At 39.7% G+C, this 115,343-nt stretch carries 119 protein-coding genes, 1 tRNA gene and 1 pseudogene (1 of these 121 running past the window's edge); 83 read left to right on the top strand and 38 right to left on the bottom strand.

Going from position 1 to position 115,343, the window contains the following annotated elements:
- From hemE to ACQKMH_RS14130, 3 genes are all read left to right on the top strand, one after another.
- On the top strand, nt 1-193 hold the 3' portion of the coding sequence (gene hemE / locus ACQKMH_RS14140) for a uroporphyrinogen decarboxylase (protein ID WP_427588143.1). The gene continues 851 nt to the left of window position 1, outside the view; 193 of the gene's 1,044 nt are visible here — the last part of the coding sequence; its start codon lies off the left edge, out of view; it ends in the stop codon at nt 191-193.
- 78 nt (nt 194-271) lie between these two features.
- Nucleotides 272-1,207 carry a ferrochelatase gene (gene hemH / locus ACQKMH_RS14135; protein WP_427588142.1) on the top strand — a complete coding sequence of 312 codons (936 nt, stop codon included), beginning with the start codon at nt 272-274 and terminating at the stop codon, nt 1,205-1,207.
- A gap of 288 nt (nt 1,208-1,495) precedes the next feature.
- Nucleotides 1,496-2,071 carry a TetR/AcrR family transcriptional regulator gene (locus tag ACQKMH_RS14130; RefSeq protein WP_427588513.1) on the top strand — a complete coding sequence of 192 codons (576 nt, stop codon included), beginning with the start codon at nt 1,496-1,498 and terminating at the stop codon, nt 2,069-2,071.
- A gap of 157 nt (nt 2,072-2,228) precedes the next feature.
- On the opposite strand, the gene yhfH is transcribed toward ACQKMH_RS14130, so the two are convergent.
- Nucleotides 2,229-2,357 (bottom strand): protein YhfH, encoded by a 129-nt coding sequence (yhfH, locus tag ACQKMH_RS14125; RefSeq protein WP_230158609.1) that lies wholly within the window; start codon nt 2,355-2,357, stop codon nt 2,229-2,231.
- 172 nt (nt 2,358-2,529) lie between these two features.
- Here yhfH and ACQKMH_RS14120 point away from each other — a divergent pair, with 172 nt between their 5' ends.
- The 7 genes from ACQKMH_RS14120 to ACQKMH_RS14090 all read left to right on the top strand — a co-directional run bounded on the left by ACQKMH_RS14120 (nt 2,530) and on the right by ACQKMH_RS14090 (nt 10,118).
- Nucleotides 2,530-3,264 (top strand): MBL fold metallo-hydrolase, encoded by a 735-nt coding sequence (locus tag ACQKMH_RS14120; protein WP_427588141.1) that lies wholly within the window; start codon nt 2,530-2,532, stop codon nt 3,262-3,264.
- Between the two features lie 35 nt (nt 3,265-3,299).
- On the top strand, nt 3,300-4,289 hold the full coding sequence (locus ACQKMH_RS14115; RefSeq protein ID WP_427588140.1) for a lipoate--protein ligase: 990 nt from the start codon (nt 3,300-3,302) through the stop codon (nt 4,287-4,289).
- A gap of 181 nt (nt 4,290-4,470) precedes the next feature.
- Nucleotides 4,471-6,015 carry a fatty acid--CoA ligase family protein gene (locus ACQKMH_RS14110; RefSeq protein WP_427588139.1) on the top strand — a complete coding sequence of 515 codons (1,545 nt, stop codon included), beginning with the start codon at nt 4,471-4,473 and terminating at the stop codon, nt 6,013-6,015.
- A gap of 176 nt (nt 6,016-6,191) precedes the next feature.
- Nucleotides 6,192-6,719, top strand: coding sequence for an HD domain-containing protein (locus ACQKMH_RS14105; RefSeq protein WP_427588138.1), 528 nt, complete (start codon nt 6,192-6,194; stop codon nt 6,717-6,719).
- Nucleotides 6,720-6,910: 191 nt separating this feature from the next.
- Nucleotides 6,911-7,567, top strand: a complete 657-nt coding sequence (locus ACQKMH_RS14100; RefSeq protein WP_427588137.1) for a LuxR C-terminal-related transcriptional regulator — start codon at nt 6,911-6,913, stop codon at nt 7,565-7,567.
- 323 nt (nt 7,568-7,890) lie between these two features.
- The gene (locus ACQKMH_RS14095; RefSeq protein WP_427588136.1) at nt 7,891-9,156 is read left to right on the top strand and encodes a M48 family metallopeptidase; all 1,266 of its coding nucleotides are present in this window, start codon (nt 7,891-7,893) and stop codon (nt 9,154-9,156) included.
- A 152-nt stretch (nt 9,157-9,308) separates the two neighbouring features.
- A complete protein-coding gene (locus ACQKMH_RS14090) occupies nt 9,309-10,118 on the top strand; it encodes a YitT family protein (protein ID WP_427588135.1) in 810 nt (269 codons plus the stop codon).
- A 74-nt stretch (nt 10,119-10,192) separates the two neighbouring features.
- Here the strand turns inward: ACQKMH_RS14090 and ACQKMH_RS14085 are convergent, their stop codons facing one another.
- Entirely contained in the window at nt 10,193-10,429 is a 237-nt protein-coding gene (locus ACQKMH_RS14085; protein WP_427588134.1) for an IDEAL domain-containing protein, read from the bottom strand.
- A 303-nt stretch (nt 10,430-10,732) separates the two neighbouring features.
- Here ACQKMH_RS14085 and ACQKMH_RS14080 point away from each other — a divergent pair, with 303 nt between their 5' ends.
- Complete coding sequence (locus tag ACQKMH_RS14080; RefSeq protein WP_427588133.1) at nt 10,733-11,296, top strand: competence protein ComK; 564 nt, start codon at nt 10,733-10,735, stop codon at nt 11,294-11,296.
- Between the two features lie 78 nt (nt 11,297-11,374).
- On the opposite strand, the gene ACQKMH_RS14075 is transcribed toward ACQKMH_RS14080, so the two are convergent.
- Nucleotides 11,375-11,593 carry a DUF3006 domain-containing protein gene (locus ACQKMH_RS14075; protein WP_427588132.1) on the bottom strand — a complete coding sequence of 73 codons (219 nt, stop codon included), beginning with the start codon at nt 11,591-11,593 and terminating at the stop codon, nt 11,375-11,377.
- On the bottom strand, nt 11,594-12,433 hold the full coding sequence (locus tag ACQKMH_RS14070; RefSeq protein WP_427588131.1) for a ComEC/Rec2 family competence protein: 840 nt from the start codon (nt 12,431-12,433) through the stop codon (nt 11,594-11,596). It abuts the gene before it with no gap.
- Between the two features lie 885 nt (nt 12,434-13,318).
- Here ACQKMH_RS14070 and ACQKMH_RS14065 point away from each other — a divergent pair.
- Nucleotides 13,319-14,173 carry an STAS domain-containing protein gene (locus ACQKMH_RS14065; protein ID WP_427588130.1) on the top strand — a complete coding sequence of 285 codons (855 nt, stop codon included), beginning with the start codon at nt 13,319-13,321 and terminating at the stop codon, nt 14,171-14,173.
- A gap of 257 nt (nt 14,174-14,430) precedes the next feature.
- Here ACQKMH_RS14065 and ACQKMH_RS14060 read toward each other — a convergent pair whose 3' ends face one another.
- Nucleotides 14,431-14,814 carry a hypothetical protein gene (locus tag ACQKMH_RS14060; RefSeq protein WP_427588129.1) on the bottom strand — a complete coding sequence of 128 codons (384 nt, stop codon included), beginning with the start codon at nt 14,812-14,814 and terminating at the stop codon, nt 14,431-14,433.
- A 289-nt stretch (nt 14,815-15,103) separates the two neighbouring features.
- Between ACQKMH_RS14060 and ACQKMH_RS14055 the strand changes: the two genes are divergently transcribed.
- The 4 genes from ACQKMH_RS14055 to addA all read left to right on the top strand — a co-directional run bounded on the left by ACQKMH_RS14055 (nt 15,104) and on the right by addA (nt 23,731).
- Nucleotides 15,104-15,718, top strand: a complete 615-nt coding sequence (locus ACQKMH_RS14055) for a TVP38/TMEM64 family protein (protein ID WP_427588128.1) — start codon at nt 15,104-15,106, stop codon at nt 15,716-15,718.
- A gap of 33 nt (nt 15,719-15,751) precedes the next feature.
- Complete coding sequence (gene lepB, locus ACQKMH_RS14050; protein ID WP_427588127.1) at nt 15,752-16,315, top strand: signal peptidase I; 564 nt, start codon at nt 15,752-15,754, stop codon at nt 16,313-16,315.
- Nucleotides 16,316-16,506: 191 nt separating this feature from the next.
- Nucleotides 16,507-20,004 carry a helicase-exonuclease AddAB subunit AddB gene (addB, locus tag ACQKMH_RS14045; RefSeq protein ID WP_427588126.1) on the top strand — a complete coding sequence of 1,166 codons (3,498 nt, stop codon included), beginning with the start codon at nt 16,507-16,509 and terminating at the stop codon, nt 20,002-20,004.
- A complete protein-coding gene (gene addA, locus ACQKMH_RS14040) occupies nt 19,997-23,731 on the top strand; it encodes a helicase-exonuclease AddAB subunit AddA (RefSeq protein ID WP_427588125.1) in 3,735 nt (1,244 codons plus the stop codon). The genes addB and addA overlap by 8 nt, the downstream gene beginning before the upstream one ends.
- A 91-nt stretch (nt 23,732-23,822) precedes the next feature.
- Here addA and ACQKMH_RS14035 read toward each other — a convergent pair whose 3' ends face one another.
- The 6 genes from ACQKMH_RS14035 to ACQKMH_RS14010 form a co-directional block, all read right to left on the bottom strand.
- Nucleotides 23,823-24,041 carry a spore germination protein gene (locus ACQKMH_RS14035; RefSeq protein WP_427588124.1) on the bottom strand — a complete coding sequence of 73 codons (219 nt, stop codon included), beginning with the start codon at nt 24,039-24,041 and terminating at the stop codon, nt 23,823-23,825.
- A 20-nt stretch (nt 24,042-24,061) separates the two neighbouring features.
- A complete protein-coding gene (locus ACQKMH_RS14030) occupies nt 24,062-24,469 on the bottom strand; it encodes a spore germination protein GerPE (protein WP_427588123.1) in 408 nt (135 codons plus the stop codon).
- Nucleotides 24,470-24,474: 5 nt separating this feature from the next.
- The gene (locus ACQKMH_RS14025; RefSeq protein WP_427588122.1) at nt 24,475-24,654 is read right to left on the bottom strand and encodes a spore gernimation protein GerPD; all 180 of its coding nucleotides are present in this window, start codon (nt 24,652-24,654) and stop codon (nt 24,475-24,477) included.
- A complete protein-coding gene (gene gerPC, locus ACQKMH_RS14020; protein ID WP_427588121.1) occupies nt 24,644-25,255 on the bottom strand; it encodes a spore germination protein GerPC in 612 nt (203 codons plus the stop codon). The genes ACQKMH_RS14025 and gerPC overlap by 11 nt, the downstream gene beginning before the upstream one ends.
- A 79-nt stretch (nt 25,256-25,334) precedes the next feature.
- Nucleotides 25,335-25,541 (bottom strand): spore germination protein GerPB, encoded by a 207-nt coding sequence (locus ACQKMH_RS14015; protein WP_427588120.1) that lies wholly within the window; start codon nt 25,539-25,541, stop codon nt 25,335-25,337.
- A 22-nt stretch (nt 25,542-25,563) separates the two neighbouring features.
- A complete protein-coding gene (locus ACQKMH_RS14010; protein ID WP_427588119.1) occupies nt 25,564-25,785 on the bottom strand; it encodes a spore germination protein in 222 nt (73 codons plus the stop codon).
- A gap of 311 nt (nt 25,786-26,096) precedes the next feature.
- Here ACQKMH_RS14010 and ACQKMH_RS14005 point away from each other — a divergent pair, with 311 nt between their 5' ends.
- The 3 genes from ACQKMH_RS14005 (at nt 26,097) to ACQKMH_RS13995 (ending at nt 29,066) form a co-directional block, all read left to right on the top strand.
- On the top strand, nt 26,097-27,371 hold the full coding sequence (locus ACQKMH_RS14005) for an MFS transporter (RefSeq protein WP_427588118.1): 1,275 nt from the start codon (nt 26,097-26,099) through the stop codon (nt 27,369-27,371).
- A 17-nt stretch (nt 27,372-27,388) separates the two neighbouring features.
- A complete protein-coding gene (locus tag ACQKMH_RS14000; RefSeq protein WP_427588117.1) occupies nt 27,389-28,588 on the top strand; it encodes a DUF418 domain-containing protein in 1,200 nt (399 codons plus the stop codon).
- Nucleotides 28,589-28,721: 133 nt separating this feature from the next.
- Nucleotides 28,722-29,066: a YisL family protein gene (locus ACQKMH_RS13995; protein WP_427588116.1), complete on the top strand. Its 345-nt coding sequence runs from the start codon at nt 28,722-28,724 to the stop codon at nt 29,064-29,066.
- Between the two features lie 57 nt (nt 29,067-29,123).
- Here ACQKMH_RS13995 and ACQKMH_RS13990 read toward each other — a convergent pair whose 3' ends face one another.
- Nucleotides 29,124-29,690 carry a DUF2777 domain-containing protein gene (locus ACQKMH_RS13990; RefSeq protein ID WP_427588115.1) on the bottom strand — a complete coding sequence of 189 codons (567 nt, stop codon included), beginning with the start codon at nt 29,688-29,690 and terminating at the stop codon, nt 29,124-29,126.
- 318 nt (nt 29,691-30,008) lie between these two features.
- On the opposite strand from ACQKMH_RS13990, the gene asnB reads away from it, so the two are divergent.
- On the top strand, nt 30,009-31,856 hold the full coding sequence (asnB, locus tag ACQKMH_RS13985) for an asparagine synthase (glutamine-hydrolyzing) (RefSeq protein ID WP_427588114.1): 1,848 nt from the start codon (nt 30,009-30,011) through the stop codon (nt 31,854-31,856).
- 45 nt (nt 31,857-31,901) lie between these two features.
- On the opposite strand, the gene ACQKMH_RS13980 is transcribed toward asnB, so the two are convergent.
- Nucleotides 31,902-33,653 (bottom strand): glycoside hydrolase family 13 protein, encoded by a 1,752-nt coding sequence (locus ACQKMH_RS13980; RefSeq protein WP_427588113.1) that lies wholly within the window; start codon nt 33,651-33,653, stop codon nt 31,902-31,904.
- A gap of 379 nt (nt 33,654-34,032) precedes the next feature.
- On the opposite strand from ACQKMH_RS13980, the gene ACQKMH_RS13975 reads away from it, so the two are divergent.
- The 4 genes from ACQKMH_RS13975 to ACQKMH_RS13960 all read left to right on the top strand — a co-directional run bounded on the left by ACQKMH_RS13975 (nt 34,033) and on the right by ACQKMH_RS13960 (nt 40,084).
- Entirely contained in the window at nt 34,033-35,289 is a 1,257-nt protein-coding gene (locus ACQKMH_RS13975) for an extracellular solute-binding protein (RefSeq protein WP_427588112.1), read from the top strand.
- 149 nt (nt 35,290-35,438) lie between these two features.
- Nucleotides 35,439-36,974, top strand: coding sequence for an alpha-amylase family glycosyl hydrolase (locus ACQKMH_RS13970; RefSeq protein ID WP_427588111.1), 1,536 nt, complete (start codon nt 35,439-35,441; stop codon nt 36,972-36,974).
- Between the two features lie 79 nt (nt 36,975-37,053).
- On the top strand, nt 37,054-38,703 hold the full coding sequence (locus tag ACQKMH_RS13965) for a glycoside hydrolase family 13 protein (protein ID WP_427588110.1): 1,650 nt from the start codon (nt 37,054-37,056) through the stop codon (nt 38,701-38,703).
- Nucleotides 38,704-39,040: 337 nt separating this feature from the next.
- The gene (locus ACQKMH_RS13960) at nt 39,041-40,084 is read left to right on the top strand and encodes a LacI family DNA-binding transcriptional regulator (protein ID WP_427588109.1); all 1,044 of its coding nucleotides are present in this window, start codon (nt 39,041-39,043) and stop codon (nt 40,082-40,084) included.
- Nucleotides 40,085-40,416: 332 nt separating this feature from the next.
- Here ACQKMH_RS13960 and ACQKMH_RS13955 read toward each other — a convergent pair whose 3' ends face one another.
- The 4 genes from ACQKMH_RS13955 to ACQKMH_RS13940 all read right to left on the bottom strand — a co-directional run bounded on the left by ACQKMH_RS13955 (nt 40,417) and on the right by ACQKMH_RS13940 (nt 43,214).
- Complete coding sequence (locus ACQKMH_RS13955) at nt 40,417-41,292, bottom strand: SDR family oxidoreductase (RefSeq protein WP_427588108.1); 876 nt, start codon at nt 41,290-41,292, stop codon at nt 40,417-40,419.
- Between the two features lie 238 nt (nt 41,293-41,530).
- A complete protein-coding gene (locus tag ACQKMH_RS13950; protein ID WP_427588106.1) occupies nt 41,531-42,022 on the bottom strand; it encodes a YajQ family cyclic di-GMP-binding protein in 492 nt (163 codons plus the stop codon).
- 124 nt (nt 42,023-42,146) lie between these two features.
- A complete protein-coding gene (locus ACQKMH_RS13945; RefSeq protein ID WP_427588104.1) occupies nt 42,147-42,278 on the bottom strand; it encodes a DUF3941 domain-containing protein in 132 nt (43 codons plus the stop codon).
- 69 nt (nt 42,279-42,347) lie between these two features.
- Nucleotides 42,348-43,214, bottom strand: coding sequence for a DegV family protein (locus ACQKMH_RS13940; RefSeq protein WP_427588102.1), 867 nt, complete (start codon nt 43,212-43,214; stop codon nt 42,348-42,350).
- A 157-nt stretch (nt 43,215-43,371) separates the two neighbouring features.
- Here ACQKMH_RS13940 and ACQKMH_RS13935 point away from each other — a divergent pair, with 157 nt between their 5' ends.
- Nucleotides 43,372-44,214, top strand: coding sequence for a YitT family protein (locus ACQKMH_RS13935; RefSeq protein WP_230158702.1), 843 nt, complete (start codon nt 43,372-43,374; stop codon nt 44,212-44,214).
- A gap of 136 nt (nt 44,215-44,350) precedes the next feature.
- Nucleotides 44,351-44,587: pseudogene (locus ACQKMH_RS13930) on the top strand (KGG domain-containing protein); the annotation flags it as partial.
- 55 nt (nt 44,588-44,642) lie between these two features.
- Here ACQKMH_RS13930 and ACQKMH_RS13925 read toward each other — a convergent pair.
- From ACQKMH_RS13925 to ACQKMH_RS13915, 3 genes are all read right to left on the bottom strand, one after another.
- Nucleotides 44,643-44,891 carry a DUF3813 domain-containing protein gene (locus tag ACQKMH_RS13925; RefSeq protein WP_063232208.1) on the bottom strand — a complete coding sequence of 83 codons (249 nt, stop codon included), beginning with the start codon at nt 44,889-44,891 and terminating at the stop codon, nt 44,643-44,645.
- The gene (locus ACQKMH_RS13920; protein ID WP_427588100.1) at nt 44,891-45,043 is read right to left on the bottom strand and encodes a hypothetical protein; all 153 of its coding nucleotides are present in this window, start codon (nt 45,041-45,043) and stop codon (nt 44,891-44,893) included. The genes ACQKMH_RS13925 and ACQKMH_RS13920 overlap by 1 nt, the downstream gene beginning before the upstream one ends.
- Before the next feature lie 104 nt (nt 45,044-45,147).
- A complete protein-coding gene (locus ACQKMH_RS13915) occupies nt 45,148-45,963 on the bottom strand; it encodes a Cof-type HAD-IIB family hydrolase (RefSeq protein ID WP_427588098.1) in 816 nt (271 codons plus the stop codon).
- 249 nt (nt 45,964-46,212) lie between these two features.
- Between ACQKMH_RS13915 and ACQKMH_RS13910 the strand changes: the two genes are divergently transcribed.
- The 3 genes from ACQKMH_RS13910 to moaA all read left to right on the top strand — a co-directional run bounded on the left by ACQKMH_RS13910 (nt 46,213) and on the right by moaA (nt 48,554).
- Entirely contained in the window at nt 46,213-47,001 is a 789-nt protein-coding gene (locus ACQKMH_RS13910) for a prolyl oligopeptidase family serine peptidase (RefSeq protein WP_427588097.1), read from the top strand.
- 122 nt (nt 47,002-47,123) lie between these two features.
- Nucleotides 47,124-47,432, top strand: a complete 309-nt coding sequence (locus ACQKMH_RS13905) for a metal-sulfur cluster assembly factor (protein ID WP_230158706.1) — start codon at nt 47,124-47,126, stop codon at nt 47,430-47,432.
- Nucleotides 47,433-47,540: 108 nt separating this feature from the next.
- A complete protein-coding gene (gene moaA, locus ACQKMH_RS13900) occupies nt 47,541-48,554 on the top strand; it encodes a GTP 3',8-cyclase MoaA (RefSeq protein WP_427588095.1) in 1,014 nt (337 codons plus the stop codon).
- A gap of 254 nt (nt 48,555-48,808) precedes the next feature.
- Here moaA and ACQKMH_RS13895 read toward each other — a convergent pair whose 3' ends face one another.
- Complete coding sequence (locus tag ACQKMH_RS13895; protein ID WP_427588093.1) at nt 48,809-49,498, bottom strand: Crp/Fnr family transcriptional regulator; 690 nt, start codon at nt 49,496-49,498, stop codon at nt 48,809-48,811.
- 231 nt (nt 49,499-49,729) lie between these two features.
- Here ACQKMH_RS13895 and argC point away from each other — a divergent pair, with 231 nt between their 5' ends.
- From argC to ACQKMH_RS13855, 8 genes are all read left to right on the top strand, one after another.
- Nucleotides 49,730-50,773, top strand: coding sequence for an N-acetyl-gamma-glutamyl-phosphate reductase (gene argC / locus ACQKMH_RS13890; protein WP_427588091.1), 1,044 nt, complete (start codon nt 49,730-49,732; stop codon nt 50,771-50,773).
- Nucleotides 50,774-50,790: 17 nt separating this feature from the next.
- On the top strand, nt 50,791-52,023 hold the full coding sequence (gene argJ / locus ACQKMH_RS13885; RefSeq protein ID WP_427588089.1) for a bifunctional ornithine acetyltransferase/N-acetylglutamate synthase: 1,233 nt from the start codon (nt 50,791-50,793) through the stop codon (nt 52,021-52,023).
- 13 nt (nt 52,024-52,036) lie between these two features.
- Nucleotides 52,037-52,810 carry an acetylglutamate kinase gene (gene argB / locus ACQKMH_RS13880; protein WP_427588087.1) on the top strand — a complete coding sequence of 258 codons (774 nt, stop codon included), beginning with the start codon at nt 52,037-52,039 and terminating at the stop codon, nt 52,808-52,810.
- Nucleotides 52,807-53,958 carry an acetylornithine transaminase gene (locus tag ACQKMH_RS13875; RefSeq protein WP_427588086.1) on the top strand — a complete coding sequence of 384 codons (1,152 nt, stop codon included), beginning with the start codon at nt 52,807-52,809 and terminating at the stop codon, nt 53,956-53,958. Before argB ends, ACQKMH_RS13875 begins: the two co-directional genes overlap by 4 nt.
- A gap of 80 nt (nt 53,959-54,038) precedes the next feature.
- Nucleotides 54,039-55,121 (top strand): carbamoyl phosphate synthase small subunit, encoded by a 1,083-nt coding sequence (locus ACQKMH_RS13870; protein ID WP_427588084.1) that lies wholly within the window; start codon nt 54,039-54,041, stop codon nt 55,119-55,121.
- On the top strand, nt 55,114-58,233 hold the full coding sequence (locus ACQKMH_RS13865; protein WP_427588082.1) for a carbamoyl phosphate synthase large subunit: 3,120 nt from the start codon (nt 55,114-55,116) through the stop codon (nt 58,231-58,233). The genes ACQKMH_RS13870 and ACQKMH_RS13865 overlap by 8 nt, the downstream gene beginning before the upstream one ends.
- On the top strand, nt 58,230-59,189 hold the full coding sequence (gene argF / locus ACQKMH_RS13860) for an ornithine carbamoyltransferase (RefSeq protein ID WP_427588081.1): 960 nt from the start codon (nt 58,230-58,232) through the stop codon (nt 59,187-59,189). The genes ACQKMH_RS13865 and argF overlap by 4 nt, the downstream gene beginning before the upstream one ends.
- Nucleotides 59,190-59,320: 131 nt before the next feature.
- Nucleotides 59,321-59,500 carry a YjzC family protein gene (locus ACQKMH_RS13855; protein WP_427588079.1) on the top strand — a complete coding sequence of 60 codons (180 nt, stop codon included), beginning with the start codon at nt 59,321-59,323 and terminating at the stop codon, nt 59,498-59,500.
- Nucleotides 59,501-59,550: 50 nt separating this feature from the next.
- On the opposite strand, the gene ACQKMH_RS13850 is transcribed toward ACQKMH_RS13855, so the two are convergent.
- Nucleotides 59,551-60,309 (bottom strand): IclR family transcriptional regulator, encoded by a 759-nt coding sequence (locus ACQKMH_RS13850; RefSeq protein WP_427588078.1) that lies wholly within the window; start codon nt 60,307-60,309, stop codon nt 59,551-59,553.
- A 376-nt stretch (nt 60,310-60,685) separates the two neighbouring features.
- On the opposite strand from ACQKMH_RS13850, the gene ACQKMH_RS13845 reads away from it, so the two are divergent.
- From ACQKMH_RS13845 to clpB, 5 genes are all read left to right on the top strand, one after another.
- The gene (locus tag ACQKMH_RS13845) at nt 60,686-61,633 is read left to right on the top strand and encodes a fumarylacetoacetate hydrolase family protein (RefSeq protein ID WP_427588076.1); all 948 of its coding nucleotides are present in this window, start codon (nt 60,686-60,688) and stop codon (nt 61,631-61,633) included.
- Between the two features lie 2 nt (nt 61,634-61,635).
- The gene (locus ACQKMH_RS13840) at nt 61,636-62,127 is read left to right on the top strand and encodes a DinB family protein (RefSeq protein WP_427588074.1); all 492 of its coding nucleotides are present in this window, start codon (nt 61,636-61,638) and stop codon (nt 62,125-62,127) included.
- Nucleotides 62,128-62,157: 30 nt separating this feature from the next.
- Entirely contained in the window at nt 62,158-63,270 is a 1,113-nt protein-coding gene (locus ACQKMH_RS13835) for a cupin domain-containing protein (protein ID WP_427588072.1), read from the top strand.
- A 125-nt stretch (nt 63,271-63,395) separates the two neighbouring features.
- Nucleotides 63,396-64,598, top strand: coding sequence for an FAD-dependent monooxygenase (locus ACQKMH_RS13830; protein ID WP_427588070.1), 1,203 nt, complete (start codon nt 63,396-63,398; stop codon nt 64,596-64,598).
- Between the two features lie 233 nt (nt 64,599-64,831).
- The gene (clpB, locus tag ACQKMH_RS13825; protein WP_427588068.1) at nt 64,832-67,420 is read left to right on the top strand and encodes an ATP-dependent chaperone ClpB; all 2,589 of its coding nucleotides are present in this window, start codon (nt 64,832-64,834) and stop codon (nt 67,418-67,420) included.
- An 84-nt stretch (nt 67,421-67,504) separates the two neighbouring features.
- Here the strand turns inward: clpB and ACQKMH_RS13820 are convergent, their stop codons facing one another.
- Nucleotides 67,505-67,696, bottom strand: a complete 192-nt coding sequence (locus ACQKMH_RS13820; RefSeq protein ID WP_230158724.1) for a YjzD family protein — start codon at nt 67,694-67,696, stop codon at nt 67,505-67,507.
- Between the two features lie 293 nt (nt 67,697-67,989).
- Here ACQKMH_RS13820 and ACQKMH_RS13815 point away from each other — a divergent pair, with 293 nt between their 5' ends.
- From ACQKMH_RS13815 to ACQKMH_RS13805, 3 genes are all read left to right on the top strand, one after another.
- On the top strand, nt 67,990-68,712 hold the full coding sequence (locus ACQKMH_RS13815; RefSeq protein WP_427588066.1) for a hydrolase: 723 nt from the start codon (nt 67,990-67,992) through the stop codon (nt 68,710-68,712).
- 102 nt (nt 68,713-68,814) lie between these two features.
- On the top strand, nt 68,815-69,648 hold the full coding sequence (locus ACQKMH_RS13810; protein ID WP_427588065.1) for a hypothetical protein: 834 nt from the start codon (nt 68,815-68,817) through the stop codon (nt 69,646-69,648).
- Between the two features lie 320 nt (nt 69,649-69,968).
- Nucleotides 69,969-70,151 carry a ComZ family protein gene (locus ACQKMH_RS13805; RefSeq protein WP_034314525.1) on the top strand — a complete coding sequence of 61 codons (183 nt, stop codon included), beginning with the start codon at nt 69,969-69,971 and terminating at the stop codon, nt 70,149-70,151.
- 40 nt (nt 70,152-70,191) lie between these two features.
- Here the strand turns inward: ACQKMH_RS13805 and ACQKMH_RS13800 are convergent, their stop codons facing one another.
- Nucleotides 70,192-70,440, bottom strand: a complete 249-nt coding sequence (locus ACQKMH_RS13800; RefSeq protein WP_427588063.1) for a hypothetical protein — start codon at nt 70,438-70,440, stop codon at nt 70,192-70,194.
- Between the two features lie 202 nt (nt 70,441-70,642).
- Here ACQKMH_RS13800 and ACQKMH_RS13795 point away from each other — a divergent pair, with 202 nt between their 5' ends.
- The 4 genes from ACQKMH_RS13795 to ACQKMH_RS13780 all read left to right on the top strand — a co-directional run bounded on the left by ACQKMH_RS13795 (nt 70,643) and on the right by ACQKMH_RS13780 (nt 74,846).
- Nucleotides 70,643-71,578, top strand: a complete 936-nt coding sequence (locus ACQKMH_RS13795; RefSeq protein ID WP_427588061.1) for a beta-ketoacyl-ACP synthase III — start codon at nt 70,643-70,645, stop codon at nt 71,576-71,578.
- 49 nt (nt 71,579-71,627) lie between these two features.
- Entirely contained in the window at nt 71,628-72,866 is a 1,239-nt protein-coding gene (gene fabF / locus ACQKMH_RS13790) for a beta-ketoacyl-ACP synthase II (RefSeq protein WP_427588060.1), read from the top strand.
- 345 nt (nt 72,867-73,211) lie between these two features.
- Nucleotides 73,212-73,982, top strand: a complete 771-nt coding sequence (locus ACQKMH_RS13785) for a DUF2268 domain-containing protein (RefSeq protein WP_427588058.1) — start codon at nt 73,212-73,214, stop codon at nt 73,980-73,982.
- A 108-nt stretch (nt 73,983-74,090) separates the two neighbouring features.
- Nucleotides 74,091-74,846: a YjbA family protein gene (locus ACQKMH_RS13780; RefSeq protein ID WP_427588512.1), complete on the top strand. Its 756-nt coding sequence runs from the start codon at nt 74,091-74,093 to the stop codon at nt 74,844-74,846.
- Between the two features lie 61 nt (nt 74,847-74,907).
- On the opposite strand, the gene trpS is transcribed toward ACQKMH_RS13780, so the two are convergent.
- Complete coding sequence (trpS, locus tag ACQKMH_RS13775) at nt 74,908-75,894, bottom strand: tryptophan--tRNA ligase (protein ID WP_427588057.1); 987 nt, start codon at nt 75,892-75,894, stop codon at nt 74,908-74,910.
- 489 nt (nt 75,895-76,383) lie between these two features.
- Between trpS and ACQKMH_RS13770 the strand changes: the two genes are divergently transcribed.
- From ACQKMH_RS13770 to ACQKMH_RS13760, 3 genes are all read left to right on the top strand, one after another.
- Nucleotides 76,384-77,196 (top strand): TrmB family transcriptional regulator, encoded by an 813-nt coding sequence (locus ACQKMH_RS13770; RefSeq protein ID WP_427588055.1) that lies wholly within the window; start codon nt 76,384-76,386, stop codon nt 77,194-77,196.
- Between the two features lie 62 nt (nt 77,197-77,258).
- Nucleotides 77,259-78,137: a DMT family transporter gene (locus ACQKMH_RS13765; RefSeq protein WP_427588054.1), complete on the top strand. Its 879-nt coding sequence runs from the start codon at nt 77,259-77,261 to the stop codon at nt 78,135-78,137.
- A gap of 470 nt (nt 78,138-78,607) precedes the next feature.
- Entirely contained in the window at nt 78,608-79,753 is a 1,146-nt protein-coding gene (locus tag ACQKMH_RS13760; RefSeq protein ID WP_427588511.1) for a putative glycoside hydrolase, read from the top strand.
- A 53-nt stretch (nt 79,754-79,806) separates the two neighbouring features.
- On the opposite strand, the gene ACQKMH_RS13755 is transcribed toward ACQKMH_RS13760, so the two are convergent.
- On the bottom strand, nt 79,807-79,995 hold the full coding sequence (locus ACQKMH_RS13755) for a hypothetical protein (RefSeq protein ID WP_427588053.1): 189 nt from the start codon (nt 79,993-79,995) through the stop codon (nt 79,807-79,809).
- A 99-nt stretch (nt 79,996-80,094) separates the two neighbouring features.
- Between ACQKMH_RS13755 and ACQKMH_RS13750 the strand changes: the two genes are divergently transcribed.
- The 6 genes from ACQKMH_RS13750 (at nt 80,095) to pepF (ending at nt 87,732) form a co-directional block, all read left to right on the top strand.
- A complete protein-coding gene (locus ACQKMH_RS13750; RefSeq protein WP_427588051.1) occupies nt 80,095-80,676 on the top strand; it encodes a GNAT family N-acetyltransferase in 582 nt (193 codons plus the stop codon).
- 559 nt (nt 80,677-81,235) lie between these two features.
- A complete protein-coding gene (gene spxA / locus ACQKMH_RS13745) occupies nt 81,236-81,631 on the top strand; it encodes a transcriptional regulator SpxA (RefSeq protein WP_034314502.1) in 396 nt (131 codons plus the stop codon).
- Nucleotides 81,632-82,123: 492 nt separating this feature from the next.
- A complete protein-coding gene (mecA, locus tag ACQKMH_RS13740; RefSeq protein WP_427588050.1) occupies nt 82,124-82,792 on the top strand; it encodes an adaptor protein MecA in 669 nt (222 codons plus the stop codon).
- Nucleotides 82,793-82,907: 115 nt separating this feature from the next.
- Entirely contained in the window at nt 82,908-84,416 is a 1,509-nt protein-coding gene (gene cls, locus ACQKMH_RS13735; protein WP_427588048.1) for a cardiolipin synthase, read from the top strand.
- Nucleotides 84,417-84,516: 100 nt separating this feature from the next.
- A complete protein-coding gene (locus ACQKMH_RS13730; protein ID WP_427588046.1) occupies nt 84,517-85,746 on the top strand; it encodes a competence protein CoiA in 1,230 nt (409 codons plus the stop codon).
- A 168-nt stretch (nt 85,747-85,914) separates the two neighbouring features.
- A complete protein-coding gene (pepF, locus tag ACQKMH_RS13725) occupies nt 85,915-87,732 on the top strand; it encodes an oligoendopeptidase F (RefSeq protein ID WP_427588045.1) in 1,818 nt (605 codons plus the stop codon).
- A gap of 1,074 nt (nt 87,733-88,806) precedes the next feature.
- Here pepF and ACQKMH_RS13720 read toward each other — a convergent pair.
- The 4 genes from ACQKMH_RS13720 to ACQKMH_RS13705 all read right to left on the bottom strand — a co-directional run bounded on the left by ACQKMH_RS13720 (nt 88,807) and on the right by ACQKMH_RS13705 (nt 91,590).
- Complete coding sequence (locus tag ACQKMH_RS13720) at nt 88,807-89,700, bottom strand: ClpXP adapter SpxH family protein (protein WP_427588043.1); 894 nt, start codon at nt 89,698-89,700, stop codon at nt 88,807-88,809.
- The gene (locus ACQKMH_RS13715) at nt 89,697-90,101 is read right to left on the bottom strand and encodes a globin (RefSeq protein ID WP_427588041.1); all 405 of its coding nucleotides are present in this window, start codon (nt 90,099-90,101) and stop codon (nt 89,697-89,699) included. Before ACQKMH_RS13715 ends, ACQKMH_RS13720 begins: the two co-directional genes overlap by 4 nt.
- Nucleotides 90,102-90,327: 226 nt before the next feature.
- Nucleotides 90,328-90,987, bottom strand: coding sequence for a lytic transglycosylase domain-containing protein (locus ACQKMH_RS13710; RefSeq protein WP_427588510.1), 660 nt, complete (start codon nt 90,985-90,987; stop codon nt 90,328-90,330).
- Between the two features lie 24 nt (nt 90,988-91,011).
- Nucleotides 91,012-91,590 carry a CYTH domain-containing protein gene (locus tag ACQKMH_RS13705; RefSeq protein WP_427588040.1) on the bottom strand — a complete coding sequence of 193 codons (579 nt, stop codon included), beginning with the start codon at nt 91,588-91,590 and terminating at the stop codon, nt 91,012-91,014.
- A gap of 315 nt (nt 91,591-91,905) precedes the next feature.
- On the opposite strand from ACQKMH_RS13705, the gene ACQKMH_RS13700 reads away from it, so the two are divergent.
- From ACQKMH_RS13700 to ACQKMH_RS13690, 3 genes are read left to right on the top strand one after another with little or no spacing between them, the layout of a single operon-like run.
- A complete protein-coding gene (locus ACQKMH_RS13700; protein WP_427588039.1) occupies nt 91,906-92,526 on the top strand; it encodes a GTP pyrophosphokinase in 621 nt (206 codons plus the stop codon).
- 51 nt (nt 92,527-92,577) lie between these two features.
- Nucleotides 92,578-93,372, top strand: coding sequence for an NAD kinase (locus ACQKMH_RS13695; RefSeq protein ID WP_230157844.1), 795 nt, complete (start codon nt 92,578-92,580; stop codon nt 93,370-93,372).
- Nucleotides 93,373-93,389: 17 nt separating this feature from the next.
- On the top strand, nt 93,390-94,304 hold the full coding sequence (locus ACQKMH_RS13690; RefSeq protein ID WP_427588037.1) for an RluA family pseudouridine synthase: 915 nt from the start codon (nt 93,390-93,392) through the stop codon (nt 94,302-94,304).
- Nucleotides 94,305-94,392: 88 nt separating this feature from the next.
- On the opposite strand, the gene prpE is transcribed toward ACQKMH_RS13690, so the two are convergent.
- Nucleotides 94,393-95,136: a bis(5'-nucleosyl)-tetraphosphatase PrpE gene (prpE, locus tag ACQKMH_RS13685; RefSeq protein WP_427588036.1), complete on the bottom strand. Its 744-nt coding sequence runs from the start codon at nt 95,134-95,136 to the stop codon at nt 94,393-94,395.
- A gap of 114 nt (nt 95,137-95,250) precedes the next feature.
- On the opposite strand from prpE, the gene mgtE reads away from it, so the two are divergent.
- From mgtE to ACQKMH_RS13625, 12 genes are all read left to right on the top strand, one after another.
- On the top strand, nt 95,251-96,624 hold the full coding sequence (gene mgtE / locus ACQKMH_RS13680; protein WP_230157834.1) for a magnesium transporter: 1,374 nt from the start codon (nt 95,251-95,253) through the stop codon (nt 96,622-96,624).
- Between the two features lie 131 nt (nt 96,625-96,755).
- Entirely contained in the window at nt 96,756-97,529 is a 774-nt protein-coding gene (gene fabI, locus ACQKMH_RS13675; protein ID WP_427588035.1) for an enoyl-ACP reductase FabI, read from the top strand.
- A 422-nt stretch (nt 97,530-97,951) separates the two neighbouring features.
- On the top strand, nt 97,952-98,266 hold the full coding sequence (locus tag ACQKMH_RS13670; RefSeq protein WP_427588033.1) for a hypothetical protein: 315 nt from the start codon (nt 97,952-97,954) through the stop codon (nt 98,264-98,266).
- Nucleotides 98,267-98,277: 11 nt separating this feature from the next.
- Nucleotides 98,278-98,862 (top strand): hypothetical protein, encoded by a 585-nt coding sequence (locus ACQKMH_RS13665; protein ID WP_427588031.1) that lies wholly within the window; start codon nt 98,278-98,280, stop codon nt 98,860-98,862.
- Nucleotides 98,863-98,876: 14 nt separating this feature from the next.
- Nucleotides 98,877-99,242 (top strand): DUF1360 domain-containing protein, encoded by a 366-nt coding sequence (locus ACQKMH_RS13660; protein WP_427588030.1) that lies wholly within the window; start codon nt 98,877-98,879, stop codon nt 99,240-99,242.
- Between the two features lie 63 nt (nt 99,243-99,305).
- Nucleotides 99,306-99,470: a hypothetical protein gene (locus ACQKMH_RS13655; RefSeq protein ID WP_427588029.1), complete on the top strand. Its 165-nt coding sequence runs from the start codon at nt 99,306-99,308 to the stop codon at nt 99,468-99,470.
- Nucleotides 99,471-99,586: 116 nt separating this feature from the next.
- A complete protein-coding gene (locus ACQKMH_RS13650; protein WP_427588027.1) occupies nt 99,587-100,084 on the top strand; it encodes a sporulation protein in 498 nt (165 codons plus the stop codon).
- Nucleotides 100,085-100,102: 18 nt separating this feature from the next.
- Nucleotides 100,103-100,573, top strand: a complete 471-nt coding sequence (gene spoVAC / locus ACQKMH_RS13645) for a stage V sporulation protein AC (protein ID WP_230157825.1) — start codon at nt 100,103-100,105, stop codon at nt 100,571-100,573.
- Between the two features lie 3 nt (nt 100,574-100,576).
- Nucleotides 100,577-101,602 (top strand): stage V sporulation protein AD, encoded by a 1,026-nt coding sequence (gene spoVAD, locus ACQKMH_RS13640; protein WP_427588025.1) that lies wholly within the window; start codon nt 100,577-100,579, stop codon nt 101,600-101,602.
- A gap of 16 nt (nt 101,603-101,618) precedes the next feature.
- On the top strand, nt 101,619-101,975 hold the full coding sequence (gene spoVAE / locus ACQKMH_RS13635; RefSeq protein WP_057278904.1) for a stage V sporulation protein AE: 357 nt from the start codon (nt 101,619-101,621) through the stop codon (nt 101,973-101,975).
- Between the two features lie 101 nt (nt 101,976-102,076).
- Nucleotides 102,077-102,214: a YjcZ family sporulation protein gene (locus ACQKMH_RS13630; RefSeq protein ID WP_427588023.1), complete on the top strand. Its 138-nt coding sequence runs from the start codon at nt 102,077-102,079 to the stop codon at nt 102,212-102,214.
- Nucleotides 102,215-102,327: 113 nt separating this feature from the next.
- The gene (locus ACQKMH_RS13625) at nt 102,328-102,582 is read left to right on the top strand and encodes a stage VI sporulation protein F (RefSeq protein ID WP_034314458.1); all 255 of its coding nucleotides are present in this window, start codon (nt 102,328-102,330) and stop codon (nt 102,580-102,582) included.
- A gap of 65 nt (nt 102,583-102,647) precedes the next feature.
- Here ACQKMH_RS13625 and ACQKMH_RS13620 read toward each other — a convergent pair whose 3' ends face one another.
- A complete protein-coding gene (locus ACQKMH_RS13620; protein WP_427588021.1) occupies nt 102,648-104,921 on the bottom strand; it encodes an ATP-dependent helicase in 2,274 nt (757 codons plus the stop codon).
- A 151-nt stretch (nt 104,922-105,072) separates the two neighbouring features.
- Between ACQKMH_RS13620 and ACQKMH_RS13615 the strand changes: the two genes are divergently transcribed.
- Nucleotides 105,073-105,369 (top strand): hypothetical protein, encoded by a 297-nt coding sequence (locus ACQKMH_RS13615; RefSeq protein ID WP_427588020.1) that lies wholly within the window; start codon nt 105,073-105,075, stop codon nt 105,367-105,369.
- A gap of 55 nt (nt 105,370-105,424) precedes the next feature.
- On the opposite strand, the gene ACQKMH_RS13610 is transcribed toward ACQKMH_RS13615, so the two are convergent.
- The 5 genes from ACQKMH_RS13610 to ACQKMH_RS13590 all read right to left on the bottom strand — a co-directional run bounded on the left by ACQKMH_RS13610 (nt 105,425) and on the right by ACQKMH_RS13590 (nt 108,332).
- Nucleotides 105,425-105,913 carry a spore coat protein gene (locus tag ACQKMH_RS13610; protein WP_427588019.1) on the bottom strand — a complete coding sequence of 163 codons (489 nt, stop codon included), beginning with the start codon at nt 105,911-105,913 and terminating at the stop codon, nt 105,425-105,427.
- A 237-nt stretch (nt 105,914-106,150) separates the two neighbouring features.
- Nucleotides 106,151-106,414 (bottom strand): hypothetical protein, encoded by a 264-nt coding sequence (locus ACQKMH_RS13605; protein WP_427588017.1) that lies wholly within the window; start codon nt 106,412-106,414, stop codon nt 106,151-106,153.
- A 159-nt stretch (nt 106,415-106,573) separates the two neighbouring features.
- Complete coding sequence (locus tag ACQKMH_RS13600) at nt 106,574-107,002, bottom strand: GNAT family N-acetyltransferase (protein WP_427588016.1); 429 nt, start codon at nt 107,000-107,002, stop codon at nt 106,574-106,576.
- 4 nt (nt 107,003-107,006) lie between these two features.
- The gene (locus ACQKMH_RS13595) at nt 107,007-107,522 is read right to left on the bottom strand and encodes a YjcG family protein (protein WP_427588014.1); all 516 of its coding nucleotides are present in this window, start codon (nt 107,520-107,522) and stop codon (nt 107,007-107,009) included.
- Nucleotides 107,523-107,609: 87 nt separating this feature from the next.
- The gene (locus tag ACQKMH_RS13590) at nt 107,610-108,332 is read right to left on the bottom strand and encodes an alpha/beta hydrolase (protein ID WP_427588013.1); all 723 of its coding nucleotides are present in this window, start codon (nt 108,330-108,332) and stop codon (nt 107,610-107,612) included.
- Nucleotides 108,333-108,524: 192 nt separating this feature from the next.
- On the opposite strand from ACQKMH_RS13590, the gene ACQKMH_RS13585 reads away from it, so the two are divergent.
- Complete coding sequence (locus tag ACQKMH_RS13585) at nt 108,525-109,082, top strand: phosphatidylglycerophosphatase A family protein (RefSeq protein WP_427588012.1); 558 nt, start codon at nt 108,525-108,527, stop codon at nt 109,080-109,082.
- A gap of 25 nt (nt 109,083-109,107) precedes the next feature.
- Here ACQKMH_RS13585 and ACQKMH_RS13580 read toward each other — a convergent pair whose 3' ends face one another.
- A complete protein-coding gene (locus tag ACQKMH_RS13580) occupies nt 109,108-109,329 on the bottom strand; it encodes a hypothetical protein (RefSeq protein ID WP_427588010.1) in 222 nt (73 codons plus the stop codon).
- 216 nt (nt 109,330-109,545) lie between these two features.
- On the opposite strand from ACQKMH_RS13580, the gene ACQKMH_RS13575 reads away from it, so the two are divergent.
- The 8 genes from ACQKMH_RS13575 to ACQKMH_RS13540 all read left to right on the top strand — a co-directional run bounded on the left by ACQKMH_RS13575 (nt 109,546) and on the right by ACQKMH_RS13540 (nt 115,052).
- Nucleotides 109,546-109,617, top strand: a tRNA-Val gene (locus ACQKMH_RS13575).
- Nucleotides 109,618-109,778: 161 nt separating this feature from the next.
- Nucleotides 109,779-110,690, top strand: coding sequence for a tyrosine-type recombinase/integrase (locus ACQKMH_RS13570; RefSeq protein ID WP_427588008.1), 912 nt, complete (start codon nt 109,779-109,781; stop codon nt 110,688-110,690).
- Nucleotides 110,691-110,702: 12 nt separating this feature from the next.
- Complete coding sequence (locus ACQKMH_RS13565; protein ID WP_427588006.1) at nt 110,703-110,846, top strand: hypothetical protein; 144 nt, start codon at nt 110,703-110,705, stop codon at nt 110,844-110,846.
- Nucleotides 110,847-110,988: 142 nt separating this feature from the next.
- Complete coding sequence (locus ACQKMH_RS13560) at nt 110,989-111,759, top strand: helix-turn-helix domain-containing protein (RefSeq protein ID WP_427588005.1); 771 nt, start codon at nt 110,989-110,991, stop codon at nt 111,757-111,759.
- Between the two features lie 63 nt (nt 111,760-111,822).
- Nucleotides 111,823-112,527: a hypothetical protein gene (locus ACQKMH_RS13555; RefSeq protein ID WP_427588004.1), complete on the top strand. Its 705-nt coding sequence runs from the start codon at nt 111,823-111,825 to the stop codon at nt 112,525-112,527.
- A 180-nt stretch (nt 112,528-112,707) separates the two neighbouring features.
- Nucleotides 112,708-113,388, top strand: a complete 681-nt coding sequence (locus ACQKMH_RS13550) for a hypothetical protein (RefSeq protein ID WP_427588002.1) — start codon at nt 112,708-112,710, stop codon at nt 113,386-113,388.
- Nucleotides 113,389-113,662: 274 nt separating this feature from the next.
- A complete protein-coding gene (locus ACQKMH_RS13545) occupies nt 113,663-114,484 on the top strand; it encodes a hypothetical protein (RefSeq protein ID WP_427588001.1) in 822 nt (273 codons plus the stop codon).
- Nucleotides 114,485-114,524: 40 nt separating this feature from the next.
- Nucleotides 114,525-115,052 carry a hypothetical protein gene (locus tag ACQKMH_RS13540; RefSeq protein ID WP_427588000.1) on the top strand — a complete coding sequence of 176 codons (528 nt, stop codon included), beginning with the start codon at nt 114,525-114,527 and terminating at the stop codon, nt 115,050-115,052.
- Nucleotides 115,053-115,343 lie beyond the last annotated feature (291 nt).

Genomic DNA, 115,343 nt, shown 5'->3' with positions numbered 1-115,343 from the left:
AAACCTTGATCCGGCCCTGCTATTATCATCATGGGATGTTATAGAAGAGCGGACGAAACAGATCCTTGATCAGGGCATGCAACAGGATGGCTACATCTTTAATCTTGGACATGGGGTTTTCCCTTCCGTAAATCCGGAAACACTGAAGAGATTGACCACTTTCATCCATGAATATTCAGCAAAAAGGAATTAGCATGAGCGAACTGTTTGCTAAAAGACCTTAAATGGATGCACAATAAAAGAACGAAATTTTTAAAAGAGGTGTAGTTTCATGTCAAGAAAAAGAATGGGCCTTCTGGTCATGGCTTATGGTACCCCATACACAGAAGAGGATATTGAAAGATATTATACACATATTCGCCATGGAAGAAGACCTAGTGACGAATTGATTGCCGATCTAAAAGGCAGATATGAAGCGATCGGTGGATTGTCCCCGCTCGCGAAAATAACAGCAGGACAAGCTGAGGCCCTTGAAAAGCAATTGAATTCCATTCAGGAAGATATCGAATTCAAGGCATATTTAGGACTGAAACATATTGAACCTTTTGTTGAAGACGCCGTGAAACAAATGCATGATGACGGTATCAAAGAAGCGGTCAGTATTGTATTGGCGCCGCATTTCTCAACATTCAGTGTGAAGTCATATAATGGACGTGCTCAGGATGAAGCGGCTAAATTGGGTGACCTTACCATCACTTCTGTTGAGAGCTGGTATGACGAGCCGAAATTCATTCAATATTGGGTGAACCAAGTAAAAGAAGTAATAGGAAAAATGACTTCGGATGAGCGTGATAATTATGCTTTGATTGTGTCTGCACATAGTCTCCCTGAAAAGATATTACAATTAGGGGATCCATATCCAAATCAACTGCAAGAAACTGCGGACATGATTGCAAAAGGAGCAGGGGTCGTCAACTATGCAGTAGGCTGGCAAAGCGCTGGACAGACACCTGAACCATGGCTAGGACCAGATGTGCAGGATTTAACCAGAGATCTTCATCAAGCAAAAGGTTATAAAGCATTCATTTACATTCCTGTAGGATTTGTTGCCGAGCATCTTGAAGTTCTTTACGATAACGATTATGAATGTAAGGTTGTGACGGAAGATATTGGTGCAGGTTACTACCGACCGGATATGCCCAATGTTAAACCGGCATTCATCGATGCATTGGCCACAATCATCTTAAACAGATTACAGGAAAAATGATTAGTTAATAGGGGATATTCCCATTATCCATGATTGCGATTGGCTCTACATATTAAAATGAAGTTGAACCATGCTCTAGATCTGGACTAAACCTTTGGTATGGATGGGATGCAAGCTTGGAAACGATGCGTAAATTAAATAATCTAATCTTCAGTGGCTGTCCGGAAATGAGGATGGCCATTGTTTCACTAGGAGATAAATATTTGATTGAAAAGACTGAATATTTTTGGTAAGATATTATTGAACTTATTGACTGTTTTGTCCGTCTGGTCAGAATCGAGGTGGGAAATGTCTGTTGATCGTAAAAAATTAATTTTAGAAGCCGCGACTAAGTCGTTTTCACTTTTTGGATACAAAGCAACGACGATGGATCAAGTCGCTAAAATTGCCAATGTTGGAAAAGGGACCATTTATACCTTTTATAAAAATAAAGAAGAGCTGTTTAAAGAGATCGTTCAGCGGTTGATAGAGGAAATGAAATATGAGGCTGAACAATCTTTGGATAATCAACTCCACTTTTTTGAAAATCTACATCGAGCTGTGTATCGAATTCTGGAGTTTAGGCAGGAGCATCAATTATCTTTAAAACTTCTTCAGGAAGAGCGGGAAATTGGTACCCCGGCCGTTCAGGACATGGTTAATGAAATGGAAGAAGCCATCGTATCTTACATTAAGGAAAAACTTAAAATAGCGATTGATAAGGGCTATATACAGCCTTGTGATCCAGAGATAACTGCTTTCCTGATGCTAAAGATGTACCTTGCCCTTATTTATGATTGGGAGAGGAATCATGCCCCATTAGAGAAAGAGGAAATTGCCGAACTATTCAAAATATATTTATTCAAAGGATTATCCGCTCCGTGATAATTCTATTTTTTTTGCCAAAAAACGAAAAATAGAAAGAAGAGATACCGAACATTGGTATCTCTTCTTTCTATTTGGGGATAGTTTTCAGCTGCGAGACTGAACTTTATATGGGATCATCCACTAATTGGGAAGCGGATGGTGAAACACATAATTATTACTCTCCAGAAAGGCAATGATCACAGTGGTTTCCATAACATTCGTGCTGTTCTTCAATCTTTTTTCCGCAATCCGTGCATTGTTTAGGAGGCAGGTTTTTAAAGAACTCAACGCTACTTTGAATCATGAACATCATCTCCTGAATTTTATTGTTATTCTCTTTACTATGGTTTTATTGTATTATAACAGATTATCCATGTCAATCAATGTTTTATAACATAAGTAAAAAAGGTGAAATAAGGGCAAGAATAGTTTATATTAATGGGGAAGTCATTGAGAGAAAAAAGGAGTGCCTAAGCATGAAAATCACCGTAATTGGCTGCTGGGGCGGATATCCAGCTAAAAATGAGGCGAGCTCTGGTTATTTGCTTGAATATGAAGATTTTCGCATTCTGCTTGATTGTGGCAGCGGTGTTCTATCACAGTTGCAAAATCATATGAAGCCGGAGGATCTTGGTGCTGTTGTATTATCCCACTATCATCCGGATCATGTCGCGGATGTCGGTGTCCTGCAACACGCTGCGCTCATACAGCAGATATTGGGCAGTGACAAAAGGACCATTCCTATTTATGGACATGATTTAGATGAAGCTGAATTTAGGAAGTTAACTTATAAAGATGTGACTAAGGGGATAGCCTACTCTGTTGATGAACCCTTAACAATTGGACCGTGCAAATTTACGTTCATGAAAACAAAACATCCTGTCCCTTGTTATGCAATGAGGATAGAGGCAGAAAATCATTCAATTGTATACACAGGTGACAGCTCCTATATGGATGAGCTTGCGGATTTCGCTAAAGATGCCAATGTTTTATTATGTGAAAGTAATTTTTACAGTGATATGGATGGTTCAAAGGCGGGGCATATGACGGCTAGAGAAGCGGGCATGCTAGCCGAAAAAGCAGACGTCCAGCTTTTGCTGTTAACTCATCTCCCGCATTTTGGAGATCATAATCAACTGAAAAAAGAAGCATCCGAGGTATTCAAAAGGGAGATAGCTATAGCGAAAACCAATCTCGAATTCCAATTATAAATGAAGTATGAATGAAATCAGAAGGAGGAACAACTGTGCTTTTTATTGATAATAAGGGAATAACGGATCCAAGAATAAATCTGGCCATAGAAGAATATGCGCTTAAACATTTAAATATAGACGAAACCTATCTTCTTTTTTATATTAATCGCCCTTCAATCATCATAGGAAGGAATCAAAATACTATTGAAGAAATCAATGCCGATTATGTAGAGGGAAATGGCATTACTGTTGTTCGCCGTCTTTCAGGGGGCGGAGCGGTTTATCATGACTTGGGAAATCTCAATTTTAGTTTCATTACGAAAGATGACGGGGATAGCTTCCATAATTTTAAGAAGTTCACCCAGCCAGTCGTGGAGACTCTCGAGAAACTAGGAATACATGCTGAATTAAGCGGACGGAATGATATCCTTGCTGAAGGAAAGAAAATCTCTGGCAACGCGATGTTTTCAACGAAGGGCAGGATGTTCAGTCATGGTACTTTGTTGTTTCAATCAGAAATGGAGCATATTGTATCCGCTTTAAAAGTGAAAAAAGATAAAATCGAGTCCAAAGGGATTAAATCGATAAGGAGCCGCGTCGGAAATATAGCCGATTTTTTAAAAGAACCAATGTCCGTTGAAGAATTTCGTTCATTCCTTCTGCAAAATATTTTCCAAGATAGCGGTGAGGTTACAGAGTATGTTTTAACCGAGGCAGATTGGGAGAAGATACACAAAATCTCGGAAGAAAGATATCAAAACTGGGAGTGGAACTATGGAAAATCACCTAAATTCAACATGCAAAATTCTCATAGGTTCCCGGTAGGGTCTGTTGATATCCGTCTTGAAGTGAGTAGGGGTGTCATTGAAAACTGTAAAATCTACGGTGATTTCTTTGGGGTTGGAGAAGTAGCGGATATAGAACAAAAGCTTACTGGAACACGCTATGAAAAGGTTGCTATCAGCAGAGTATTAGATGAGATAGATGTTCGACATTATTTTGGCAATGTAACGAAAGAAGAAATATTGACTTTAATCTATTAAGCCTGAAAAGCCGTCCTGACTTACTAGGGCGCTTTTTTTGTGTCTAATAATGACAGTTATTGCTTGAATATGGATAAAATTGTTGCTGTAATCATTTTCTTTTAATATAATAAATATGTATTTAGTTTACTCTAAAAATGAATGGTGATTCATTCATGCTATTTGCAGGGGAGGGAGAACGATGAATTTATCCGAACAGCTTCATCAAACGGCTTTAGGAAAGGTCGATAAGCCAGCTTATTATTTTATGGATCAATCCACCTCATATGGGGAATTGGATCAAGCCGTTTCTAAGTTTGCAGACGAACTACATAAGCTTGGTGTTTCAAAAGGTGATAATGTTGCGCTGGTTTTAGGCAATTCTCCACACTTCATCATTTCATTGTATGGGGCTTTACGAGCAGGTGCTACCGTCATTCCCGTAAATCCGATTTACACACCTGATGAGATTGGATACATCCTGAATAACGGCGATGTAAAGGTCGTTGTGGCATTAGATAAGCTCTTACCCTTATTAGAAAAAATGAACCCGATCCTCTCAAGTGTAGATTCATATGTAATTTGTGAAACGCAGCCGGATAATGGTGATAGTAGCAAATTGAGCATCTACCCAAAAATGAAATCGTTTACAAAGATGGTTGAAAAGGGAGATGTCGGCTTCAAAGGCCCAGATCTGGACCCTGAAGATACGGCAATCATCCTCTATACTTCCGGGACAACAGGAAAACCAAAGGGGGCCATGCTCACACATACGAATATATTCTCCAATGCACATGATGTTGGTGAATATTTAAAAATCACGGAAAGTGACCGTGTCATAACGACATTGCCAATGTTCCATGTTTTCAGTTTAACAGTAGTAGTGAATGCCCCGTTGTTGAGCGGAGGTACGCTTTTAATTGTCCCGCAATTCAGTCCAAAAGAAATATTCAGGCAAATCAAAAAATATGAGGCAACCGTTTTTGCTGGAGTGCCAACGATGTATAATTTTCTTTACCAATATCCAGATGCGAAAGAAGACGATTTGAAGTCATTGCGTATATGCATTTCAGGTGGATCCGCCTTGCCAGTATCACTGCTTGAATCATTCGAGCGGAAATTTAAAGTAAGGGTGTCGGAAGGGTACGGATTATCCGAAGCATCCCCTGTTACCTGCTTCAATCCTTTGGACCGTCCAAGGAAGGCGGGATCCATCGGAACATCCATCCTTAGGGTGGAAAACAAAGTCGTCAACGAGCTTGGTGAAGAAGTGCCAATCAGTGGGGTAGGAGAATTGATTGTCAGAGGACCGAATGTAATGAAGGGGTATTATAAAATGCCTGAAGAAACGGCTGCTGTCTTGAAAGATGGCTGGTTATATACCGGCGACTTAGCCCGGATGGATGATGAAGGGTATTTTTTCATTGTAGACCGTAAGAAGGAGCTAATCATTGTCGGTGGCTATAATGTCTATCCACGTGAAGTGGAGGAAATTCTGTATGCCCACCCTGAAGTAGTTGAGGCAGCAGCTATAGGTGTGCCGGATCCAAATCAGGGAGAAGTGGTTCATTGCTTCGTGGTTAAGAAAAACAATGAATTGACCGAGGAAGAATTATTTGCCTATTGCTTGGAGCACTTGGCTAAATATAAGGTACCGGCAAAAATCGAGTTTTTGGATGAACTTCCAAAAAACACAACGGGTAAGATTTTACGGCGTTCTTTAAAAAAACATGTAATACAAAACTAAATAGTTTTAATCAATAGGGGACAATTGCCATTAATGAGCATTGGTCCCCTTTTTGTACAACCAAAGTGTATCGCGCTGCATAAAATATTTCAGGGAAGCTTAAAGCCTTGATTCTTGTTTCGAAAAGAGTTATGATTGTCATTAAAAATTTCCACATAATTGTAAGGAGGGGTTAGATGAGAGATGTAAAGCTTTTAGATATTTTTACACATCCCATTGCTCAAAAATACTTGAACCGTTCAGGTATGGCACACGCGATTGCGGTAGCATACCATTCGTTTCACCTAGCAAACGAATATAAAATAGATCCAGATATTGCAGCCAAAGCTGGACTATTGCATGATATGGGTCATTTTACCTGGTATCGCAATGGAAAGTGGGATTATGATCTATACAAACAAAATGATATCCATCCTATAAAAGGTGCAGAAAGAGCACATAAACTGTTAATCCGATTAGGAGAAAATCCGATAAAGGCAAAGACTATTTCCCTCGCCATTTTATTTCACACCGATTCGTTTTTACCTTCAAATGATATTATTCGTACACCTCTTCAGCAGGTCGTCAAATGGGCGGACGAAAAAGATGAAGAAGAGGGTGGAAAACACCATTACCGCAAAATTGATATTCACCGGGCAAAGGAAAGCATCATGAATCTGGATAAACTCATTGATGAGGAACAAAGAAAAAGGCTATCATCCTGAATGCAAACAGGCTGATAGCTTTTTTATTGTCAGGAAATCTGCTTTTTTCAAAATATTATTACAGTTTAAATTTTGATTTTACATGTATTTCACTTATATTGTTATCAAGAGAACTAATGATGTAAAATATAGACCAATAGAACTATTTCATGATACCTAATTAACAAATAATGAAAAGAACAGGAGAAGTTATGAAGTCAATTAAGCTAATGATATATGGTGGTCAAGGGAGGCTTAAGGGAATCATCGAAAAAGAAGAAGACATTGTGGTCATCGGAACCACTGAAAATGAAATGGAATTACTTAACCTTGTTAATACCGCATCAGCCATGGCTGATGTCATTCTTCTTGATGCCCAATCATCAGGGAAGTATGGACAAGAAGTAATGACGATTCTAAAGGAAACACATCCCTCCATCCCCGTCGTCATTTTTACCGCCTGTCCAGAAAATCACTACCTTATTGAAGCGATGTGTCATGGTGCGGCAGGTTATGTGCTACAGAGCAGTGGAATGAAACAATTGGTGATGGCAATCCGTCAATGCGCCAACGGGCAGATTGTCTATCCTGCTTCTTTTAAAGCTTTACTTATGAAGAGGCTTCAACAGGACGGTGAGGAAAAATCATCTATACCCGTGGATAAGGTTATAGAAAAGTTAGGGGCATTCTCTAAACGGGAGCATGAACTGCTTATTCTTCTCACCGAAGGTCAAACGAATCAGCAAATTTCCAAAAATCTATTTCTTTCCATTGGAACGGTGAAAAACTATGTCAGCCGGCTTTACAAAAAACTCAATGTTCGTAATCGCCCGGAGCTTATGGCACTTTTGTATCGTTTTCAAAAATAGCAGCATGAAGGGATGACTATCCAAGTAGAGTCTCTTCACTTCTTTTCATCCACTCAATAAATGACTTGCGACTTTATGGACCAATGCTCCTGCCTTGATTTCGAAAGAGCAAATTAAGAGGTTGCCACCTTTTAGTATCTTCAGTCATACCTCGAAATGTCTCCCCACACTCCATTTTTTTGTTCGTATGTGATTTTTTATTGATTTTATGGTTGAAAGGAAGTAAACGTTTTAGGAAAAAGTAATATAGGAGGTAAATGCGGTTCTAACCTGTCCATTTTGGATTAAACTATTAAGAGGGAGTTCATTTAAGGAGGGGCATCATGGTTAGAAAATGGGCTGGAAGAGCAATTGTACTATATATCCTTTATGCAGCGGTGATGTATTGGTATATTTTTTATGGAGCAGATACCTCCATTCCACAAGCATTGCGGGGGACAGCAGCGGATCCTGCAACATTTCTGAATGCAAGGGAATTAAAGCTTAGTGAAGAGTATTCAGGGCTGAGGAATTTTATTTTTTTTGTTTCTACTCCATATGAATGGCTGCTGTACTTTTTCATTTTATTATTTGGGTTTTCAAAAGCATTTGAAAAGTCATCTTTGGCCATCACGAGACGGAAAGTGATCCAAACAGGCATTTACTTATTCTGGATTTCTTTGATTTCTTATCTGGCACTATTCCCAATCAGATTCATTGGTTATCGGATGAGTAAAAGTTACCATATCAGCACACAAAGTTTCACCTCGTGGATGAAGGATGGAGTCATCGAATTCTGGGTGAACTTTGGCATGATGTTCATCATCGTTTCCGTTCTATATTGGTTAATGAAGAAAAGTGTGAAGAAGTGGTGGCTCTATGCTTGGATGTTGTCCATTCCATTTACTCTGTTCTTGATGTTTGTTCAGCCTGTATTGATTGATCCCTTGTATAATGAATTCTATCCACTTAAGAATAAAGAACTGGAAACAGAAATATTGGCATTGGCTTCACAGGCTGAAATTCCGGCTGAACACGTATATGAAGTAAACATGGCCGAAAAGACAAATGCCTTGAATGCATATGTGACAGGGATAGGTTCCAACTCAAGAATAGTCCTTTGGGATACGACCCTGAACAAACTGAAGGAAGATGAAATTCTTTTTATCATGGCACATGAAATGGCTCATTATGTGGAAAAACACATCTATATAGGAATTGCAGGTTATTTGGGGATGACCCTAGTCGGTTTGTGGCTGACATCGAAAATCATGAACTATATCATTAGGCGTTGGGGCCATTTGTTAAAGGTACGTTCGGTTGACAGTATCTCTTCACTTCCATTATTTCTTTTAATAACGGCTGTGCTGCTTTTTGCTTTGAGTCCGCTATCCAATTACGTGTCCAGATATGAAGAAACAAGGGCAGACCGTTATGCTATTGAAATGACCAGGGATAAAGAATCAGCAATCACCACATTCCAGGAACTCACCAGGTCGGGACTGAGTCAGGTGAATCCTCCATTCTTAGTGAAATGGCTGCGATATTCACATCCAACCATGCTCGAGCGGATTTCCACGATTGAAAATGCAGATACAAAGGGTGATTGAAAGCCAGCTGTATACAGCTGGCTTTTTTCTGATTTTTATATCGAAGAAAGTGGACGGGAATATGTATTTTCAGAAAAAACTATTATTTTATATATCTTTAGTTCTCCACTATAATAAATTAAATTCCCAGTTTGTTTTAAGGAGATCGGTTAATGTATAATGTATTTTTAATCACTATAGGCTCAGTGCTTATTGCCGTTGCCTACAACTTATTTTTGATACCTCATTTAATTTTAAGCAGCGGACTCAGTGGCATTGCGATTATGTTGGGAATCATTACCCCAGTCAACACAGGGATATTGAATTTTCTGTTGAACCTCCCATTGTTGATTCTTGGATACTTGAAATTGGGGAGACGCTTCATCACCTATACGATATTATCAGTTATCGTAATATCCGTCAGTTTATATCTCATTCCAGTGCATGGGATATCCACTGAACCAATTTTATCTTCTTTATTCGGCGGGATCATTTCCGGATTCGGCATAGGCATCATCTTTCGTGCTTCAGGTTCTTCCGGAGGGTTTGATATCATCGCCATGCTTTTGGCTAAGAAGAGCGACTTCCCACTTGGTTCATTGCTATCGGTGATGAATGCAGTTGTGGTGGTTATCTCAGGTTTCATCTTTGGTTGGGATGCGGCATTATATACATTGATTTCCATATATGCAGCAGGAAAAGTGATTGATACAATTCATTCCAATCACATTAAATTAACATTAATGATCGTTACCAAGAAGAGTGACGAAATGAAAACGAAGCTCCTGACTAACTTTTATCGGGGCATTACTGTCATGGACGGTGAAGGTGCATACTCTGGAGAAAAGAGTAAAGTAATGATGACAGTCATTACCCGTTACCAATTAACCGATGTAAAAACGATGATAAAAGAAGTGGATCCAAATGCTTTTGTCAATATAACCGAAACAGCCGAGGTCATGGGCATGTTTCATAAAGAATGATCATAAATAGAGAAAAGCCTCCCAACATTATGGGGGGCTTTTTTGATTATTAGGCTGTTTTTTAATCATGCATTTTAATTTCCAAACTGTTTTAGTAAAACGTTCATTTCAGAACTAAGCTTTAGGAATAAAGGTTTGTTTTTCGTATCCAAGGCTTCATCAATTTGTTTCGCAAGGATATTCTTTTTGGTAGTAAGGACGGATTCCAGAATAATCATATCAATTAACATTTCCTGAACGACTGCATCGTTTTTCATTTGGCTCATTGATAAGGACTTCACTGACTCTGAATAAGATTTTTCATTTTTCAAAGTTACCACCCCTGACCCTTTTTATTAGTATATGGATTTGAGTAGATAAAATCAACTGAAAATTCAAAAAATTATTTTTTTAATAGGGAATATGTCTTTTAGATGACGAAATGGCCACTTTATAAAAGAATTTTTAACTTTTTGTGAACTTCCTTTTTATCTTTACTGTTTGTGCTATTATTGTGGGGAATTTAACATATATTGACTAACTCCCTTCACCTTTTTTCTAAGGTGTATGCTTTGGTAAAGTAAAACAGTGATAACGATTATTATTTTTTACTATGAGGAAGAGGTGGATTAAAATTGAAGGAAAATAGCCAGGGAATCATTGAGGAATATGAAATCACGCCCTACACACTAATGGTTACGCCAATCAATTATGGCAATAAAATATATGCCCGTATCGTTGAAATGGAGGACGAGTTCATTTCCCCGTTTAAACCTATGGAGATTATCAAGAAAAGTTGTGAGTTCTTCGGATCAAGTTATGAAGGCCGCAAACAAGGAACAAAACAGCTCATAAACATCACACATAAAGCACCGATCGCGATTGATCCAACCAGTTCGATTTTCTTCTTTCCAACTACATCTCCGTTGCGTCCTCAATGCATCTGGTTATCACATGAGCATGTAGTATCATATGTTCGCAAAGATTCCAGACATACAACCGTCACATTCAGTAATAAACAAACCATCGATATCGAAGTATCATGCAGTTCTTTCGAAAACCAACTGCACCGGACATCCTTTTTAAAAACGAAACTGATCCAAAGGATAGAGGAAACAAAAAGAAAATCATTCTATCTGTTCACCGAAGCAAGAGGAGTCAAAGCTTCAGAGGGAATGTCAAAGTATATACCGCGTTAGAGATTAGGTGGAATGTAAGTTAGTGATGCAAGCAAACGGATTTATTAAAGCCCTTCTTATTAAAGAAGGGCTCCGGAATTAATCTTCAAATAACTCATCCATTAAGTCGTCAATTTCTTTTCTTAATTTTTCAGTGCCTTCTTTGGAGATGGTGATTTTATCACCATCGATAATCAGCATATCTCCTACTTTGGCTCCCTTAGGAAGAGAACTTTTAGGAAAATCCTTCAAATCCTTACCATCGATTTCAACGACAGCAATCTTTCCTTCGAAGCGATCAATAATTCCTTGTACCATTTATTTCACCGTCTTTACAGTAATTTTCTGACCTGTAGAAGTAAAAATAATGTTACCTGATTTATCTGTACGATATATTTTAGCTTTCACTGAATTCAATCGTTTTACAACAGTAGAAGTAGGGTGCCCATATCCATTTTTCCCTACACTGATTACGGCATATTTAGGTTTGGCTTTATTAATAAAGGCTGAGCTGGATGATGTATTAGCGCCATGATGACCAACTTTAAGTACATCCACACTAGGTACTAGCTTTTTAGCCAGCATATCTTTCTCAGATTTTTCTTCGGCATCCCCAGTAAACAAGAATGTCTTTTTGTCGTGTTTAAGTAAAAGTACAGCACTCCAGTCATTTAAGTCTGACTTAGCATAGTCTTTAACAGGTCCAATAAATTTTAATGACGAATTCTTTGCCTTAGTTGTAATTTCTACTCCAGTCTTAGCTGTTTTAATAGAAAGCTTTTTATTCTTAACAGCCTTTAAAAAGTCTTTGTATGCCTGCGTGGTGTGAGAAACTTTTGGTGCATACACAGATTTTACATTAAGTGATTTAATCACATAAGCTAAACCACCAACATGGTCAGCGTCGGGATGAGTGGATATTACTGCATTTAAAGTTTTCACTTTTTGTTCTTTTAAATAAGCAACAACCTCATCGCCTTTCCCTTTTCCACCACCATCAATAAGTACATTTTCGTTAGGTGTTTGAATTAGGATGGAATCCCCTTGTCCCACATTGATAAAGTGTACCTCCACATTTGATGCTGCCTCAGTTGTTTTGATTCCTGTAAATAAAGATAATACAAGAACAGCTACTAGTAGAATATTAATTTTTTTCATTTTTTCGCCTCCAGATAATAATTTAACATGTGGAATGGAAAAAAAGGGGATTTAGACATAATTTTCTTTGAATAAAAAATGAAATGGGCGTCAAACTCGGTGGTTAGGTAAAATAATCCCGGGTATTTATAATGAATAAAGTCTATTATTCTTACAGGTGATAAACTGAATTTTAGAGGAAAAATAGTTGAAGGGACTTTCAATGATGTCTGAAAACATGCTAGAGACTAAGCAATTAAAAGAATCACTATTAATATGACGAGTGAAAATTTCAGAAATATTATGGCTGAATGCTACAGAACCCAATTGCTAAAGCCATTCGAGGTTTTAATATACTTATATAGAGGTTAAAGTTTGTTGTTTTTTTAATTCAATCTAATAAACACGAAACAGCTCATAAACATCAAACATAAAGTACAAATCTTCGATTGATCCGTCCAGTTCGATTTTCATTTTTCAACTACATCTCCGTTGCGTCCTTCATGCATCAGATCAAACATTGCATGGTTATATAAGAAAAAAGGGGATTGGAGAAACTTTTCACGATCAAATAAAGGGGGGATAAGTTTGTAAGTGATTATATTCATAATTTGATAATATAATAGATAACTTCTATGTATCAACAGTTATGTTCAATATTTCACAAAAGTGTAAACCAAGGTGCTTTGCATAATGTTGGTTATAAGAGATTCAATTGATTTTCCATTTTATTCATCTTACCATTACATAATTGACTAATAATGACCAAATTAAATATAAGAGTGTGGATAATATTAATATTTCTTCTAATATAGGCTTATAACAATCTTTTGCAAAACGCTTTGCTGACTCTACAATGATAGTGTTAGGTTATAGTAAATGTACAGAATTAAAGAGGTGATAATAATGACGTTTAATTATGAACAGACGAGCCCTACCTATTATTCGTTAAGGACTGTGTCCTCGAAAATGTTTGCCTTAATCAGTAAGCAGCTAAATGTGCAAACGGCATATATAACAAAAAGAGGAGAAACGGCGATGACAGTCCTCAGTTCCTATAATAGGGAAGAGCAGATTATACCAGAAGGATATAGCGTCGAATATGGAGGGACATACTGCCGTTTAATCATTAAGAACGAAGGCGATGCTATGCATACAGTAAACTTAATGAAGGATGCCATAACAAGGGGGCTTGAAGTAACCGGTCAGTTAAATGTAAAAGGTTTCTTAGGAGTAACGTTAAAGGATTTGAAAGGGAATGTATTCGGGACCCTTTGTGTAATGGACAAGGAGGAAAAGGTGTTTTCAGAAGAAGATATTAACTTTCTGAAATCCATGGCAGACATTCTATCCCACATGATAGAGCTCGATCAAACAAAGTATAGCATGGGTTTTTTAAGCGTACCTATCATCCCGATCACTAAAGGCATTTCCATTCTTTCGATACAGGGCATTGTTGACGGCAATCGATCAGAGCAAATCATGAGTGATGTGTTACATTCTGCGGCGGATAATGATATTGGTTACTTTATTATTGATTTGTCGAAGCTCCTCGTTCAAGATAACTGTTTTCCCAACTTTCTCTTCAATATGATGAGTGCTCTTGGTTTGATGGGGGTGGAAACGATCATAACGGGTGTCACTCCAACCTTTGCCAAGGAGCATGTAAATAACTTTGATTTGAGGAATCTCAAAACTAAAATGGTTAAGGATATTCAGTATGCACTTGATTATATAGGTTATGCCTTGATCGAGAAGTAATATTTCATGGCAGTAAATCCATGGTTTTGAACCTATCCAATGATATTATTAGCAGGACAATGATAATGGAAAACCCAAACAGGTGAATGGAGGTAAGTGAGTCCTATCGATTTTGATCGTGATAAATTGAACTCACTTATCTCTTTAAAAAGCAGGGAAAAAGAGACACCTAATGGTTACATCCTCCATACAAATCCTAAGGCATCTGTTTCCTCACCCCCGAAAGGCTTTAATCATCCATAAACATCGTGTATATGTTAGGCTGGTCCCCTATCCCTTGAGCGGTGACTTCTCTCGAAAAAGTAATAGCATAACAAGTCTTCGGTTTTGTTGCGAAGGCGGGGATTGAAATAATTATGATGTTCCTCGTATCCTTTATATAAAAAACAATACATCGTGAAGGATTCATCGCGTTTGATTTCACTTACCTTAATATTCTCCTTGCGCAAATATCTCCGTACCTCGGCAAGGTCATCCTGAACGGCTTTTAAAATATGTTCAATTAGTTCCGAATAGGGCCTTTTTAATTTAAACGGACTAATTTCGATGACCTTGAGATCCCGGTTTAAGACTGTAATCACCATAGGGAGGTAGATGGCTTTTTCAATCATATTTCGGTCGCCTTCTGGAATGCGGGTCATCTCACCGCTCCTTTCTAAAAAAGCGCGTTTTTAATATGAATATGTATATTTTGTGAAAACAAGAACATATGTTCTGTTTTTTATCCTAATGTATTTTCAGTCGATATGCAAGAAGTATTAATAATAGTGAAATATTTGTTAATAAGATTATGTTTTCCCGAGTTAGGGAAAGTATGAAGATATATGGATAATAATTCTTGCAATTTCAGGGGAAAGTGTTATATCTAAAATAAACAGCTTTTTAATAAGTTTATGTTGCTTTGATGGCAGCATGTCGAGGGAGATAATTATGGACTTGGAGACTATACGTGAGTGGTTTACACTTGATAATATATCAGCACTTATTCAGCAATATCGCTCATTCGGTCCAATTCCTGGAATCTTACTGCCGATGCTGGAAGCATTTTTGCCCTTTTTACCCTTAGTGGTGTTCGTACTGGCTAATGCAACGGCTTTTGGTCTCTGGTGGGGGTTTTTATTTTCATGGATTGGTGCGGTAGCGGGGTCTTTTTTAATCTTTTTAGTTATTAGAAAATATGGTCAACTGAGGTTTTTTCGATTTTTGCAAAAACATAAGCAGGTACAGAGGTTGATGGTTTGGGTGGAAAGCCATGGATTCGGACCTTTGTTCATCCTGCTCTGCTTCCCTTTTACACCATCGGCCATCGTGAATATTGTGGCAGGTCTTTCAAAAGTCAGTCCCTTGCAATATGGACTGGCAGTTGTAGGTGGAAAAGCGGTGATGATTTTTACGATTAGCTTCGTCGGCTATGATTTAGTATCCTTAATACATAAGCCCATGCGTACGATCATTATCGGGATTGTCATTTTTATCCTCTGGTATGTGGGAAAAAGACTGGAAGTCCGGTTAAATAAAAGCATGAAGAGAGAAGAAGGACAATAAGTTAGTATATAAATGTAGTAGGGGTTGAACGAGATGGGAAAAACAAACAAGAATTCTTTATCCGATTGGATAAAAGCAACCATGATAGCTTTTGTTATTTACATCTTAATCCGTACATTTTTCTTTTCAAGCTATGATGTTGAAGGGAAATCGATGCAGCCGACCCTTGAAGATGGCGATAAACTTGTTGTGAATAAAATCAATTACCAGATTCAAGATATCAACCGTTTTGACATTATTGTTTTTCATGCCAATTCACAAGAAGATTATGTTAAACGAGTTATAGGAATTGCTGGTGACCGCATTCGTTATAAGGATGATTGGCTTTACGTAAATGGTGAGAAAGTGGAAGAGCCTTATCTTGAAAAAGTCAAGGCGGGTTTCCCTGGGCAAAATTTCACGGGTGACTTCACATTAAAAGAATTGACGGACATGACCACCGTCCCCGAGGGCAAGCTTTTTGTCATGGGTGATAACCGTCTTGAAAGTGCGGACAGCCGTCACTTTGGCTATATACCAGTTGAAAATGTTGTCGGTAAAGTCGATGTTCGATATTGGCCAATCAAAGAATTCAATTATAGATTTACAGGTGAATGATTGCAAAAGCCCGGAAAATTTGAGGGCTTTTTCTTTTGGGAAAAAAGCGAACGTACGATTGGTGTTTTTTTATGGGAAACGGTAAAATAATAGAAAGTAAATCTTAATTGGAAACAGAAACCTAGTCAAAAAGACGAAAGTATTTCTGTTATGATAGATCTAGATATTATGTTGTATAAGGGGGAAAAGAGATGTCACTCCGTTTTTTACTGGGAAGATCGGGTGCAGGGAAAACTTCGAATATATTGGACGAAATTCGTTCCAAATTGGCAGAAGATCCCGAAGGCAATCCAATCATTTATCTCGTTCCTGATCAAATGACGTTTCTATCTGAATATAAATTAGTTAAAACACCAGGTCTTGCGGGAATGATTCGGACGCAGGTTTTCAGTTTTAGCAGACTGGCTTGGCGCGTTCTTCAGGAAACTGGGGGAATGAGCCGCCTACATTTGGACAGCGTCGGCGTCAATATGCTGATAAGGAAAATCATGGATGATAAAAAAGATGAGCTAAAGATGTTTCGTCGATCGGCTGATAAGCAGGGGTTCATTGCACAGATGGAACTAATGCTGGCTGAGTTCAAGCAGTATTGCATCCAACCGGATGACATTCAAAACTATTTGACCGATACATCTGAGGCAGGCAGCGGAATTCAGGATAAACTGCATGACCTTGAATTGGTCTATCAGGCATTTGAGGATGAAATGGTTGGCAAATATTTAGATTCCGAAGACTATTTCACTTTACTTATTGAAAAAATGTCAGAGTCTTCATATATAAGGAGCGCCGATATTTATATCGATGGTTTTTATAGCTTGACACCACAGGAATTATTGATTGTGGAAGAAATGATGAAGCTGTGCAAGAGTGTAACGGTTTCGCTGACATTAGATCAGCCCTACAGACAATATGCCCCGGATGATTTGCAATTGTTCAGGCAGACGGGAAACCTGTATCATCACCTATATCAAGCTGGATTGAGAAATGATATACCAATTTCAGAGGATCGCATTTTAAAAGGAACGGAAAGGTTTGTAACGAGTCCAGGCCTGAATCATCTGGAAACTTATTTTGCCATTCGTCCTGCACGGACGTTTGAGCAGTCACCTGATGTAACGATTGCCCAGGCAGTTAATCGCAGAGCTGAAATTGAAGGCGTAGCCCGGGATATCTTGACACTGGTCAGGCAGAAGCAGCACCGTTTCCGTGATATTGCGATCTTAGTTCGTAATGGTGAAGCATACGCAGATATTTTACAAACCGTTTTTCGGGATTATAAAATTCCCTTGTTCGTCGATTCCAAACGGACCATGCTTAATCATCCTCTGATAGAACTGATTCGTTCCACTTTGGAGATCATCAATGGTTATTGGAGGTATGAACCGGTATTTCGAGCAATCAAGACGGAGCTTTTATTTCCGCTGCAAAAAAATCATGATAGGATGCGGGAGCAAGTGGATAAGCTCGAAAACTATGTGCTGGCCCGTGGAATCAAAGGGAGCAGGTGGACTTCGAAAGATCGTTGGACGTACCGGCGCTTCCGAGGGCTGGAACTGGAGGAACGGAACCAAACCGATAAGGAAATGAAGCTTGAGCAAGAGTTGAATGAGATGAAGCAATTATTTACCGAGCCCATCTTGAAGCTATCAAAACGTGTTAAAAAGGCTGATAATGGGAGGGAATTGTGCGAAGCCCTTTATCTATATCTTGAAGAATTGCACGTACCGGAAAAATTGGAAAAGCTGAAACAGGAGGCCGAAGAAGCAGGTGATTTGGTTTCGGCAAGAGAGCACGAACAAACGTGGAATGCGGTTGTCGATCTGTTAGACCAATTCGTTGAACTGCTAAGCGAAGAAAAGCTTTCCATGAAACAGTTTGCGGTAATCATTGAAGCTGGTTTGGAGTCTCTTGAATTTTCTTTGGTACCGCCGGCAATTGACCAAGTCCTTGTCGCTAATCTCGATTTATCCCGACTTGATGATGTGAAGACAGCTTTTGTTATCGGCTTGAATGAGGGGGTCTTGCCAGGAAAAGCTTTATCTGACGGGATTTTTTCCGATAGTGATCGTGAAGTGCTGTTAGCCGGTGGACTTGACGTTGCTCCAAGTTCAAAGGTGCGCCTCCTTGATGAGGAGTTTACGGCGTATAAAGCTTTTACTACACCTGCTGAGAGGCTTTATTTATCATATCCGCTTGCCGATGAGGAGGGAAAGGCGCTTTTACCTTCATCCTACCTAAAACGGGTAAGGGATGTACTGCCTAACGTTTCCGATGTGTATTATATGAACGATCCATCTGATCTGTCTGCTGAGGAACAGATGAAATACGCGGCAAATTACGATGTGGCCCTATCGTATCTGGCAGCCCAATTGCAGCTAAAAAAAAGGAACTATCCAATCCATACACTATGGTGGGATGTATATAATGCCATAATAGGGGATGAAGTGGTCGGTCCTTTTGCAACTAAGGTATTATCAAGTCTTTTTTACCAAAATAGAACGAAGAAATTATCAGAAGAAACAAGTAAGCAATTATATGGCGAGAGTATTCTTACAAGTGTCTCGAGAATGGAAATGTTCAATAGCTGCCCGTTTTCCCATTATGCCGCTCATGGTTTGAAATTGAGGGAAAGGCAAATTTTCCGATTGGATGCACCGGATATTGGTGAGATGTTCCATGGAGCGTTGAAAATGATTTCGGACTATTTAAATGAACATGATATTCCTTGGTCTACATTGACAAAGGAACAATGCTTGGAGTTGGCTAGAGTTGCCGTGGAAAGACTTGCTCCTAAACTTCAAAATCAAATTTTATTAAGTACGAACCGCCATCACTATTTGCGCAGGAAATTGGAACATGTAATTGGCCGTGCATCAATCGTATTAAGTGAACATGCAAAGGTGAGTGGCTTTGCTCCAGTTGGGTTAGAGCTCGGTTTCGGAAAAAATGGAGAGCTGCCGCCACTTTCGTTCACATTGAAAAATGGTACGAAGATGGAATTGATCGGACGGATAGACCGTGTGGATAAAGCGGAAGAAGGGGAGGGTGTCTATTTGCGCGTGCTCGATTATAAGTCGAGTGAAAAGGAACTGAACATGAGTGAAGTGTATTATGGACTTGCGCTGCAAATGTTGACATACCTTGATATCGTCGTTACCCATTCCAAGTCGCTTATAGGGAAAGAAGCCATTCCGGCCGGTGTTTTATATTTTCATGTGCATAATCCTGTTGTCAAATCCAAGGGAATGCTCAGTTTGGATAAAATTGAGGAAGAAATTTATAAAAGCTTTAAAATGAATGGACTTGTACTCGATCATTCAAATGTCATCCAGATGATGGATAACTCGCTTGATATTGAAAGTTCCGGTAAGTCGGATATCATTCCAGCTGGTTTTAAAAAGGATGGATCGCTTCTAGCTGCTTCCAAAGTTGCCAGCAGGGAAGAGTTTTCTCTACTGAATCATCACGTTCGCCGGGTTTATCAGGAGTCTGGTGATCGAATGGTCGATGGCGATGTGAACATAACGCCGTATAAATTAAAGGAAAGAACGCCGTGTACTTTTTGTTCCTTTAAATCGGTATGCCAATTCGACCAGTCACTGGAGGAGAATCAATTTAGGAATTTGACACAGAAGAAGCAAAATGATGTTCTTGATCTATTAAGAGGGGAGGGGGAGAGCGATGAGTAAAACGAAAATTCCTGTTCTGCCAGGAGACGTGACATGGACGGAAGATCAATGGAAGGCGATATGGGCTAAAGATCAGGACATTTTGGTTGCTGCCGCAGCTGGTTCCGGGAAAACTGCGGTGCTGGTCAATCGGATCATTCAAAAAGTCATTTCAGAAGAAGAGCCAATTGATGTGGATGAACTGCTTGTCGTTACATTCACCAATGCTTCGGCAGCCGAGATGCGCCATCGGATAAGTGAGGCATTAGAAAAAGCGATTAATGATAATCCGCATTCACAGCATCTGCGCAAGCAGTTGAGCCTGATTAACCGCGCCTCAATATCCACACTTCATTCCTTTTGTTTAGAGGTGATCAGGAAGTATTATTATTTGACGGAAATCGACCCAGGCTTCCGGATTGCAGATTCTACAGAGGTCCAGCTGCTCCGTGATGAAGTAATGGAAGAACTTTTCGAGGAGCAGTATGGTCAAAGTGATAATGAAGAGTTCTTTAATTTGGTTGATGCTTTCACAAGCGATCGAAACGATGATGCACTTCAGAATATTGTTCGGTCGCTGCATGATTTTTCGCAATCGAACCCTGATCCGGATCAATGGCTCAATGGTGCCGCCAGCATGTATGAGTTGGCGGATGATGATGGGATTGATGATCTTTCGTTTATCGATTCATTGAAATTTGATATTGGTTTACAATTGGACACCGCCAGGGATTTATTGGAGCGCTCGCTGGATTTGACTAAAGTCCCTGGGGGGCCGGCACCAAGGGCTGAGAACTATATAGCTGATCTTGCCCTTGTCGCCAAACTGTCGGAAGTGAAAGACCGCTCCTGGAACGATCTTTATGAAGAAATCCAAAGCGTGAAGTTTGGAACGGTGAAACGGCTTACTGGTGCCGATTTCATTAAAGAAGTAGCGGATGAGGCCACGAAGTATCGTGATAAGGCGAAGAAAATCATTAAATCGCTGCAGGAAGAGTTATTTTCTCGTAAACCGGAAAGTTATCTGCGCGATATTAGGGAGCTTAAGGGGTATGTCGATACACTTATAAAGCTTGTTAAACAATTTGATGATCGTTTCTTCGCTGCAAAAGCAGAAAAGAACTTGGTGGATTTCGCCGATTTGGAACATTATTGTCTTCAAATTTTGACAGGGGAAACCGTGAATGGTGAAAGAAAACCATCAGCTGCGGCTATTGAATACAGAAACCAATTCAAAGAGGTCCTAGTTGATGAGTATCAGGATACGAATCTGGTTCAGGAATCCATTTTAAAACTGGTGACGGCAGATGGCGAATATAGTGGGAATCTTTTTATGGTGGGCGATGTCAAGCAGTCCATTTACCGATTCAGGCTTGCTGAACCGAATCTCTTCCTTGGAAAGTACACACGCTTTACCCGTGATGGGATTGAATCCGGCCTGAAGATTGATCTAAACCGGAATTTCCGGAGCCGTAAGGAAGTTCTCGATGGGACGAATTTCTTGTTTCAACAGTTGATGGGGATTACAGTCGGGGAGATTGATTATGATGAAGACGCCCAATTGAAAAAAGGTGCGCCATATCCCGAAGATCATCCAAACCCTATCGAGCTCCATTTAATTGATGGAACAGCCGATCCAGAAGCAATTTCGGAATCGGAAGGGGCGGAAAGCGGGTTTGAGGCCGAGGAACTTGAAAAAGCGCAGCTAGAAGCAAGGCAGATGGCCAAGCTCATTAAAAAGGCTATAAGCGAAAAGCATCGGATATATGATATGAAAGCTCAAAAGTACCGTTCTGCCACTTATCGTGATATGGTCATTCTTCTTCGTTCGATGCCATGGGCACCGCAAATCATGGAGGAATTTAAAAAGCAGGGGATTCCAGTCTACGCCAACTTGTCGACAGGGTATTTTGAAGCGACCGAAGTGGCGATCATGATTTCCTTATTGAAGGTGATTGATAATCCTCAACAGGATATCCCTTTGGCATCCGTTCTCCGTTCGCCTATCGTCGGGATGGATGAAGAAGAAATGTCACAGGTGCGTTTATTCCATACAGGCAGCTATTATGAAGCCTTAGCTGATTTTTACAGAAAGAGTGATTCGGAAGAACATCCAGGGCTTTATGAAAAAGCCTCGGCTTTTTATAAAAAACTAGTAAAGTGGAGGAAGCTTGCCAGGCAGGAAGCATTATCCGATTTGATCTGGCTTCTATATCGTGAAACGCAGTTCTATGATTTTGCAGGAGGGATGCCGGGGGGCAAACAGCGTCAGGCCAATTTAAGAGCGTTGTATGACAGGGCAAGGCAATATGAAGCAAGTTCTTTCCGAGGTCTATTCCGTTTCTTGCGCTTCATAGAAAGGATGCAGGAACGTGGAGATGATTTAGGAGCAGCTCGGGCATTAGGGGAACAGGAAGATGTAGTCCGCCTGATGACGATTCACTCATCAAAGGGCCTTGAGTTCCCGATCGTGTTTATTGCCGGTCTTTCCAAGCAATTCAATATGATGGATTTACGAAAGCCATATTTACTGGATAAGGATTATGGATTTGCTGCCAAGTACGTGAATTCCGAATTACGGATAACCTATCCATCCCTCCCACAATTGGCTTTTAAGAAAAAAAAGCAGCTTGAATTAATTGCGGAGGAGATGCGTGTCCTCTACGTGGCGCTTACAAGAGCTAAGGAAAAGCTTTACTTAATCGCCAGCATCAATGATGCAGAAAAAACGCAGCAGAACTGGGCAAGTAATGCGGCACATGGAGAGTGGCTTTTAAAGGACTATGTACGGGCGGGTGCAAAAAGCTATCTTGATTGGATTGGTCCATCCCTTGTACGTCATCGGGATTCTCTTGGTGCTGCAGGTCTTGGCTTGGAAATGGAGTCGCATCCATCGAACTGGTCCATTTCTGTCATTCCAAGTGATGAGCTTGCCGTTCTGGATGTTGAAGAGGCACAAGTACAGGAGCAAATACTTGAGCATGTCCAGAAATCAGAGAAGATCGAAATGGTTTCCGAATTTTATGATGATATCAAAGAACAGCTCGAATGGGAGTATCCTGAGCATGAGGCGTCTGTGCATCGGTCCAAGCAATCCGTTTCTGAACTAAAACGTCAATATGAACTCAGGGACGAGCAAAGTTCCACAGAGCTGTTACGTAAATTTAAGCGTCCTATTACGAAGCGCCCGACATTCATGCAAGAAAAATCACTAACTCCTGCTGAAAGGGGTACGATTACACATCTAGTCATGCAGCATATCGATCTATCCAAAGAGATTACCATTCAATCGATTCAGAAGTTGATGGTTGACTTGATTCAGCGTGAGTTGTTGACGGAGGAACAGAAAGAAGCTGTGAATCCGGAAACGATTGTCGATTTCTTTGACAGTGAAATCGGCCAAAGAATGCAAAATGCCCTGAGTATTCGCCGTGAAGTGCCATTTACGATGTCGTTGCCGGCTAACGAAGCTTACAGCGATTGGACAACTGGCGAAGAGGAAATCCTTATCCAGGGTGTGATTGATTGTATTTTTGAGGATGAACAAGGTCTTGTGCTGCTGGATTATAAAACGGATACAATTACCGGCCGTTATGCTAGCGGTTATGATGGGGCTAAAGAGATTCTTGCCGATCGATACCGGGTGCAGCTCCAGCTATATACGAGGGCTGTCGAAGGGATATTGAATAAGAAAGTAACCAGCCGTTATTTATTTTTCTTTGACGGATCGCATTTATTGGAAGTGTAAGAGACTATTTTTGCACAAGTATTTATCATGCTAGTAAAATAGGACAAAGAAAAAGCCTCCCTGGGATGAAGTGGGAGGCCTTTTCCTTGTTTTAATTATTCCCTGAAATGGGTTGATCGACCCCATTGACATCAATGACATTGCTTCCATTCAGACCGTTGGCTGTAAACACGATCGCAGCTGTGTTCCCTGAACCTGAACCGGAGACTGCTTTGGAGGAAGATTTAGGGGAAATGACGGCGCAATCACCGAATAACAGGTTTCCTTCTCCTACATTAAATATTTGAATTGGGCCGATAATGGCTGGCATATGAACTCCTCCTTTTAAAATTAATCGTTGTTGGTCGAATCCTCAATCGGTGTCTCTTCAACGCTTTTAGGAAGCTCCCGTATATGTTTCACTCTTGCTTCCATACGTGCATGCCCGACGTTTCCCACACCAACCACGGATGAGGATGATATCCCGATAATATTGATATTGCCGACACGTATGAAGGGATTCGGATTTGAAAAACTTGTTACGACTGGTTCATTCGATCTCGGGATATAAAGTGGTTTCTTAAAAATGTCATAGTCCTCGAAATGAATATCGACAGAATCGAAAGTTTCACTTTTCTTTTGAACCGCTAAAGCCAGGGAAATTCCGTCAATATATGAAGTATCCCCTATTTGCAGGGTGGAGCAGAATGAGACCGTATCGGATAATAAAGATTTTACTTTTGATATTCTAGAAAACATGTTATTTATCCTTCAGGAGAAAGCGGCACGTATGGCCCGATAATAAGGGATTCCGGCGGGGTATCGAATGCGGAAGATAGTTGGACCGTCTGTACATCCCCTATGAGAAATAAAGCAGAGCTCGCTACACCGGTAATATGAATATCACCTACACAAAGCTGGTGATTGGTTACATTAAACTCCATTTGGATTTCCTCCTGTCTCGGCTTGTGAATGGGTAATGAATTGAATCAATGCAGCTTGAATGTCGGATTTTACCTGTTCCTTGATCTTTTCCTTGACGTTATCACGCTGCTGCGGTGCACGCTCGGCGGCAGAAAGATTATCGAAATACATATTGATTCGTTGATGAAGCTGGCGTTCGACGTCCTGTTTAATGAAGTCGTGATAAGAAGGTTCCAATGATATTTTCAGTTGTGTTTCCGTATCATGGATCATGATTTCCAAGTCTGAAAGAATATCGTTGTGTATTTCCTGGACGACGATTTCCCGGCCTGGAAATAGGTTTGGTGCAGGTTGAACAGGTTGGTTGTTGACGGCAAATTCATCAATGTTATTTAAATCACTGGGATTCAAACCGATATTCAACGTTCCATCCAAAGATTCGACTTTTAATTGATCGAATTTATATTCAATTTTATCAACATGGATGGGCGGTTTATTTTTCAGCTCGGCAAGTTCATCTGTCAGGCGTTTGATTTCGTGTTCAAGTCTCATGATCCGCTTATCTTGGGCTTCTAGAAAATGCTGCATTTGTATGGAATACGAATATAGATCCTGATTCACGACTCAACACCTCACCTTCACCATAAGATAATTTCATATATGACAGTATATGAAAAAGTTGGATGTAGGTGAATGCCTATCAACCAGGGGTAAATGGGACGAAACTGGTTGATGGGGTAACATCAGCTTCAATTTCGGGAGCAGGCTCAGTGAATCCACCGGTATTGGCTAATGTGGAATATGGTTTGATCACCCCGGCACTTCCTATTTGAAAAACGGATGAATTGGCGATGCTTTCAATTTTTATCATATTGATTTGTATGGTCTGGTGAATATTGAAGATCATGCTGACTCCTTTCTGAAAAGCATTAGAGATTTAAGACCAGTGGCTGATCAACACCATCTGTATCATTAGTATTTGTGGTGCTATAGGCATTATAAAGGGATATGGATTCACCCGTATTAAACGAGCCAGCACCTGCAAACGTTTTTGAAGTGGAATATGGACTAATTTTAAAGACGTCACCAATATGGACAACTCCACTGCTACCGACGTTTATGACTTGAACGATTCCTACGATGGCTGGCAAGAAAAATCACCCTTTTTTTATTCTGGTTTTCCCTTTGATCACAGGCGGTGAGCCTACAAAAGGGAGTTTTAATGTATTGTATGTGGACTCATGATTGATGTGATTCATCTGCCTATCAATATATTGTCATATAACCAGTGATGAATATCACTGAATAATAAGACGCTGATATGATCATCCATTCTTACTTTTTTTGATGATTACTGGAAAATACTTCTGATAAAAAGCTTCCCGTTTAACGATAAAGTGTTACTATTATAAAATATTTCAAATTATTATAATTTTCTTTTTTTGATTGGTGGGGAAGGACATTGAGACGTTTTCATTATAGCTGGGTCATATTAATCATCACATTTTTCTCGATTATTGTAGCCGGGATCGTTAGGTCATCATCAGGAGTATTCATCGTACCGTTTGAAAATGAGTTCGAGTGGGATCGGTCCGTCATTTCTTTAGCCTTCGCTATAAGTCTTTTTCTTTATGGATTATCAGGTCCATTCATGGCAGCTCTAATTGAAGTGCTAGGATTAAAGAAAATGATGGTATTGGGCATGTCAACTTTATTGGCAGGGATTTTCCTCACTTTTTTCATGGAGCATGAGTGGCAGCTCATTCTAATTTGGGGAATTATCATTGGATTGGGTTCTGGAGTGTTTTTAACGGTATTGAGCCCATATGTGGCAAATCGTTGGTTCGAGAAGAGGAGGGGGCTGGCGGTCGGGATACTGACGGCAAGTACGGCCACAGGTCAGCTCATTTTACTTCCGATTTTAGCCATCATCATTGAGAATCACTCGTGGAGATGGGCGATTGGATTAATTTTGGTCCTTAGCTTGATCATGCTGGCCATCATCCTTTTATTCATGAAAAACAATCCGAAGGAAGTTGGCACTCTTCCATATGGATTAGAAGAGGAAAGTCAGGAGGCTGGTACAGTCCAAAAGAAGAACCCCATTACCATGGCATTTCAATCATTAATTGAAGCAGTGAGAGTAAAGGAATTCTGGTTATTGGCAGGAAGCTTTTTTATATGTGGACTTTCAACGAGTGGGTTGATCGGGACACATTTCATTTCTTACTGCATTAGCTTTGGATTGCCTGTTGTAACGGCAGCATCCTTGCTATCTTTCATGGGGATCTTTGATCTGATTGGTACAACTGTATCCGGGTGGCTATCCGATCGGTTTGATAACCGTTGGTTGTTGTTTTGGTATTACGGTCTAAGAGGGGCTTCCCTCGTTTTACTTCCTTTTGCACTAAATGAGGGCTCAATCACCCTATTGATCATCTTCTCTGTATTTTACGGATTGGATTGGATAGCAACAGTGCCTCCAACCATTAGCATTTCAAGGCAAGTTTTTGGGGTGGAGAAAAGTGGGATTGTATACGGTTGGATATTCGCGGCCCATCAGGCGGGTGCAGCTGTGGCGGCGTACGGTGGAGGGCTTACATTTAAACTATTCAACTCCTATACATGGGCGTTCTTCCTTGCAGGAATCTTTTGCTTATTGGGCAGCTTGTTTGTCATACTAATAAAAAAGCAAAAAGCGGCTTCAGTGGTTAAAGATGAGGCCATGAGGTTATAAATGCGGTGTTAATATGGATGAAAGCAGGTGAACCGATGAAAGTCACGATGGCACCGTTGCAGGAAAGTAAGCGGATTGTAAGCATCGATGCTTTACGGGGATTAGCCATTTTAGGGATTTTTTTAGTGAATATGCCTTCTTTCCACTCTCCACTCTTGTATATAGATGGTGCAGAACGCTGGTCCGGAGGGTGGGACAGGGTTTTGTTCAGAGTCAGTGATGTTGTTGCACAAGCCAGTTTTTATCCGTTATTTGCGTTTCTGTTCGGTTTTGGTGCCATCATATTAGCTGTAAGGAGTGAGGAAAAGGGCATTTCATTTCCTTTACTATTTACGAAAAGGCTAAGTTTTTTATTGGTACTTGGATGCATTCATGCTTTTTTCATCTGGCATGGGGACATCCTTATTAATTATGCTATATTTGGGTTTGCATTCTTGTTGTTTTATAAGATGAAGGGTAGAAATTTAATTCTGCTAGGCTCATTTTGTTATGTTCTGCCTTTTGCAATATTGGGTTCACTCTTTCTTATCATGGGCATTTTTGATAGTGATGGGGTGGCGATAACGACTGATTCGAAGATGATGAAACAGTCGTTGGAAATTTATCAATCTGGTACATTTACGGAAATAATGAATCAAAGAGCGATAGATTGGTATATGGTGAATAACCCCTTTAATGGCATCATCCTTTTTTTATCGATTTTTCCGTTTTTTTTAATTGGGGCTGGCGTTGCAAAGCAAGGATTTCTCCAAAATCCAAATCAGTATAAGAGTCAAATGAAAGCGATAATGATCGTAAGCTTGCTATTTGGCTTGTCGTTCAAGATTCTTCCATATGTGACGGTTTACCATTTTGGCACAATATTCGTTCAGGATTATTTTGGCGGACCATTACTGACGATGTTTTATATTACGGCCATTACCCTTCTAACTGAAAAGACTGGAGCTCTCCGTCTGTTCCAACCTCTTTCGTGTATTGGAAGGATGTCGATGAGTAATTACTTATTCCAATCCATTATATGTACGTCCATTTTTTACTCATATGGCCTTGGATTATATGGATCAGTCTCTTACACGTCAGGGTTTGTATTCCTTATCGCTTTGTTTTGCCTCCAAATTCTGCTTTCCTTGTTGTGGATGGGGCTGTTTAAATACGGACCGGTTGAATATATATGGCGTTTGGTTACATATGGTAAAAAGCCAGATATGCGAAGGTGAGGACTAGTTGAGAAGAAATTTAAATGGTGTTCATTAAATTGTTGATTTTACCTTAATAGGAGACACCTTAGTTTTGTTTTTTTGTAAAAGCCTATGATATGATGAGAGGGAAACTGAACGAGGGGGCAAATAAATGACTACACACTTGCATATTACAGTTTGGGTTATCGGAATCATTCTTTTCTTTGTCACATATTCGATGCTTAAAAGTGGAAATCCGAAAGCGAAAATACTACATATGATAACGCGCTTATTCTATCTATTGATTTTCCTTACTGGCGGAATGCTGATTACGGATTTTGGTGCTTACGCAGTAAAAATGATTGTTGGTATCATCGTGATTGCCGCGATGGAAATGGTGTTGGTCCGTACGAAAAAAGGGAAAAGCACAAGTGCCATGTGGATATTGTTCATCGTTGCGTTTGTATTCGTCCTTTATTTAGGATTATCCCTGCCACAGGGATTGTACATTTTTTAATAAAGAAATGAAAAGCGGGTAAATGAGGAAATCTCATTTACCCGCTTTTTCAATAGGCTATTGTGAATTCACTTTTTCAATGACGATCCTTTTTCCAGTGTTCAGGGTGAATTCAAAACGATCGTGATCCTTTTTTCCATAAGAAAAATGGTGCTGAACGAGACATATTTGGTTCTCGTTATCAAAGGTGAAGAAGTTCACGCCTGACTGATTTGGGACGGCTCTTAAAAAAGTGAGCTGGTTATAGCTATATATACAATCATAAATAGAAAAATCAAGTGAATTCAAGGTCGTTACAAATTGGAAAAAGGAATCGTCGTTCAATTCTTCCAATAATCGTTCAAAAGAGTAGAGCAGTTTTTTGCGGATCCGAATGGGCTCATTTTCCCTTAAGAAGGTGATTTCCCGGTGAAGCAGGATTTTTCCCTCTTCTTCTACCACTCCTTGCTGCCAGCGCCCACCCCTATAAATTTCAATGATGCCATCAACATAGTCTTCAATGGAGCATGCCTCATCGGTTTCATCATCGAAAAAAATCCATTGTTGATTGATATTTTCCACTGTTCCTTCGGTAAAAGCTCTCGTTTGTCTATTCATTAACTTGGTTCGTTGTTGCTGACTCATACATATACCTCCATAGTGGAATCCTCACCTACTTTTTAGTCAAAATACAATGAAAATATAACTGTATATTTTAAAATATTATGGACAAATAACCATCTTTCCGTCTTTGCATAGGCTATGTTTAACACGGGATTCTTTGCTCAACAATTCATTATCAACGTCGGGCGCTGATGGGCAGGGGTTCTTACGGAATGATACTGATCAATACTTAAATTTTCTTTGCAATGGTCTTCGAATTTAGAAATGAGGGACGGTAAATCTTTTTAAGACAGGGAGCCAATTTTTTTAATAGTCCCGATAGAAAGGATGAAGTGTAAAATGTGTGGGATAACAGGCTGGGTGCATTTTCAAAAAGATTTACGGACAGAAACGAAAACACTAGAAAACATGACGAAAACGTTGGCAAAGCGGGGTCCAGACGAAGATAATGTTTGGAGCGAAGCCCATGTTGCCTTTGGTCATAAACGGTTAACGGTTGTCGATGCGGAAGGCGGAAAACAGCCGATGACGAAAAATCACAAAAACGGCAGATATACACTTTGTTATAATGGAGAGCTATATAACACCGATGATATTCGTAAACAGCTATTATTAAAAGGATATTCCTTTAACGGTCATTCTGATACAGAAGTTTTACTAACTTCTTATATAGAATGGAAAGAAAAATGCGTAGACCTGTTCAATGGGATTTTTGCGTTTGCTATTTGGGATGAAAAGGAGCAGAAATTATTCGTTGGAAGGGATCGGATGGGCGTAAAGCCATTCTTTTACGCGGAAAGGGACGGGGGGTTCATTTTTGGATCGGAATTGAAGTCGATTCTAGCCCATCCAGATGTTAAAACGGAGATTGATCGTGAAGGGCTGTCTGAAGTTTTTGGTGTTGGTCCATCCCGAAAGCCTGGTTCAGGTGTATTTCATAATATCCAGGAATTAAGGCCAGCCCATGCACTTACCTTATCAAGGAAAGGCCTCCGAATCTGGAGATATTGGAATGTTAAAAGTGAAGAACATCATGATACCCTCGATGAAACGGCCGAGAAGGTCCGCTTCCTTGTCGAAGATGCAGTGACGCGGCAACTTGTATCAGATGTTCCCCTTTGTACCTTCTTATCAGGAGGGCTTGACTCAAGCGCGATTACGGCCATTGCTGCAAACGCGTATCAAAAAGAAGGGAAAGGGCAGCTTCATACGTATTCCATTGATTATGAAGATAATGAGCGTTATTTTAAGGCAAATGATTTTCAGCCTAACTCTGATGGGCATTGGATTAAAAAGATGTCGGATACCTTTAACACGGTACACCATTCATCAATTATCACTCAAGAGCAATTAACGGATTATTTAACAGAAGCTGTTCTTGTAAGAGACCTCCCCGGCATGGCAGACGTGGACTCTTCATTACTTTGGTTTTGTAAGGAAATCAAGCAGGATTTTGTCGTGGGCCTATCCGGTGAGTGTGCCGACGAAATTTTCGGCGGATATCCATGGTTTCATCGTGAAGATGATTTGAATCGTGCTGGGTTTCCTTGGATGAGATCGACCCAGGAGCGGGTATCTTTATTGAAATCTGGATGGCGTGAGAAATTGAAGTTGGAAGAATACGCGCAGGAAGCCTATTTGACAACCCTCGCAGAAACGCCAAAGTTGGAAGGGGAAAACGGTGTTGCAGCTAAACGCCGGGAGCTTTTCTACGTGAATTTATTATGGTTCATGACTACGCTTCTTGACCGGAAGGACCGGATGAGTATGGGGGCCAGTTTAGAGGTCCGTGTGCCATTTGCCGATCATCGCCTTGTGGAATATGCGTGGAACATACCTTGGGAAATGAAAATGGAGGGCAATCGTGAAAAGGGTATACTGAGGAAAGCGTTGGAGGGGCTGTTACCGGATGAGGTATTGTATAGGAAAAAAAGTCCATATCCCAAAACTCATAACCCTATATATACAGACCGTGTGCAGGGATGGTTAAAAGACTTACTCAAGGACAAAAATTCGGTCCTGCATGAGTTTTTCGATAAACAGAAGCTAACGGATATTGTCGATTCCAAAGGTGCCGCCTTTAAAGTGCCCTGGTTCGGGCAATTGATGTCGGGTCCTCAGTTACTGGCTCACTTGGCACAAACCCACGTGTGGTTCAAAGAATATGATATCCAAATAATAGATTGAAAAAAAACGGGGCAGGATAAAAATCTTTGCCCCGTTTTCCTTTTCTCAATGATTGAATGCGATAATTTTATATTGATAGCCATCCAGTGCAAATTGGCCTTCCTGCGTTGTTTCCTTTGTTCTTAAATCCGTTAGTTTACGCCCTTTCAAGTCCAAAGGGAGGGTGAAGGATTGCTTGACATCCGTCGGATTAATCAGGATCACGACAGATCGTTCTCCGTTATATTTTTGGTAGGCAACGATACTTTCGTTTCCGGCTGTATCAAGGAATTTGAACTTGCCGTCATTTGCAAGTAATCGTTCTTCTTTTCGTAATTTGATCAATGCCTTAATTTCATTGAAAAGCTCGGCATTTTGTTTTTCATCATCCCAGACCATACATTTTCGGCAACCTGGATCCATGCCTCCGGTCAAGCCGATTTCATCTCCATAGTAAATACAGGGACTGCCATTGAAAGTCAAGAGGATTGCATGGATGAGCTTGGCCCGAGCTAGATCTTCCCCACAATCCGTGAAAATCCGGGGGGTATCATGACTTCCGAGAAGGTTGAACGTCACGTCAAAAACATTGGTCGGGTAACTTTGGTAAATGGCTGTCATTTCTTCGATAAACGTGCGGGCATTAATGGTTTGTGAAGCGACCAGGCGAAATACTTGGTTGGTAAAAGGATAATTCATGACAGCATCAAACTGATCGCCGCGAAGCCATGGCATGGAATCATGCCAAATTTCACCAAGAATATAAAAATCAGGCTTTAAATTTTTAACCGTCGTTCTAAATTCACGCCAGAATGGTTGGTCCACTTCATTGGCCACATCCAATCGCCAGGCATCAATATCGAACTCCTTGATCCAATAGGCTGAGACTTCGAGCAGATATTCTTTCACCTCTGGATTTGCTGTATTCAATTTTGGCATCGATTCAAAGAAACCGAATGTTTCATAATTTGGCCTTTCCCCTCCTTTTAGAGGAAAGCTGTGTGGATGGAACCAATCCTTATATTTCGAATTCTCTCCTTTTTCGAGTAAATCCTGAAAAGGGGGGAAATAGAAGCCACTATGGTTAAATACGGCATCCAGCATGACGCGGATATTCCGTTTATGGCATTCATTTATTAGTGCTTTCAATGTTTCCTTCGACCCGAATTGCGGATCAATTTCCCGATAATCAATCGTATCGTATTTGTGATTTGAGTATGCGTGGAAGATTGGCGTAAAATAGATCCCGTTAATGCCAAGCCCTTCTAAATAATCTAAATGTTCAATGATTCCTTCGAAGTCCCCGCCAAAAAAATTATCAACGGTCGGTTCCTCACTACCCCAAGGTTTTGTACCTTCTGGATCGTTGTCAGGGTTGCCATTGGCAAATCGTTCGGGAAAAATTTGATACCAAATTGTATCTTTGACCCATTCAGGTGCTCCGAATACTTCGTTTTGATGAAGGTAAGGGATGGCGAAATAGCTCCCGGGATCTCTTGGAGGTTCTTTAAAAAAGCCTTTTTCCGTGTAAGTGGCACTTTCACCTTCTGAGATGACTTTGAACCCATATCGAATTCTTCGGTAGGGAGGCTTCACATAAATATGCCAATAGTCATAATGGGTATCGCTGCCGGATAAACTCATCGGCTGTTCCTCGTACTGCCATTGTCCATTATCTGATATATATGGATCCCCAAAAATCAATCCAGCCGATGAGATATCTTGTTTTTTCGTGCGAAGTCTGATATGTAGGGTTTCGTTGTTGATGGTATAGGCGTAATTGTCATTAGGTCTATGGTGCATGGAAGAAAATTCCATTAAAAACCACTCCAATTCTATAAGTGTATTTTGGGGAAGTGAAATTGAAAATGGGAACTTCAGGCTGTTTTTGGGAGGGTGTTCTCTATGTAGTTGAAATTAGCCTGGATTAACTGTTTTTTTCAATATGGTTATATACCCAATTCTTATTGAAGGAAGCACCTATTAACTAAAAAATAACAAAAAGTATTCATCACTACAAGGAAATAAATACGTTGAGGAAAATGTTGTAAAAATCAAAGGCGCTCATATAATGATAACAATAGCTTTGGTATCGCTTTCATGAATGGAGATTTATTTGGTTTCCTGAACTGACAAACAGTATTGTAAACAATTTGGTGCTTTTGGACATGATAGAATAAACATTTTAAAAAGGAGAATGAAAGTGAAGAAGCTGATTTTTCATTTGTTCATGTCCATGTTCCTGATCATTATTGTAAGTGCTTGTGGATCCAGTTCGGATTTGGAAAATAAAGTCGTTAAGGAAAATAAGAAAATCGACAATGAAGCCAGCCATGAGGCGAAGCCGGAAAAATTAATCATTTGGGAGGAAAAAGGTAAAGCAGAGGCTCTTAAGCCTGTGATTGAATCATTTGAAAAAGAATATGGAATCAAAGTTGAGTATGAAGAGATAGAATTAGCTAACGAGATGTATGATCGACTTCGTCGGGATGGACCAATCGGAAACGGAAAGGCCCCGGATGTCGTAACTTTTTCTCATGAAAAAGTTGGGCAAATCGTGAAAGAAGGCCTGATTCAGGAAGTGAAGGTGAATGATGATGTATTAAATGCCTTCAGTGAATCCTCAATCAGGGGGGAAATGTATCAAGATAAGGTATTTGGATTGCCGAAATCCGTAAACACATCCGTTTTTATTTACAATAAAAAGTTAATGGCTAAAGCTCCTGAAACTATGAATGATCTTTATGTAATGGCAAAGAAATTAAGAAAAGGAAAAGTGTATGGTTACTATGCCAAATGGAATGATTTTCATGATGCTTATGGAGTCATGGCTGGAATGGGAGGTTATATATTTAGAGATAAGGATGGAAATCTAGACCCTTCGGACATTGGTTTAAATAATGAGAGTGCCATAAAAGGGGCGAGGTACATCCAAAAATGGTATAAAGCGGATTTGATTCCAACAGGCGACAAGTCAGCGATCGAAAAGATGTTTAGTCAAGGGCAATTGGCTTCTTTCTTGAGTGACGGTAACTCGTTTTCCGAGAGAACGGATATAGGAATTGCCCCTCTGCCTGAATTATCTAATGGTCAGCCGATGAAAACGTTGTTGGAAATCAAAGGCTGGCATGTAACAGCGTTCACAAAACACCCTTACTGGTCCACCAAGTTAGTGGAATATATGACAAACGACGACCATGCTATGCAGCGCTTTGAAAAAACAGGGGAAATCCCTCCAAATAAATCAATCAAACACAATGCAGCCTTCAATGAAAATGAAAATGCACAAGCCTTAAGCATACAATTACAATACGCTGAACCAGTGCCGAATATTCCGGAAATGAATAAAGTGTGGGGCCCGATGAATTCTGCCATGGATGAGATTTCCACTGAAAAAGCAAACCCAAAAAGGGCATTGGATAAAGCGGTGAAGACGATAAAAGAGGATCTTTAATCGCGTTTTGTTTTTTCCATTTCATTAACCGTCATCGATATCTCCAATTTGTCCCTTTAGTGTAAAGTTTTTTATAATTTGGATTTGACCTTAAGGGGGCAAAAGGCTAATCTTAAAGGCGTAAAGAGATAGCTAGGAGGAGAGCGGATATGAGAAAAAGAGTGTTATCACTCGCTTTAATTCCGTTGCTTCTTTTTTACGCCATTCCAGTAGGAGCAGCTGAAAAAGAACAACGAACTTGGAAGGACGAAATCGTATATTCATTATTGGTCGACCGATTTTTCGATGGCAATATACACAATAATGGAGACGCGGATGTGAATGACCCTTCTGCGTTTAATGGTGGGGATTTTGAAGGTGTCACGAAGAAACTAGATTATTTAAAAGATATGGGTTATACCGCTATCATCCTTTCACCGATTTTTGCTAATGAAGATAATGGCTATCATGGGGATTGGGTGACCGATTTTTATAAGACAGATAAACACTATGGGACGATTAAAGAATTTAAAAAACTCGTGAATGAGGCACATAATCGCGATATGAAAGTGATCATTGATTTTCAAGCCAATAATGTGGGACCTAATTCAGCTTGGCTGAACGATCATGATAAAGAGAATTGGTTCCATGAAGAAAAAAAGATTTCCAAGGATTCTAATCAAAAGGATTTGGAAACAGGCTGGGTCGATGGACTTCCGGATTTAAATCAAGACAATGAGGAAACCCGGACATATATACTTGATGCTGCCAAATGGTGGATAACTGAAACGAATATCGATGGATACCGTTTAAATAAAGTCCAATACGTAGCAAAAGATTTTTGGAAGGAATTCGTGGATGCAGTCAAATCTGAAAAATCAAATTTCTATACAATAGGCGATGTTCAAGGGGATGCCGAATTGATATCAAGCTACAAGGAGACAGGGATCGATGCTTTTATGGCTTATCCACAAAATGTGGAGTTACGGAAAGCATTTGCTGCTCCCGATAAAGAATTGAAGCCAGTGTTTAAAGCGTTTACGAAGAGTGAAGATGAATTTGGAGGAAGTACTCCTCAGGCATTGTTCATGGACACTCAAGGTATGCCCCGTTTTACAAAGGATGCAGCCGATCATAATGAAAACCCAGGTTCCAGATGGAAGATGGCGTTGTCATATCTTTATACGATGCCGGGAGTGCCAATCGTATTTTATGGATCGGAAATTGCATTAAATGGCGACATTGCCCCGGATAATCATAAATTGATGAATTTTAAGACAGAACAGGAATTGGTGGAATATATTACAAAGCTCTCAGATCTTAGAGACATGTACCCTGCTTTGACAAAAGGGGATGTGGAGCTTTTATATGAGAAGGGCGGAACTTCGGTATTCAAGCGTGTTTATGGTGATGAAACGATTGTCGTCACGATGAATAATACGACTGAAACCCAAACGATTAATCTTACTGAAAAAGAACTTGAAAAGAATAAAGAGTTGAGAGGTATGCTGAATGGGGATCTGGTCCGCAGTAAGGACAACAGCTACTCTATCGTAATTGACAGGGAGACGACAGAAATCTACACACTGTCACCTAAGTCGATTATTAATATTCCTTACCTGTTAGTTATAGGATTGGTTCTTCTTATTTTTGGTATATTCATTGCTTTGGTTATTAAGCGTTCAAAACGGAACCAACCAAAATAATCATATACCTCTCGATTGTCGGTAGCCGCCAAACATTGTCCCTAAGGCTTTGTGGAAAACAGGATCGGGAGGTTATAGCATGAATAAGACCTGGTGGAAAGAAGCGGTTTGCTATCAAATTTACCCGCGCAGCTTCATGGATAGTAATGGTGATGGAGTCGGAGATATAAAAGGATTGATTTCGAAGCTGGACTATCTGCAGGATTTAGGGATAGACGTTATTTGGATTTGTCCATTTTATAAGTCACCCAATGCTGATAATGGCTATGACATTAGTGATTATCAAGCAGTTTCAGATGAATTCGGCTCGATCGAAGATATTGATCTGTTATTGAAGGATGTTCACGGTCGTGGGATGAAGGTGATACTCGATCTTGTTTTGAATCATACAAGTGATGAGCACCCCTGGTTCGTCGAGTCGCGTTCTTCCCGTGATAATCCGAAACGGGATTGGTATATATGGAGGGATGGGCAGGACGGTCGTGAGCCTAATAATTGGGAAAGTATCTTTTCCGGAAGTGCCTGGAAATTCGATGAAAAGACCAATCAATACTATTTACATTTATTTGCCGAAAAGCAGCCAGACTTAAACTGGAAAAATACTAATGTACGACACGCATTATATGAAATGGTCAATTGGTGGCTCGATAAGGGAATCGATGGCTTCCGGATTGATGCGATCACGCATATTCATAAGCGTGAAGGGCTGCCGGATATGCCCAATCCTTATTGGCATCAGTATGTACCTGCGTTTGAAATGCACACCAATCAGGATGGGATTCTGGATTACCTGCAGGAGTTAAAAGAAGAGACATTCTCTAAGTACGATATCATGACGGTCGGTGAGGCCAATGGCGTCCGGATTGAGCAGGCGGAAGAATGGGTTGGGGAATCGAATGGGAAATTCAATATGATATTTCAATTTGAACATCTTGGGCTTTGGAATAGGGGACAGAATCACGATGTTGATGTTCAGGGGTTAAAGCGTACAATGACGAAATGGCAAAAGGGGCTGAAAAACAAAGGATGGAATGCCTTGTTTTTTGAAAATCATGACCAGCCTAGGAGTGTATCCACCTGGGGAAATGACCATCAATATTGGTTGGAAAGCGCAAAAATGATTGGGGCACTATATTTTTTCATGCAAGGGACACCTTTTATTTATCAAGGTCAGGAAATAGGTATGACGAATGTCCAATTTGATTCAATTGATGATTATGATGATGTTGGAATGAAAAACTTTTACCGGATTGAGACTTCCAAAGGTCGTCCCCATGATGAGATCATGCACATAATATGGCATAGCGGCCGTGATAATTCAAGAACACCGATGCAATGGAATAATAAGGAAAATAGTGGATTTACAAACGGAACGCCTTGGATGAAGGTTAATTCCAATTATCGGGCCATTAATGTTGAACAGCAGAAGAATGACCCGTCATCCATTTATCATTTTTATAAAAAGATGATTGAACTTCGAAAAAAACATCAGGTCCTTGTTTATGGGGAATATGAATTATTATGGGAAGATCACCCTGAAATTTATATTTATACAAGAAACATGAATGAAAATTCAGTGATGGTAGTGTGTAACTTTAGTGTGAATCACCACCAAATCGACCTTTCCTATTGGGGGGGAATGGAACTTTTGCTAGCGAATTATGAAGAGTGTCCTGAGGGGTCCCTTATTGATTTACGTCCATATGAAACGAGGATTTATCGTTATTGAACTGTAAATCACTTCTATGGATTAGATTGAATTTCAGCAAAAGACCTGTGTAGTTAGTCGTCTGACTTCTTGATTCCCAATAGACCTTCCGTTTTTTAGAAGCTGATCCAACATCAGCTTCTTTTTGATTTTAAAAAAAGAACAAGAAAACGGAAAAGTATGTATTTTCTGAAAAATTCAACAAACATTAAAAAAAGTATGGATATAACTATTGAACTGAGTGTATTATGAATACGTACAAATGTATAAATATAAAATATATTAGAGAAGTGTTTATTGGTATTCACCTTATTATGAATGAAGTCAATAAAGGCTAAAGAAGGGAGAGGGGAAGTGCATGGCCATCACGATAAAAGATGTGGCACAGCTGGCGAAGGTTGCTCCTTCGACAGTTTCTCGGGTGATTGCAAATAATCCTCGGATAAGTGAAAAAACAAAGGTACGAGTGCGTAAGGCTATGGAAAAGTTAGGTTACCACCCGAATTTCATCGCGCGCAGTCTTGCTAATCAGTCAACAAGGATCATTGGCTTGGTTCTTCCAAGTTCGTCAAATGATTATTATCAAAATCCTTTTTTTCCTACAATTCTCCAGGGGCTTAGTGAAGGGGCCCAGGAAAACCACTATTCACTATTGCTGGGCACGGGAAAAACAGAAGATGAAATCTACGAAGGGGTCGTCAATATGGTGCAGGGGGGGATGGTTGATGGCATAATCCTGATGTATTCAAGGATGAACGATCAAATTCTGACCTATTTGAGAGCAAGGGATTTTCCTTTTGTCATCATTGGAAAACCCTATGATTTTATCGAGGAGATAACATATGTCGATAATGATAATGTTCTGGCAGCCGAACAGGCAACGGATTACCTCATTCAGCTAGGTCACGAAAGGATTGGATTCATCGGCGGCGATGTAACCCTTGTTATGACACTCGATCGCTTATTAGGATTCGAACGTGCATTAAAAAGGGGTGGAATCGTTCCTAGAAGTGAATATATCTTGCACGAAGACCTACTGCATGAAGGCGGACAAGCAGCTGCGAAAAGATTACTAACCATCGATGAACCACCAACCGCATTGGTGGTCAGTGATGATCTTATGGCTCTTGGCATCGTGCATTCTCTTCGCGAGATGGGTGTACGCACTCCAGAAGAAATGTCCATCGTCAGCTTCAATAATGTTCTTTTTTCTGAACTATCATTACCTGCCCTGACTTCAGTTGATATTAATATCTTCGATTTAGGATATCAGGCCGCTAAGGGAATCATTCAGATGCTGCAAACTGGGGATACTCCTTCTGGGTCAATCATTCCGCATCATTTCGTGGAAAGGCATTCTTGCAGATCAATCAAGCAAGGGTCGATGGCCATGTCTTATTAATCAAAAGGGCATTGCATGAAAAGTAATGCTTTTTTGCTAGAATTGTAGACTGAATCTTTTGAATGAGAACCGTTCGTTCGAGGCCTGTTTGGAAGTGTCCGGCATGCACCGACGAATTCACAAGGTATCCAAAGTCTAATCGTATGGTAAAATGCATAAACAGGAGTTCCAAAGCAGATTACCAGTAAATAATCTGTTTCATCAACAAACGGTGAACCAAATTTTGACATCACTCCTTTCCATACTTCTTATTATATTTCCGTGTTAACCGTCACTAGAAAAAAAAGCAGTGGATTTCAATATTTGAAATCCACTGCTTTTTTCGTTCATTTTTATCCGTTTACAACGGTACCGCCGTTTACATGGATGACTTGTCCGCTGACATAGGATGAATCATCACTTGCCAAATATACATAGGCCGGTGCTAATTCCTCTGGCTGCCCTGCGCGGCCCATTGGAGTATCCTGTCCGAATTTGGCAACATCCTCTTCACCGAATGAGGCAGGAATCAATGGTGTCCAGATTGGGCCTGGCGCAACACCGTTCACTCTGATTCCATCTTTTGAAATGGAGTTAGAAAGAGCTCTCGTGAATGCCAGTATTGCACCTTTTGTTGAAGAGTAATCGATTAGTTTTGGGTTGCCCTGATAGGCAGTGATGGAGGTTGTATTAATGATGCTGCTTCCTTTTTTCAGGTGCTTCAATGCAGCTTTGGTTAAGTGGAACATCGAAAAAATATTCGTGCGGAACGTTTTTTCCAATTGTTCAGCTGAAATGTCAAGGATACTTGTCTGCACATGCTGTTCTCCGGCGTTGTTGACTAGAATGTCCAACCCGCCGAATTCAGCAACGGTTTTTTTGACGACATCTTGGCAGAAGGCTTCATTACCGATATCCCCGGAAATGAGTAAACATTTCTGGCCTTCTTTTTCGATCAATTCTTTTGTCGCTTTGGCATCCTCGTGTTCATCCAAGTATGCAACGGTCACATTCGCTCCTTCTTTTGCGTAATAAATGGCAACCGATTTACCGATCCCGCTATCTCCTCCTGTTATGATTGCCGTTTTACCTTTTAGTTTGCCACTACCTTTGTAGGTTGCTTTAACTGAATCAGGGTTCGGTTCCATTTTTGTTTCCACTCCAGGTTGATGCTGTTGATGTTGGGGTGGAAATCCTTGTTTGTTCTGGTTTTGGTTTTGAGTAGTCAAGATTAAAACGCCTCCTGTTTAATTATCTACGCTTTTTCTATTCCTTCTTTTTGGTAAATGAAAACATGGGAAAATTAACCAAGGTTTGCTTTAAGAAAAATTTTGAGTGATTAATTGAGGGAACATGACTAGTCTTACCATGTTCGATGAAGGAGATTCATTTGAGGTAAAGAAGGTAATGCCATAGCTGCAACTACATAAAAAAAAAGCCCACCCAAAGCAGGTGAGGCCTTCTTACTTAGCGGTAATTTAAGAATTGTACATCAATGGAAAGGTCTGCGCCCCGGATTGCGGATATGATTCCTTGCAAATCATCGCGGTTTTTTCCGGTAACACGGATTTGATCATCTTGAATTTGGCTTTTCACTTTAAGACCGCTATTTTTAATGATGGTATTTATTTTTTTTGCTTGTTCTTTATCAATGCCTTGAATTAGCTTTGCCCGTTGGCGAACGGTTCCGCCAGAAGCTCCTTCTAATTTACCATAGTCCAGATTCCTGACTGGTACGTCCCGTTTAATGAGTTTGCTGATGAGAACATCCTTCAACTGCTCGAGCTTATATTCATCGTCAGATACTAAAATGAGGTCTTCCTTTTCAATGGTGATGCTGCTTATGCTCCCTTTAAAATCATAGCGGGTCTGAATTTCCTTCATAGCCATCGTAACTGCATTCGTTACTTCTGAGAAGTCTACTTTGGATACAATATCAAATGAATTTTCCTTTGCCATCACTTACCTCCAGCAGGTTTTATTTCCTTTATTATAGAGAAAGTGTGAAAGGAAGACAACCATATAGGCCTTATGTTAAATCGGTGACTGCCTATTAAACAAGCAAGGGGACAAGCCCCAAGCTTCATTGATGATCCGTTTTCTTCGAATAGGAGTGTTTACCTGCAGCGAGGTTTTTCTGATAAGCGCTATTTTTTTCAGCATTTATCGCTTGGTTATCTTTTGGTCTTTTATTGTTATCTTTTGTTTTTGACATAATGAAAACTCCCTTCCAAAATCATGATCAATATGTATTGTTCACAATTATGGAAGGGAGTATGTATGTTTATGATTTCTCAGGGGTATCGTTTAAGAAGAAGATGGCAATTGTACCAGGACCAGCATGTGCACCGATGACCGAGCCGATAGGATGGATGATGAAATCCGTTGTCCCGAATTCATTTTGGATGGCTTCTTTCCACTCCAATGCCGTTTCTTCATCATCTCCATGACTGATGGCAATCGTTTGGGTTGTTAAATTTTTGCCTCTTTCATGCATTAATTCGATTACACGTTTAATCAATTTCTTTTTACCGCGTATCTTTTCAAGCGGAACAAGCTTCCCATCTTCTACATGTAATAACGGTTTAATGTTTAATAATCCGCCAACAAGGGCAGAAGTTTTGGAGATGCGGCCGCCACGAGCTAAATATTCAAGATTATCTACAGTGAATAGATGCTCCATATGCTTAGTGTAAAATTCGATGTCAGCAAGAATTTCTTCTTTAGAGGCACCTTTTGCTGCTAGTTCTGCTGCTTTCTTTACGATTAAACCGACACCCATTGAAGCGCATTTCGTATTGACGATTTCAATGTCAAGGTCTGGGTACTCTTCTTTCACCTGATTATGAATCATCACTGCCGTTTGATACGTTCCGGATAACTCGGAGGAGAAGGCTATATAAATCCCTTGTTTTTTCTCCATGGCAAACTGTGTGAAAAGATCTATGAGGTATTCTGGAGAAGCTTGCGATGTTTTTGGAGTTTTTCCGTCAATCATCGCCTGAAAGACTTCATGAGAATTAATGGTAAGTAAATCTTCATGATTTTTCCCATCAAGATGCACTTGTAAAGGGATCAATGATACATTGTTTTCCTTATAGAAAGACAATGGCAAATCACACGCACTATCTGCAAGAATTGTGATAGCCATAATACACCTGCTTTCTTTTTTACAATTTTTAGAAAATGAGTGGTCACTCTTCTTTTTAGTGTAGCACGTAACGGTGAAAATTCAATCTCTACGTAAATAGAATAAATAATCAACGGTAAAAAGATAATAGGATAAGGGTGAAATGGAGGTTTTTAGGATGTATAGTGGTGAAATAAAGAAAATTATCATAGTTGTGGTCGGGGCGTTGCTGAATGCAATCGCAATGAACTTTTTTCTAATACCGGCAAATGTATATGCAAGCGGCTTTACAGGGGTGGCACAGCTTCTATCAAGGATGATAGGTTCTTTTGCCCCTTTTAATGTATCGACAGGTATTCTATTGCTTTTATTGAACATTCCAGTAACGATCATTGCTTGGCGGAAAGTCGGAAAATCCTTTACCTTTTATAGTTTTCTGAGCGTTGTCTTGATGTCCCTTTTCATGGAATTCATCCCCATTACGCGCTGGTCACCTGACATTCTATTGAATGCGGTGTTTGGCGGGGTCATCGCTGCAGTAGGTGTGGGAATCACCTTGAAGTATGGTGCATCGACTGGTGGGATGGATATCATCGCCATGCTTCTATCAAAGAAGAAGGATAAGCCTGTAGGCACATATTTATTTTTGCTGAATGGTGTGATCATTGTTACGGCAGGTGCAGTATATGGACCGGAAAAAGCTTTATATACTCTTGTTACCCTATACACATCGACACGTGTTGTGGACGCAATACATACGCGTCATGAGAAGCTTACAGCCATGATCATTACAAAGCAAAGCGAAGAACTTAAACAGGCAATCCATGCTAAGTTAGTTCGTGGAATTACAAGGGTACCCGCAAAAGGTGCGTTTACTAATGAAAATAAGGAAATGTTGTTGATTGTCATAACTAGGTATGAATTGTATGACCTTGAACGGATCATCAAAGAAGTTGATCCGCACGCGTTCACAAATATCATAGAAACTTCGGGCATCGTCGGTACATTTCGCAGGGAGTGATATTAACAGGAAATTAAGGCCATTACACTTCGATTACAATTGGGGATATTTCGGCGTTTTAAGTTTATTGCTGGAGCAAAACGGCTAATTTTTATAGTGTAGCGCCAATATAAAATCTTATGAGGAGTGATGAAAAATGGCTAACGACGAAAGAATGAGCAGACAAGAAGCAGGACGTAAAGGCGGGGAAGCCACTTCTAGAAATCACGACAAGGATTTTTACCGGGAAATTGGACAAAAAGGCGGAGAAGCGACATCGGAAAATCATGATAAGGATTTCTATCAAGAAATTGGACAAAAAGGCGGAGAGGCAACTTCCGATACGCATGGGAAAGATTTTTATAAAGAAATCGGTGGAAAAGGCGGAAAGGCACGAAATAGCTAATCAACAAAGTGAAAGCCTCCAGGATTTCCTGGAGGCTTTCGCTTTATTTAGAGTGGTTTTCCAGCTCTTCCTGGAGTTCTCGTAGTTGTTCTTTTTCGGCCTCACTCGTATTGGCAAAGGCTGATGAAAGAGCATTTTTAGCGATTTCCTCTGTCTTTTGCTGGTCACCGCCATGCTCAGAGTGGAGAGCTTTTTCAACGATTTCCTCTGTCTTATGCTGGTCACCGTCATGCTCAGAGTGGAGAGCTTCTTCAACAAATTCTCTAGCTTTTTGAAATAATTTGTTTCCCATCAGAAGCCACCATAGCTTTGTTCAGACATAATTCTTAACCTGTCTTTTTCAGCCTCTTCAAACGTAGTGTGATAAGGGATTTTTTCTGCATGCCTGGCAATACTTTCTTTGCCCTGCTGTACAAATCGTTTAGATTTACTGCTTTTACCCATGCTTATCTCCTCCGATTCTGAGCGTTGTTGACAACAGAAAGGAAGCTGTTGTCCTTATTAGTTTGGCTACAAAGAGAGATTTTATGAAGGTAAAAATTGACGAATCAGGATTTTATATTAAATTTTTCTTCGAGGAAGACGGCTATACCATCTTCTTCATTCGTCAATGTTGTCGTATTTGCCACCGTTTTTACAGGTGAGATGGCATTTCCCATAGCAACGCCCGTTCCCGCGTAATCAAGCATTTCCAAATCATTATCTTCATCTCCGAAAGCGATAATCCTGTTTTGGGGGATTTCCAGATAGTTGGATACCCGTTGTAGACCCACAGCTTTACTTAGGCCGCTCTTAATGATTTCAATGATATGAAAAGGCTCTGCCCAGCGCCGATGATCGACCAATTCTGCATGGACATCAGATAAATGCTGGCGAATCTGTCCTACAAATTCACTATCTGTATGAATTAGCATAGAAGTTGGGGAATCCTGAAGGTAATTGCGCAAGTCACCCGTCTTCATGACCGGATTTCCTACATTGAACATGTTCATCAACTTTTCATCATGATAATGGACATAAACCTCATCCCGGACCTCTGCGATGATGTTGTGATATTTAAACTGATCACACGCTTCAACAATATCTTTCGCAACACTTATATCCAGTGGAGAGTGGTATACCCCCCAGCTTGTATGTAATGGGTGATGGACGAAAGCGCCATTGAAATTAACGATTGGTGTATTCAACCCCAATTCCCGGTAATAAAGTTCACTTGAGCGAAAGGGACGCCCGGTAGCAATCATAATTTCGTGTCCATCTTCTTTTAATTTTAGGAGTGTTTTTTTAGTCCTTGAAGAAATTGTTTTGTTATCTGTTAGTAAAGTACCATCAAGATCCAATACGATTAAATGTTTCTCAGCCATGTATACACCTTCTGTTCTTTTTGATTTCATTATATGCAAATATTGTTAAGACTATTTTAAAGTAAATGTAAATCTTTTTCATTCTTTATGCATTCCTGTATGATATTACTATACGCTGGATGATAATACTTAAAAGCGAAGTACAGGTCTAAAGGAATGGAATTAGGAGCATTATCAAAGTTCATTTGAGAAGGCTTTTGAAAAAAGCCTTTAGGTAAAAACCGGAACAAACTATTCGGAGGGGTTATCTTGATCATAATTGAAAAAGAACAAATTGGAACTATTCCTGTTTTACACGTAAGTGAGCAGACCACTCACCATCAGGAATTGCCGCTAATTATTTTTATACATGGTTTTCAAAGCGCAAAAGAACACAATCTTCACTATGCATATTTAATGGCTGAAAAGGGGTTTCGCGTGCTACTTCCCGATGTGATTCATCATGGTGAAAGGGAAGCCAGTTTAAGTGATTCTCAAATGATGCCCCGTTTTTGGGAAATGGTTTTACAGACCATCAAGGATATTTCATTTATGAAGGAGGACTTTTTGTCCAGAAAATTAATCGATCCTGACAGGATTGGTGTAGCGGGCACCTCGATGGGTGGAATTGTGACTAATGGGGCCCTGGCAGCATATGACTGGATAACGGCCGGTGTCAGTTTAATGGGGAATCCTTCATATGTCGCGTATGCAGAACTCCAAATGGAGGAGATTAAGAAAAGGAAAGTGAAATTCCCTGTTACTGATGAGGAAGTAGCCAAGGTGATTGAACAGCTCAAGCCATTTGATTTGAGTCTTAACCAGGATAGGCTTTCCAACCGCCCGTTACTTTTTTGGCATGGTGCTAAAGATCCCGTTGTACCTTATCAACATGCATACAGCTTTTATGAGGGAGTAAAAGCAGGGTATAATGAAGCAGATGAAAACATTGATTTTATCCTGGACCCTAAAGCTGGACATAAGGTCAGTAGAGAAGGTGTGCTTATGACAGCAGACTGGTTCGAGAAACATTTACAGCCAACTGTGCAAAAAGCTTAAGTACTCACTCGAAATCTGTTATGATTCTAATACGGTCATAGTGTAAAGTCTAAATTGGACAAATAATGATCAAAACCGACTTTTTCTAAAACGAGAGATTTATCATAAAAGGAGTGATTGAAGTGGATCAAGATACAAAAGACATTATTTTAGGAGCTTTGGAGCAGGTCATTGACCCGGAGCTTGGTATAGATATCGTGAATTTAGGTTTGGTGTATGATGTGGATATGGATGAAGCAGGCCTGACTACAGTATCAATGACATTGACTTCTATGGGATGTCCACTTGCTGGGACGATTGTCGATCAAGTGAAACTGGTTCTGGAAGATATTCCAGAGGTCAAGGAAACAGATGTGAAGATTGTCTGGAGTCCGCCATGGTCGAAAGACAAAATGTCCAGATATGCTAAAATAGCATTAGGAATTAAATAATTACCAAGTAATAGAACTTAAAGCCAGTCAAAAAACTGTGAACCCAATATGTGGTGCCACTGTTTATGAACTGGTTTTTTTCTAATTCTTTCGGATAGGAGTGGTTAATTGAGCCGTCATATTAAAGATTCATTGAAAAGACCACTAAGGGATTTAAGAATTTCCGTCATAGACAGGTGTAACTTTCGCTGTCAATATTGCATGCCGGCTGAAATTTTTCATGAAAATTTTCAATTTTTACCTAAAAGTGAGCTCTTGTCTTATGAGGAAATTGTAAGGCTTTCTAAAATATTTGCAAGCTTGGGGGTTAAAAAACTAAGATTGACAGGCGGGGAGCCTTTACTGCGGAAAGAACTTACAACACTGATTTCAGAGCTCATTAAAATTGAAGGTATAGAAGATATTGGGTTGACTACAAACGGTGTGTTTCTGAAAAAACATGCCGCGAATTTAAAGGCAGCTGGTTTACAGCGGGTGAATATCAGTTTAGACAGCCTCGATGATGACCTTTTTAAGAAAATGAATGGCAGGGGTATCGGGATAAAGCCGGTTCTTGAAGGCATGGCTGCTGCAAGAGAAGCAGGTCTTGGAGTAAAAGTGAATATGGTGGTGAAAAAAGAAGCCAATGAATCTCAAATCCTGCCGATGGCCCGTTTTTGTAAAGAAGAGGGCATTCCATTACGTTATATAGAATTCATGGATGTCGGACATACAAATGGCTGGCAGTTGAAGAATGTCATTACGAAAAAAGAGTTGCTCGAGATACTCCAGGCTGAATTCGATCTTGAACCAGTTGAAGAAGATTATTATGGAGAAGTGGCAAAACGCTTTAGGTATAAAGGATCTGCTGTCGAAGTGGGGTTCATAACATCCGTATCCGAGTCTTTTTGTTCCAGCTGTACTCGTGCACGTCTTTCTGCCAACGGAAGTTTATATACATGCCTGTTTAATGGAAAGGGACATGATTTGAAGTCATTGCTCCGTTCTGACATGGCAGATGAAGAATTGACTGACTTCATCATATCACTTTGGAACCAGAGGGACGACCGCTATTCAGATGAGCGGGCAGCGGGAACCGTGAAAAAACAGGGGAAAATCGAAATGTCATTCATTGGCGGGTGACAAACAATAAGTACTCAAACTCCTGGAATATGAAAAAATCAAGGGATGGCACTTCAACATCCCTTGATTCAATATGCATATTGTATAGACAGTGGATGCCTGTGGATATTGAAATGATTTTTTTATACTTTTTTTATGCATTTTATCCGTCATGAAAATTATTCCATGGTCCCAGGGATGAATGAGCCTGAAAAATAATCCGATCATTTTAAGATAAGTATGGAATTATGTATTCTCACTTTATTGTGGAGTTTTTAATCGATGGTACAGATTTCGATTGGACAGTTTTCACAGTCGATTTCCTGTTTTAAGTAGTCAACGTCAAGAATCGTGATGTGTCCCTTCTTGATGGAGACGATATTGTTTTTCCTTAAATGAGCGAGCAAACGATTGATGACCTCACGAGATGTGCCGCAAAAATTGGCGAGTTCTTGATTTGTAAAGGGAAGATTGATAACTTTGCCGCCTTCAACTACTGTGCCATAGCTATTGGATAAACGGATGAGAGTGGAGTAAAATGCACCTTTCTTACCATGTAGGAACATATCGCGGAATTTAGCATGATTTTTACGGTTTAGAGCGGATAACCATGTCATCATATCAACAGCAAGATGGCTATCGGAGGCGATTTTCCCTTCTAATGATTCTTTGGAAATAACCGCTACAGTTCCATCTTCCAACATTTTTGCATTCATCATATATTTCGGATTCTGAGAAAAAAGGACTGTTTCCCCAACCAAATCATTCTCCGAACAAATGCGCATAGTTAATTCCCGGCCGTCGGGCACAACCTTGCTCACTTCTACTTTGCCTTTTAAAATGTAATACAAATCACTGGCTAGGGTGCTCTCCTGAAAAAGGAAGCGCCCTTTTTCTATATGTTTAACTTGCTGATTATTATCTAAAAGTGTATGCATCCGATTAGAAAATGAAAATTCATTCATGTATATGACCACCTTTCAGTTACCGTTATTACGCTATTACTACCTTTGATTTAAACGGAAAAATCACTAGTAGTCAACATTTTTGGATAAATATAGAAGTTTTTGTGAGGTTTTCCCGGTTAAATGCTAAGTTTTAAATTTTATAAAAATACATTTGATTTTATTTTTATTCAGTCTTATAATAATAGAATCAAAGAATGACAGGGACTTAAAATTATAGGAGATGGTTTAATGAACGTATCAATAGTAGGTGCAACAGGCTATGGAGGGGTGGAACTAATAAGATTATTGAATAACCATCCGCAATTAAAAATAAAATCATTACATACTTCATCTCAATCCGGTCGAAGTTTATATGAAGAAAATGCACATTTAATGCATATGAATGATAAATTAGAAGAAATTGATCCGGAAGTGATTGCAAAAAACTCTGATATTGTATTTCTTGCAACTCCTTCGGGGATTTCCTCGCAATTAATTTCGGAATTTTCAGACCTTGATATTAAAGTAATCGACCTATCAGGGGATCTCAGGCTTCAAACCCCAGGAGAATACGAACATTGGTATAAAAAACCAGCCGCACCACAGCATATTATTGAAAAAGCCGTATATGGATTGACTGAATGGAATGAAAAATCAATAAAGAAAGCAAAGATTGTTGCAAATCCAGGGTGCTACCCAACAGCTTCACTTTTAGGTCTTGCCCCTTTATTCACTGAAGGATTGGCTGGTGCATCCGCAGAGGTGATCATCGATGCAAAATCCGGGGTTTCCGGGGCGGGAAAATCACTTTCGGCCGTAACACATTTTAGTGAAATGAATGAGAACTTTAAAATATATAAGGTGAATCAACATCAGCACATACCGGAAATCGAACAACAGCTTGGACGGTGGTCATCAGAATCAGATTTACAGCCGATTACCTTCAATACCCATCTAGTTCCAATGACTAGAGGAATCATGGCAACGATGTATATCAAGGTAAATCGGGAAACCTCAAATGCTGAATTAAAGGATTTATACGAAACAGTATACGAAAACCATCCATTTGTCCGAGTGCAGCCGCTCGATCGCTTTCCATCCACGAAACAGGTATATGGATCGAACTTTTGCGATATTGGTGTTTCATATGATCAAAGAACAGGTAAGGTAACGGTTGTTTCCGTTATTGATAATTTAGTGAAGGGTGCTGCAGGGCAGGCCATACAAAATGCAAATATATTAATGGGTTTAGAAGAAACGGCAGGACTATGGAACAGTCCACTATATCCGTAAAAACTTTGGAGGGAAATATGAAAACACTACAGCTAGTTGAAGAAATCAAACAAGTTCAAGAAGGAAATATTTTAATGCCTCAAGGGTTTAAAGCATCAGGAGTGCATGCGGGATTGCGCTACTCCAAAAAAGATGTTGGTATTATTTTTACGGAGGTCCCAGCATCAGCCGCGGCTGTTTATACACAAAATGTAGTTCAAGCCGCTCCTATCAATATAACAAAGGATAGCATTGCCGTTACTGGAAAACTGCACGGAGTTGTAGTGAATAGTGCTTGTGCGAATGCTTGTACAGGAGAGCAGGGTTTAAAGGATGCCAAGGAAATGAGGAAACTTGCCGCTCAAAAGTTCGCCTTGGAGGATCATTCATTTGCAGTGGCATCAACGGGAGTCATCGGGGAATATATGGAAATGGAAAAAGTTAAAAAAGGCATAGAGTCATTGCAACCGGAAAATACACTTGAAGCAGCAAAGGATTTTGGTACCTCCATTTTAACAACGGATATCGTAACGAAGAGTTGTGGTTATGAAACAAGTATTGACGGTAAAACCGTGAAAATGGGCGGAGCTGCGAAGGGATCGGGGATGATTCATCCAAACATGGCCACCATGCTAGGTTTCATTACCACGGATGCTGTCATTGAACCGGATGATTTACAGCAAGCATTATCTTCGATTACCAATGATACATTCAATCAAATCACGGTTGATGGTGATTGTTCAACGAATGATATGGTGTTAGTGCTAGCGAATGGAGAAGCGAACAATGAACCATTGACACCTAACCATCCAGAATGGTCTGTCTTCTTGGAATTATTAAAACAAACTTCCGAAAATCTGGCCAAACAAATCGCGAAAGACGGAGAAGGTGCCACGAAACTGATAGAAGTGAATGTTCATGGCATGCATACGAAGCAAGATTCACAGATGATGGCGAAGACGATCGTTGGATCAAATTTAGTGAAAACGGCAGCTTTTGGAGCGGATGCAAATTGGGGGCGAATCATTGCTGCGATGGGGAGAAGCGGAGTTGGGTTTCATCCGGATCAAACAACGATTATGTTTGGAGATATCGTCGTTCTTAAAGATGGTGAGCCAATCCAGTTTTCTGAGGAAGATGCCAAAGCATACTTGGAAAATGAAAGTATCATCATTCATGTTTATTTGAAAGATGGTAATGAATCAGGGACGGCATGGGGCTGCGATCTAACTTATGATTATGTGAAAATAAACGGAAGCTATCGTTCATAAGGGGTGTTGAAAAATGAACATATTGGTCATAAAGTGCGGAGGCAGCATCATTAATGAGTTAACGGAGTCGTTTTTCAATAGTGTTAAAGAGTTGCAAAAAGGCGGCTGCCAAATTGTCTTTGTTCATGGAGGCGGCCCTGATATTAATTCGATGCTTGAAAGATATGAAATTGAACCCGTCTTTGAAAATGGTTTAAGAAAAACGACCACTGAAGTGATGGAAATCGTTGAACTTATGCTTGCAGGCAAATCGAACCGAAGTCTCGTTCATAAATTGGAAGCACACGGCATTAAGTCGGTGGGTTTAAATGGTTCTGACGGCGGAATCCTGATAGGTGAGTATATTGATGAACAGAAACTTGGGGCAGTTGGTGAGATACAACAAGTCGATACGGAATTACTTGGAATGCTATTTGAAAAAGGGTATTGTCCGGTATTGACGCCGATAGCCACTACAGAAGAAGGAACAAAATTAAATGTGAATGCTGATATGGCTGCAGGTTCCGTGGCGAAGGCACTATCGGCGGATATGTGTTTATTTGTCACCGATGTTAAAGGAGTATTAAAGAATGAGCGGATCATTGAGAAATTGACTGAAACGGAAACGAAGGATTTGATCATGGATGGAAGCATTCATGGAGGAATGATTCCAAAAGTCACTACAGCGTTGTCCGTGCTGAATAAAGGTGTTGAAGAAGTGATGATCGTGAGTGGAAAAGATCCATTTTATGAAGGCGGACAATTCATCGGTACAAAATTTCTGCAGGAAGAAGGGGTATTTCAATGAGTTCTTTATTTCCGACATATGCAAGGTGGAACATCGAGCCAGACACGGCGATAGGAATGAAGATTACGAGTACAACAGGTAAAGAGTATCTGGATTTCACATCAGGAATCGGGGTTTTGAATCTTGGTCATTGTCATCAAAAGGTAAAAATGGCTGTCACGGAACAGCTTAATAAATATTGGCATGTCTCGAACATGTTTCAAAGTTCCATACAGGAACGGACAGCCAAAATGCTGGCGGATGCCTCTGGTTTAAGTCAGGTGTTTTTTGCCAACAGTGGTGCCGAGGCGAATGAGGCAGCTATTAAACTAGCACGTAAAGCTACTGGGAAAAGCAAAATTGTCACATGTCTACAGTCTTTCCACGGGCGTACGTTTGCAACGATGGCAGCAACAGGGCAGGAAAAAATCAAGACTGGTTTTGGACCAATGCTTACTTCATTTGAATATGTTCCATTTAATGACAATGATGCCGTGAATGTAGCCATAGATGAAAATACGGCGGCTGTCATGATTGAAATAGTTCAAGGAGAGGGTGGCATCCATGTTGTGCAGCAATCGTATTTAGACGCGATTCAAACTCAATGCGAAAAACATGGAGCCCTACTTATCATTGATGAAATTCAGACTGGGATAGGGCGGACAGGGAAACCTTTTGCATTCCAGCATTTTAATATCCAACCGGATATCATCACTTCGGCAAAAGGGCTTGGAAATGGCCTGCCTATAGGCGCAATGATTGGAAAGGACAACCTAGCAGAGTACTTTAACCCTGGAAGTCATGGTTCCACTTTTGGCGGTAACCCGGTTAGTGTCTCGGCTGCGGAAGCGGTTTTAAATGAAATCTTCCAATCAGGGTTTTTAAAAGAAACTGTGAAAAAGGCTGAATATCTTGAGAGTGCATTGACAAACGCACTGAAGGATACGGAAGAAGTGAAAGAGATACGCGGGCTTGGTATGATGGTCGGAATTGAATGTAAACAAGATGTTCAAGGTTTTTTAATGGAACTTCAAGAAGAGGGGTTGCTTATATTGAGTGCAGGACCTAAAGTCCTTCGTTTACTCCCACCCCTGACAGTTACAGAAGCGGAGATCGATACAGCGATTGAGAAAATTAAAAAAATATTGGCAATAAAACAAACAATCTAAATTTATTGAATTTTTATAGAATAAAATGAATAATTATGCTATCCTATATATAAATATACGTCATCTACAGAGGTGAAAACATGAAAAACTATCTACATTTAGAGAATGGTTCCGTTTTTGAAGGGGAACTGCTGACTAAATCAACTGAAAAAGCAATCACTGGAGAGATTGTTTTTTTTACAGGAATGACAGGATATCAGGAAGTATTGACGGATCCTTCATATAAAGATCAAATTGTCATTTTCACATATCCTTTAATCGGAAATTACGGAATTAATGAATATGATTTTGAAAGTAAGAAGCCGCATGTTGCCGGTGTTATTGTATATGAAGGAAAAATGAGCCATTCTCATTATCAAGCTAAATATTCCCTTGGTGAATATTTAGACAAATGGAATATTCCTCTGTTGAGTCATGTGGATACAAGAGCTGTCGTCAAGAATATAAGACAGGAAGGCTCCATGCAGGCAGCCATCACAGCTGAAACTGCATTCACGTTCGAATCCTCTCTGAATGGTTTAGAAGCGCATGTAGCCTCAGTTTCCACTAAAGAGATTGAAAGCTTCGGGGAAGGTTCCAAACATGTTGTTATGATGGATTTTGGTTATAAAAAATCCATATTGGATTCATTGGTTGAGCAGGGCTGCCGGGTCACTGTCGTGCCATTCGATACTGAGTTTGAACAAATCAAGGAATTGAAGCCCGATGGTATTTTGCTTTCAAATGGGCCTGGGGATCCAAAACAGCTGGAATATCTTTTAGATAACATAAAAAAGGTCATTACCAATTTCCCAACAATGGGCATCTGCCTCGGTCATCAATTAACGGCCCTTGCCTTTGGGGGAAATACAAAAAAAATGCTGTTTGGACATCGCGGTGCGAACCAGCCCGTGGTCGATTTGAAAACGAAAAAGGTGTATATGAGTTCTCAAAATCATAGTTATGAGGTGGATGAACCGAGCTTACAGGGAACATCGCTCCAAGTTCGCTTCAGAAATGTGAATGATAGCACAGTTGAGGGGCTCATGCATAAAGACCTGCCAATCTTCACTACCCAGTACCACCCAGAGGCAAATCCAGGTCCCATTGAGAGCTCATCACAATTCAACGACTTTTTACAAATGATAATTGATTATAGCGGGAGAGAAAAAGCATATGCCTAAGGACAACACGATACAGACCATTTTAGTGATCGGCTCGGGGCCGATTGTCATCGGGCAGGCCGCCGAATTCGATTATGCAGGTACACAGGCCTGCCTCGCTTTAAAAGAAGAAGGATATAAAGTCATACTGGTAAACAACAATCCGGCAACGATCATGACTGATGATATGAATGCGGATGCTGTCTATTTCGAACCTTTGACAGTTGATGTACTGGAAAAGATCATTGCCAAAGAAAAACCGGATGGCCTGCTCGCTACATTAGGCGGTCAGACAGGATTGAATCTTGCTTATCAATTGGATGATGCAGGAGTGCTTGAAAAACATAATGTCAAATTATTAGGAACTCCGATCGACTCCATCAAAAAAGGGGAGGATCGTGAACTGTTCCGTGAACTGATGTTTGAAATAAATGAACCCGTTCCCGACAGTACAATTGTTCATACTCTTGAAGAAGCGCTGGCTTTTGCCGACAAAATCGGTTTCCCCATCATCGTTCGTCCCGCTTATACACTTGGCGGCACAGGCGGTGGGATTGCTGATTCACTGGATTCATTTAAGGAGCTTGTACGGGGCGGACTCCAAGAAAGCCCGATTACACAATGCTTGATTGAAAGAAGCATTGCCGGGTATAAAGAAGTCGAATATGAAATTATGCGAGATGGTAACAATACTTGCATTACGATCTGTAATATGGAAAATATCGATCCGGTCGGTATCCATACAGGTGATTCCATTGTCGTGGCACCATCACAGACTTTATCTGATGATGAGTTTCAAATGCTGCGTGCTGCTTCCATAAAAATCATTTCTGCATTAGGAATCATTGGCGGCTGTAATATTCAATTCGCACTTGATCCGAATAGCAAACAATATTATCTAATAGAAGTAAACCCACGCGTCAGCCGTTCATCGGCACTAGCTTCCAAAGCAACAGGTTATCCTATAGCACGAATAGCCGCTAAGCTAGCCGTCGGATACCAACTATCGGAACTCATCAATCCTGTAACGAAAAGTACTTATTCTAGCTTCGAACCCGCTCTTGACTATGTAGCCGTGAAGTTCCCGAGATGGCCATTCGATAAATTCACGAACGCAAACCGGCAATTGGGAACTCAGATGAAGGCGACAGGTGAAGTGATGGCTTTACATCGCAGTTTTGAAGGTGGAGTCCAAAAGGCCGTCGATTCGCTGGAATTAAAGACGAATGGACTGCAACTTTTATCGTTAAAAGATAAAACCGTTCCTGAACTATGGGAAAAGCTTGCTGAGAAATCTGACGAACGCATTTTTGTCATTTTTGAAATGCTGCGTAAAGGTGTGACAGTTGAAGAAATCCATGAAGCGACCATCATTGATTATTTCTTCCTTCAATCCTTTGCATCGCTGATTGGGGTTGAAAATGATATCACCGCCAAGACAATCGAGTTGGTCACAAAAGAAGAACTTCAGCTGTACAAAGAAAAGGGCTTCTCTGACAAATATCTTGCTTCCATATGGAATGTAAGTGAGATGGAAGTGAGGGCACATCGGAAATCATTAGGCCTCACGGCTGTTTACAAAACGGTTGATACATGTGCAGCTGAGTTCGCATCCCATACGAACTATCATTATTCAACATATTTTGGGGAGAACGAACAGAAAAAAACGGATAAAAAGAAAGTTTTGATGATTGGCAGCGGTCCTATCCGGATTGGGCAGGGAATCGAATTTGATTACTGTTCCGTTCACGGGGTTTATGCACTTCAGGATGAAAATGTTGAAACGATCATGATCAATAATAACCCTGAAACGGTAAGTACGGATTTTGCAACAGCCGATCGTCTTTATTTCGAGCCTTTAACTCTTGAATATGTTCTTAATGTAATAGAAGCGGAAGATATTGAAGACGTCATTGTTCAATTTGGTGGGCAGACTGCGATAAATCTTGCAAAGGGCCTGGAAGAATACGGTGTCAATTTATTGGGGACGTCCTTCGATACACTTGATCAATTAGAAGATCGTGATCGTTTTTATCAGCTACTTCAAAAACTGGATATCCCCCATGTACCGGGTTCAATGGCTAATGGTGAAGAACAATTAATTGCCCGTGCAGAGGCAATCGGTTTTCCAGTTCTCTTACGCCCATCCTATGTAATTGGCGGCCAGGGAATGGAAATCATCCGCTCCAAGGAAAGCTTATTGAATAGAATGGTAAATGGAACGGCACTTGTATATCCCGTGTTGATCGATTCCTATATTCCAGGAAAAGAAGCCGAAATCGATTTGATTGCTGATGGAAATGATGTATATATTCCCATCATTGCCGAGCATATAGAGAAGGCAGGCGTCCATTCAGGCGATAGCATGGCAATATTGCCAGCTCAATCCTTAACGGATGCTATCAAAGATAAAATGACCCTTTATGCTAAAAAACTAGTAAGGGAACTTGGTTATAAAGGACTTATGAATATCCAATTCGTGATTGAAGGAAATAGTGTATATGTTTTGGAAGTGAATCCTCGTGCCAGCCGGACGATTCCAATCATCAGTAAAGTCACTAATGTTCCTTTAGTACAGATTGCGACAAAAATATTGCTTGGGAAATACTCGTTGTCGAATGTATTCGAAAAAACTGGTTTAATGGAAGAAATTCCGTATTCAGTCGTCAAATACCCAGTATTTTCAACGTTTGCTTTAAGCGGCCTTGATTCAAAAGTAGGGCCGGAAATGAAATCGACAGGTGAAGGAATCGCCATTGGAGAAACGGTAAAAGAAGCATTGACTAAAGTATTCCATGCTCAAAAGGCTAAACATGCTTCGGGTGTATATCAATCCGGATCTGTCCAATTAAGTGAAGATTTGCTTAAGCACATTAATGAGGCGGGTTTGACACTGGGGAATTCTGATTTTGATAAATGGTTAAATGAAGGAAATGCAGCGGTCGTTTTGGCATATGGAACGACAGAAGAAGATAAGAGTCTAAGGTTACTTGCAGCGAAATATCGACTTCTTGCGTTTACGGAAGAAGAGACTTTCAAGGCCTATCTGCAATCGTTAAAAAATGCTGATCCAAGCGTTACCTCGCTTCAGGAATGGCTTGTAACATATTCGAAAGGAGTGTCACACGTATGAGTTCAATGACGGCACCGGTACAAGCGAAGATTTTAAATGGAAAAGATTTTTTGACCATGAAAGAGTCTACACCCACAGCCATTGCAGATCTGTTAAAGCTAGCGCAGACTATTAAAAGCAAATTGAAAGCTGGAGATGAATATACGCCTTTAAAAGGTAAAACACTGGGGATGATATTTGAAAAATCGTCCACCCGTACCCGTGTTTCTTTTGAAGTGGGCATGATGCAGCTTGGTGGACACGCTTTGTTCCTAAGTGGTAATGACTTGCAAATTGGACGTGGTGAAACTATTTCCGATACTGCAAAAGTCCTTTCTGAATATATTGATGGCATCATGATTCGTACCTTCGAGCATGAAAAAATCCTGGAATTGTCAGAAAATGCCTCTATTCCAGTCATCAATGGGCTAACGGACCTTGCCCATCCTTGTCAGGTGCTTGCAGACTTCTTGACGATAATCGAGATAAAAGGTCAGCTAAAAGGCTTGAAGATGAGTTATATCGGGGATGGCAATAATGTTGCCAATTCATTGATGGTCGGCTGCGCAAAAATGGGAATGGATTTTTCCATTGGTTGTCCTGAAGCATACAAACCAGACGAAAAGGTCGTTGCCTATGCTCAAGAGGTTGCAAAAGAGACTGGCAGTGAAATTGTCGTGACAACCTCAGCATCAGACGCAATACAAGATGCGGATATCGTCTATTCTGATGTTTGGACCTCTATGGGGCAGGAAATCGAGAATAATATCCGCTTAGAAGCTTTTAAAGATTATCAAATCAATAGTGAACTTGTAAAATATGCTAAAAATGATTATTTATTCATGCATTGCCTGCCTGCACATAGAGAGGAAGAAGTAACCTCTGAAGTCATCGATGGACCGAATTCCGTCGTGTTCCACCAAGCCGGAAATCGTCTTCATGCTCAAAAGGCGGTTCTGGTGGATTTAATGTCTTAACTAAAAAGCGTCTGCTCATTGAGCAGACGTTTTTTGATTCAACCGATTTCCTGTATGTTCTTAATTTTTCTGACATGAAAGAAAGGAACCTGGTAATAATAACAAGGAAAGCATGTAAAGGGGTGAAATCTATGGGGCAAAATCGTCAATTTAAGCCAGGTCAGAAGGCACCTAATAATGGGACCTACGTAGAAATCGGTGAAACGGGCAGCACGGTTGTGAATCCGAAAATGGTAAAGCTTGATGCAGGGGATGCGTTTCCTGAGACATCCAATCATAACCGGATATGGACATATAAGCGGAAGCCATGAAAAAAACGAAAGCAGGAAAAGGGACGATCGGCCCCTTTTTCCTGCTTTTTTTATTCTTCGGAATAACCGAAAATCTTCGAGATTTCCGAAAAGCTCTTTCTTAAATATTGACTCAAAGAATCATCATAATGATCCGGAATACTCTCGGTGAATCCCACGGCAGTGATCGCGCCCAATAATTCCGCATTATAATTAAAAACCGGAATGGACATGGAAGAAACTGAAGGCACAAGAGGCTCTTTGGCAAAAGCGATTTTGTATTTCCGAATTTCATGATATTCCTCTGTTTCTTTTAGGAAAGCCCCTGAGACATTACGATCTTTTTCAATCCAGTCCGCCGTCAAAGAAGAATCCTGGAATACAGTGAATACTTTTCCGGAAGAAGATGAAGGAGGTAGACGTGTACCTAGCTGGGCCCCGATATTTAAGTTTTGATTGGAATTCCATATTTTTGCCGTGATGGGTCCATCGTAAGTCCAAACGGAGAATAGAACTGTGCAGGAGGTATGATGACTGATTTCCTGTAAATATGGAGTTATCCTGCTTGTGACGTCCTCATTTCCTATAGCTGCCATTCCATATTGAATCAGTTTGCTGCCAAGGTGATACATACCAGTTGTCTTATCACGATATAGTAACTCGAGTTGAGTCAACGTATTCAAATACTTATAGAGGTTACTTTTCGTTATTTCCGTTGATTCCTGAATATCAGAGAATCTTAAAGGATTTCTTTGGGAAGCAAGTAAATCGATAATGCTCATCCCTATTTGTAATGATTGAATCGTCGAACCAGATTTTACGATTTCCATATGTCAATCTCCTAATCTGTTTTAATTTAGGTCTAGTATATCAGAATCTGTAAAATTTAATGAAATGAAGCAAGAAAAAAGTAGGTTTGTAAAAGCTATTAGATACTTTCCGTCGAAAATAAATATTGGTTCAAGAGGTCTCGTAATGGTGTAGATGATAACATTTGCACAAAAATTTGCAATACTTTCTTGACAATATTCCGAAAATTACGTTATTATGTATATAAATAGTGAACAATGTTATCTATAAGTGGAATAGGTGTTGCGGTTATCAACCATATTCTGTTGGGGAATCTAGCAGAATTAGTCCACAAATAAGGATAAAGAAAATTAAATCAAGATTTCAAAAATTAAAGATAATAAAGGAGAATGAAATATGAAATTAGTAACTTTCAGCCGTGATGGTTTTAAACGTATTGGAGCTCTTTACCCGAATAATGAAATAGTAGACTTGAACTATGCTTATCAAGCTCTCCTTGAAAGTGAAGGAAAACTTCGCAGTGAACAAATCGCTGAAGCATATGTACCTGCATCTATGGAAGCGTTTTTACAGGGTGGTAATGAAAGCCTTTCCATCGCTAAAAACGCTGCAGACTTTGCCCTTAATAATCGTGATTCATTCAGACATAAATTGATACATGAGGTTGAAAATATAAAACTTGAGGCACCTGTCCAAAAGCCAGGAAAAATTATTTGTGTCGGACATAACTACCGGGAGCACATTGCTGAAATGGGCCGCGAATTGCCGCCATTCCCAGTGGTATTCGCTAAGTTCGCCAATACAGTAATCGGTCCCCAGGATGACATCCCGTTCTTCCCTGTATCTGAACAGCTTGATTATGAAGCGGAATTCGCTTTTGTAGTCGGACAAAGGGCACGTAATGTTTCACAAGAAGATGCTCTTGATTATGTCGCGGGTTATACAATTGCGAATGATGTTACGTATCGTGATATCCAACGGCGTACGCTTGAGTGGCTTCAAGGAAAAACGGTTGAAGGAAGCGCTCCTATGGGACCTTGGTTAGTCACTTCCGATGAGCTACCCGATCCATCTGGTCTAAATGTTCGATTAACTGTTAATGGAGAAGAACGCCAAAAAACGAATACATCCAACTTCGTATTCGATGTGAAGTATTTAGTTGAATTCCTATCGAACTTAATGACTCTTGAACCTGGCGATATCGTCCTCACTGGAACACCGGGCGGGGTAGGAGTAGCCCGTGATCCACAAGTATTCTTAAAAGATGGTGACGTTGTCAAAATCGAAATCGACAAAATAGGTTATCTTGAAAACCGTGTGAGTCGTGCAGGGGAGGGAAAATAAGTATGGCTTTTCAGGAAATCGGGACATCGATCAAATCGGTTCAACAATCAATCGATCACATACTGGAGACAACCAATAAACTCAAGGAAGAAACGATCCGTTGTAACCCCGCAGAGGATGAATGGTCAATCATGCAGATTCTTTCCCATTTAGCGGAGGCCATTCCTTATTGGTTGGGTGAAGTGGAAACGGTTGTGGCCGCGCCTGGATCCAAATGGGGACGTGGATTGCAAGATCCAGCTCGGCTGGCAGCAGTTACTGATACGGAACAACTTTCTGTAGAGGATGTCTTTAGGCAAGTGGAGGCGCTTAAATTTAAAGTGGAGAGCGTGCTTGGGGAATTAGATGAAGAAACACTATCTCAAGAATCACCACACCGGAACTTCGCCAAATTCGGAAACAAACCCGTTTCTTATATTGTGGATCACTTCATCGATGAGCATGTTTCAGGACACTATGGCCAAATTAAGCGGAATCTTTCTAAAATCAAATGAGGATAGATAAAAAAGAAAGAAGGGATTATTGTGGCTGAAAAATCAGAATACATGAATAGTACGATCGTAAAAGATTTTACAAAGGATATCCAGCAATATAACCTTGGGCCACTTTGGGAAGCCATTCCCGCTCTGATGGACCATGAACCTAAACCTCATGCCCATGCTTATTTATGGAAAGAAGAGCTTTTGACAAAAAAATTGATGGAAGCAGCTGAAATCTTCACTCCTGATCGAGGAGGGGAGCGCAGGGCCATTTATTTTCAAAACCCTGGCTTAACTTATCGCCAGCCTTGGGGTTGGGCTTCGACAACACAAACGCTTTATGCAGCGGTTCAGCTATTGTTGCCAGGTGAAGTGGCCCCTTCCCACCGTCACTCCCAAAGTGCACTTCGTTTCATTACGAATGGTGAAGGTGCCTACTCCATCGTGCAGGGAGAAAGGATCTTCATGGAAGAAGGAGATTTCTTAATCACGCCGAAAAACCTATGGCATGGTCATGGACATGTTGGCGAAAAACCAATGATTTGGATGGATGCCCTTGATATCCCAACTATCTATTCCATAGGCGGCACTTTCTTTGAACCATATCCAGATCGAATTGAAACGCCTAAACGTCCGGATAATTTTTCAGAGCTCCGTTATCAAGGCGGAATGGTTCGTCCAGTATCCGACCGTTATTCGCAAGTGGCACCGCTTGCCAATTACAAGTGGAAAGGCACCAAAGCAGCGATTGAAGGATTAATGAATTTTGATCCAGATCCATATGAAGGTTTTGCCGTTGAATATATCAATCCATCTAATGGACAAACAGCCAATCCGACGATGGGGGCATGGATGCAAAAGCTGCCGAAAGGATTTCATACGAAAGCACATCGCCATACCCATTCCACAATTTATCAAGTGCACCAAGGGTCAGGTTATACGGTCATTAATGGCGTACGTTTTGACTGGTCCAAGGGAGATTATTTCGTCGTTCCGAATTGGGCATGGCATGAGCACGTCGCAGAAGTGGATTCTTACTTATTCTCGGTAAACGACCTACCAATAATGGAGAGATTCGATTTGGAACAACAACAGGCATTTGATGCAAACAAGGGGTACCAAAAGGTTGAAAGTGAATTCAAGCCTGTTTTGGTATAAAAATAATCTGTTTGAGTGCAAACAGCCATCCTGATGAATATTTGAGAATGCCAGTCGAATGAAAACGCTTACCGCGATGCTGGTCTGCAACTTTGGCTAATGACAACTAATTTAGGGGGGAATTGATGATGAACACAGTAAAAAAACCATTCATCGTTATTGGTGGAGGAATAGGCGGATTGGCAACGGCTCTAGGAGTAGCAGAAACAAAACAATACGTGAAGGTTTTGGAACAAGCACCTGAATTTGGTGAAATCGGTGCAGGGATTCAGCTTGCTGCGAACGCAACCAATGTACTACAGCGCCTAGGCGTGATGGATAAAATCAACGAAATTGCAGTCTTTCCAAAAAGGTTGGTGTTGATGGATGCCTTTTCTGGCAAGGAACTTTCCGCTTTGGATTTAGGTGATGTTTATAAAGAAAGATATGGGGCCCCGTATATTGTTTTGCATCGTTCCGATTTGCATAGAGTACTAGCCGAAGCATGTGAAAGCAACCCATTTATCGAGCTGGTAACCAACCAAACCATCATTGAAACAGTAGAAAATGACGGTGAAGTTATCGTTACTGCTGCTGACGGGTCCCAACATTCAGGAACGGCTGTCATTGGTGCTGATGGATTATGGTCCAATGCGCGTAAACTATTCGTGGATGATCAACCGGTCTGCTCGCAATATGTGGCATATAGAGGGGCAATCCCGATGGAAGAAGTTACAAGCCATGGAGATCTAGATGATGTATATATGTGGATTGGACCAAATCTTCATCTTGTTCAATATCCGGTCAGAAGGGGAGAACTATACAACCAAGTAGTGGTCTTCAAAAGTTCTCAATATACGGAAGAAAATGAAAAAACGAATCTATGGGGAACACCCGAAGAAATGGATCGTGTCTTTGCAGGAACTTGCGAGCTTGTTCAGAATGCAATTTCATTCATTCAACGTCAACGCCGCTGGCCGATGTATGACCGTTTACCAATTGATAATTGGACAAAAGGCAGGATTACGCTTACGGGCGATGCTGCACACCCGATGCTTCAATACTTGGCGCAAGGGGCCTGTCAGGCTTTAGAAGATGCGGCTTATTTAACGGATATGCTTCATAAGCATGGAAATGACATTGAACAAGCATTTGTAGAATATCAAGAGGAACGCATTCCGCGTACGGCTAATGTTCAGAGGAGTGCAAGAATGTGGGGGGAAATCATTCACAATACGACTGATACAGGCATTCTGCTCCGTGATACGATCCTATCAAGTCGAACGGATAAGGACTTCCAATTTCTTGATGAATTCCATGGTTACAATAAAATGGCCGTGAAAGCGTAATTTGTTTGTTTCATCTAAGTATATGTTTAAGGTTGTTATACCTTTTACAAAGGGTTTTTGCCTTTCTTCTTTATGAAGAAAGGCTTTTGTCGTTTATACATTCATAGTTCCTGTATTTTTTATAACTTTCCTTTACAAGGGGAGAATTAGAAGTATAATGAAAATATAAAGGTCAAAGTTGGTCAAACTAAGTGGGGATTCGTTCATGTTATAGATGAATGGGAGGTTTTTAGATGGATATTAATAAAATGACGGAGAGAACCCAGCAGGCATTCATTGGCGGGCAGGAGCTTGCCAAAGATAGAGGGAATCCCGAGCTGACGGAGCTTCATTTATTAAAAACCTTAATGGAACAGGATGAAAGTTTATTAATCAGGATTTTATCGGAGTCTGATAAACCGATTGATCAATTTGAAATAGAACTTAATAAGGAACTGGATCGATTGCCGGAAGTGAGAGGAAGTGTTTCCCAGGTTTACATGTCATCATCCCTCCAGCAAATTATGACGGCGGCCGAAAAGGAAATGCAGATGTGGGAGGATGAATATTTATCAGTCGAACATTTGCTGCTGGCGTACTTGAAAGGCAATAAAACGAATATAAACAAACTTTTTTCATCATATGGAATCGATTACGAAAGAGCAAAACGTATTATACAAGATGTAAGGGGGAATCAGCGAGTGACTAGTCAAAATCCTGAAAGCACATATGAAGTACTGAAAAAATACGGCAGAGATCTCGTTGCTGAAGTTAAATCAGGGAAGGTAGATCCAGTCATCGGTCGTGATACGGAAATCCGAAACGTCATTCGGATCCTATCACGTAAAACAAAAAATAACCCTGTATTAATTGGGGAACCTGGTGTTGGTAAGACAGCCATTGTCGAAGGATTGGCGCAAAGGATCGTCAGGAAGGATGTTCCGGAAGGTTTAAAGGACAAAACCGTATTTTCACTAGATATGAGTGCGCTTGTCGCAGGGGCAAAATTCCGCGGTGAATTTGAGGAACGTCTTAAAGCGGTATTGAATGAAATTAAAAAGAGTGATGGAAAAATTCTTTTATTCATCGATGAACTGCATACTATTGTCGGTGCAGGCAGAACGGATGGCGCACTTGATGCGGGGAATATGTTAAAGCCGATGCTTGCGCGTGGTGAGCTGCATTGTATCGGGGCAACAACCCTTGATGAATATCGACAATATATTGAAAAAGATCCGGCTCTAGAACGTCGTTTCCAACAAGTTCTGGTTCCTGAACCGGATGTGGAGGATACGATTTCAATTTTGCGTGGGTTAAAGGAACGGTTTGAAATACACCATGGTGTCAGGATTCATGATCGGGCGATCGTGGCTGCCTCTGTCCTTTCGAACCGATATATAACGGAACGTTTTCTGCCGGATAAAGCGATAGATCTTATTGATGAAGCTTGTGCGATGATCAGGATGGAGATTGATTCCATGCCGTCAGAGTTGGATGAAATCACGAGAAAGGTGATGCAACTTGAAATTGAAGAGGCTGCCTTGAAGAATGAGGAGGATCCTCAAAGTAAAGAAAGGCTGGAAGTGCTACAAAAAGAACTCTCAGAACTTCAAGATCAAGCGAATAGCATGAAATCCAAGTGGCAAATGGAAAAGTCGGCGCTTCAAAGAGTGCAGGATCAACGTGAGGAACTTGAGAAGCTGCGTCATGAACTAGAACAGGCAGAGAACGCCTATGACCTTAACCGGGCAGCGGAACTTCGACACGGTAGGATTCCACAGCTTCAAAAAGAATTGGATGCCATGGAAGGTGAATTGGAAAAAGAAAAACAGGAGTCACGGTTACTTCGCCAGGAAGTGACGGAAGAGGAGATTGCTTCGGTCGTTGCGAGGTGGACGGGAATTCCTGTAAACAAGCTGGTGGAAAGTGAAAGGGAGAAGTTGCTCAGGTTGTCGGATATCCTTCATGAACGCGTAATAGGTCAAGGGGAAGCGGTAGAACTTGTATCTGATGCTGTTTTAAGGGCAAGGGCGGGAATTAAAGATCCAAACAGACCGATTGGTTCATTCATTTTCCTGGGGCCGACGGGTGTCGGTAAAACAGAATTGGTAAAAGCCCTGGCAGAAACGTTATTCGATAGTGAGGATCATATGATTCGAATCGATATGTCTGAATATATGGAGAAACATTCCGTTTCCCGTCTTGTTGGTGCACCTCCTGGATATGTTGGATTTGAAGAAGGCGGGCAATTAACCGAGGCAATTAGGAGAAACCCATATTCAGTCGTATTATTGGACGAAATTGAAAAGGCACATCCTGAGGTATTCAATATCTTGCTGCAAATGTTGGATGACGGAAGGATTACCGACTCCCAAGGTAGAACGATAAACTGTAAAAATACGGTAATCATCATGACTTCCAATATCGGTTCCCATTTCTTGTTGCAGTCAAACCGTATGGATGGTGGGATTGAAGATGAAATAAAAGATCAAGTCTTTAAAGAATTAAGAGGGCATTTCCGTCCGGAATTTTTGAACCGGGTAGATGATATTGTTTTATTCAAACCTCTTACTAAACAAGAAATCGTTGAAATCGTAGAAAAAATGGTTCAGCAATTACAGGTAAGGTTAACTGAACAAAATATAATCCTGAACGTCACCGAGGCAGCTAAGGAATTCATTGCCGAACAAGGATATGATCCTGTATATGGAGCCAGACCGTTGAAGAGATTTATCCAAAAGCATCTGGAAACAAAAATCGCCCGTAAAATCATAGCAGGAACAAAAGGGCTAAAAGAAGGAATAACGATTGATATCGATCATAATGAGTTGGTCCTGATTTAAAAAATATATGAAATGTTGTTTAACCGAAAGTAAAGGACGGTATAACAAATAGGACATCCTTGTCAGGATGTCCTATTTTGCTTATTAATGTTGATGGGAGTCTTTTGCTGGCCCAGCAGGCAAAACAGCAGGGATGATGCAAATAAGGATAGCGGCAGCTAGTCCTAAAATCGTTCCCTGTTTAGCATCGTATGAAACTCCGATCATGGAAGAAACAACATATACAGTCATATGCACTAATAAGAATGTCCAAAAAATTGCCCAAGCATAACGCATCGAATTTCACCTCATTCCACTACAATCATTTTTATCTTACCATAATTAATATACAGTTAAAACGTGTTTTTAATAATAACAATTAAATAATTCAATACATTAAATCATAGGGTAACTTTAAAAGCAATTAAGTTGGTACCAAAAGTCAATAAGGAAATTATAGGGACTCAATAATAAACAAAACCACCCCTGCTTGGTTAATTTAGGATAAGAAGTTAGGCGTTTCCACTGACCCTTTCTATTTTTCTTCATAAATTAATATAGTAGTAATATTCCTTAAAGGAGTTTGACCGATGGAACAACGAACTTTTCAAATTGATGACCAATGGAATATCGTCCATTATCCAGAACGGCCCAGTGGCTTTTCTATAATGGTAATTGGTGACCGAACCCATTTTGTCGAAAAAGACGGCAGCTTTTGGCTTCAGCATCCTGGCAGGTTTCGGATATTGGAATATTTAAAGGAATACGGATATACGCTATTTTCATCCAATTTTTACGGAGCCAACTGGGGCAGTCCAAAAGCACTGGACCTTTCCCTTAACCTATATATGCTCTTCATAAAAAAAGAAATAGTCAATCAAAGGGTTCATGTATTGGCAGAGGGGACAGGCGCACTCCTCGCTTTAAAATTAATGAATGAACTTGGAAGTAACATACGGTCAGTCGTATTGATCGATCCGGTTTTTTCCTTGAAAGCACAGCTTGAGAAGGAAAAGGATAATAAGTTTTTCTATAAAAAGTGGCTGTCGGAGGTTGCGGCTGCATATGAGCTCGACCCAGCAGAATGTGAACAGCATATTCTGGATGCTGAAAATCCAGTAATCGCGGAAAATATCCCTATGAAAGTGATTCAGGTTTTTGGAAGCATGCGGAAAGAGCAAGCCGAACTATATCGACAAATCCAGCTGGCTAGGAAAGCAGACTTGCAGCTAACATATTTATTGCCTGAAAAACGTTATAAAATCCCCTATCAAATACAGAAATTTTTCAATGAGAATGAAGAGTCTTTATGAGAATGGATATATTTTTACAATAGTTTGCATACGATACAGCATCTAAAAAAACTAGACGTGCCGGATGAAGTGGGCTTGATGGCATACGAGGAGGCTGTATTTATGCAAACATACATTGTCATTGGCACTTATCAATTTGTTGGTTTCTATGTGACTCAACATTTTTTGAACCAGGGTGAAGAAGTGATCGGAATTGATTGGACTGATTCAAAAGCAAACCAACATATTATTGAAGAAAAAGAACTTGAAATAGGCAGAAGTGCCAATTTTATATACTTTCCGATAAATAAGCTTAAATTATTGGATATTTCACAGGAGGACACTGTGTTCATATCTTGTTACGATTTCCAACAGGGAAAAATGGATAAACCCGATTCTCTTATAGGCGAAATCGTTTCCTTCATTGAAAAATGCAAAAAAAATGGCATGAATGAAACGCCAAATTTTGTTATTTTCATGCCGGTAGAAGAAGATGCGGGTATTTTTCAGCCGATATTAACCGCGATTCGTGGAATAGATTCTGCAAAAATCATATTTTTACCGACGATTTATGGACCTTGGCAATCGGAAGGCATGAGCTTTGAAGCCGGAATCAGTCAACTTGGACAGTCTGATATCAAAAAGGCAATTGCTCACGAATATACTGGTGATGCTCTCTTCATCACAGATTTTGTGCATGCATTGGAAGGGGTTCTTACTTCTTCTTCAGATAAGAACATCCAATTGTGCAGCAGCATAGATGATCACTGGGATAAATGTGCACAGTTAATATTTGGTGAAAGCATGGATTCATTAATGAGTAAATCCACAACCAAAATCAATAAAGGAACTATACTTGAAGTTCATAGTAAAATGGATCCGGCAGAAGGCGTTGCCTTACAAAGAAAACATAATAAACGATTAAACTTACTTAAAGAATGGAGAAAGCGTGATTAAAGTGATCAAGGATTGGAGTATATTTTGAAGGGGAAGCTACTTATTCACTAAATAAAAAACATTCTAATGTATGTAGAATATATGATCACAATTTGTGGTAAAGCACGGAAAATATAAAGGACAAATCTGTACATTTGCCTCTAACCAATATGTCTTGTACTATAATGTACAAGGATAGGAATGAACATCAATTGATATTCATTATTTTATGATTACGGCCTTTACGAAAGGGCCATGGACAATTATGATGGAATGGAGATTTCTTTGGGTTCCACTTAAATCAATTGATGAAAATTCAAATAGATAGGGGGAAACGAAAAATGAGTTCAGATAAAACGCTTGAATTTATGGGAATCGCTATGAAGTACTTCCCTGAAGCTAAAGCAAAGCTTGAAGCGAGCGGGATTCCATTCTCGATGGAGATGGCAGAGCCATTCATGGAGCTGTTTAAAAGCGTTATGCAAGAAGCTTATGAGCTAGGGAAACAAGATGCGCAGCGTTAATTAAAGGTAGGCTGTCCAGGTAAACGGGCAGCCTCATTTTTTATCCTTTCTTCAAGAACTTGGAAATTAATGGGTTCAGATTCATTTTATCGATGGCCGGTTTGTATTGACCGTATAAGCCCATTAATGTTTCAACGCTCTGCATCAATTGAATGTAATCAACCTGCGAATCCTCATTCGCAGGCTCAGGTTCAAGTTCAAATTCAAGTTCCTCTTTCTTGCCAAACATCAAATTCGAAAAATGATCATCCTGGCTTCTCTGATTGTTGTTGCGATTGAAGATGTCCACGCTAATCTCCCCCTTTTCTCATTTAATAATAATGTATGTCCCTAAAATCCCATTGGCATAGGCACTTGTCCAACTTGGGAAACAGATTCTTTTAGACTTTAAAATTGTTAGCTCTTGCAAGGAGGTGTTTTTTTATATAAAATTAGTACCAGGTAATAATAGATGCTTATAATAACTCATTAAAATATAAGGGGATGGCAAAATGAATGCTGGAATATTAGGTCTTGGCCGCTACTTACCCGATAAAATCGTTACAAATGCGGATTTAGAGAAAATTATGGACACTTCTGACGAGTGGATTCGTACTAGAACAGGTATCGAGGAAAGAAGAATTGCCAATGATGAAATAAATACTTCCGATATGGCTTATGAAGCTGCAAAAGCTGCATTGGAAAATGCGGAAATTTCAGCGGAAGAAATAGATTTAATTCTTGTAGCTACTGTGACACCGGATCAGTCGTTTCCTACTGTCTCTTGTATGATTCAAGAGAAATTGGGAGCAAAGAAGGCTGCTGCAATGGATGTAAGTGCGGCATGTGCTGGCTTTATGTATGCAATGATCACCGCACAGCAATTTATTCAGACAGGTGCATATAAGCATGTGTTGATAGTCGGTGTCGAAAAGCTATCAAGAATAACCAATTGGGAAGACCGCAATACTGCTGTTCTCTTTGGTGATGGAGCAGGTGCAGCTGTACTTGGCCCTGTTGCGGAAGGTAAAGGGATCCTTTCCTTCGAATTAGGGGCAGATGGAACTGGTGGACAGCACTTATTACAGGATGGAGATTTTATTCATATGAATGGACGTGAAGTTTTTAAATTTGCTGTCCGTCAGATGGGGGAATCCAGCCTGAGTGTACTTGATAAAGCCGGATTGACGAAAGAAGATGTGGATTTACTTGTACCACATCAAGCGAACATTCGGATTATGGAAGCTTCAAGAGAACGTTTAGGTCTGCCGATTGAAAAAATGACAAAAACGGTTCATAAATATGGAAATACCTCTTCAGCGTCGATTCCTATTGCCCTAGTGGAAGAAATGGAAGCAGGAAGAGTCAAGGACAATGACCTAATCATCATGGTTGGTTTTGGTGGAGGTCTCACTTGGGGAGCAATCGCTCTAAGATGGGGTAAATAAAAGAAGAAGAAAAAAGTACGAGCTTTAAAATAGAAAGGAGCCATTTCTAATGACTAATCGCCGTGTAGTTGTAACAGGTATTGGAGCAATTTCCCCAGTTGGTAATGATGCAGAAACTGGATGGAAGAATATAATCGAGGGAAAATCGGGGGTAGGGCCATTAACACGCTTGAATGCCGAAGAATATCCCGTTAAAGTGGCAGCTGAAATAAAGGACTTTGATATTGAGACATATATCAACCGTAAAGATGCACGCAAGATGGATCGTTTTACTCATTATGCAATTGCTGCATCTGTAATGGCATATAATGATAGTAAACTGGAGATAACTGATGAAAATGCTGCTCGTGTCGGAGTCTGGATCGGGTCTGGTATCGGTGGGCTTGAGACACTTGAGACACAACATGAAAACTTTTTAAACAAAGGGTATAAGCGGGTGAGCCCATTTTTCGTACCAATGATGATTCCGGACATGGCAGCTGGCCAAGTATCTATCTTACTTGGTGCTAAAGGAATAAATTCATGTACTGTAACAGCCTGCGCAACAGGAACAAATTCAATTGGTGATGCGTTTAAAGCGATTCAGCGGGGCGATGCCGATGTGATGATCACAGGTGGAGCAGAAGCACCAATCACAAAAATGTCGGTTGCAGGCTTCTGTGCAAATACGGCTTTATCGACTAATCCTGATCCTCAGACTGCGAGCCGTCCTTTTGATGTGAATCGTGATGGATTCGTAATTGGAGAAGGAGCGGGAATTATCGTTCTCGAAGATTTGGAACATGCATTGAACAGAGGAGCAAAGATTTATGCGGAAATAGCTGGTTATGGCTCAACTGGGGATGCCTTCCATATTACGGCTCCGGCTCCTGGTGGAGAAGGAGGGGCAAGAGCAATGAAAATTGCCATTGAGGATGCAGGCTTGAGCCCGGAAGAAATCCAATATGTAAATGCCCATGGAACAAGTACACCTTACAATGATAAATATGAAACGATGGCAGTCAAAGAAGTCTTTGGCGACCATGCTTATAAACTTGCAATAAGCTCTACTAAGTCCATGACTGGCCATATGTTAGGTGCAGCAGGTGGAGTAGAAGCTATATTCACGATTCAAGCAATCAGGGACAGTATTCTGCCTCCTACCATCAATATTGAAACACCAGACCCTGAGTGTGATTTGGACTATGTTCCGAATCAAGCAAGAAAATTGGAAATCAGTGCCGCCATCAGCAATTCACTTGGATTCGGTGGACATAACGCAACCATTCTTTTCAAGAAATATCAATAATTAAAGGGAGAGCAGATTCTTTTGGAATCTGCTCTTTTTGTGTAGATGAAAGGGGGTTCTATCTAACTGTTAAATCAAAGTAGATTGGAACGGGTGTACGAGACTCCTGTGGGAATATGGGGAAGGGTGGCCCCGCAGGCACAAAGCGAGTGCATGGAATGGAAATTAACTACCATCCTCAAAAAACTGTAGTCAAACTCCATTATTATCGAGTTTGCCTGCAGTCTGAGAGCAGATTCTTCAGGGATCTGCTCTTTTTGTGTGGAAAACATACAAGGAAATAATATGTGTCAACCGCCTTTTATTAATCATACGATAGTCAAAAGGAGCGGGGGTGTATGGGAATTGGGAGTTATTTCAACAAATGAATGGTTGAAGGAAGATTTCAACCGTCCGATCAAGATGATGGAAAGACTCAAAGGTACATTCAACTATACGCTTGATGCGGGTATGATCTATCAACACTTATTGAAGCACGGCATGTATTCGCCAAATCAAAAAACGAAACTCACTTGGGAAGACTTAAAAGAAAATAATGTTTGGAAAAAAACACAAAGCCTGTTTACTTCTTATAAAAAGCTATGGGGAGGTCCTGATGTTCCCATATATATTTTTCCGCTCATGTCTTCAGGTATGTGGAAGAAAACGGTTGAAACGAAGTCAGGGTTGGCATTTAAAGATAAACTATTCCTTTTTTATGATAAGGGGATAGCTGAAAAGGAAATGGAAGCGCTATTGATTCATGAATATCATCATGTTTGCCGCCTGCATCTTTTGAAAAAAGAACAAAAAGAATTTACACTTCTTGATACGATGATCATGGAAGGACTGGCTGAAAGAACAGTGGAGAAATATTTAGGAGCTAATTACTTAGCGAAATGGACTAAGTTATATCAGGAAGATAAACTGCGGGAATTTTGGAGCAAGCATCTAGAAGAAAAGCACATGATAAAGCGTACAGATCCTCAACATGATGTTCTTCTGCTTGGAACGAAAGGGTTTCCATATATGCTGGGATACTGTAGTGGCTATTACTTGGTGAAGAACTTTGAAAAGCTCTCCGTGAAAAAATCATTCATCATTCAATCTGAAGAATTCTTATCAAAAAAGAACTAATATATACGTTCTTTTTTTCTTAATCTGTTTTCTAGAATAGGAATAAATTGTCTGGTTCCTGCCTATACTGAGTGACAAACAGAAATTTGTTTAAGTGAGGGATGAATGATGCTATATCTTCATGATGTATGGGTTAACTGGTTTGAAGGAGAAGAAAACGGCTATAATATTTGTCATTTTCATGAATGGAGGAAGGATGATGGGATTGAACTACTAGATCAAGTTCCTTTGTTGAAAGTGTCATCAACATTGTTCCACTACATAGAAAACGACTTATCGGAATTACCTAAGCCATTGCTAAATGATGTGTATCAAAAAGCATATGCAAGGAAAAATCATGAACGAATTCAGCTTGACTATTGTTTTATCGTTACTGATGGAAATGGAATTCTGGCTGTTGATACGATAGGTTATCATATTCCGATTAGGAAAAGCAGAATAATTCCCCGGCAGGAGCAAATTGTTTACGACATGATTGAAAACCAGGATGAGATGGATTACACCTTTACTGAAAAACCTGCATCTGAGAAAGAATATCATATTTTATCGCCGTCTCCCTTATTCATGAATGGGTTGACAAGAAAAGAAAGACAGTTGAAGCAATTACTATTCATGGCCATGGACCAGTTATTTACGGCGAAAAACACCGCTGAAATTCGCTATTGGTATACTGAGTGGGCTCCTGAAAAATATGAGAGCATTCAAGAAATGGATTTTCAAATAGCTTGGCTTGAGTTATATGAAGAAATGAAGGAAGGCTGGTCAGAGAAGCACCTTCAACTTTGTGAAAACTTGGTGAAGGGCCAGCCTTTTTTTGAAAAGCTTTGGCAAGTGGAGGCTGGCGATAGTCCATCGATATTATAGTGGAAATGAAAATTTGAATGAACAAAAGAAAAGACGATCCGATGAGGATCGTCTTTTTCTTTTATCTCTTTCTGCCAAGTCCCATGCCATTATACATTTTTCTGATCATTTTATTGGCTTCCTTGTTCGCTTTTTCTGCACCATGGTCAAGAATTTCATCCAATTCAGGCGAATCGATCAATTCATTATAGCGTTCCTGGATTGGGAGGATTTCTCCTAGGACCACTTCAGCCAAATCACTTTTAAAGTCGCCGTACCCTTTCCCTTCATACATCTCTTCTATTTCTGAATAGCTTTTTCCACTGAAGATGGAGTATATCGACATCAAGTTGGAAACACCGGCCTTGTTTTCCTTATCGTAACGGACAATACCTTCAGAATCGGTTACTGCGCTCTTGATGTTTTTTTCAATTTGCTTCGGATCATCCAATAGGGCAATCGTCGCCTTTTTGTTAGGATCTGATTTACTCATTTTCTTGGTTGGTTCTTGAAGGGACATGATACGTGCCCCCTCTTTAGGAAGGCTGATTTCCGGGATTTTGAAAATGTCGTTGTGCTTTTTATTGAATCTTTCAGCCAAATCTCGTGTCAATTCAAGGTGCTGTCTTTGATCTTCCCCGACAGGAACAACATCTGTACTGTAAAGGAGGATGTCGGCAGCCATCAGCGGCGGGTATGTAAGAAGTGCTGCAGATACTCCTTCTTTGCCAGCGGATTTGTCTTTGAATTGTGTCATTCTCTCAAGCTCACCAATGTAGGATATACTTTGTAAAATCCAGCCTGCCTGAGCATGGGCAGGTACTTCTGATTGAATGAAGATGGTATTTTTTTCAGGATCAAGACCAATGGCCAAATATAAAGCGGCTAATGATTTAATGCTTTTCCTTAGCTTTAGGCGATCTTGTGGAACTGTAATTGCATGCTGGTCAACTATACAAAAAAAACACTCATATTCATTTTGTAAGTTAACGAATTGTTTCATGGCTCCGATGTAATTTCCTAATGTAACGGAACCGGATGGCTGAATGCCGGAGAAAATCCTTTTCAACTGCTAGTCACTCCTCTAATTGCGTTTATTGATAAATGGATATTCGTTCTTCATTATTGTAAGGATAAATAGAAAATGAATCCACTTTCTTTGAAAGAAATGTGCGGTGCTCCCATGATAGGAAACGCTCATTTAAATCTTGTGGAGGGCCGTTTTGTCCTGTATCGATGACATTTTTGAGAATTCGAATTGTCCACTATATCTGTATTTTAGCATTTATTCATATTAAATGTATAATCGAAACGGCAATCAAGCCAATGGAACCGTAAGTTTTCTTTTAAGTGTTAATTTGGTCATCCAAGTTTTAAACCCAGCTACCTTTACATTAGAAGTTTAACGGGGTTTCTTCATTTTGCTTTGATTGGCTCAGTCTTTTTTGAACCTGTTTCTAATTGGTTTTGTTAAGACTAGACCATGTGGGTTATTGTAGACTTTTGGGAATGAATAATCTATAGTAGTTAGTACATTAACTGCTAAGAAGGTGAGTTTATGGAAGACAAGGCGATTATCGAATTGCAAAAGCATGGATTTTCTAAATACGAGTGTAAGGCCTACATTGGTCTATTGAAATCACCCGCCATCACTGGCTATGAACTAAGTAAACGTTCTGGCGTCCCGAGGTCAATGATTTATGAGGTATTGGGTAAATTGCTTGATAAAGGAGCAATTCATACTGTTCCCTCCGATCCGATTGTCTATAAACCCGTTGATCCAAAACAATTGCTTTCTCGTCTTAAAGAAGAGATGAATATGTCATTTGAATTGTTAGAATCATCTCTTACAGTTTTAGAAAGTGATCAAAAAATTGACGTCGTTACGAGAATTGTCGAGTACGAGCATATTGTTCAAGAAATGGTCTCGATGATTCGATCCGCAGAAAAAGAGATTTGGCTATCAATTTGGGCTCCTGCGGTAAAAGATATTGAAAAGGCTGTGAGAGAGAAAGAAGGCTCGATATCGATTTTCACGGTTTTATTTGGAGCTGAGAATGAGACATTGGGTCATACCTACCATCATAACTACATGGCCCCAGACATTGTGAGCAAACGAATGGGCGGATATTTGACTATTCTTGTTCGAGATGAGGAAGAAGCGCTGATTGCTAAATTTAGCGATAGAGGTTCTGAGTGGGCTGTGAAGTCAACAGATCCTGCTCTCGTCCTAATTGCTACTGAATATATTAGGCACGACATTATGGTAGAAGAAATTACAAATGCATTCGGTCCTGAAAAACTAGATGAGTTATGGAAAGCGCGAGAAGATTTAATTCATGTAATGACAGGAAAAAACAGCCTAAAATAAAGCTGTTTTTTTATCACAAAAAATAATAGTAGTTATAATAATAACCACTTAGGGGGGGTTAAATGTTTGCCAAATTAAAGTTTGCCATCTCCATGGCCATATTCGGTTCAGTAGGTCTATTTTCAGAAAAAACAGGTCTGCAATCGATTGAACTAGTTTTTGTACGTTGCCTATGTGCAAGTATTCTTTTAGGAACAATATGGGGAGGGAGTACTTTAAAAACACAAGGAATAGGAAAAATTTCCATTCCTCGAAAGGAGTATTTACTTGCCTTATTATGCGGTTTATTCCTTATCATAAATTGGGTGTTTTTCTTCCGTTCTTTAGAGGTAATGCCTATTACTGTGGCTGTATCGATTTATCATTTAGCACCCGTTATTGTACTTCTCTTAGGATCCGTTATTTTTAAAGAGAAAATAACAAAAATGGGATTGGTCTTTTTCTTTGTTTGCTTTTTGGGAACATTGTTAGTCGGCGGAATTCATCAACATACAACGATGACCGGATTTTTATCCACTGGTGTTTTATGGGCGTTTGCAGCAGCATTCTTCTATGCACTTACTTCAATCATGGGAAAGGGAATTCAAATACTTAGCCCGTTGTTAACAACCGTTATTCAAACGACTCTGGGTGTTTTATTATTGATTCCGTTAGTTGAATGGTCAAATTTTGTGCATCTTACCTTTGAGAATTGGCTTTATATACTTGTTACAGGATTTATTCATACAGGATTTGTGTTTTATTTGTTTTTCAGCAGTTTACGGGAATTAAAGGCTCAAACAATTGCTATTTTAGTCTTTATTGATCCGATAATCGCAATCTTACTGGATGTTACGATTTTGAACTACCATCCTGATGTCTATCAGCTACTCGGAATTTTTCTAGTGTTTGTTGGGATCAGTTATTCTCCAAAAGATGAAAGAATTTTAGAGAAAACGTAAATTGTTCGCTTAAACTTATCATGAAGTTTGAGGTATGAAATGTCATGCCAAAATATGGGTATCTAATCCAGAAACTTAGGTATGTTTATGTGACCCTTTTTTCCATTCACACAAAATATGTACAAAAAAAGTGCGAAATAATTAAAAAGTTACACAATAGAACGGATTTTCCGTTTTTTTTGTGATATGGATGAAATGAGTGGTTCAAGGAAAATCAAACCGATTAACATATTTCACAATGAGCAGACCATTTTAGGGAAGGATAAACACAAGGGAATACAGGAGTGTTGAACGTATTCTTAAAGTTGAAATTTTGTAAGGCAGGTTTTTTAATTATTTATAATATATAGGAGTAAAGTTAAATGGTTGTGGTATTAAAGAAAGGGGTCTATTATATTGTTGAATATGGATGACTGATGGCGAATGGGGTGGAGGATATGAAACCAATGAGTAAATGGCTGATGACAGGTATGTGCATATTCCTGGTTCAACAGCCTGTTCATGCACAGAGCATGAACGAAACTAGGCAGGTAGCATTAGAAAATAAAGAACTGCCAGTGAGTGCACCGCGGTTTGTTTTTGAATCGGGGTTAAAATTCGACTATCCGGATGCGGTGCGGGGAATATATGTGACCGCGCCCGCAGCGGGTGGCAATAAAATGAACGAACTTATTAAATATGTAGATGAAACCGATTTGAATGCTATGGTCATCGATATCAAGGATGACTTTGGGAACATTACGTATAAGACCGAAGATCCTGATTCCCCATATGCTGGGATTGGTAAAGACTACATAAAAAATCCAAAGGCAATGCTGAAAAAACTTGAGGATAAACACATTTATCCGATAGCAAGGGTGGTTGTCTTTAAAGACTCCCTTCTGGCTAAAGAGAAGCCTGAATTGTCATATTTAAATGGTGAAAAAGTATGGAAAAATGGTCGTGGGGAAGCCTTCGTTAACCCATTCTTAAAAGAGGTGTGGGATTATAATGTTGGCATTGCCATCGAAGCGGCAAAGGTGGGTTTTAAAGAAATTCAATTTGACTATGTCAGGTTTCCAGAAGGGTTCGAAAATAAAGAAGACGATTTGAAATATGATATGGGTGAATATGATGAAGCGAAAGTAAGTCATTCAGCTAAAAGGGTTCAGGCAGTGACTGATTTCGTAAGTTATGCGAAGAAACAACTGAAGCCTTACGGGGTGGATGTGTCAGTTGATATTTTTGGATATGCGGCTACATTGCCTGAAGCTCCCGGGATTGGCCAAAACTTCACTAAAATCTCAGAGAATGTAGATGTAATTTCCTCAATGATCTATCCAAGTCATTGGACATCTTATTTTGGCATCGATAAACCAGACTTGGAACCATATGATCTTGTTAAGGAATATGCGAAATTGGAGAATGGGAAGCTGAAGGAATTAAAAACGCCACCTACTTCCAGACCCTGGCTTCAAGATTTCACTGCTTCGTATTTAGGAGAGGGAAATTACCAAAAGTATGGTAAGGAAGAAGTGGAAGCCCAAATAAAAGCGTTAAATGATAATGGGATAGATGAGTATTTATTATGGAATGCAGCCAATCGATATACAAGAGGAGTCGATTATACCCCATGAAAGATAGATGACCGTAAGGGAGATGCCTTTCGGTCATCCAATTTCTTTCTGAATTACCGCTTTTTATTCCCGCCAACTTGATTCCACCCTGACTGAATTCGTTTCGATTGATCAAAAATATGGGAGTGACGTTTCCCGCCAAACCATTTTTCGCCGATGCCATTCGTCACTACGCCATTAACAGCCGTAATGCCTATAACGCAAACCGCGACTAAAATAAAGTCCGTAAAGTAATTGATCATCAAAACCCTCCTAATAATATTTTCATGTTGTTTAAGTACTATTGTAGTGGAAAAGCAAAATTCTGGAAAGTATAAACTGGTAAAAGAGGAGATTAAATAATGAATTGGTATGAAAAATTAAATCAGTATTTCCCCATTGAAGAAATGAAATCCAAAGAGCATATAGAAGTTCTTTTAGAAGATAAGCAGGAAATATATAAAAAGGATGAAGGTCCAGACCATGTTTTATTGTATGTTGAAGGGGAAGAGTTTATATTCGTTGATTATCTATTTGTATCCAAGCAATCAAGGGGGCAGGGACTAGGAAGGAAATTGATTCAAAAATTGCAAAAAAAGCAGAAAACGATCTTGCTGGAAGTGGAACCAGTACAAGAACACGATGATGATACAATTAAAAGGCTGAAATTTTATAAAAGGGAAGGTTTCCAGCATGCCTCTTCAATTTCCTACAGCAGAAAATCGCTTGCCACCAAGGAGAATACTCCCATGGAAATCTTATATTGGCCGGCAAATCCATCTGTTGATGAAGAAGACGTTTTTGACTTCATGAAAGAGATTTATTCTGAAATCCATACTTACAAAGATGATGATCTTTATGGGAAATCATATCAAGATGTAGAGGATGTACTAAGCTTGAATGCAGGTCAGGAAACGGATATTTTTAAAGAGGTGCAAATTTAAGGAAAAGGGTCGGTTGTTTCACCGGCCCTTTTTGTGCATTTTTTTCGGCAAATGAATATCTTTAAATTCTTGCAAGGTAGATTGTTCCACTTATTAACGATTCACTCCAATTACCACTTTTACTTTTGGGATTATATGTGCTAAAAGAATGGTTTTTCTTGTAAAAGAAGGAATTTGCATTTTGTTAAAGAAAATATATTTACATGATCTTGTTTATTGACAAGGAATGGGGGGTAAATAAAAGTAACGAACTAATAAAAATAATATGAGGGCCGATTGAGAGTTAAATGAGAATGGTAGCTAGGTATTTTCAATTAGAAAAAGTGGTTTTAATGTATTACATAAAAAAATGAAATAGCTATAGTACAGGCTAAACAAGAAGTTTTAAAGGATTTTTTCAAATTTCAAAAAGGGTATTCATTTTAAATAAATTAGTGTATAATAAGGAATATGAAATACTTAATTAAAATTATTTCAAATTAGAGTGGTACTTATGAATACTAATAGTAGATTTCCCCTCATAGATCACCGATTCTATATTTAGGGAGTGTGAGTAAACATGGTAACATTATATACATCACCTAGTTGTACTTCATGCAGAAAAGCAAAAGCATGGTTAGAGGAACATGAGATTGGATATAAAGAAAGAAACATTTTTTCAGAACCGTTAACGATTGATGAAATTAAAGAAATTCTTCGAATGACAGAAGATGGAACCGATGAAATCATTTCAACACGGTCAAAAACTTTCCAAAAGTTAAACGTAAATTTAGAGAGCCTGCCTCTTCAAGAATTATATAAATTGATCAAGGAAAATCCAGGTCTGTTGAGACGTCCAATTATCCTTGACGAGAAACGGCTTCAAGTGGGTTATAACGAAGATGAGATAAGACGCTTTTTACCACGTAAAGTTCGTACTTTCCAGTTACGAGAAGCACAACGTATGGTCAACTAATAAGGTCTTTCAAGCTCTGCCAGGAATTGTGCAGAGCTTTTTCTTTATACATAACCGCTTTTTTCGCCTGATGGAAACGTTAAAATCCGAAACATGTCCGATTTCATAGGCAAAAGCTGATGTGTGGGATTTCCGGGAATATCCTATAGTCAGCATCATTAAAAGATAAAAGAAGAATGTAATACATCATGCTGTGTATATAATAAGGCATAAACGGTAGTTCGATTAAATGTAAAGAAAGCACTGTGATAGTTGCATGCGGATGAATTTTTTTATAGAATGAATGGAATATTAGGCAAACAATTGTTTTTTAGATAAGTAATGTTTTTTATTTCCCTTCTTCAAGGTTTTGTCATAAAATGATGTAAAATAGTCTGTTTTTATGACTAACATGATTTACAGTATTCACTTACGGGTAAAGAGCTTTTAAGAGCAATTTTCGCTTGGGGGTTATTATCCCTTCAAAATGAGAAAGGAAGGGAGAGGGGAATCATGGAAATCGAACGCATTAATGACGATACAGTTAAATTTTATATTTCCTATATAGATATTGAGGAAAGAGGCTTCGATCGCGAAGAGATTTGGTACAGTCGTGAGAGAAGTGAGGAACTTTTTTGGGAAATGATGGATGAGGTGCACCAAGAAGAAGAATTCATGATTGAAGGACCTTTATGGATTCAGGTTCAAGCTCTTGAAAAAGGCTTGGAAGTTTTGGTCACAAAAGCTCAGCTTGCCAAAGATGGTCAGAAACTCGAGCTGCCTCTTTCGGATGATAAGTTAAAGGATTTGAATGTATCAGATAAGATGGATACACTTCTTGATCAACATTTTCATGGTAAGGATGAAGAAAGCGGAATGACATTCGAAGATGGTATGATTGAGTTCATTACGACTTTCGAGGATTTTGAAGATGTCATTTCATTAAGCAAGCGTCATGGCTTGGATGACTGGACGACAAAGCTTTATGTTTATCAAAATAAGTATTATCTTTATATCGAATTTTCCGAAGCGGAAATTGACGAGGAAGAAATCGATAATGTTCTAAGTCTTTTATTGGAATATAGTCAAGAGTCACCGATAACGGTGCACATGCTTGAAGAGTACGGAAAAATAGTTATAGAAAATGATGTATTCGCAACGGTCGATAAATATTTCGCTTAACTGTTGGGGCCGATTTCAGTAGAAATCGGCCCTTTCGCCCTAGAATGAATATGTTTACCTTAGGCAGGGAGTTTTTTTTCCTGTCTCCCTGTGTTGTTAATTGGAGGTAGTCTAGGTGAAGAATATAGTTGGCATCAGTCTGCTTTTTCTCTTGTTGGTCGGTCCTTGGTATTTTATTACAAATGAAGTCAATGGCGGGCTAATGTTTTATTCCAGCCTTATATTGACCCTTTTCTTGGCGATAACTGGGTTTGTGATTTTCCTGGAAAATCGAGATCCCATCCAGACCATAACGTGGCTTGTTGTTTTTGGTGCTTTCCCTTTCATCGGTTTAATATTTTACTTTTTGTTTGGCCGCAATTTCCGGAAAGAAAGGATATTTCGCAAGAAGTACTTTTTGGATAAGCAAAGATTCGTGAAAGTAAGCGGCGAATTGGAACATGATGATCGGATGAAGGAAATGGACGAGAACTCACAACTGTTATTCGCTCTTGCGAACAGGCTAGGAAATAGCCCTATTTCATTTACAACCGAAACCCGAATTTTAAGAAATGGAGACGAGACATTTTTCAATATCATCGAAGAAATAAAAAAAGCCAGACATCATATCCATTTAGAGTATTATATCGTTAGGGATGACCGGATCGGCGGTGTGTTAAAGGAAGTCCTGAAACAAAAAGCAAGAGAAGGGGTAGAAATCCGTTTTCTTTATGATGCGGTTGGTTCTTGGAAGTTGGCTCGCGCCTATATCAATGAACTGAAGAATGCTGGGGTCGAAATGGTCGCCTTTGGTCCGTTGCATCTCCCGTTATTAAATAATAAATTCAACTTTCGTAACCACCGGAAAATAATTGTGATTGACGGCTCCGTCGGTTTCATGGGAGGCCTCAATATTGGAGATGAATACTTGGGACATGATCCGAAATTCGGGTCTTGGCGTGATACACACCTTATCGTAAAGGGGGAAGCAGTCAGGACTTTACAACTTATATTTTTGCAGGATTGGTATTATAGCACCAATCATAGCTTTTTAACGGATGAGTATCTCTTGACTGGCAGCCAGCTTCATCATGAGCATGGCGGAGTACAATTGATTGGTGGCGGACCGGATAGTGAGTGGACGATCATTAAGAACATTTTTTTTAAGATGATTACTTCAGCTGAAAAGTCTGTCTGGATTGCCTCTCCCTACTTCGTTCCTGATGACGATATCTTTCAAGCATTGAAGGTGGCGGCTTTAAGTGGTTTGGATGTCAGGCTGCTCGTTCCAAAGAACCCCGATAAGCGTATTGTATTCCATGCTTCGAGAACCTATTTCTCCGAAATGCTCGCTTCGGGAGTTCGTATTTTCCAATATAATGAAGGCTTCATGCATAGCAAAATCATCATCGTTGATGACCGACTGGCTTCAATTGGGACAACCAATATGGATATGAGAAGCTTTCATTTGAATTTCGAAGTCAATGCCTTTCTCTACGGAACGGATAGTACCCAACAGCTGGTGAATGATTTTTTGGAAGATATAAAGGTATCCCAAGAAGTGGAGATTGATGCATTTTCCAAGCGGAATATCGGTTTGAAAGTACTGGAGTCCACTTGCCGATTACTTTCACCCCTTCTTTAATTGTAACAAACTCTACTATTTGCCGATAAGGCATTTTTTTTTGCGAATTAAAAGGGATTCATAGCGGTACAAACGAATGTATTGGTTGAGGAGGAGATATATGCTAACTGCGATAAAGAAAGATGGGACTTGGATCACCTTACCTGAAAAGATGCCTGCAAACGTGCTTGCAAAATGGAGAAAGTCAGGGGATTATTACTGCCCATGTTGCAAGACGGAAATGTCCATCAAAGCCGGAAATGTCAGAATCCCGCATTTCGCCCATAAAAGTAATTCTTCGTGCCGTGCTTCTTCAGAACCGGAATCCGCTTATCATTTAATGGGAAAAAGAAAATTGTATCAGTGGTTTTTATCACACGATTATCAAGTCGATTTAGAGGCTTACCTGCCCCAAATAAAGAAAAGGGCAGATATCTTAGCTACGATAGGAGGTTATCGGTTTGCGATAGAATTTCAATGCTCAGTTATCCCGGAGAATGAATTCATTGAACGGACAAGAGCCTATCAAAGCGTTGGCATCAAGCCGATTTGGATCCTTGCTGCAAAAAGCTTAAAAAGGAAAAATATGCATGAATTCCGTCTATCCGGCTTTCAGTGGCTCTTTGTCACCGGCAGTTGCCATCATCCGTTTCTTTGGATGTATTGTCCAGAAACTGATCGATTATCCGTTTTGAAGAACCTCACACCTTTTTCCCCTAGAGTCGTCTTTGCCGAATTGACATCCGCTTCTTTAAAGCTTCTCACCCCTAACCGATTAACCCCCAAAAAAAGCTCCCGTTTCCCTTTTCTGCCTCTTTGGAGATATAAGCGAAAGGTTTGGTGCCTCCACCGTGTGAAAGCTGCACGTAGAAGCGACCCTTTTTTTAAAGGGCTTTATTTACATCATATTACACCGGCGACAATACCCATTGAAATAGGGGTACCAGTCAGAGGGATGCTTTTAATCGAGACTCCCGCGATAGAATGGCAGGCATGGTTTTACATGGATGTGTTTCGAGAGAAAAAACCTGGGGAAAAGATTTCTATGGATGATATAATCCGGTTTTTTAAGAAGCGGGCAAAAAACGGGGATATAAAGCTCAGAGCGCTGCCATTGCTTCATGAAAAGCCGATGGTGTATCCTGTAGGGCAATATATCCAGCTTTTAGAGGAAATGGGTTACATATTAAAGGCGGAAGAGGAGGTATTTAAAGTTGAAAAACGTTTATCTCTACCCTCCAACAGTGATGAAGGACAAATGATGGAAAGAATTTTTTATAATGAGCATAAGACAACGATAGAAAAGGGGAATATCCGTATAATCAGGGATAACATCTCAGGTTCATCTTGAATTCAGGTGAATTGGCAGGATTATTTTTGTCAATGGAGAAATAGTAATAAGAACGAGGATTTACAAACTAAGAAAGCATGAACGCCGTATGAAGATTGCAGCATTCAATCCGTTTTAACGATGAGTAGCTGACTGGCGAGTTTTCTATGGAATGGAGAGGAATATTTTATGGCACAGGAAACAAAAGTGAATACTTTACCCTCGAGAAGTGAAATTGCTGCTGAAGATACATGGAGACTGGAAGATATCTTCGCGACCGAGGAAGATTGGGAAGCTGCCTTTAAAGCAGTAAAAGAAGATCTCAAGAAAGCGGAGGCGCATAAAGGGACGTTGGGTGAAAGCGCAGAAAAGTTATTTGCGGCCCTGCAACTACAAGATGAAGTATTTGAGAATCTAGGGAAAGTTTATTCTTATTCACATATGCGCAATGACCAAGATACAACCAATTCTTTTTATCAAGGGATGGAAGATCGGGCAAAAGCTTTATACGCCCAGGCAGCAGCGGCGTTTTCTTATATGGTTCCGGAACTGTTGAGTATTGATGAAAGCAAAGTTGAAGGGTTTTTGGAAGAAAAAGAAGAATTGAGTTTATATAAACATTCATTAGAGGAGATTAGTCTTCAGAGGCCCCATATCTTATCTGCTGAGCAGGAAGAATTATTGGCACAAGCATCAGAAGTGCTCGATGCTTCAGGCAATACGTTCGGTATGCTAAACAATGCCGATTTGAAATTCCCTACCATCAAGGATGAAGAGGGAAATGAAGTGGAAATAACTCATGGAAGGTATATCCGTTTTCTTGAAAGTGAAGATCGCCGTGTACGTGAGGACGCTTTTAAAGGGGTATACAGCAAGTATGGAGAGTTCCGCAATACATTTGCCTCAACGCTGTCAGGTGAGGTGAAGAATCATAATTTCAATGCGACAGTTCGTAAGTATGATTCAGCACGCCAAGCTGCTCTAAGTAACAATAACATTCCTGAGAGCGTATACGATAATCTCGTTAAAACGGTTAATGACAATTTGCCGTTACTGCACCGTTATCTTGAATTACGTAAGAAAGTACTCGAACTAGATGAACTTCATATGTATGATTTATTCACTCCGCTTGTAAAGGAAGTGAAGATGGAAGTAACATATGAAGAGGCGAAAGATTATGTTCTTAAGGGTCTTGCTCCGCTCGGGGAGGACTATTTGAATGTTTTAAAAGAAGGATTTGAAAATCGTTGGGTCGATGTACATGAAAACAAAGGGAAACGAAGCGGTGCCTATTCTTCAGGTACATACGGGACGAATCCTTATATTTTAATGAACTGGCAGAATAACGTCAATAACTTATTCACGCTCGTTCATGAGTTTGGGCATTCAGTCCATAGCTACTATACACGTAAATATCAGCCATACCCATATGGGAATTACTCGATTTTTGTAGCGGAAGTTGCATCGACCTGTAATGAAAACTTATTGAATGATTATTTGTTAAATACGATTGAAGATGAAAAGAAACGGATTTATTTATTGAATCATTATTTAGAAGGTTTCCGCGGAACATTGTTCCGCCAAACGATGTTTGCGGAATTTGAGCATACCATTCATTTAAAAGCACAAAGTGGGGAAGCCTTGACAGCTGATATGCTTACGAAGGAATATTATGAGCTGAATAAAAAATACTTTGGCGAAAATGTGACCATTGATGAGGAAATCGGATTGGAATGGGCTCGTATTCCACATTTCTACTATAATTACTACGTTTATCAATATGCGACTGGAATCAGTGCAGCTACAGCATTAAGTAAGCAAATCCTTGAAGAAGGAGAGCCTGCTGTCAAAAGGTATCTGGAGTTCTTGAAATCAGGAAGTTCCGATTATCCGATTGAAGTACTCAAAAAGGCTGGCGTCGATATGACAAAAGCAGAGCCTGTACAAGAAGCAATGAATGTATTCGAGGAAAAATTAAATGAGTTGGAAGAACTTTTGAATAAATAGGATGTGAAAGGGACCCGAAAAGTTTCGGGTCCTTTTTTGGGGAGGTCCTCTATAATCCTTTAAAGCGATTTCTTTGATTTAAACTGTTAAGAATAATGAAGAAAACGAAAAATAAAATGGGTGAGGTAAAGTAAAGGGGAATGAGTTGCATGATTCCGAGTAGCTGGACGAATAGCGACCCTAACAAGAGTATGAGTAATATAATGGCTTTCAATTTGGTCACCTCCAACCTGATAAGTGATAATAGATAAAAGCTTCTTTATTAGATTTTATGTGCTAGAATAAGCAGTATTCTAAGAATATGACAATAATGTGAAATGACGCACAAAGTTCTTGCAATTAATGTGTGTAATCTGCTATAGTACAGATATAGAAGTTATCACATCCCAAACATATACCCCTTTGTTTGATCGTCGTGAAATTTCTCCCATCCCCTTTGTTCGTATAAATTGATGAAAACCTCAGCAAATTTCGCGATTTGCCGAGGTTTTTTTCATTGGATGATAGGCAAACGGTATAAAATGAGGCTGAATAAGCAAGAGAAGAAAAAATATGTAGATGATCAATTGAATAGAATTGTGATAGTTTTCACAAATTAACATAACCATTCTTTACCGAAAATCATCTAGAGCCAAATCGAAAAGTAATCGGGTTTGCTAGTATTGACAAGGTAAATGCAAGATTTAAAAATTATTTTGTGAACAATTTGTGAAAAGTTGCACATATAGTTGAAACATAAAAAGGTTACTGTTATATTATTAATTGTGAAGTGAATCACAAACAAACTTATACCCCTTTGTTTGATCGTGAAAATTTCTCCCTTCCCCTTATTTCATATAAAAAACCATGCAATCGTTTGATTTGCATGGTTTTTCCCTTTTAATATAACAAAAAGTTTAAATAAAAAAGACTGTAGGCATATGAAGTTCTATCTAAATTTATAACAAGGTTGAATAGAATGGGTGTGCGTGACTCCAGAGGGAAAAGCATGTCTAAGGGAGACCCGGCAGGCGTAGGCCGAGGGTGGACAACCGGCGGAAAGCGAGTTTGTCTACAGTTTGAAACCAGTCATTTTCATGACTGGTTCTTTGTATATCTCCAAAACGTCCCGTATTTAGCCGGAATTTTCTCTGCCACCTGTTTTAAAACAAGTTTCTTCATTTCCAACTCGACGTTATTCTTGTTCATATTGTAAACCGTTTCGATTTCCTTAGTGGCCACTAGTTTGAAACAGCTTAAAAACTCTTCTAGGGAGGGTGGTTTTGCAGGGGCGGGAAGACCATTCAGCATATCTTCTAAAATTTGAACATATACCTCGTAAGAATAGACACCGGAAACTTTTATTCCTTCTTCTTCAATATTTTGATTGAAAAAGACAAGGGAAGGTATTTCCGTCACTTCCATTTCATTTGTGATTTTCATGTCACATTGAAAACCCTTGGCTGCACTTGAAGAATTGATGTCATAAAGGAATTCCTCCACATCCAATCCAACCGATTTGGCACACTCGGTCAAGACCTCGATATTGGAAATATCCTTTTTCCCAATGAATACATATTCTTGTAGCTGTCTTAAAAAGCGAATGGCCAATTTACGGCCCTGCAATTCTGCTGCTTTAATTGCGATGGAAGCTGTATATGGAGAAGAGATTGGGTTTTCAGACCAAAGGCTTCCGTCACAGGACATTCCTGAGCGGCTGGCTGTCTTTTCCCAAACTTGAGCAAGGTTTTCATAATTTTTATTTTTCCCCATATTAAGAGAATCGATTTTACCGCTTAAAACATGGCGTAAACTGAATAATTGGCCATATTCTATCTGTAATTTTCGAATAATGGGTTCTAAGCCCCAGCACTCGGGACAAAGCGGATCAATAAAAACATAAATTTCAATTGGCTTTTTTCCTATATCATAGCAATGCTGCGTTTTGATCCAATCTGAAACATTGAAAACTGGTTTATGTGCGCTCAACTGTCTTCTCCTTTCCCGTCCGTACCGGATGAATTGATCATATGTTGTGCCGTCAAATAAAGGCGGTGATAGAAAAATTCCCTAATTTCACCCTCAAGGCCCACTTCGTCCATAGCTTGATACATGCATGATAGCCATGCTTTCGCACGTTCTGGTGTAATTTCAAAAGGTATATGTCGAGCCCGCAACATAGGATGGCCATGTTCTTCAGTATATAAAGAGGGACCACCTAAATATTGAGTCATAAATTGTTTTTGCTTACGGACCGTTTCTGTTAAATCGTCAGGGAATATCGGCTGCAGATCCGGGTGTTGACTAACGTTGGAGTAAAACAAATCAATTAACCTGTGTAATTGCCCTTCTCCAATTAATTCATATGGTGTAGGGTTCCCTTGCATCATGTTGATTACTCCTTTTAAAGAAAGATGGTTGATATTTATTCATATTTTATCAATGACGTACTGATATAACAAATATATAGCTTGAAGAAAATTTTACATCTGTAGTATGACACAGGGGAATGGTCTACAAAGGCCGCTTTTTTGGGGGGGCGATGCTTTTTTCCTGTTGGGTCGTGAAAAATAAATGAAAAAACTGACCCATCTAAAATAACAGGGTCAGCTTTCGTTAGCTTGAAAATGTGCCATACACTTTTTGAACATAATTCTGTGTTTCTTTAAAGGGGGGAATGCCGTTATATTTGTCTACATTTCCTGGTCCTGCATTATATGCAGCCAGGGCGATTTGGATGTCCCCATCATAACGGGCCATCATTTGACTTAAATATTTACTCCCGCCCATGATGTTTTGTTCTGGATCTGTGAGATCATCCACTCCAAGGCTCCTTGCCGTTGCCGGCATTATCTGCATAAGCCCTGTTGCACCAGCATAACTGGTAGCATTTGGGTCAAAGTTCGATTCTTGTTTAATGACCGACTTGATCAATTTTTCCGGGAGATTATATAAGGTGGCCGCCTTGCTGATGATTTCATCGTAATTTGTGCCGGATTCGCTAGTCTCATGGTTAGTATGGGCAGTGGCTATCGGATTGATGGATGTTAGGTTGCTGGATTGGAGTATGTTCCTCGCTTCCGTTTCCACATTGGTTAATAAGGAACCCAATGTCTGCGATGTACCTTCAAGACTATCACCCGAAACCAGTTCCGACAGCATGTCCTGGAAAATGGAACGGGATGAATGAGTATTTGTGATGTTTCCGTTTGTAAATTGCTGAATGGCCTGCAACTCCATAAATGTTTTGAAATCTTGGATTTTCAAACTCTCCACCTCCGAAAATGGGTTCAAGCAGGATTAGCCCTGGAATTTGGCACGAAAAAACCTCTTAACTTTATTTTCGGTTTCTCTTTCTGGAATTTGAAGGGTTTCAAGGAGAGTCTGGAAAATTTTTTTTCCAGCTTTTGCGTCCGTCACTTCATATTCAAGCTCAAAGTCTTCCTGATTCACATACGAACTATGATCCAAAACAAGTAAACCCATTTCATATGGAAATTCAAACCGGTCCGTCTGTAGGGTCCCAAAACAGGTAAAGTCTTTAGGATTGATTCCGCTTTCGAGGATAAGATGTTGGATCATGCCATCCGGGAAAGTGTTATGATTCAGAAACGCATGAGCGGTTTCTTCAGTGATATCTTGATTCGTTTCCAATAATCCTTCACTCGCAGGCTGCTTTAAAGTCAGCTCGAAATGCCCATTTTTTTCCCTGATCCTAAGGGCAGAGTTCTGATTTTTCAGATGGAATTCCACTGTATCGAAATAATGATTTTTCTGTGATGCAAAGCTCGAGACATCGATTTGAAAATAATCAATCAGTTGACGAAATTCATTTTCGTTTAATAGGTTTTTATATTCTATTTCAATGTGCTGGTCCATGTGTTCCTTCCTTTCTGACGGTTCTCTTAGGTTAATCATATAAGAACCTTACCAGCTGTCAAATCGAATGCAATAATTTTTTACTATTGTACTTGAATATTTAGGAATCAATTGCAGGTTATGATAAAATATAAACGTTGATCACGTGAAGTGATTATTGTTTAAAGAGGATATCATACATAATTTTTATTAGTGAAAGATTTTAGAGGATCAAGAAGTGAGGCAGTGTGTTTTAGGACCGCTGGATAAGGGAGAGCGTTCTGCCCATACCATAGTTGAACAGACGCTTTTTAGATAGATATAGGTGGTGTGGCAATGGAGAATTGGGACGATTTCTTGGCGCCTTATACTCAGGCTGTCGAAGAATTAAAGGTTAAGCTAAAGGGATTAAGGAAACAGTTTGAGAGAGAGAATATTCACTCACCCATCGAATTTGTAACAGGCAGGGTAAAGCCGATTGTCAGCATTTTGGATAAGGCCAGTCAAAAGGATATTCCCATTGATAAATTGGGAACTGAAATTCAGGATATTGCAGGCCTTCGCATGATGTGCCAGTTCGTGGATGATATCAAACAGGTAGTTGAACTTTTACGGGGGCGCAATGACTTCGATATAGTCGAGGAGAGGAATTATATTTCTCATAAGAAAGCAAGCGGCTACCGTTCTTATCACGTTGTCATCCGCTACCCGGTCCAGACAATACATGGCGAAAAAAATATACTTGCTGAAATTCAAATCAGAACACTTGCGATGAATTTTTGGGCAACGATTGAACATTCGTTAAGTTATAAATATAAAGGCATTTTCCCGGAAGATATACAATTGCGGCTGAAACGTGCGGCGGAAGCTGCATTTCTGCTTGATGCAGAAATGTCACAAATCCGTACGGAAATCCAGGAAGCGCAGCGTCTTTTTTCAAGGAAGAAAGACTCTTAAACCCATTAAAGGGTAAACAAGAAGAAATCTAATGGTAAGGGGTGGGATTACATGAAATTTGCGATTACGTCAAAAGGGGATGCGAAATCGAATACTTTAATGCAAAGGATGCGGACGTATCTTCAGGACTTTCAGTTGGAATATGACGAAGATCAGCCTGATATTGTCATTTCGGTTGGTGGTGATGGTACATTATTATATGCATTTCACCGTTATAAGAATCGTTTAGACAAAACGGCCTTTGTTGGTGTACATACGGGTCATCTAGGTTTTTATGCGGATTGGACCCCAGAAGAAATTGAAAAATTGGTCATAGCTTTAGCAAAGACGCCATTTCAAATTGTTGAATATCCACTGCTCGAAACAATCGTCCGATATCAGCATGGAGGACGTGAAACCAGATTTTTGGCATTGAATGAATCAACCGTAAAAAGTGTTGAGGGGACGCTCGTCATGGATGTCGAAATACGCGGTCAACATTTCGAGACGTTCCGAGGAGATGGTTTATGCATTGCGACGCCATCTGGAAGCACGGCTTATAATAAGGCTCTTGGCGGAGCCATCGTCCACCCATCAATCGATGCAATCCAGATCACGGAATTGGCATCCATTAATAACCGGGTGTTCAGGACAGTCGGATCACCACTTTTGCTTCCGGCACATCATACATGTATGTTCCGGCCTGTCAATGCGGTCAATTTCCAAATTACGATTGATCATCTAACCCTTCTTCAAGAAGATGTAAAGTCGATACAGTGCCGTGTGGCAGATGAAAAGATCCGTTTTGCCAGATTCCGCCCGTTCCCTTTCTGGAAAAGGGTACATGATTCATTTATTGCTAACTAAGGAGATAGACTTACCTCATGCCAAATCAAAACTTCTCTTTGACCTGGTCGGTTTTTGAAGAGGATTCCGGCTCTTTATTGCGAGATTTTCTCAGCAAATGCGATATTTCAAAACGTGCATTAACGGATATTAAGTTTAAAGGCGGGCATATCATGGTAAACGACGACATCGTCACTGTCCGGGAACGGATTGAAACGGGCGACATCGTCACTATCATTTTTCCGCCGGAGCAGTCAAGCGAGGGCCTTTTGCCGGAACCCATCCCACTGAATGTCAGGTATGAAGATGAATTTGTATTGGTGGTGGCCAAACCGCCTTCCATGAATACCATTCCTTCCAGGGAACATCCGAACGGCAGTCTTGCTAATGGCTTGGCGGGTTATTATAAGAAGATGGGAATACAGGCAACGATTCATATTGTTACAAGGCTTGATCGCGATACATCAGGTTTGGTTTTAATTGCCAAGCACCGGCATATCCATCACCTTTTAAGTGAACAACAAAAATCAGGACAAGTTAAACGGAGATACCAAGCAATTGCCGAAGGCCTTGTTGAAGGACCAAAGGGAGAGGTAGTTGCGCCAATCGGACGGAAATCGACCAGCATCATTGAGCGGGAAGTTCGGGAGGATGGCCGGTATGCCTGTACTTTATATGAGGTATTGGCACACACTGACACGCTTACCTTTCTCAAGTTGGAACTCCAAACAGGGCGGACCCATCAAATTAGGGTCCATATGGCTCATATTGGGCACCCGCTGGCTGGTGATGATTTATATGGAGGGAACAGGAGAGGAATCCCTCGCCAAGCCCTTCATTGTTTTGAATTGAAGTTTTTACATCCTCTCACGAAGGAAATGATGTTGTTTCAAGAAGAGTTACCTGAAGATATGACCCGATTGCTCGAGAGCAGCAAAGGCTGGGATTCCTGACAATAAAACAAGGCTGCTTAAATCGAAAGAAAGACTATGAATAATCGATAGACGCAAAAAAACTCACCAAGCTGGCGAGTTTTTTTGGTTAATCAAAAGAAGTCCTGAATTTTTCCGCTAAATATGGCATAGTTGATGGCACCTCTTGAATATCCAATTCAGGATAACGGACAGCCGTTAGTTTTCCACCGAAAACGCAGCCAGTGTCAATATTGTATGTATGATTGACTCGTCTTGCTTCAGGGACTGGTGTATGTCCATACACGATCCATGTTTCCCCTTTGTGGGATTGAGCCCAGTCCTTCCTGACCGGAGACCCGTCTGGATGTTTGGAGCCATTGATATCACCGTAAAGGACAAAGGTTTTTACCTTACTGCCATATTGACCAATATAATCACTGCGGATCCCGGCATGGGCAATGATCAAACGACCATCATCAATGAGTTGATAGAGTGGGGAACGCTCATACAGCTCCATGAATTTTTTACGGATCTTCTTCTGCTCGCGAATATTTAGGGATTCATATTCAGCTACTGTAGTCTCTAAACCATGTGAGATTTGAACCTTATTGCCTGAAAAATAGCGATACAGTTTATTGCAATGATTACCCGGGGCATATCTTGCAAGATTTTGGTTAATGACTAATTCATGGACAACCTCGATTACTTGTAGAGAATTTGGACCGCGATCGGTTAAATCTCCTACAAAGCCAAGGATTCTTCCCGAAGGATGGACTGGTATGCCGCTATCCCAGGTATAGCCCATTTTTTCCGTCAACTGTTTGAATTCGGTGAAACATCCATGAATGTCCCCGATGATATCGATGTTCATTTGTCACACCCTTTGTTTGTTTTGTATATGTTTATGGTATTAGTATAGTATTATTTAAAAAAATAAAATATAAACGAGGAAATAAAAAATAAGTTTTATTGGAGGTGTATAGCTATGGAAGAGTTGAAGGAACGGGATAGTAATCAAATGAATTATGAGCTATTACTTGACGCACTTAAAACGGAAAACCTAGATCAGTTCCGCACGGAGTTCCTGGAAATGCATCCATATGATCAGGCTCAATTTTATACAAGCCTGTCGGATGAATTTCGGTCAGTTGTGTACAAATATTTATCTCCGGAAGAAATGGCTGGTCTATTTGAAAACATTGAAATAGATGAAGAGAATTACGAAAGCCTGCTTGCTGAAATGAATCCTTCTTACGTAGCCGATATGCTATCCCATATGTATGCAGATGATGCTGCAGACGTTTTGAATGAGATCAATGATGAGCAAGCCGTTAGCTACTTAACGATCATGGATGATGAAGCAGCCAGTGAAATCCAGGAGCTTTTGAACTATGAGGAATCTACAGCAGGAAGCATAATGACAACAGAGTTCATAGCTATTGAGGCGAACGAAACAGCTCGCTCAGCGATGCAGATTTTAAAGCGTGAAGCACCGCAAGCGGAAACGATTTATTATGTATTTGTTACGGACCAAGATAAGAAACTGCTTGGTGTGTTATCACTCCGGACCTTGATTATCGCAGATGAAGAGGCTTTAATCAGTGAGTTAATGGATGACAGGGTAGTATCCGTTCCTGTATCTGAGGACCAAGAAGAGGTGGCCCGGAAAATAAGGGACTATAACTTCCTCGCAGTACCTGTCGTCGACTTTCAAAATCATTTGTTAGGGATCATTACAGTTGATGATATCATTGATGTCATGGACGAAGAAGCATCCGATGATTATTCTAAATTAGCAGGTATATCAGATCTCGACCACGTTGATAAGGGTCCATTTTCGGCTGCAAAAAAACGCCTGCCATGGTTGGTCATTCTTTTGTTTTTAGGCTTGTTGACTGCGAGTTTGATTGGTCGATTTGAAGAGACACTAAGCCAAAAAGCAATTCTTGCCGTTTTTATTCCATTGATTGGCGGAATGGCTGGAAATACAGGAACACAAGCATTGGCAGTAGCTGTCAGAGGAATCGCAACAGGGGAATTAGAGCAGGAAAGCAAGTGGAAACTGGTCCTTCGAGAGGCTGGAACTGGACTTATTATTGGTCTAACATGTGGAATTGCTATCATTTTTATCGTATATTTTTGGCAAAACGATTTAATGCTTGGATTATTGGTCGGAATTTCGATTTTCATAACGTTAATTGTTGCCACACTCGCCGGATCGCTTGTTCCGCTCCTCATGCATAAAATGAAGATTGACCCAGCCGTAGCTTCTGGTCCTTTCATTACAACCATAAATGACCTTATCAGTATACTGATTTATTTCGGATTGGCCACATTATTCATGGGGTATTTATTATAAGCGAAGTATGCCTTTGTAAGAATGATATTCCAAGGAGTTCAGAAAACGGTGTTTTTATAAAAGGAAATTTGATATACTGTCTTTAGTAGCAGGTACTAATAACTTGTATTAAAAATAGGAGGTCACATACGATGACTTTTTCATTAGAAGGAAAAACGTTTGTCATAATGGGTGTAGCGAATAAAAGAAGTATTGCTTGGGGAGTTGCCCGTTCCTTACATAAAGCAGGTGCAAAGCTGATATTCACGTATGGAAAAGATCGTACAGAAAAAAGCGTGAGAGAACTATCTTCCACATTGGAAGGAGAACCTTCCATCATTTTACAATGTGATGTGACGAAGGACGAAGCTATCGAGAAGTGCTTTGCCACAATTAAGGAAAAGGTGGAAGTCATCCATGGTGTCGCACATTGTGTGGCTTTCGCTAACAAGGAAGAACTTGACGGTGATTTCGTCAACACGAGTCGTGAAGGGTTCTTGCTTGCCCATAACATCAGTTCTTTCTCTTTAACGGCTGTAGCTAAAGCGGCAAAAGAAATCATGCCATACGGTGGCAGCATCATCACGATGACCTATCTTGGCGGTGAACGAGTCATGCCAAATTATAATGTAATGGGAGTGGCTAAGGCTTCACTTGAAGCCAATGTTCGTTATCTATCAAGTGATCTTGGTAAAGATAACATTCGAGTGAATGCAATTTCAGCCGGCCCGATACGTACGTTATCGGCTAAAGGAGTCCGTGATTTCAATACAATCTTGAAGAAGATTGAGGAAGAGGCGCCACTTCGTCGTACGACGACTCCTGAAGAAGTAGGGGATACGGCAGTATTCTTATTAAGCGACATGTCCCGCGGGATTACCGGGGAAAATATCCATGTGGATTCTGGTTATCATGTAATTGGATGACTATAAAAGAAGGGGGCCGTTATCGGTCCCCTTTTTTTATTGATTTTCCCCTGTTGTCATTCTGGCCATCAAGATGGTGTCTTGATGTTCTGCATCCCTCAAATGGATTGGAGTATGTCATCTTCCAAAGAGCCTCCTTTCGCTCTGTTATTCTGATTGGTGGTTTTTAAAAGTAACCACCAAATCAATATCTTCCCAAAGAAGCAGAACGGAAATCCACCCATCCCTCTTTGCTCCATTAATCCCCAACATATAAGAGCTTGGATGACGCCCTTATGTTTATAGCGGGACCACATCTCCAGCATAAAAAAAGTTGAATTTCATATAAATGATGCATAGAGCAGATATTCATTGTTTGGTGAGAATCAGCATAAACCTGCTTTCAACCTTATTTTGGGCCAATGAAAAAGGAGGAGGGCATCATGGACGTGAAGAAAATCAATCTGCCTTGTGCTGTTGGAAAACAAACCGTACACGATACGCTGAAGAGAAATTTGAAGTTGAATGAAAAAAGTATCACCACGTCATATAGTGCCGAGGAATTGGTGGAGCTATTGTCCCGACTTCCAGCCTTTGCACCTAAGCCTGTTTGTAAATTCATCATCAATGGTCGTACACTGTTTGGAAAATTGGAACAAAAAAAAAAATCCAGTCTGTATATAAGACATAAATTTGGAAAAAAGGTTGTTCAATACAATATCGAACAGCTGCAGTCTGTGGATATTCTTAAATATTAAGGGGGATTTTCATGTCAGAGAATAATGGCGATAAGGAGTCCAAACCAATCTTATATGTGGATCAGGCAAAAATATCCGATATGCGAGGGAATATGCAAACTGATTTCCGAACGAAAAAAGTCAAATCTCAAAATACGGCAGAGCCCGAACTTGAGGAAGTAAAGGATAATGAAGCGGAGCATAAAGAAGAAAAAATTGAAGAAGTTAAACGTGAATTTGGTGTATATGATGCGATGAAGGAAATTGAATCAGAGATGAGTGCAATTAGGGGAATTACCAATCAATATGTTCCTGAACAAACCCCTGTTGAACAAATCGAGCATCCTGAACAAATAGAAAAGGAAATCGAAAAGCCAGTCAAGAAAAGAAGGAAGAAGGTGGAGAAAAAAGAATCTTCCCGCGAAATCATTTCCCGATTATCCAATCATCAAGGTTATCCAAAGCCATTATGTGAGGCGACTATTAACGGAGAAACACTTAAGTTTCATGTGTTGGGAATGAAGGGGGAATCAGTGAAAATAAAAAGAGGAAACCATATTCGCTTCGTCGGTCTCCAGGATATTATCGATGCCAAAATAATTGAAGAATCCAAATGAAGGAGTAATCTTGAATGTTTCTTCCACAAAATGAGTTCACCTTGTTTCTAATATTGGGCTTGGCCTCTTTTAGGCTGACACGTTTAATCGTTTTCGATAAAATCATGGAGCCGCTACGCCGCCCTTTTTTTAACGAGATAGAGGAAAAGAATGAAGCAGGAGATGTGGAAATATATTTATTGCCCAAAGAAAGGGGCCTGCTTGGCTGGGGCGGACAATTGCTTAGCTGTTTTTGGTGTGTGGGTGTCTGGGTCAGTCTTTTTCTGGTTTTCCTTTATCTAAATCGTTGGTTTTTGGGGGATGTCCTGATTTTAATCCTTGCCGTAGCAGCTGTAGGAGCGATCATTGAGGTGACAATTAGCAAAATTATGGGCGTATGATTGGAAACAACTTGTCTCTTCATTCATATAATATGTTAGAGACAGTAAAGGAGGAGTCATACATTGTATAATAAACAGAATCCATGGGCTTATGCCAAACCGATGAAAAAAGATCAGCCGGTCAAAATCAAGAAAGACTGTGGCTGTAACAATAATAATAATAATAATAATAATAATTATAACAATAATTATAACAATAATTATAATAATAATAATAGAGGCTATTGAGTAAAAAAAGAACCTTTCCAATTAGGAAAGGTTCTTTTATTTCCTAATCCTACCATTCATAAAAAACCGGTTAATCAAGAAAATAATACTAGAACGATAAATTAGGATGTGATTCTATGTTCAGACAAGGAAGATATTTTTATGGCAGCTTGATTTTTTTTGTGGTTGCTTTGTGTTTACTAACTGCCTGTAGCAGTCAGGAGGACGGAAAAACAGAGAATTTAGCGTTGATTAAACGTACGAATCCTGAACCTATGGATATCATTAATGGGATGGATCATGAAGATGAAAAAGGTCTGATTTCAAAGGTCAAGGAAGCAGTTGCTAATGAAGATACCATTTATGACGTGATTGTGGTGAAAAATGGAAAAAAAATTATCGTCGCTTATAAAGTTAAGCACTTACAACGTTTTCATATGAAGAAAATTGAAAAGACTGTGACAGGAAATCTTGAAGAAAAGTTTCCTAAGTATGAATTTATCGTATCGAGCGACTATAAAATCTTTTTGGAATCTGTAAGATTGAACGAATTGCTCAAGAAAAAAGATGTTCCCGAGAAAAAGGCAAGAGAGAAGTTCAAGGAAATTGAAGGACTACAAAAAGAGTTAATTTAGAAAGAGAGGTTCTGCACTATGAGTGGCAAGGAGAAAACGACACCCCAGCAGGATGCTTATCAACAGCTCCAAGGGAAGCATGAAATCAAAAGACCCATAGTGAAAAATTGTTTGAAAGCCTTTTTAGTAGGTGGGATTTTTTGCATAGTGGGACAAGCCATTTCTTACTTCTATATTTATTTTTTTAACTTTACGGAACAGACAGCTGGAGGTCCAACAACTGCAACCATGGTATTTCTGGCCCTTTTAATGACCGGTTTCGGGTTTTACGACCGCATTGGCCAGTTTGGTGGGGCAGGGAGTGCCGTCCCTGTTACAGGCTTCGGTAACGCAGTCATATCAGCTGCTATCGAGCACCGGACGGAAGGATTTGTCCTTGGGGTTGGATCCAATATGTTTAAATTGGCCGGATCGGTGATTTTATTTGGAGTTTTTTCAGCCTTTGTCGTGGCGCTGATTAAAACGATTTATCTCATGATTGGAGGCTAAGCGATGTTAAAGGGAAAACAAACATGGATGTTCGCCAATAAACCGGTCATTTTGGAGACAGGGGTAACAGGTGGTCCATTTGAGGCAAATGGAGAAATCGCGGGTGATTTCGATATCCTGTACGACGATTTGTGGATGGGGCAGGATTCATATGAGAAGGCCCATCGTCATTTGATGGAGAAAGCGGTGGAGCTTGCATTGAAGAAAGGTGAGATCGACAAGGAGCAGGTACAATTTTTCTTGGCGGGTGATTTAATCAATCAGATTACACCAACAAGTTTAGCAGCTAGAACCAACGGCATTCCGTATTTCGGTTTGTTTGGAGCCTGTTCCACTTCAATGGAAGGGCTCGCTCTAGCTGCCTTCATCACCAATTATGGTGGGGCGAACTATGTGTTGACAGGCGCCTCGAGCCATAATGCGGCTGTTGAAAAACAATTCCGCTATCCAACTGAATATGGAGGACAAAAACCTCCTACAGCTCAATGGACCATAACGGGTGCAGGAGTGGCGCTTGTTGCTCCAAATGGAAGCAAGCAAGGGGAATTTCCCCAAATTGTTTCAGCCACTATCGGCAAGGTCATTGACATGGGGTTGAAAGATCCCTTCAATATGGGGGGAGCGATGGCTCCGGCAGCCGTCGATACGATTCTTGCACATTTCAATGATACGGGAATGACCCCGGATGATTATGATTTGATCATTACTGGTGATTTAGGACAAATAGGCAGGGAAACAGCCATGGACTTATTAAAGCAAAAGGGCCAAGATATCAATCAGGAAAAATTCAAAGATTGCGGCTTGATGATCTTTAAGAAAGACCAGCCTGTTTTGGCAGGCGGAAGTGGCGCTGGATGTTCAGCAGTGGTTTTATATGGCCATATCCTTAATGAAATGATTCAGGGTAAATATAAAAAAATTCTGCTTGTTGCAACAGGAGCATTATTGTCACCACTATCCGTCCAACAAAAAGATACGATACCATGCATTGCCCATGCGGTGGCCATAGAGTATGGGATGAATTCATGAAAAAGGAGAGATTTGGATGTTAGCAATGTTTTTTTGGGCCTTTGTCATCGGTGGCTTGATTTGCGTAGTCGGCCAGCTTCTATTCGATGTTGCTAAGCTGACACCAGCACATACGTTAAGCTTGTTCGTTGTAATTGGAGCGGTTCTTGGCGGGTTTGATCTATATGAACCACTTGTCGACTTTGCAGGTGCAGGAGCAACCATACCAATCGTTTCATTTGGGAACTCGCTAGTGAACGGGGCAATGATGGAATCGGAAAAACATGGTCTTGTTGGAGTACTGACAGGTATGTTCGAAATTACGAGTTCCGGTATCTCTGCAGCTATCATCTTTGGATTTATCGGGGCTTTAGTTTTCAGACCAAAAGGATAAGATCAACGGAAATAGGCAGCCTGGACTAGGACATGGCCTATACATATTTGTCCAGACCTACATATGTTATCAGTAAGCTATAGCGAGAGCGAGGTGATTTTATGTTTGGTTTTGGTGGCTACGGTTGTTGTGGCGGCGGTTATGGCTATGGCGGCGGCTATGGCGGAGGAGGCTCTACTTTCGCGATAATCGTTGTGTTGTTTATCCTATTAATCATTGTAGGGGCTTCTTTCTGCTAAAATAAAAGGAATAGGCGGAAGAGGCCTATTCCTTTTATTTTTATTTATAAGGGCCTAGCACCATTTTTCTGATCATGCCATAGGATAGGTACAGAAAAGGGAGGGGCTTAGGTATGGATAATAACTTTTTTAAAAACATAGAAGGTAAAACGGGCGTAAATATGAAGGATGTATTAGAATTGGCAAATTCTCTACAAGGAGCCAATTTCAAGGATGAAACGACTGTTAGAAACGTTATAAAGCGTGTTTCAAAAATAGCTAATAAACCGGTCAATAAGGAAACGGAAGATAAAATCGTCCATTCCATCGTGGCTGAAGGAAATAAACTGGATTTCGGTACGATTTCCAATATGATCAATAAAAAATGATAAACAAAGGGGCCTGCTATTATGCAGGCCTTTCCTATTTGCAGGGAAACTTCATTCAATCTTGGTCAAAGCTTCAAGAAGCGAGATGGATGGGCGGTTCGTCCACGTCTCGTTTGCAAGATCGAAAGGTAAAGATCCTGTTTTGCCCGGGTTGCTGCTACATAGAGCAATCGTCTTTCCTCTTCAAGAGGGGCAAGTTCCCCTTTTCGGTATGATTCTAGTGCGAAATCATGAGGAATGCTGCCGTCGACAGCAGCAAGAACATAAACGGTTTGATACTCAAGCCCTTTGGAACGGTGTATGGTTGTAAGCTGTATCGCATCCTTAAAATGTTTAGACAGCTGTTTTATCTCTTGGACCATGGCAGTCATATGGTCGACATGTTCAAGGAAAGCAGCGACTGTAGGAAAACGATTTGCTGCCACCTTTAGGTCGCGGATGTCATCGGAACCTTTTTCAAGGTTCGCTTCATTTCCGCGTTTTTTTACATATTCCTGGTATCCTAAATCTTTCTCGATGATTTCTAAAGCTACGAGCGGCGACATAATTTTTAATGAGCGGATCAGCCCTGGGATCGTTTTTAATTTTCGTTCTTGAAAAGCATGTCCCGTCTTAACAAAAGCAAATGCATCAATAAAATCACAGTCCTGGAGGATTGTCTGCGCTTTTAACTCCTGTAATATACTTTGTTTTAAAAATAAGGCGGAAAGGACATCGGATGCTGCCTTGCTATCATGGGGAAATAAACTCAAGCGCATAAAGGCGAGCATGCCGCGAATGACCCTGCGCTGATAAAACGAATCCGCATCTTTTTCAATGACAAATGGCAGGTTGGAAGCGGCTAACCTTTCAAAGATGGCCCGCGACATCGTGTGTGTCCTGTACAAAACTGCGAAGTCCCCAGGGTTCGCTCCTTTGGATATTTTTTCTTGGATATCAGATACGATCATCGTTGCTTCCAATTCCTCATCATAAGGATAAAACAATACAGGAGGATTCCCAGAATCATGCTGTGCCCGCATCTTTTTCTCCATCCGGTTCTGGTTGCGCTTGATCAAGCGGTTCGCAGTTGCGACGATTTCATGAGAAGAGCGGTAATTTTCGGTTAGCTTTACAACTTGTGATCGAGGAAAATCATGATTGAAATTCAAAATATACTTTGGATCGCTTCCCCGGAAGGAATAGATGGATTGGTCATCATCTCCAACCGCACAAACATTTTTTGATTCAGCAGAGAGGAGTTTTATCAATTCATATTGAACTTTATTGATATCCTGAAACTCATCAACCAAAAAATATTGAAACCTTTGCTGATATTTCTTTAAAAATTCCGGGTGGTTTTTTAAAAATACATAACAGCCGACAAGCATATCATCAAAATCATATTTTCCTGTTTGTAGTTTATACTCTTCATATTTCTTATATAAAAATAAACAGGATTTCTCCCACTCGTCAATCGGTTGAATATCTTCAGGAAAAGCCAATGAGTTTTTCCAAAGTCCAATTTGTTGAAGTGCTTGATCATATGCAAATTCCTTATCATCAAGTTCCAATTCCCTGCCAGCCTGTTTCAATACCTTTTCTTTTTCCCACTCCCACTTCAATAGGAAATCGCGCTGCCATTTGGATGGTTCGTGAAAAATCAGGATTTTATAAAAGATGCTATGAAAGGTCCCGCTAACAATTTGAGAAACAAGGGAAGGAGTCATATAGGGATAGCCGAGCAGACGCTGCTGCATTTCCTTTGCAGATTTCGCCGTAAAGGTTACAAGCATGATACTTTTTGGGTCAATCTTTTTCACTGTGAGCATATAGGCCGTACGGACCGTCAATACTCGGGTTTTGCCGCTGCCGGCTCCTGAAAGGACGAGAATTGGTCCATCGATCGTCATTACCGCTCTTAGTTGCTCTGCATCGAGAACAACTCCGGATGAAGATAATTCCTGAAAGTATGGTTCCTCTAATTGTGCCTGGGCATGATGTTTATCTGAATATTTCGGATTGCCGGTTATGGGCCGGCTTTTTAGGAAAGGTTCCGTAATGGTTTTTGTTTCCGTAATGGTTCGTGATGTAGGAATCCTAAACCCATTCTGTTCCTTATATTCTAATGGCTTGTCCTCAATTATTGGTGCGGAATTTGGCATTTCACAGGGCGCCTGCGATGGGTCACTATGATAAAAATAAGGTGTCTCATGGATTCCAATAAAAAATTTCACTGGTTTATGACAAATGATACAAGAAAGCTGATCACGTTTTCCTTTTTCAAAAAGTGTCTGCAGCTCACCAGCTGAAACGGTATGTAAATGTACGATTTCATTGCCAGATTTTGCTTGATTCATATAAATGGATACCTCTAATCTATTAAAAATATCGGCAATACTCATCATACCAGAAGATTAAGAAAAAAGAATGTGGAAATCATGTTTAATTATTGTTCCCAGAAGGGTAATTAAATGACAACGTGACCATTTAAATAAAGGAGGGATTACGATGGGATACATAGCACCTGTCGCACAATTTGATTATATTCAATATGCCAACCGGACGGTCGAAGCTGCAGAGAAAGTAAGAATTGTTAATGGGACGACACCCATTCAGCCTATCCGTTTTGATCAGGTGTTGGAAGAAGAAAGGGGAGGCATTGAAGAATTTAAGCAAGTTCAATATCATAATCGGGAAAGAACGGATGGAGATGGCACCTATAAAATTCAAATCGGCAGGAAAGTTAACGAAGAAATAACGGCTGAAATGACTGGAAAAGGTAGGTACTTCAACAAAATTGTGTAGTGTTGCAATGAAAAACAAAAGAGGACACGCGAAGTGTCCTTTTTGTGTTGATTTCTTATAGAATGTCAACTTCCACGATTAGAGCTAACAATAGTTGCAGTAATAATTGGATGTTAAGAGCGACTTGTGCATCAGTTGTTGTAATGTCGATATCACGGCTGTTTTCAACAATTGTTTTTTGGCGCGTGATTTGTTTAACATTAGAAGATTGGATTAATTGTTGAGTGATTCTTTCAGCATTATCAGCATCTGCAATGGAAATGCTTACGATGACCGCAATTGCTGCTTGTAGAGCTGCTTGTAGAGAAAGAGCCGCTTTAACATCTGTTGAAGTGATATTTACATTACAAGAATCTTTAATGTAAATAAGTTCTTCAGAAAGCTGTAATTGCCTATTATCCTGTCTTGCCTCTTGATCAATCCGTGTGTCATCGTCGTTACAGAATCCTGAAAGGGGATGTCTGGAAGCGGAATCTAGAGCCGACCATGATCTATCAGAGTCTTCATGTGTGTTACAGTTGCTACGAAATACATTTTGGTTCATGTTGTTTTTTCCTCCTTAGGTTTTATTCCCTATTAAAATATGCTTTGATGGGTAATCGGGTTGGACGAATAAATCAGTTAATTCGTCTATTTTTTAAATACCTAGATAAAAAGTATTTGTGTGTGGGGGATGCATGATAAAGAAGCTGGAGCTTTAGGAATGAAATGTAAGTGCTGCTATGTCTTGGTTTATTTATTTCTCGCCAGCAAGTAAGGTTTGATTAGGTGATATGGTGCGTCATTTATCTTTGGAATCAGTGAATTTGTTGTGAATGGTATTTGTAACTGGATTAACATCATGTTCCGTGATGTTCTTTTCTTGGTTTATGATTTTTTGTGATTGCTCTTGTAAATGGCGAACGGTTTCTCTAAGATTGTTTCTCTCTCTTTCAGTTAGATCGACAGTCCCCTTTTTGAAACCATGTTTTCTCATAGTCCTCGAAACCAGCAGTTCCATCAGTCTTTTTTGAGACTCCTCCAGGTTAAATTCATTGTTACCCATAAAATTTTCCCTCCTTCTTGCTTTCTATATATAGACTATGTATTTTTGCGAAGATTGCCATTGAACGGAAATGGTTTTTTTTATAAAACGATAATTTAAGATCATGAACGAACAAAAAAAGCTGTCCAATCAGAAGTCTGAAAGGACAGCTTTTTTATATCATAAAATGGTTTTCATCATCGTTTTATGCGGAATGCCAGCATCCATGAATTCATCGGAAACGATCTCATACCCTAATTTCGAATAAAAAGGAATCGCATGCACCTGGGAATCAAGCTTCAATTGAGGTACTTCCTGTTGGATTGCGTATTCCTCAATAGCGTTCATGATCATGGCACCGGCACCGCTCTTTCGGCCCGATGACAGTACACAAATGCGCTGGACTTTACCGATGTTATCGATGACCCTGAAGCGGCCTGCACCGATTGGTTGTTCCTGCTCGTTATATAAAACGAAATGGGTAGAGACGTCTTCGTATTCATCAATCTCTTCTTCAAGAGGAACGTTTTGTTCTTGGACGAACACTTTTCTTCTAATCATATAAGCATTTTCATGATCTAGGGTGGTTTTTGCAATTTTTACAAACACGAAATCATTCAGCTCCTAATCTAAATGTTTCATATACGGTCCAAGCACCGTCTTCAAGCTGGTATAACAAGTGAATTCGCTTAACTTCTTCCTCATGGCTGACATCAAGCATGCTTAATTGGCCTAAAACATCAGAATGCTCATTATCGGATAAATCTTGAGCGATGGTAATATGCGGGACAAATGCATGTTCACTTTCACTTTTCATGAAGTCCTCATTGTTAAGTGCATCATGCAGCTCTTGAAGCCCTTCGGATAATTCGACTTTGAAATAAATGGTATTGCTTACGGGTTGGAAAGACTTCACTTTCGTTACGTTCATCGTAAAGGGCCTGCACTTTTGGGCAATACCTTTTAATTGATCTGCAATCGACGAAATTTCCATATCCGTCGCTTCAAACGTTGGTTTAAGCGTTAGATGCGGTGGAATGAAAGCATATTTCGTATCATATCTTTTTCGATAGGAATTAGCTAAATCCTGAAGTTTTTTTGAAGGGAAGATTGCAACACCATATTTCATAAATAAAACCTCCTGATATTTTTAATTGTTGTATTTTAGTTGGAGATGTTTTCCTGAAACATTTCTAAAGAGATGATTTCAAAAATGTTAGAACATTTCCAATAGTGCTCTTTTTAAATCCGCCTGCCAATATTTCCAGGTATGGTTACCTTCAAATTCTTCATAGAAGCATGGAAATCCTTTTTTGTTTAATAATTCATGCAATTTCCTGTTAGGGTCTATGAAGTTTTCCCGATTGCCATCCGTAGTCGGAACATCTGTTTCCCCAGTCCCGATTACATGGTAAAGTTCGAGGAGATGCGGATCCTCAAAATTATGTACAGCATCCATTACGGCTTCATTGGCAAGTGGAGATTGCATGATGCACTTCCCGAATGTATGGGGATATTGCAGAGCGGCCAATAAAGAAACTGTACCACCAAGAGAGTCACCGATCAAAGCTCTGCCATGTCCCATTTGATAGGTTGGAAATTCATCATCTAAAAACGGGACAAGTTCATGGGCAAGAAAGCGTATGTATGCAATGTGCTGTTCCCCGTCAGGATGATATTTGCGCCTTCGGTCAAAGCGGTCTTTATAAGGAATGCCGACAATGATAATATTTTCAATCTCATCGTTCCCTAACAGCTCATCGGCTACGCGACCAATTCGGCCCATTTGAAAATAATCACGTCCATCTTGAGCAATGACGAGCGAGTATTTATACAGTGGCGAATAATTAGCTGGCAAGTAAACAAGTAGTTCCAATTCTTCTGCTAATGCTTCACTTTTAAACATGTACTCTTTAATCGTGCCTTTGCGTAAACTCATTTTCCCGCACCTCAATGATAAATAATAATGAAAAACAACTTACTAGGCTATTTTAGCATAGCCGCGCGACTTTTTCCCGTGACAAGAATTTGGAATAGAAAATTTTCATTATATTTTCTAAAAATTTAGATAATAAGATGGTATAATACAAGGATATAGAAAAATAATACAATAGAAGAGGTGGCGAAATAAATGGCAGATGTACACGTACACAGCAGGGAAGTAACAAAGGCGGCTAAACTTACATTAATAGAGCGCGGTGTCAGTGTGGAGGCCATCGCTAAAATTGTTTATGAATTGCAAATCCCATATAAAGCAGATTTAAAATTGGAGGAATGCATCCGAAGCGTGGAACGTGTCCTTTTGAAGAGGGAAATTCAACATGCCATTTTAGTCGGTGTGGAGCTGGATAAACTGGCAGAGCAAAAAAAGCTATCAGAACCGCTGCAATCCATTGTTGAATCTGATGAAGGATTATTCGGAGTGGATGAAACGATTGCTTTTGGTGCTGTACTAGGATATGGAAGCATTGCAGTAACGACCTTTGGCCATTTGGATAAAAATAAAATAGGCGTCATTCACGAACTTGATAAGAAGCAAGAAGGAATTGTGCATACCTTCCTGGATGATATCGTTGCAAGTATTGCCGCGAGTGCCGCCTCAAGATTAGCTCATCGTCTGAGAGATGAAGAAGAATCGCTAACTGAACAAGAAAAGGATATTCAGGAAGAAGAAGAGTTAATCGGGTGAATCTTTATGGAATAATCACGAATTTTCATCCGGATTTATCATATTTAGCCTTAATGAGGCGGGCAGAAAGGATATTGTTCATTTTAAATGTTCTTTTTGTCTGCCTTAGAAAACAGAAAGCGTGAATATGGCCTGGATATATTTCAAGCACCTGAATTTTCCGTTGCGTAATCTTTCCTTTTTCGGAGAGATAAATAATCTCCAATGGAGCGTTTTCTTCCAGATGTTTACGAAGTATATATTTCATTCCTTGTCACTCCTTTGCTAACTTACTTGCTTTTATTATATGCGAACGTACGTTTTGTATGCAAGTAAAAAAGAGAACGTTTGTTTTGGATTCGTTGGCAGGAGGAAAATAAAAGTAAGAAATTAAAACTTTATTAATATAATACGTTGACTTTTTATCAAAAAAACTTATAATAAAATATGTACTTAAGTAATTAACCAGCTAGTCATTACATACGACTTGTTAGCTCAGTGGGAGAGCACTTCCTTGACAGGGAAGGGGTCGTGGGTTCGAATCCCTCACAGGTCATCCGAACGAGGCGTATCAAGGGTTTACGCGCTATTAGTGCTTACGAGTTGAGAAGTAGTCAAGTATAGACCTTCTCAGCTTTAAGCTAACGACTTCACTTATAATAAACTACAAATCACTTTTCTCTTTTGATTTTAAAAAGAGAGAGGTGATTTTTTTTGTTGATTCGATTTGCTTTCAAAGAGTTCATTTCTGATAAGGAATTAGAAGGATTGAGGGAGACAACTCTCAGTGGTTACAAAATGCTTTTTAGTGATTTCCTGAGCTGGACTGAGGAAGAAGGAATAACTCACGTGAAGGAAATTACTCCAAGGATACTCAAGAGTTATCTAAGCCATTGCAAGAATGCAAGAGGGAATAATCCTACGAGTTTAAACACCAAGAAAAAGCTATTCAATACATTCTTTAATTTTTTGATTACTGAGGAGCTACTGGAGAGCAATCCTACGAAGCAAATAAAAAAGGTCAAAGAGGATATAAGAATCAAGAGTTTCACTGACGAGGAGATAAAGCAAATTCTTTCCCATCTCAGGAGGAACAAGAGAAGAGAGAACGACCTCCACTCTATAAGGAATTACACTATTTTTATTGTTCTCCTTGGAACTGGCTTGAGGGTTGGAGAGTTAGCTTCCTTGAAATGGCATGATATTAACTTTCATAATGGCTCCCTCAAGGTATTTGGAAAGGGAAGAGAGGAGCAGCTTGTTCCAATGACTGAGAAGGTCGCTCATGAGTTCGCTTACTGGAAAAGCTATTGTGAAAACAAGTTTGGAACTCTTTCTTCTCATGTCTTTATTAATCAAAAGAACAAACCGCTAACGGTCAATGCTGTCAAATGTTTCTTTCAGAGATTGAGCTCTGTAATGGAATTTGAAGAAGCGAGGGTGTCAGCTCATACATTACGACATACGTTTGCTCGAAAGTTTATTGAGAATGGGGGTGACGTGAGCGTTCTCTCGAAGATTTTACGACACTCGAGTATAAGCACCACTGAGCGTTATTTGAATTTCTTTTCAAACAAGCTTTCTGAGGATAATGAAAGGTTTAATCCTTTGAACGATTTAAGAATCTGAGGAGGAACTGGAATGGTTATGACAAAGGAAGAACTACTGAGCCAGCTCAAGAAGCAAGCAAGAACTCTTGAACTTCTTATTTCTACTGACGCCAACGAGGAAAGCAAACGGGTTCACTCAGAAGCTTTGGAAGCTATCAGAGGAGTAATTAAATAGAAGAAAAACGTAAAAAGGAGCTACTTCTCCAAGTTTGGTCGCTGGGAAGAAGTAACTCCTCAAAAAACTCAGAGGATTGCTCCTCTTATTTAAGTATACAAAAATTACGATATGGGAGCAACCTCCATACTTGGAGGAAGTCATGAACGAGTTAAGAAAATATGAGTCTTTTAAGTCTGTCTCTGAGATGGACAAGGCTATCAATGAAGCACTAGTATCGTTTGAACTTAAAGACAGCGAGAGAGCTGTCCTATTAAAGCTGGCTCAATATAGTTGCAAGTTCATTGGTGTATCTTACTTGAAGGTAAGCTCACTAGCTGAAGCTATGGGTGTATCTAAGAGGACGATACAGCGTTCACTGAAGACTCTGGTTGGTCTAGGTATTATTACAAGAATTAAACAGCTAAGAGCCGTCTCTGGAGGGTGGGGAAGCTCAATAACGGTTATCAATAGACCTGAGAGTCACCTCGATTTGACACTACGTGAGAAGGTTCCAGAACCAGAGCTGACAGGCACTGAGGAGCCAACTCAAGAGGACGAAACCATTCTTTCTAAATCTAAAAAATCAAAAGCTCTTAAAGAACGTAAGACTGAGCTGGATTATACATACTTGGAAAACTCTAATGTTCCTACTACCTTCATAGACGCTGTTAGACCGTTCTTTGATTCAGCCGTGGAGATATATTCGCTTTGGAGAAAGTCTGTTAGTGCTGGCTCCAGGTACGCTCCTGATGTCATTAATTATGATGAGATAGCTGTTCAAGCTTTCAAACAGACAGTATTTGCTCATAAGCTCAGCAAGATAAAAGGGAACTTCAATGGATACCTATATGGGACTTTGAGAAACATGCTGAGCGTTGAACAAAGGAGAGCAGTTGAAGCTACCTCATGGGACTGGCTTGAAGAAAAATAGTCATTATTTGTCTAATAAGGTTATAATTTATTCATAAATAAGCCTTAGAGGGGAATTAGTATTATGATTGATTTAAAAAGTAAAAAATGGGGTGCTTTTATAGTTTTTGTTGTTACTGGTGTTGTTTTGCTAGCTCCGGTTATTTTGAATATGACTCTTTTTCAATTCACTACACCATGGACATATGGTGATGGAGACGAATGGCTTTCTTTTTGGGGAAATTATTCTGGAGGTTTAATCAGTGCTGTTGTTGCTTATATTGTAGCTAACTTCCAGATAAAAAAACAGCAAGTTATTAATGAGCACGAAAAAACAATAGCCCAGTTACCCTCTTTAATGAGGATTAGAATTGAACTAAATAAATATATTTTGGAATTGAGAAGAGTTAACCAAGAAAGAGCTACATTTGTGCTTACAGATAAGGTAAAGTCTGATTTTGGTATAAAAGCTGAGGGGCCTTTTCTAAGTAAATATACTATTCTATTGTTTAAGGAAGAAAACTATAGTCTTCTCGAGAAAATTGAGGATGATGATTTACACATAAAGCTAATTAGTTGTTTCGAGTTTTATGATGACTTTTCAAAAACAATTAGTTTGGACATGTATAGCAATAAAGAGGATAATTTTTATCAATTGCAAACCAAATCAAAAAAGGAAATTGCTTGGCATAGTTTCCTTGAGGAAGACAAACTAAGTTTCTTTCAAAGTGTGTTAGAAGAAGTTTACGAAGAAATTGGTGTTATACAAGAAAAGAAAAAGACAAAGTAAAAGCTGAGCATGCCGCCTCATAAGGAATAAAAGGTTCATTATAAAATGGTTCTGTGAATGTGTGTTGTTAATTTTCTTATTCAAGTCACTTTGGAGACTAATTTAATAGTGTTTTTTAAAAGATTGTTCTAGTCTCTATTAGAAATAATATAATTTACAAAAAAAGGGGTGGTTAATATTTTGAATAGAAGTAAGGCTGGTTTAAAAAAACAATTAGATGAATGTCTTGAAATACTTTCCTTTAATCTTGATAATGTAAACAATAACAAATCACTCAATAAGGTATTAGCTGGACAGTTAAGAATACTACTGTGTGATACCAAATTTAACGTAGAAAATTCTTTAATTAATAAGGTCATTCCAAACCCTTCATTAGATTGTGTTAACAATAATTTTATCTCATATAAAAATAAAAGGTTAATTGAATATATTCCACCAGAGTCTCTTTTTAAGAAAAATGAATCTCAATTACCTTTAGAAACATGGTTAAGTCAGAAAGTAATTAAATCAAATATTTCATATGGAACATTAGATTGTAAATGCCCTCATTGTGATATAGTAGTGGGCACTATGAAAGATGCCAAATGCTTAGTTACAATGATTTGTCAAAATTGTGGTGCTTCCTTTAATGTAAATATGGGCGATATAGTTAATGCTTATGAAGGTAAGATAGAAAATGTAAAAAGAACTACTATCACTATAAGAGATATCATTAAAAACTATGCAAATAAAAATGGTGGAACTCACGTGGATTCCGTATTAGACAACAAAGGATTCTTGATTGCTGAACTCGGAGATAAATATATCCAAGCTATTTCAAAGTATATTGTTGAATATTTTTCGAAAATAAAGATTAGCTAACAATATTATTAAGCTAACTAGTGCATTGCTTTAAGATAGGAGCTGTCATTTCGACAGCTTTTTTGTTGTTCTAATGGGGCAGGTTGAAATTAAAAAAGAAATCAATTAAGAAAAAAAGTTAATAATGCACGTAGGTTTTTTGAAAAATTGATGAGATGTAATTTAGTGAGGTGAGCTGTTAGGTGCAACTTAACATTGCCTCATTTTTGCATGGTGAATATTCCCTTTGAAAGTATATAATTCTATTAGCATTTAAAATGAAAAGGAGATATTTATGTTTAATTTAAAAAGTAAAACCTTTTGGAAATACGCTTTAATAATTTTACTCTTTCCTGTTGTAGTTAATTTTCTTTTGTTTCAGGCCAAGCTTCCTTGGGTGTTTGGAACATCAGACAACTGGCTTTCTTTTTGGGGAAACTATACAGGAGGTCTTGTAAGTGCATTCGTAGCATATGTCGTTGCTTACTCTCAGATTGAAAAACAACAAATTCTTGCCGACTCGCAGATTAAAAAACAACAACAAATTGAATTGCATAACAGAATAATAGCTCAGTTACCTTCTTTAATGAGAATTAAAATTGAGCTAAGTAATTATAGTATGGAATTGAGAAAAGTTAAACAGGAAAGAGAGGGTTATATTGCTGTACAAAGCAGGTTTCATGAGGAGAAAATGGAAGACCCAGAATATAAAGCTAATTTAGGAAATTATATAATTGAATTGTTCGATAAAAACAACTATAGCCTTCTAGAAAAAATTGAGAATGATGATTTACATTTGGAGCTTATTAAATGCTTCAATTTTTATGATGATTTTTCAAAAGCCCTTGCCTTTGACTTATCTCCTCTTGGGGAAAAAATGGATGTAGCAGACGAAGAGCTAAAATTAAGCTTAACAACTACCTCCTCAGTTGATATGAACAAAGTTTTACAATCATCTGTTGCAAGAATTGAAAATGCGGATTATGTATCAAAAAAACAGAGTGTTTGGAATAAACTCTTTGAGGAAAGCCAAATAAGTAGCTTTGAAGAAGTACTAAAAGAAGTTGACATGGAGATTGCTAAAATAAAAAGAGAGAAAAAAACTCCACGATATTAAGTAACTTAGAATAAAAACAAATATATATGGGAGGAATAATATGAGCAAACATACAACAGATGATATTTTAATTAGACAAGTTCCAATTCTACGTGACTTTTTATATCATTATTCAACTTACAAGGAGTTAATACATAATGTGGAAAACCTATCGGGTCCAAAGCTTTTTTGGAAGTTCACAGCTGATGCACACCTCTTAACATCCGTAAATTATTGGTGCATGGTATTTGGTAGTAAAGGTAATCCAACACATTATAGTAAAGTGGATTTTACTGAAGAATATGATTATGTACCTTTTAAGGAATACTTCTTGGAAGCTCTGAACATGACGCATGAAGACTATGAAAAATATTGGCAAACGATGAAAGACTTCAGAGATAAATTTTCAGCTCACAGAGAGATTAGTTACAAAGAACCTGCCCCCTACTTTGATATTGCGCATAAGGTTGCACTTCATTACGTTTCTTGGCTTGAAAAGTTTAATATAATGCCTTCACTTGAAATGATGGTAGAACAATATCAAGAAGAATTACAACCCATGATAGAAAGTTTTAAAGTGAATAAATAGAAGGAGGAAACAAAAGCTAAGCCACACCATTTTGGCCAAGAGAAAGAGGGGGTGTATGAGAAAGCTTGTTTAATAAATAAATAGAAACGAAGAAGAGGTTTCTAATTGTTCGCTCTTGAGACTTCTTTTGAGATTGTTTTATTATTTAGCTCTTGAACTTGTATTCTTGAGTCAGCTTCCTTGCTATTCTTTAGAGTTCAAACTCATTAATGGGTGAGTAGTGAGGAAACTAAATGGGTGGACTCTTGAGAGATAAGGAGAGGACTATTGAGATTACATCGCCCTCCATAT

It is taken from the genome of Peribacillus sp. NPDC097895, from assembly GCF_050277555.1.
Classification (GTDB): domain Bacteria; phylum Bacillota; class Bacilli; order Bacillales; family DSM-1321; genus Peribacillus.
Note: the sequence above shows the minus strand (reverse complement) of the source record. Positions and strands in the feature narration are given on the sequence as shown.

Bases quoted from the DNA above. Each gene is read 5' to 3' on its own strand.
- hemH (WP_427588142.1), top strand. From the start codon at position 272: ATGTCAAGAAAAAGAATGGGCCTTCTGGTCATGGCTTATGGTACCCCA.
- ACQKMH_RS14130 (WP_427588513.1), top strand. From the start codon at position 1,496: ATGTCTGTTGATCGTAAAAAATTAATTTTAGAAGCCGCGACTAAGTCG.
- yhfH (WP_230158609.1), bottom strand. From the start codon at position 2,357: ATGATTCAAAGTAGCGTTGAGTTCTTTAAAAACCTGCCTCCTAAACAA.
- ACQKMH_RS14120 (WP_427588141.1), top strand. From the start codon at position 2,530: ATGAAAATCACCGTAATTGGCTGCTGGGGCGGATATCCAGCTAAAAAT.
- ACQKMH_RS14110 (WP_427588139.1), top strand. From the start codon at position 4,471: ATGAATTTATCCGAACAGCTTCATCAAACGGCTTTAGGAAAGGTCGAT.
- ACQKMH_RS14105 (WP_427588138.1), top strand. From the start codon at position 6,192: ATGAGAGATGTAAAGCTTTTAGATATTTTTACACATCCCATTGCTCAA.
- ACQKMH_RS14100 (WP_427588137.1), top strand. From the start codon at position 6,911: ATGAAGTCAATTAAGCTAATGATATATGGTGGTCAAGGGAGGCTTAAG.
- ACQKMH_RS14095 (WP_427588136.1), top strand. From the start codon at position 7,891: ATGGTTAGAAAATGGGCTGGAAGAGCAATTGTACTATATATCCTTTAT.
- ACQKMH_RS14090 (WP_427588135.1), top strand. From the start codon at position 9,309: ATGTATAATGTATTTTTAATCACTATAGGCTCAGTGCTTATTGCCGTT.
- ACQKMH_RS14075 (WP_427588132.1), bottom strand. From the start codon at position 11,593: ATGGTACAAGGAATTATTGATCGCTTCGAAGGAAAGATTGCTGTCGTT.
- ACQKMH_RS14070 (WP_427588131.1), bottom strand. From the start codon at position 12,433: ATGAAAAAAATTAATATTCTACTAGTAGCTGTTCTTGTATTATCTTTA.
- ACQKMH_RS14065 (WP_427588130.1), top strand. From the start codon at position 13,319: ATGACGTTTAATTATGAACAGACGAGCCCTACCTATTATTCGTTAAGG.
- ACQKMH_RS14060 (WP_427588129.1), bottom strand. From the start codon at position 14,814: ATGACCCGCATTCCAGAAGGCGACCGAAATATGATTGAAAAAGCCATC.
- ACQKMH_RS14055 (WP_427588128.1), top strand. From the start codon at position 15,104: ATGGACTTGGAGACTATACGTGAGTGGTTTACACTTGATAATATATCA.
- lepB (WP_427588127.1), top strand. From the start codon at position 15,752: ATGGGAAAAACAAACAAGAATTCTTTATCCGATTGGATAAAAGCAACC.
- addB (WP_427588126.1), top strand. From the start codon at position 16,507: ATGTCACTCCGTTTTTTACTGGGAAGATCGGGTGCAGGGAAAACTTCG.
- addA (WP_427588125.1), top strand. From the start codon at position 19,997: ATGAGTAAAACGAAAATTCCTGTTCTGCCAGGAGACGTGACATGGACG.
- ACQKMH_RS14035 (WP_427588124.1), bottom strand. From the start codon at position 24,041: ATGCCAGCCATTATCGGCCCAATTCAAATATTTAATGTAGGAGAAGGA.
- ACQKMH_RS14030 (WP_427588123.1), bottom strand. From the start codon at position 24,469: ATGTTTTCTAGAATATCAAAAGTAAAATCTTTATTATCCGATACGGTC.
- ACQKMH_RS14025 (WP_427588122.1), bottom strand. From the start codon at position 24,654: ATGGAGTTTAATGTAACCAATCACCAGCTTTGTGTAGGTGATATTCAT.
- ACQKMH_RS14015 (WP_427588120.1), bottom strand. From the start codon at position 25,541: ATGATCTTCAATATTCACCAGACCATACAAATCAATATGATAAAAATT.
- ACQKMH_RS14000 (WP_427588117.1), top strand. From the start codon at position 27,389: ATGAAAGCAGGTGAACCGATGAAAGTCACGATGGCACCGTTGCAGGAA.
- ACQKMH_RS13995 (WP_427588116.1), top strand. From the start codon at position 28,722: ATGACTACACACTTGCATATTACAGTTTGGGTTATCGGAATCATTCTT.
- ACQKMH_RS13990 (WP_427588115.1), bottom strand. From the start codon at position 29,690: ATGAGTCAGCAACAACGAACCAAGTTAATGAATAGACAAACGAGAGCT.
- asnB (WP_427588114.1), top strand. From the start codon at position 30,009: ATGTGTGGGATAACAGGCTGGGTGCATTTTCAAAAAGATTTACGGACA.
- ACQKMH_RS13980 (WP_427588113.1), bottom strand. From the start codon at position 33,653: ATGGAATTTTCTTCCATGCACCATAGACCTAATGACAATTACGCCTAT.
- ACQKMH_RS13975 (WP_427588112.1), top strand. From the start codon at position 34,033: ATGAAAGTGAAGAAGCTGATTTTTCATTTGTTCATGTCCATGTTCCTG.
- ACQKMH_RS13970 (WP_427588111.1), top strand. From the start codon at position 35,439: ATGAGAAAAAGAGTGTTATCACTCGCTTTAATTCCGTTGCTTCTTTTT.
- ACQKMH_RS13965 (WP_427588110.1), top strand. From the start codon at position 37,054: ATGAATAAGACCTGGTGGAAAGAAGCGGTTTGCTATCAAATTTACCCG.
- ACQKMH_RS13960 (WP_427588109.1), top strand. From the start codon at position 39,041: ATGGCCATCACGATAAAAGATGTGGCACAGCTGGCGAAGGTTGCTCCT.
- ACQKMH_RS13950 (WP_427588106.1), bottom strand. From the start codon at position 42,022: ATGGCAAAGGAAAATTCATTTGATATTGTATCCAAAGTAGACTTCTCA.
- ACQKMH_RS13945 (WP_427588104.1), bottom strand. From the start codon at position 42,278: ATGTCAAAAACAAAAGATAACAATAAAAGACCAAAAGATAACCAAGCG.
- ACQKMH_RS13940 (WP_427588102.1), bottom strand. From the start codon at position 43,214: ATGGCTATCACAATTCTTGCAGATAGTGCGTGTGATTTGCCATTGTCT.
- ACQKMH_RS13935 (WP_230158702.1), top strand. From the start codon at position 43,372: ATGTATAGTGGTGAAATAAAGAAAATTATCATAGTTGTGGTCGGGGCG.
- ACQKMH_RS13925 (WP_063232208.1), bottom strand. From the start codon at position 44,891: ATGGGAAACAAATTATTTCAAAAAGCTAGAGAATTTGTTGAAGAAGCT.
- ACQKMH_RS13920 (WP_427588100.1), bottom strand. From the start codon at position 45,043: ATGGGTAAAAGCAGTAAATCTAAACGATTTGTACAGCAGGGCAAAGAA.
- ACQKMH_RS13915 (WP_427588098.1), bottom strand. From the start codon at position 45,963: ATGGCTGAGAAACATTTAATCGTATTGGATCTTGATGGTACTTTACTA.
- ACQKMH_RS13895 (WP_427588093.1), bottom strand. From the start codon at position 49,498: ATGAATGAATTTTCATTTTCTAATCGGATGCATACACTTTTAGATAAT.
- argC (WP_427588091.1), top strand. From the start codon at position 49,730: ATGAACGTATCAATAGTAGGTGCAACAGGCTATGGAGGGGTGGAACTA.
- argJ (WP_427588089.1), top strand. From the start codon at position 50,791: ATGAAAACACTACAGCTAGTTGAAGAAATCAAACAAGTTCAAGAAGGA.
- argB (WP_427588087.1), top strand. From the start codon at position 52,037: ATGAACATATTGGTCATAAAGTGCGGAGGCAGCATCATTAATGAGTTA.
- ACQKMH_RS13875 (WP_427588086.1), top strand. From the start codon at position 52,807: ATGAGTTCTTTATTTCCGACATATGCAAGGTGGAACATCGAGCCAGAC.
- ACQKMH_RS13870 (WP_427588084.1), top strand. From the start codon at position 54,039: ATGAAAAACTATCTACATTTAGAGAATGGTTCCGTTTTTGAAGGGGAA.
- ACQKMH_RS13865 (WP_427588082.1), top strand. From the start codon at position 55,114: ATGCCTAAGGACAACACGATACAGACCATTTTAGTGATCGGCTCGGGG.
- argF (WP_427588081.1), top strand. From the start codon at position 58,230: ATGAGTTCAATGACGGCACCGGTACAAGCGAAGATTTTAAATGGAAAA.
- ACQKMH_RS13855 (WP_427588079.1), top strand. From the start codon at position 59,321: ATGGGGCAAAATCGTCAATTTAAGCCAGGTCAGAAGGCACCTAATAAT.
- ACQKMH_RS13850 (WP_427588078.1), bottom strand. From the start codon at position 60,309: ATGGAAATCGTAAAATCTGGTTCGACGATTCAATCATTACAAATAGGG.
- ACQKMH_RS13845 (WP_427588076.1), top strand. From the start codon at position 60,686: ATGAAATTAGTAACTTTCAGCCGTGATGGTTTTAAACGTATTGGAGCT.
- ACQKMH_RS13840 (WP_427588074.1), top strand. From the start codon at position 61,636: ATGGCTTTTCAGGAAATCGGGACATCGATCAAATCGGTTCAACAATCA.
- ACQKMH_RS13830 (WP_427588070.1), top strand. From the start codon at position 63,396: ATGATGAACACAGTAAAAAAACCATTCATCGTTATTGGTGGAGGAATA.
- clpB (WP_427588068.1), top strand. From the start codon at position 64,832: ATGGATATTAATAAAATGACGGAGAGAACCCAGCAGGCATTCATTGGC.
- ACQKMH_RS13820 (WP_230158724.1), bottom strand. From the start codon at position 67,696: ATGCGTTATGCTTGGGCAATTTTTTGGACATTCTTATTAGTGCATATG.
- ACQKMH_RS13815 (WP_427588066.1), top strand. From the start codon at position 67,990: ATGGAACAACGAACTTTTCAAATTGATGACCAATGGAATATCGTCCAT.
- ACQKMH_RS13810 (WP_427588065.1), top strand. From the start codon at position 68,815: ATGCAAACATACATTGTCATTGGCACTTATCAATTTGTTGGTTTCTAT.
- ACQKMH_RS13805 (WP_034314525.1), top strand. From the start codon at position 69,969: ATGAGTTCAGATAAAACGCTTGAATTTATGGGAATCGCTATGAAGTAC.
- ACQKMH_RS13795 (WP_427588061.1), top strand. From the start codon at position 70,643: ATGAATGCTGGAATATTAGGTCTTGGCCGCTACTTACCCGATAAAATC.
- fabF (WP_427588060.1), top strand. From the start codon at position 71,628: ATGACTAATCGCCGTGTAGTTGTAACAGGTATTGGAGCAATTTCCCCA.
- ACQKMH_RS13780 (WP_427588512.1), top strand. From the start codon at position 74,091: ATGCTATATCTTCATGATGTATGGGTTAACTGGTTTGAAGGAGAAGAA.
- ACQKMH_RS13770 (WP_427588055.1), top strand. From the start codon at position 76,384: ATGGAAGACAAGGCGATTATCGAATTGCAAAAGCATGGATTTTCTAAA.
- ACQKMH_RS13765 (WP_427588054.1), top strand. From the start codon at position 77,259: ATGTTTGCCAAATTAAAGTTTGCCATCTCCATGGCCATATTCGGTTCA.
- ACQKMH_RS13760 (WP_427588511.1), top strand. From the start codon at position 78,608: ATGTGCATATTCCTGGTTCAACAGCCTGTTCATGCACAGAGCATGAAC.
- ACQKMH_RS13755 (WP_427588053.1), bottom strand. From the start codon at position 79,995: ATGATCAATTACTTTACGGACTTTATTTTAGTCGCGGTTTGCGTTATA.
- ACQKMH_RS13750 (WP_427588051.1), top strand. From the start codon at position 80,095: ATGAATTGGTATGAAAAATTAAATCAGTATTTCCCCATTGAAGAAATG.
- spxA (WP_034314502.1), top strand. From the start codon at position 81,236: ATGGTAACATTATATACATCACCTAGTTGTACTTCATGCAGAAAAGCA.
- mecA (WP_427588050.1), top strand. From the start codon at position 82,124: ATGGAAATCGAACGCATTAATGACGATACAGTTAAATTTTATATTTCC.
- ACQKMH_RS13730 (WP_427588046.1), top strand. From the start codon at position 84,517: ATGCTAACTGCGATAAAGAAAGATGGGACTTGGATCACCTTACCTGAA.
- pepF (WP_427588045.1), top strand. From the start codon at position 85,915: ATGGCACAGGAAACAAAAGTGAATACTTTACCCTCGAGAAGTGAAATT.
- ACQKMH_RS13715 (WP_427588041.1), bottom strand. From the start codon at position 90,101: ATGATGCAAGGGAACCCTACACCATATGAATTAATTGGAGAAGGGCAA.
- ACQKMH_RS13705 (WP_427588040.1), bottom strand. From the start codon at position 91,590: ATGGACCAGCACATTGAAATAGAATATAAAAACCTATTAAACGAAAAT.
- ACQKMH_RS13700 (WP_427588039.1), top strand. From the start codon at position 91,906: ATGGAGAATTGGGACGATTTCTTGGCGCCTTATACTCAGGCTGTCGAA.
- ACQKMH_RS13695 (WP_230157844.1), top strand. From the start codon at position 92,578: ATGAAATTTGCGATTACGTCAAAAGGGGATGCGAAATCGAATACTTTA.
- ACQKMH_RS13690 (WP_427588037.1), top strand. From the start codon at position 93,390: ATGCCAAATCAAAACTTCTCTTTGACCTGGTCGGTTTTTGAAGAGGAT.
- prpE (WP_427588036.1), bottom strand. From the start codon at position 95,136: ATGAACATCGATATCATCGGGGACATTCATGGATGTTTCACCGAATTC.
- mgtE (WP_230157834.1), top strand. From the start codon at position 95,251: ATGGAAGAGTTGAAGGAACGGGATAGTAATCAAATGAATTATGAGCTA.
- fabI (WP_427588035.1), top strand. From the start codon at position 96,756: ATGACTTTTTCATTAGAAGGAAAAACGTTTGTCATAATGGGTGTAGCG.
- ACQKMH_RS13670 (WP_427588033.1), top strand. From the start codon at position 97,952: ATGGACGTGAAGAAAATCAATCTGCCTTGTGCTGTTGGAAAACAAACC.
- ACQKMH_RS13665 (WP_427588031.1), top strand. From the start codon at position 98,278: ATGTCAGAGAATAATGGCGATAAGGAGTCCAAACCAATCTTATATGTG.
- ACQKMH_RS13660 (WP_427588030.1), top strand. From the start codon at position 98,877: ATGTTTCTTCCACAAAATGAGTTCACCTTGTTTCTAATATTGGGCTTG.
- ACQKMH_RS13650 (WP_427588027.1), top strand. From the start codon at position 99,587: ATGTTCAGACAAGGAAGATATTTTTATGGCAGCTTGATTTTTTTTGTG.
- spoVAC (WP_230157825.1), top strand. From the start codon at position 100,103: ATGAGTGGCAAGGAGAAAACGACACCCCAGCAGGATGCTTATCAACAG.
- spoVAD (WP_427588025.1), top strand. From the start codon at position 100,577: ATGTTAAAGGGAAAACAAACATGGATGTTCGCCAATAAACCGGTCATT.
- spoVAE (WP_057278904.1), top strand. From the start codon at position 101,619: ATGTTAGCAATGTTTTTTTGGGCCTTTGTCATCGGTGGCTTGATTTGC.
- ACQKMH_RS13630 (WP_427588023.1), top strand. From the start codon at position 102,077: ATGTTTGGTTTTGGTGGCTACGGTTGTTGTGGCGGCGGTTATGGCTAT.
- ACQKMH_RS13625 (WP_034314458.1), top strand. From the start codon at position 102,328: ATGGATAATAACTTTTTTAAAAACATAGAAGGTAAAACGGGCGTAAAT.
- ACQKMH_RS13620 (WP_427588021.1), bottom strand. From the start codon at position 104,921: ATGAATCAAGCAAAATCTGGCAATGAAATCGTACATTTACATACCGTT.
- ACQKMH_RS13615 (WP_427588020.1), top strand. From the start codon at position 105,073: ATGGGATACATAGCACCTGTCGCACAATTTGATTATATTCAATATGCC.
- ACQKMH_RS13610 (WP_427588019.1), bottom strand. From the start codon at position 105,913: ATGAACCAAAATGTATTTCGTAGCAACTGTAACACACATGAAGACTCT.
- ACQKMH_RS13605 (WP_427588017.1), bottom strand. From the start codon at position 106,414: ATGGGTAACAATGAATTTAACCTGGAGGAGTCTCAAAAAAGACTGATG.
- ACQKMH_RS13595 (WP_427588014.1), bottom strand. From the start codon at position 107,522: ATGAAATATGGTGTTGCAATCTTCCCTTCAAAAAAACTTCAGGATTTA.
- ACQKMH_RS13590 (WP_427588013.1), bottom strand. From the start codon at position 108,332: ATGAGTTTACGCAAAGGCACGATTAAAGAGTACATGTTTAAAAGTGAA.
- ACQKMH_RS13585 (WP_427588012.1), top strand. From the start codon at position 108,525: ATGGCAGATGTACACGTACACAGCAGGGAAGTAACAAAGGCGGCTAAA.
- ACQKMH_RS13580 (WP_427588010.1), bottom strand. From the start codon at position 109,329: ATGAAATATATACTTCGTAAACATCTGGAAGAAAACGCTCCATTGGAG.
- ACQKMH_RS13565 (WP_427588006.1), top strand. From the start codon at position 110,703: ATGGTTATGACAAAGGAAGAACTACTGAGCCAGCTCAAGAAGCAAGCA.
- ACQKMH_RS13560 (WP_427588005.1), top strand. From the start codon at position 110,989: ATGAACGAGTTAAGAAAATATGAGTCTTTTAAGTCTGTCTCTGAGATG.
- ACQKMH_RS13555 (WP_427588004.1), top strand. From the start codon at position 111,823: ATGATTGATTTAAAAAGTAAAAAATGGGGTGCTTTTATAGTTTTTGTT.
- ACQKMH_RS13545 (WP_427588001.1), top strand. From the start codon at position 113,663: ATGTTTAATTTAAAAAGTAAAACCTTTTGGAAATACGCTTTAATAATT.
- ACQKMH_RS13540 (WP_427588000.1), top strand. From the start codon at position 114,525: ATGAGCAAACATACAACAGATGATATTTTAATTAGACAAGTTCCAATT.